Genomic DNA, 115343 nt, shown 5'->3' with positions numbered 1-115343 from the left:
GACTTGATTGCACGCGGCATTTTGCACGACATCACCCGCGTGGTTGTCGATGTATACGGTTCCCTTTCCCTGACCGGTAAAGGCCACCATACCGATATTGCCATTATCATGGGGCTGGCGGGTAACCTGCCGGATACCGTTGATATTGATGCAATACCTGGCTTTATCCAGGACGTGAACACCCATGGTCGTTTGCTGCTGGCGAACGGCGAGCATGAGGTTGAATTTCCGGTTGACCACTGCATGAATTTCCATGCGGATAACCTGTCGCTGCACGAAAACGGCATGCGCATTACCGCGCTGGTCGGCGATAAAGCGGTTTACAGCCAGACGTATTACTCCATCGGCGGCGGGTTTATCGTCGACGAAGACCATTTTGGTCAAACCAACGGCTCCGCCGTTGAGGTGCCGTACCCGTACAAAAACGCGGCCGATTTACAGCGTCACTGCCAGGAGACAGGCCTATCTCTCTCCGGCCTGATGATGAAAAATGAGCTGGCCCTGCACAGCAAAGAGGAGCTGGAACAGCACTTCGCAAACGTCTGGGAAGTGATGCGCAGCGGCATTGAGCGCGGGATCACCACCGAAGGCGTGCTGCCGGGGAAACTGCGTGTTCCACGTCGTGCGGCTGCGCTGCGCCGCATGCTGGTCAGCACCGACAAAACCACCACCGACCCGATGGCCGTTGTCGACTGGATCAACATGTTCGCGCTGGCGGTGAACGAAGAGAACGCCGCGGGTGGCCGCGTCGTCACCGCGCCAACCAACGGGGCGTGCGGCATTGTTCCGGCGGTCCTGGCGTATTACGACAAGTTTATCCGTGAAGTGAATGCAAACTCACTCGCGCGGTATATGCTGGTCGCCAGTGCGATTGGCTCACTGTACAAGATGAACGCCTCGATTTCCGGCGCGGAAGTGGGCTGTCAGGGTGAAGTGGGCGTAGCCTGCTCTATGGCGGCGGCGGGTCTGGCCGAACTGCTGGGCGCAAGTCCTGCGCAGGTTTGTATTGCGGCGGAAATCGGCATGGAACATAACCTGGGGCTGACCTGCGATCCGGTCGGCGGACAGGTCCAGGTGCCATGCATTGAGCGTAACGCCATCGCCTCTGTGAAAGCGGTGAACGCGGCCCGTATGGCGCTGCGCCGCACCAGTGAACCGCGCGTGTGTCTCGACAAGGTTATCGAAACCATGTACGAAACCGGTAAAGATATGAACGCCAAATACCGCGAAACCTCCCGCGGTGGCCTGGCGATGAAGATCGTTACCTGCGATTAAGCCTCTCAGGAAGCCTCGTTTTGCGAGGCTTCTTCCTGTTTTCCCCACCATTCATAGTTTCATGCTGCGCTCAGTGTTACCCTTCCCCCATTAGACAGAAGGGAGATTATCTGTGGCCGTTCATTTGCTTATCGTCGATGCACTTAACCTGATTCGCCGTATTCACGCGGTACAGGGCACCCCCTGCAAGGACACCTGTTTACACGCGCTGGAGCAGCTCATTCGCCATAGCGAACCCACCCACGCTGTTGCCGTATTCGACGATGAAGCACGCAATACCGGCTGGCGGCACCAGCGCCTGCCGGACTACAAAGCCGGGCGTGCGCCGATGCCGGACGATCTGCACGCCGAAATGCCCGTTATACGCGCGGCCTTTGAACAGCGCGGCGTTCCGTGCTGGGGCGCACACGGTAATGAGGCTGATGATTTAGCCGCAACGCTGGCGGTTAAAGTGGCAAGCGCCGGGCATCAGGCGACTATCGTTTCAACCGACAAAGGCTACTGCCAGCTGCTCTCACCCACAATCCGCATCCGCGACTACTTCCAGAAACGCTGGCTGGACGCGCCATTTATTGCCAGCGAGTTTGGCGTATCGCCTGAGCAATTGCCGGATTACTGGGGGCTGGCGGGGATCAGCAGCTCCAGAGTGCCGGGTGTCGCCGGTATTGGACCCAAAAGTGCCGCACAACTGCTGACGGAGTTTCAGAATCTGGAAGGGATTTACGCAAGGCTTGAGGAAGTGCCGGAAAAATGGCGCAAAAAGCTGGAGGCGAATAAAGAGATGGCGTTTATCTGCCGGGAAATCGCAACGCTACAGACGGATTTACAGCTGGACGGGAATTTACAGCAGTTAAGGTTAGAACGTTAAAACAACTACACGATTTTGTAGGCCCGGTAAGCGCAGCGCCACCGGGCGTTACAAACGTTATCGCTCGTCGCGACGCCCACCCACGGCCGCCCACCAGCGACGGATATGCACCGTCACTTCTTCACGGTCGTGATACAGCTGACGCGCCTGGATTTCCGCGTTAATCCCGTGTTCGTCCAGTTGCTGCTGAATATAAGCCAGGTTCTGCGACACCTCTTCGTAACGCTTTTTCATCGGCAGCTTGAGGTTGAAAATCGTCTCACGACACCAGCCGTTCACCAGCCAGGAGGCCATCAGCGCCGCGACTTTCGCCGGTTTTTCTACCATGTCGCACACCATCCAGGAGATGTTGTTACGGGTAGGACGGTAGCGGAAACCATCTTCACGCAGCCAGGTGACCTGCCCGGTGTCCATCAGGCTTTGCGCCATCGGGCCGTTATCCACAGACGAAACCCACATGTTGCGTTTCACCAGCTGATAGGTCCAGCCGCCCGGGCACGCGCCAAGATCGACGGCATACATGCCGTTTGCCAGACGTTCGTCCCACTCGTCCGCCGGGATAAAGACGTGGAACGCCTCTTCCAGCTTCAGGGTTGAACGGCTCGGCGCGTCTGACGGGAAGCGCAGACGCGGGATCCCCATAAAGAACGGCGAGTTATTGGTGGTATACGAGTAGCCGGTGTAGCAACATCCTGGCGCAATAAAGAAGATATGCACGACTGGACGCTTTGGCGTTTCGTAGTTTGTCAGCACTCCCGCATCACGCAGTGCCGCGCGGAGCGGCACGGTAAACTTACGGCAGAACTTCATCAGCTCTTTGCTTTCATTGGTGTCAGCCACTTCCACGCGCAAATCGCCGCCCTTCTCCACCACGCCCTGCAACAGGCCAACAATCGGCGTGATGCGATCTTCCGGCGGAAGATCTTTCAGCAGTTCGCCCGCGACAAACATCTGACGGGCGAAAATCAGCGAGCTGAACGGCAGTTCGCGCGCCAGCTTGTCGGCATCATCAGGCTGATAGCATTCAAATACCACATAGCCCGCGTTCTCTTTGACGCGAGCGAATCCGAAGACTTCACGCTTCGCCGCTTTATCGGTGATTTCCGCGGCGCACTCTTTCTCAAACCCCGGGCGACAATATAAAACAACCTTATTCATGAACAACGCCCTTGCGTTTCAGACGGATAGCTCCGATAAACATTAAAACCCAACCCGCCAGGAAGCTGACGCCGCCGACAGGTGTAACAAACGCCCACAGGCGTAAATGCGACAGCGCCAGACAGTAGAGACTGCCGCTGAACAGTACGGTACCCAGCGCCAGAAAGACGCTGCTCCAGTAAAACCAAATGCTGATACGGCGCTGCATCGCCACCGCCAGCCCAAAAATTGCCAGCGTGTGGAACGCCTGATATTCAAGGCCGGTCTGGATCCAGCCCATCTCCACAACGCCCAAAGACTTGCTTAAGACATGCGCGCCAAACGCGCCCAGAGCTACAAAAATAAAGCCACTCACCGCGGCGAAAATCAGCATGAATCGGCTGGTCATGTTTAAGTCCTGAATTAATGCGTGCCCGGCACACAAACGTTATTGTTCATACCTGAAGCGGAATTTTTCTTGCTCGCTTGCCGCTTTCGCCAGTATCCACTGCCGGAAAGCGGCTATTTTACCCAGTTCTGCCTGACTGTCATGACAAACCAGATAAAATGCATTCTTGCTGACCAGTACATCGTTAAATGGGCAAACCAGACGGCCTGCCTCAATTTCGGACTGCGCCATGACGTTATTCGCTAATGCCACGCCCTGCCCGTGAATGGCAGCCTGTAACACCATCGCGCTGTGGCTAAAAATGGGCCCCTGCTGCACGTTTATATGATTAAGACCTAACTGGCGGGTATAAGTTTGCCAGTCGCGACGCGACGCATCGTGCAAAAGCGTGTGTTGCGCCAGATCGGCGGGCGTTTTGAGCGCTTTCTCCCCCGTCAGCAGCAGTGGTGAACAGACCGGCAGCAGATATTCTGCGTATAATTTTTCAACACGCAAGCCCGGCCAGTTACCACGACCGTAAAAAATCGCCACATCCACATCGTCTGCAAGCTTGTCTTCCTGACGGTCCACCGCCTGGATTCGGACATCGATTCCCGGATAAGTTGAGTTAAAGCTTGAGAGTCGCGGCACCAGCCACTGAATGGCAAAACTGGGCAATAAACTCACAGTCAGGGCGCCTTTTGCGCTCCGTGCCTGAAGCTTACGGGTGGCTTCCGTCAGCTGGGAGAAAATCTCTTTAATATCCTGAAAATAGCTCTGCCCTTCTTCGGTCAACAGCAACGAACGGTTGCGTCGACGGAACAGCTTAAGCCCCAGAAAATCCTCCAGAGACTTGATTTGATGACTTACTGCGGCCTGTGTCACAAAAAGCTCATCGGCTGCGCGGGTGAAGCTGAGGTGGCGTGCTGCTGCATCAAAAACACGTAATGCATTTAGGGGTGGCAATCGCTTGGACATGGTTATCTGGCTTAGATGTTAACGAGATTTAACATATAGGAAACAACGTTTAACCTATTAGTTTTTTTTATCTGAGCCATTATAATTTGTCCGTTGAGGAACTACCAGCAAATACCTATAGTGGCGGCACTTCCTGAGCCGGAACGAAAAGCTTTTTTTGGAATGCGTGTTCTGAAGGGCTTTTGGCTTACGGTTGTGATGTTGTGTTGTTGTGTTTGCAATTGGTCTGCGATTCAGACCACGGTAGCAACGCTACCAATTTTTCACTTCCTGTACATTTACCCTGTCTGTCCATAGTGATTAATGTAGCACCGCCAACTTGCGGTGCTTTTTTTTCGCTTATCTAACTGTTAATGCTCGATTTCTTTCATCTCTTTCACGTCACTGCGATTGATCTGCTGTTTGTTCCCGTTAGCATCTTTGTATGAAATCATCCCGGTATCATTATCGGTTGTCGGTTTCCCTTCAGAGACGATAGATCGACCATCGTTGGTATGCATTACGTAGTTATTTCCAGAACATGCGCTCAGGGCAAAGGTCAACGCACAGGCAGAAATGATTGCAGCTGTCTTTTTCATGATTATTCTCCTTTAGCAATTAATGCTATTCAAACCTCGATTTATAACAGGCTAAAACATCCGCCTAACACTATTTAGCATAACCTGCTTTTTCAGACTCGCCAGGATAAGCAGACAAATCTGATAGATATCAACTTCCTTGCCCTGCCGATAAATTTGCGCGACGATCGTAGAATCGATATGAGGAATTCCATGAACGCTTTCAGTCCTGCGCAGTTTCGCGCACAGTTTCCTGCGCTGGCCGATGCCGGCATTTATCTTGATAGCGCCGCCACGGCCCTTAAGCCGCAAGCGGTGATTGAGGCAACCCGCCAGTTTTACAGCCTGAGCGCCGGGAACGTGCATCGCAGCCAGTATGCCGACGCGCAGCGCTTAACGGCGCAATACGAAGCCGCACGGGATCAGGTCGCGCGCCTGATCAATGCTGACAGCGGTAAGAACATCGTCTGGACGCGGGGCACTACCGAGGCCATTAACATGGTGGCGCAATGTTACGCGCGTCCGCTGTTGCAGCCCGGGGATGAGATGATCGTCAGCGAGGCGGAACACCACGCCAACCTGGTGCCCTGGCTGATGGTGGCCGAACAAACCGGGGCACGGGTTGTAAAACTCCCGTTGGGTACAGACTTCCTGCCTGACGTGGCGCGTCTGCCTGAGCTGATTACGCCGCGCAGCCGTATTCTGGCGCTGGGGCAGATGTCCAACGTCACCGGCGGCTGTCCGGATCTGGCGCGCGCCATTGAGATTGCCCATGCCAGCGGCGTGGTGGTAATGGTCGACGGTGCGCAGGGTGTGGTGCATTTTCCGGCTGACGTTCAGGCGCTGGATATCGACTTCTATGCCTTCTCAGGGCATAAATTGTACGGGCCAACCGGTATCGGCGCGCTGTACGGCAAACCTGAACTGCTGGCCCGGATGACGCCGTGGCTCGGCGGCGGCAAGATGATTACCGAAGTCACCTTCGACGGTTTCAAAACGCAGGATGTGCCTTACCGCCTGGAAGCCGGTACGCCGAACGTGGCAGGGGTTATCGGTCTGAGCGCAGCGCTCGAATTTCTCGCAGATACGGACGTGGCTCAGGCTGAAAGCTGGAGCCGGGGCCTGGCGACGCTGGCAGAAGAAGAGCTTAAGAAACGCCCCGGGTTTCGCTCGTTCCGCGTCCAGGACTCCAGCCTGCTCGCCTTTGATTTTGCGGGTGTACACCATAGCGACATGGTGACGCTGCTTGCCGGATACGGCATTGCCCTGCGCGCAGGACAGCACTGCGCCCAGCCGCTGCTGGCGGCCATGGGGGTGAGCGGTACCCTGCGCGCCTCGTTTGCACCGTACAACACAAAAAGTGACGTCGACGCGCTGGTTTCCGCCGTCGACCGCGCCCTGGAATTACTGGTGGATTAATGACAAGTTCAGCCTTAGCCGGGCATCCGTTCGGCACCGTTATCACTGAAGAGACGTTAAAACAGACCTTCGTCCCGCTCACGCAGTGGGAAGATAAATATCGTCAGTTGATCCTGCTGGGCAAACAGTTGCCCACGCTGTCAGACGAACTGAAATCGCAGGCGAAGGAGATAGCTGGCTGCGAGAACCGCGTCTGGCTTGGGTTTAGCATATCCGGTGAGAAACTGCATTTCTTCGGCGACAGCGAGGGACGCATTGTTCGCGGTCTGCTGGCGGTGCTGTTGACCGCAATCGAAGGGAAAAGCGCCGCAGAGCTGCTGGTGCATTCTCCGCTGGCGCTGTTTGATGAGCTGGGACTTCGCACGCAGCTTAGCGCCTCGCGCGGTCAGGGACTGATTGCGCTAAACGACGCGGTGCTGGATGCCGCCCGTCAGGCTCAGGCCTGACGTTCCGCCTTCGCCATCATCTTCTTCAGGGCGTGAGAGACCGCCACAAAGCCGAAGGAGGCGGTCACCATGGTGGCCGCTCCAAACCCTGAGGCACAATCCATCCGCTTTGGCCCTTCCGCTGTGCTTTTCATTGCACAGACCGAACCATCCGCCTGCGGATAAACCAGCGCTTCTGTCGAGAACACACAGTCCACGCCCAGCTTGCCTTTACTGTTCTTCACCACGTTGAAGTCGCTTTTTAAGCGCTCGCGCAGCTTAGCAGCCAGTGGATCCTGAATGGTTTTCGCCAGATCTGCCACCTGGATCTGCGTCGGATCAATTTGTCCACCCGCGCCGCCCGTTGTCACCAGCGGCACCTTGTAACGACGACAGTAAGCGATCAGCGCCGCTTTTGGCCGCACGCTGTCGATGGCGTCAATCACATAGCTGTAGCCTTTGCTCATGTACTCCGCGACGTTATCTGCCGTCACAAAGTCGTCAATCACCGTTACGCGGCACTCCGGGTTGATGAGACGAATACGCTCCGCCATCACCTCGGACTTCGCCAGACCGACGTTATCACGCAGGGCGTGGATCTGACGGTTAGTGTTAGTGACGCAGACGTCATCCATATCAATCAACGTAATTGCGCCAATGCCGGTTCTCGCCAGCGCTTCTGCCGCCCACGAACCCACGCCACCAATGCCCACCACGCAGACATGCGCATCCGCGAACAGTTGCAGGGCTTTTTCACCGTATAACCGTGCCGTGCCGCCGAAACGCTGGCGCCAGGCATCGCTGATTACCACAGACATAAAACCTCAGATGTAAAAAGGGTGAGGTATTCCTCACCCTGAACCGTAATCCGTCTTGCGCTCAGAATACCACACTCAGCCGCTAAATACGTTCCCGGTACCCGGCGCTGTCTTCAGCACCCACACGCGCCCGTAGTGGTTATACCAGCCTGCACGATGCCCTGCATCCGGGCCGATGCCCTGGTAAATATCGAAGTGCTGACCTTTAATCGCCCCGCCCACGTCCAGCGCCACCATCAGGCGTAATTCATACTTGCCGTTGAATTTGCCGTTGTTGTCGAGGAGAGGAACTTCCGCCAGCAGCGTGGTACCCGCCGGGATAATCGAACGATCCGATGCCACAGAAGCGCGGCCAATCAGCGGGACGGCGCTCGCCCCTTTCACCGGCGCAAAGTTCTGCGGTTTGAAGAAGACAAACGATGGATTCTGCTCAAGCAGCTCACGCACTTCCGCTTCGCTGTGTTTTTCGCCCCACTCGCGGATCGCCTGCATCGACATATCTTCTCGTTTCACTTCACCACGGTCGATGAGCACCTTACCGATGCTGCGATAGGCATGGCCGTTTTTCCCGGCATAGCTAAAGAAGTTCAGCGGCGAGCCGTCGCCAAAATCAATATAGCCGCTGCCCTGCACGTCCATGATGAAGTTATCCATCAGCGAGTTGCTGTAGGCCAGCACGTAATTTTCGCTAAGCGCACCGGCATAGATTTCAGCGCGGGACGGGAGACGACCGCGTTTTGGCGGCATGCGGTAAATCGGATACTGGAATTCGCCCTGACGCGTGTGTCGTGCCTGGACAACCGGGGTGTAGTAGCCGGTAAACTGAACGTTACCGTAGTTATCCGCCCCTTCCATCTGCCACGCGTCAATACCAAACTGGCGCATATTGCGCGTATCACCGCCAGCACGCAGCCAGTCCTGCACTGCACTATAAACGTTGTTCTGTGAGCCATACAGGCGTGGCGACGCTTTGCGGATCTGGTATACCTGCTCGGAGAAATCCCCGGCATTGATTGGAGCACCCACGGCATCTGGCTGGTTAACTAAAGAGAAAGGCTGGGATAACTTCCCGTCTTTATACTGTTGACCGCGATCGGTCGGTTTGGAAGAGCAGGCCGCAAGAATCGCTACCATTGCGCCTGTCATCAGATACTTCACCCAACGTCCTTTCATTATATCTCGTCTTTTAGTTGCCCAATTCCGCGTGATGAAGATAACAAACCCACCGTGGTAATGAAATGCGATCGCCTTCCCTTTGGCAAATTCTGGACAAAAAATAGTCCAAAGTGGCTATTCCCGTTCATTTTGCATACAAAATAATGAATTATGCGAAAAAGGGGTTGCATCACAAACCTATCCGAGTATAGTGCGCTTCCACGGACGCGGGGTGGAGCAGCCTGGTAGCTCGTCGGGCTCATAACCCGAAGGTCGTCGGTTCAAATCCGGCCCCCGCAACCAATTAAAATTTGATGAAGTATCTTCTACGACTGTAGAAAGACGGACGCGGGGTGGAGCAGCCTGGTAGCTCGTCGGGCTCATAACCCGAAGGTCGTCGGTTCAAATCCGGCCCCCGCAACCAATCAAATTTGAAGAAGTAAGTTTCTACAAGTGTAGAAAGACGGACGCGGGGTGGAGCAGCCTGGTAGCTCGTCGGGCTCATAACCCGAAGGTCGTCGGTTCAAATCCGGCCCCCGCAACCAACACTTCTTAAAACAATAAACACCCTTAAGGGTGTTTTTTTGTATCTGCCGTTTGTGAAAGTGCCGGGCGAGATACCCGGCGTAATATCCTATCCCCGCCGCGCCAGCGTTTCCCCGTCTGAGAAATAGGCCCGAATACCCGCCAGAATCGACTCCGCCACTTCCTGCTGGAATTTAGCCGTCTTGAGCTTGCGTTCCTCTTGCACGTTACTGATAAACGCGGTTTCGACCAGAATGGACGGAATATCTGGCGCTTTCAGTACTGCAAATCCGGCCTGCTCGACGCTGTTTTTGTGCAGCTTGTTGACCCGGCCCAGTTTGCCCAGCACCGCTTTACCAAACTTCAGACTGTCGGTAATGGTCAGCGACTGCACCATATCAAACAGCGTATGGTCGACGTAACGATCCCCGCTTTTGCTCACGCCACCGATTAAATCCGAGGCGTTCTGCGTGTCCGCCAGGTATCTCGCGGCGGTACTGGTCGCCCCTTTCGTTGACAGGGCAAACACCGACGATCCGCTCGGCTGGCGGCTGGTGAAGGCATCCGCATGAATAGAGACAAACAGATCCGCGCGCTGCTTCTGCGCTTTCGCCACGCGGACCTTCAGCGGGATAAAGACATCTTCGTTGCGCGTCATGTAGGCGCGCATATTGCCCTCTTTGTCGATTAACGCCTTCAGACGACGGGCAATTTGCAGCACCACATCTTTTTCGCGGGTGTGATATTTCCCAACGGCGCCGGAATCTTCTCCGCCGTGGCCAGGATCGAGCATGATCACAATCGGACGATCGCGCCCCGCCCTGCCAGGCTTAGGACCACTTTGCGCAGGTGGGACCTGCCGCTGGAGATCGCCTTTGTTGTAATCTTCAAGTAACGCCAGGAGCGGATCCTGAATATCCGTTGCATTCGCCGGATAGAGATCCATTACCAGGCGCTCCTTAAAGGCGGCAACAGGCGCAAGGGCAAAGAGCTGCGGTTTCACGTTCTGCTTGAGCTCAAACACCATGCGCACGGTTTGCGGATCGAACTGCCCGACGCGCGCCGATTTGATAAAAGGATCGTCGCCACGGATCTGCGCCGCCATGCCTTTAAGCACGGAGTTGAGATTCACACCTTCGAGATCAACCACCACACGTTCAGGATTGCTGAGGGCAAATTGTTTGTATTTCAGCACGCGGTTGGACTCGACCGTCACGCGCGTATAGGTCGACGACGGCCAGACGCGCACCGCGACTACCTGGCTTGTGGCGGCAAGACCCACCTGGCTGACGCTAAGCAACCACATCGCCCCGGCCCCTTTTAACAGGCGGCGGCGGCTTATTGCTGAATTGGATCCCGACATGCTTCTCCCGAGCAAGAAATCTGATTGATGAACAAAACGCCCAAATTGACCGAAAACTTTAACGAATGACGCATAAACTGTCATCTATAAAAGGGTAAACAATCATACGTTAACGCACGGATTACTTATTATTTTCTGTGGGTCGCAGAAAATTTTGGCTTGCACACGCGGCCACAATCGAATAAAAATACATAAATAACGAATAAACATTCATTAAGGGTTGTGTCATGGTTAAGGAACGCAGAACCGAACTGGTCCAGGGATTCCGCCATTCTGTTCCCTATATCAACACCCATCGGGGGAAAACCTTTGTCATCATGCTTGGCGGCGAAGCCATTGAGCATGAGAACTTTTCCAGTATCGTCAATGATATCGGCCTGCTGCACAGCCTCGGCATCCGTCTGGTGGTGGTGTATGGCGCACGTCCGCAAATCGAAGCCAACCTGGCCGCCCATCACCATGAGCCGATCTACCACAAACATACCCGCGTGACGGATGCGAAAACCCTCGAACTGGTCAAACAGGCGGCGGGTCTGTTGCAGCTCGATATCACCGCCCGCCTGTCGATGAGCCTGAGTAATACGCCGCTGCAGGGCGCGCACATCAACGTGGTGAGCGGCAACTTTATCATCGCTCAGCCGCTCGGCGTGGACGATGGCGTGGATTACTGCCACAGCGGCCGCATCCGGCGCATTGATGAAGAAGCCATTCACCGCCAGTTAGACAATGGCGCGATCGTCCTGATGGGACCCGTTGCCGTTTCCGTAACGGGTGAAAGTTTTAATCTGACCTCAGAAGAGATTGCCACCCAGCTGGCCATCAAGCTGAAAGCGGAAAAAATGATCGGCTTTTGCTCATCACAGGGCGTCGTGAACGATGAGGGCGTGATTGTGCCAGAACTTTTTCCGAATGAAGCCCAGGCGCGCGTCGAAGCGCTGGAAGCACAAGGCGATTACTATTCCGGTACCGTGCGTTTTCTGCGCGGCGCCGTCAAAGCGTGCCGCAGCGGGGTACGCCGCAGCCACCTGATCAGCTATCAGGAAGACGGCGCGCTGTTGCAGGAACTGTTCTCCCGGGACGGGATCGGTACGCAGATCGTAATGGAGAGCGCCGAGCAGATCCGCCGTGCCACCATCAACGATATCGGCGGTATTCTGGAGCTGATCCGTCCGCTGGAACAACAGGGCATTCTGGTTCGCCGCTCCCGCGAGCAGCTGGAGATGGAGATCGACAAGTTCACCATCATCCAGCGAGATAACCTGACCATTGCCTGTGCGGCGCTTTATCCGTTCCCGGAAGAGCAGATTGGCGAAATGGCGTGCGTTGCCGTGCACCCGGATTACCGTAGCTCCTCGCGGGGGGAACTGCTGCTTGAACGCGTGGCGGCACAGGCGCGCCAGATGGGTCTGAGCAAGCTGTTCGTGCTCACCACGCGCAGCATTCACTGGTTCCAGGAGCGCGGCTTCACGCCGGTGGATATTGATTCTCTGCCGGAAAGTAAGAAAGAGATGTACAACTACCAGCGCCGCTCGAAGGTGTTAATGGCGGACCTGGGATAACAATCACCCTCTCCTGTCGGAGAGGGTGATTACTCAGACAGATTCAAAAATCGCGCTTAATCCGCTTCTGCGCTCGGTGCGAGTGGCAATCGCCTGACCCAGCACGCGCTCATCCGCATACAGCGACAGACGCTGGCGCGCACGGGTAACGGCGGTGTAGACCAACTCACGGGTTACGACCGGCGAAAGCTGAGTCGGCAGGATCAGCGCCGCATGGTTGAACTCTGAGCCCTGAGACTTGTGTACCGTCATCGCCCATGCCGTTTCATGCTCTGGCAGACGGCTGGGCTGGACGGACTTCACGCTGCCGTCCGGTAGCTGGAACCAGACGCGCAAACCGTTACCGCGATCGAGCGCAATACCGATATCCCCGTTGAACAGCCCCAGCGTACTGTCGTTGCGGGAGATCATCACTGGCCGGCCTTCATACCATCGCGAATGCTGCTGACGGTTAATTTTGCGTTTCTGCACCAGCAGCTGCTCCAGCCTGTCATTCAGGCCCGCAACGCCGAACGGCCCTTCCCGCAATGCGCACAGAAGCTGGTATTCGCCAAATGCGGCAATGACCTGCCCGGGCTGACTGCGCTGCTGCACGCAGCTCAGAAAACGCTGGTATCCCTGGAGAGCCTCCTCAAGCATAGCCTGATACTCTTCCCCGCTTTGCAGCGATTTCTTTTCAATGTCAGTGAAAGAGCCGTCAAACACCGTGCGCGTGGCATGCCGATCGCCACGGTTGACCGCCGCAGCCAGCTGGCCGATGCCGGAGTCGCTACCGAAACGGTAGCTTTTTTGCAGCAGGCACAGGCTGTCACGCAGTGCGCCTGCGACCGGCGAGTGATCGGGTTCAAGCGAGCAGCCGGTCAGGCGGGCAAGCTCCTGCGCCCGCGCGGCGGTATAACCGTAGCTGGCGTAGGTACAGATATCCCCCAGTACCGCCCCGGCTTCCACGGAGGCGAGCTGGTCGCGATCGCCCAGGAAAACCACGCGCGCATGCGGCGGCAGAGCATCGATCAGGCGCGACATCATGGTCAGGTCAATCATGGAGGCTTCATCCACCACCAGCACGTCCAGATGCAGCGGATTACCCGCATGGTAGCGCAGCCGCTGGCTACCCGGCTGCGCGCCGAGCAGACGGTGCAGGGTACTCGCTTCACCCGGGAAAAGCGCAAGCTGCTCCTGAGTGAGCGGCAGCTGTTGCATCGCACCGCCCAGTGATTCGGTCAGTCGCGCCGCTGCTTTACCGGTGGGCGCCGCCAGACGAATACGACATCGCTGCTCGCCTGATAGCTGGATCAGGGCTGCCAGCAGCTTTGCGACGGTCGTGGTTTTCCCGGTCCCCGGGCCACCTGAAATCACCGAAATCCGCCGCGTCAGGGCGACGGCCGCCGCCACTTTCTGCCAGTCTGTAGGCTCACCGGAGTCAAACAGCCTGTCCAGTGTCTGGCGAAGCTGCGCTTCGTCGCAGGGAAGCGGCGCGTTGGTCTCACTAAAGAAACGCGCTACCGTCAGTTCGTTTCGCCACAGACGGTTCAGATATAAGCGCTCCCCCGTCAGGATCAGCGGCGCCTGGTTTTCTCCCGGCCCGACGGCCGACGATTCGCGCAAAATTTTCTGCCAGTCCACCCTCTCCCCCAGCAGCGCAAAGCAGGACTGGAGGACAGGCGGCATTTTCTCGTCAACAACCAGACGCGAGAGCGGCAGACACACATGCCCCTCTCCGGCGTCTTTACTCAATAGGGCAGCGGCAAGCATCACGGCGGGCTGGTCAGCGGCAATCATCATGGCAAACTGCACATCCAGCTGACGCAGCACGCGTTGCTCTACCGCTTCCAGCAATAAGTCCTGCATCGTCATGCCATCTCCTCCGTGTTTGCTGCAAACAGGTTATCCATTTTATTAATCAATTCCGCATCCGGACGGGTGCTGAAGATCCCGGAGCGCGGATCGGCAGCGTCGACCCCGCGCAAGAAGAGGTAGATGACGCCACCAAAATGATCGTCGTAGCGGTAATCCGCAATACGGTGGCGCAAATAGCGGTGCAGCGCTAGCGTGTAGAGCTGATATTGCAGATCGTAGCGATGCATTTGCATGGCTGCCGCCATCGCCTGCTGGGTATAGGCTTCGCTGTTCTCGCCCAGCCAGTTCGATTTGTAATCCAGCAGGTAGTACCGTCCTTCGTGACGGAAGACCAGGTCGATAAAGCCTTTCAGCATGCCCTGCACTTGACGGAAGTTCAGCGGCGGGCAACCGGCTGAGAGCGGATCGTACTGACGGATAAGCGCATCGAGCGCGTCGGCCTTAAGCGGGCCTGCGACAGGCAGATAAAACTCCATCTCCACCTGCTTATTTCTGGCAGTTAGCTGACGAAGAGCGAAGCCCTGCTCAGTCAGCGGCGCCTGCAAAATGGCGTTGATCCAGTCAGTGAGAACGGGCTGCCAGTGCGCGTCATAGCCCCCGCTCTGTAGCATCTTCAGCACCCACTCCTCACTGACAGGCTGAGTAAAATCAAGCTCTTCAAAGAGGCTGTGCAAAAAGGTGCCCGGCGATGCGCCGCGTGGGAACTGATGCGGAGTTAACGTCGGTTCAACCGGAATATCACCCACCCCTGCGGCATCCACGTCCAGCTTCGGCATGAGATCCAGCGCAATACTTTGCCCGTGCTGTTGCAGGCCAGAATAGCTGGTGACGCGCCAGTCGTCGGCAAGCACCCGCGTGATCTGGCGCGCATTAAGATCGGTCGCGGGCTCTTGCGCCATTTGCCAGCGGCTATTGTCTGGCAGAGACGGGATATGCAGCGCGATATCGTCACCGCAGAGCGACTCAATGCAGAGGCGCAACCCCGCCGCATCTTTCGGCTCGCCACGCTGAATAAGCCGCCCTAACGCGCTTAAATGGAAATCGCTTTCCCCTGTTTTCTCCCCGCGACGGCGGAAAACCGGGGCGACGCCCAGGCTGCAATGCCAGACAGAACGGGTCAGCGCCACGTAAAGCAGGCGCAAATCCTCCGCCAGACGCTCCGCTTCTGCCAGTTCAACGCTGGTCTCCGCCTTGCTGAGATCGAGCACCGCATCGAAAGTCTCGCGGTCATGGTAAAAGGCCTGATCCTGAACCCGGTAGTTCGCGATGAAAGGCAGCCAGACCAGCGGATATTCGAGACCTTTGGATTTGTGAATGGTGACGATTTGCACCAGATGCTTATCGCTCTCAAGACGCATCTGCTGGCTTGAAGAGTTACTGTTTGGATCCGCGATTTGCTGCGCCAGCCAACGCACAAGGGCATGTTCACTTTCAAGCTGGGTACCCGCTTCCTGTAACAGTTCGCTGATGTGTAAAATATCGGTCAGACGCCTTTCACCGCCGGATGTCGCCAGCATATTTTCGGCAATCTGACGCCGTGTCATCAGCTCGCGCAGCATCGCCATGACGCCGCGCTTTTGCCAGCGTTCACGGTAATGGACAAACTCTTCTACCACCGCATCCCATGCGTTTTCGTCATGGTTGAGTTCATCAATATCCCGTGCGTTCAACCCCAGCATAGAACTGGCCAGCGCGCTTCGAAGCGTATTTTCGCGCTCCGGCGCCAGCACCGCCTGAAGCAACCAGAGCATTTCCTGGGCTTCCAGCGTGTCGAACACGCTGTCGCGGTTAGAGAGATACACTGACGGAATATCCAGCAACGTTAGCGCATCGCGGATTAACGCCGCTTCCTGACGACTGCGCACCAGCACGGTAATATCAGAGGCCTTTACAGGATATGCCTGTTCCCCCTTCCACAGTAGTGCCTCGCCGCGCGCGCCTGCGCTTAGCCAGTCACGGATTTGCGCGGCGCAGTGCTGGGCCATCGCCGCCTGATAATCGGCAACGCCATAGCCTTCCCCCTCAAGCAGCCAGAAGGTCATGGCGGGTTGTACCGCACCGCTGACTTCGAAGCGCAGGGATGCGTTTTTTGGGGCGGATTTCACCGGCAGGAAAGGGATTTCATTGAACATAAACGCCGTCTCCATACGGCTGAACAGCGCATTGACGCTCTCAACCATCCCCGGAGCGGAGCGCCAGTTGGTATCTAACGTGTAATGCGCGACCACCTCACTACGGGCTTTCATATAGGTGAAGATATCTGCCCCACGGAAGGCGTAAATGGCCTGTTTAGGGTCGCCTATCAGCAGCAGGGCAGTGTCGGGCTGCTGTCGCCAGATGCGGCGAAAAATGCGGTACTGCTGGGGGTCGGTGTCCTGAAATTCGTCAATCATCGCCACCGGAAAACGGGTACGGATCGCGCTGGCGAGCGCTTCACCATTCTCGCTGGACAGGGCTTCGTCCAGGCGGCTCAGCATGTCATCAAACCCCAGCTCGCCCCGGCGACGTTTTTCGCGCGCGACGGCCTGGCGGATCTCCGTCATGGCGCGGGTGATCATCAGGTCATTGAGCGTTAATGGCTCCGCAAGCAGCGCTTCAATCGCCACAAACAGGGGATGCTCAGGCACAATACCGTCGGCTTTGGTTCGCTCGGTCAAAAAGCGCTGCGAAAATTTTTCCAGTGCGTCCGGAAGCTGGTAACCCCGCGTCTCCTCCTGGGCCCAGGCACTGATCTTTTCGATCCACTTCCCCTGGTTCCCACGGTTGAACTTGCGTCTGTCGATGCCTGAGTTTTCGATGATTGCATCAATTTCACCAACCGACTCATTCCACTTCTGCTTAAGCGCGGTAATTTTGGCGACGATCTTTTCATGGCGCGAGGCCAGCGTTTCATCGGCAGGCGGAGGAGATTTAATGACCGGCGCTTCGCCTTGCAGGTAACGGTCGATGGCGCGAAGAAGCTCTTCCGGACCTTTCCACAGGGCGTGAACCGCTTCAGCAATGTCGCGCTGCAACGGATAACAGTGACGACGCCAGAAATCCGCACAGGCCTGATAGCGAAGCTCGGATTCATCTTCAATAAGCTGCTGCTCAAAGAGCATGCCGGATTCAAACGCATTCAGGCTCAGCATGCGCTGACAAAAACCGTGAATGGTGAAGACGGACGCTTCATCCATTTGCCGTTCGGCCAGCAGCAGCCATTGCGCAGCCTGTTGCTTATCCGCAATCTCGTCCAGCAGGCTCGCATAGAGGGGGTTATCCGTCGTCTGACGCAGACAGGCGATGCGCAGCTCATGAATGTTGCTGCGAATACGGCCACGCAGCTCGGCAGTGGCCGCTTCGGTGAAGGTTACCACCAGCAGCTCTTCCACGCTTAACGGGCGCGAAAAAGCGGCGTTGCCGCCGAGCCCCAACAGCAGACGCAGATAGAGCGCGGCGATGGTATAGGTTTTTCCCGTTCCCGCTGAGGCTTCAATCAGTCGCTCACCCTGTAGAGGTAAACTTAGGGGATCAAGCGGCTCAGCGGTATGGGTCATTCTTTCTTACTCCAGGGCATAGTTTGTTGCAGCGCGCTGACGCTCTTCCAGACGGTCCACTCTTTTGATTTTACGTAGTCCGTTTTCCCGTTCTGGCTGCCAGAAACCTGAGACAGGATGGCCATACCCTGCGGTTTTACTACCGCCTGATGGAAGAAATCGGCAACTTTTTGTGGCGTCAGCTGTTTTATTTCGGCCACTATTTTATCACGCGAATCAAATTTCATATTACCGCGATCAAAATCTTTGCTCAGCTGCGAGGCCTCTTCACCCAGCGTCTGCGGCGGTTGCATCACCTGGGCGATAACCGCCTGCTGGATCTGGGCAAACTCTTCCGGCTTCATGGCGCGCAGTTTTGCTTCCGCCTGCGGGAAGAATGCCTGATAACGTTGCCACAGGTAAGCAGGTTGTTTGTCGCTGCTTTGCAGAAGGAAGCCCAACCCCCACTGACGGCCCACATTCATCGAGAAAGCGAATACCGCATAACCCAGCTGCTCTTCGGTGCGCAGCTGGTTGTAAAACCACGGCTGAATAATTTGACCGAGCACCGCACTCTGGGCAGAGCTGGTAAATTCGTCATATCCGACAGGGACAAACACCGCGGCCAGCGCGGAATCCGTGCTGCTTCCCGCTTTTTCGAAGATCGCATTCTGCTTTTTCTCTACCAGCACATCCTGGTTACGGCACCACTCATCGCCTTTTGAACCCAGTTGCGCACGCACGTTTTGTGCCAGCTTTTTAGCCTGATCTTCGCTCATGTTCCCTACAACCAGGAACTCCGGACGGGTATTGGTTTTCAGCGAATCACGGTAAGCCAGCACCTCTTTTAAGGTGACTGAGGGCAATAACGCGCGGCGATCTTCGCGCTGGAAATAAGGAATTTGGGACAACATCTGTGCTGGCATAATCGCCTGATCGTAGGCTTTACCCTTCTCGGCAGAATCCATCATCTGGGCATACCAGGACTTAGCCTGCTCGAGCTGTTCTTCCGTAGGCGTATAGCTGAAATAACCGTCCAGCAGCGCCTGGAACAGCTGCGGCAAACGCTGGGTATAGCCGTTGGCATTCACCATCAGACCGTTATTGGCATTGGTGGAGAAACTGATACCGCCAACGGCAGCCTGGTTGCTGAGCTGATCGAGGGCAATACCGGCCAGATAATCGTTAAGCGCAAACAGCACCTGGTTTCTGGCGCTGTCCATTGCTTTAGGATTACGCAGCACTACGCTGACATCCGCTTTTGGCTCGTCGCCGAAATAGCGGCTTTGGGTGTAGACCACGCGCAGCGTCGGCTCATCAACAATCAGCTCCGGATGCGGATAGGCCTTTGCGGGTTTGATCAGCGAGAAATCGTCCGGGATGTAGGGGTTAAGCTCCGGTAACTTCAGCGCAATTTCCCCCGCCTTTTTCTGCCAGCCCGCGAAGGTCTGTTCGCTGATTTTTTCAACCTGATACGGGGCATCAACGAAGTAGGCCATTTTGTTATGCGGTTCGTTCGGGCTGATATACCAGACGCGGGCATTCTGCGGAGTCATCATCGCCAGACGCGCTTTGAGCGCCCCGGCGTCATACTGATCGGCAATATTTACCGCATCCAGCGTATGTTCCACCGGCACGCGGATCATGGTATCTGCCAGCCACTCGACGTAGTCCATATCACGCGTAATAGAGGGATAGCGGAAATCGAGATCCAGCACGTGCGCCAGCTCGTCGAAGTAGCGTTTATCGACGCCTTCGTCGCGCAGCAGAGAGAGGTAACTGAAAATGGCCGCAACGACGTCGTCACGGTGAGCCAGCCCTTTATCGGTCAGCGTCGCGGAGATGGCCAGCACGCCGCTATTCCCGTTTACGACGGGATCGGAGTCAGCGCGAATACCTTCCACCAGCCCCTGCTTTTGCAGCCAGTCGGAGAGCGTACCCGGGCTGCGGTTACCGATAAGATAAGTCACCAGCTCGTCGGTTTTGCTGCGGAACTGCGCCGTGTTGTTATCAATACGGAATTCAACGCGTAACACCTTGCGCGGCAAGGCCGGCACATAGTGAATAACAATGCCTTTTTGCGCGTCCGTGACAACCGGCACGTTAATCTGCGGCAGATCGATATTTTTATTTGGCACCCTGCCATAGGTCTGCGCAGCCATGTTTGCCAGCGTCGGCAACGGTTTATTGCTGTAAATAACCGCTTTCATCAGATTGGCGGAATAGTATTTTTCACGAAACGCATGCAGCGCATCGAGCACCGGGCTACCCGGCTTGTCGCTCAGCGTTTCAAGGTTGCCGCCTGAGAAGCGCGAACCCGGATGCGCCGGATTGATGGTTTCAGCGCTAACCTGCGCCATGCGCATACCGTCTCGCGTGCGCGCCATCGTAAGTTCGGCGTTTACGGCGTTGCGTTCCCGGTCAGCATATTTTTTATCCAGCAGCGGTGCGGCGATGGCATCCGCCAGACGGTCCACCGCCCCGTCAAGCGCATCATTTTCCACTTCCAGGTAAAACGCGGTACGATACGGCGCAGTGCTGGCGTTGTGGCTGCCGCCATGCATTTTCAGAAATTCGGACAGGCTGTCAGGCTGTGGGTATTTTTTAGACCCCATCAGCGTCATGTGCTCAAGGTAGTGCGCCAGTCCCGGATGGTCATCAGGATCTTCCAGCGATCCGACCGGCACAACCAGTGCGGAGAGCGATTTAACCGCCTGAGGATCGGAAACCAGCAGCACGGTCATCCCGTTATCAAGACGAATCGCCTGATACTGACGGGTGTCCTTATCGCTCTTACGGATTGTTTCCTGGACAGGTTGCCAACCGGAATCGGCCTGAGTGACGGGAGCCCAAAGGGCGATAAACAAAACAAATGCTTTGAACAAGGTGCTGCCTGGCATTACGACCTCTTTATCACGGCTACATCATTAACAACGTGCGTGCTGGACACGCCAGCATCTCTTTCTTTGGGTACATCAGTCCGTGATAAGAGGTGCATCATAAATGAACACCCCGTGCTGTGCAATTTTTATACAACACTCAGGACTGCTTAAATTTGAACAACGGTAACAGGTAGCGTTGCGCCTCTTCCGTGATAATGTCGAAATATTCTGGCTCCAGCGTTCGCCATAAACGTTGATACCAGACATCGTCGCCCTCGCCACGTACCATCATGTTCCCTTCGTAGGCCTGCAAAAACTTGCTGCGCGCTTTCTGGAGCGAAGCCCCATCCGTTAACATGGCATCATTCTGCGCGTCGTAACAGGCTTTTATCCATGCCCCCCCACTTTCAGGCAGCAAAAGCAAAGGCTTGTTCATGCCCTGACGATAACCTTCAATATAAAGCGACAGATACGTCAACGCCTTCTCAGGCTCCATCGGCGGGAAGCGCCACTCGCCGTCCTTACGTACAAACAACCGGCTTTCGCCTTCGTGACCACTCGCACTGTAGACAAGATGTTCGAGCCAGAGTTGCAGGCCATGTGAAACGCTGAGCATAGATGGGCGCCAGCGTAGCAGCCCGTCAGACTGCACGTGCGTGAGCCAGCCGCTGAGGTGCATACCGTTACAATCGAGATCAATTTCAATGCTGCTCGCCGGTTGCCGACACGCGATAACCCGGTCAGCAAGCGCTTGCATCTCCTCACACTGGGCATCCCAGACGATTTCGCCGAACGCACCATACGGCAGTAATCCCGACGCCCTGTAACGTCGGAACAGTTTACTGGCGTCTTCTTCGTCAACCAGCGCATTCAAAAGCTGGGAATTAAGCTTAAAACGCTCCAGTCCATCAAGAATAAACGGTTCCGCATCAGGGATTTCGCTCTCTTCCGAGCGGAAGTTCACCTGCAAGCGTTGCTGGAAAAAAGCCCGAACCGGATGGGCCCAAAAGCGCTGCAGCTGCTCAAACGTAAGGGTGTCTATGGCGCGCGGTTCGAGCGCCTGAATGAAATCGGTTTGCGGTGTGCCCGCGTTCTTCGCAGCGGGAAGCCACTCGCGGGCGTAGCTTTGCAGTTCATCAGGAACGTAATTGACAGGATCAAACGGCATACGGCTATGGTGACAGGTAATATGCGCTTTCACCCGACGTTCGCTTTCGTCGCAGTTACAGGCCTCATCGCCCGGCAGATAGTGACTCTGCCCGATGTAGTCCACCAGCTCCTGCACCAGCACGGACGGGAAACGCTCGCTGTTGTCCTGAATTGAACGGCCGATATAGCTGATATAAAGCCTGCTTTGCGCAGACATCAGCGCCTCAAGGAAGAGATAACGGTCATCATCGCGGCGGCTGCGGTCGCCCCGCTTCGGCTGTGCGCTCATGAGATCAAAGCCCAGGGGTGGCAGCGCACGTGGATAAATACCGTCGTTCATGCCAAGCAGACAGACTACTTTGAACGGGATTGAACGCATCGGCATCAGGGTGCAGATATTCACCGGCCCAGCAAGGAAGCGCTGGCTGATGCGCTCCTGATCGAGACGTTGCGTCAGCTCATCACGCAGAAGCGAAAGGGGAACCGCCTCGTGATAGTGCGAATTAACCCCCTCATCAACGATGGCCTGCCACTGCTTCTCGATAAGCGCCATGGCGGCTTCCGTTTCGCTGTCCGGCAGGAAGAAGTCATTTAGCATTTCGCGGCAAATCGGCAGCCACTCTTCGAGTGGACGGGGCTGCATCAATGCACGGCGCCAGCGGTTGAGCTGCATCAGCAGCGAGGCTAAGTGACCAACCAGTTCCGCAATTAACCCACTGGACTCATCGTACGGCAGCACGTCATTCCATTCGCCGTGGATGCTCTCCATCGCATACCCCAGCAGCATACGCGTCAGGCCAAACTGCCAGGTATGCTGGCCAGTCGCGGGCAGCTCAAACTCCTGGACGTTATCATCGTCGATTCCCCAGCGGACGCCGGATTCGTTGACCCACTGGCGCAGGTAGCGCAAGCCCTCTTCGTTAATGCTGAAGCGTGCGGCCAGAACAGGCACATCCAGTAATGCCAGCACATCCTCAGAGATAAACCGGCTATCAGGCAGCGAAAGCAGGCTGATAAAGGCCTGTAGCGCCGGGTGTGACTGACGAGCACGGCGGTCAGAGATCGCGTAGGGAAGATAGCGGTCGCCCGTTGCGCTGCCAAATACAGCCTGAATAAACGGGCTGTAGCTGTCGATATCCGCCACCATCACCACGATATCGCGGGGTGTCAGGGTTGGGTCGTCCTGCAACATGGCCAACAGGCGGTCATGAAGAATTTCAACTTCACGCTGTGGGCTGTGGCAAACGTGGATCGCGATACTGCGATCGTCAGGATCCAGTTTTCGCTTCTTATCGCTTCGCGCAAACTCCTCGGCAGTGATCCCGGCCACGGCACGGTTTTCTAAATCCAGAATATCAAGCTGAATATTGTGCAGCAGGCTGTCCGGCGTAATATCCGCAAACGCGTCCACGTCCCCCTCTCCCGAGGAGGTGATATCTGAAAGCAGATAAATATAGTCGCGCCCCAGCTTGCCCCACGAGGCAAGTAGCGGGTTCGGCAGGTTCTGAATCCCCTCTTCATCGAAAAGCTGCGCCGCGTTTTCACTGTCTTTAAACAGCGGCACGGCGCGTTCCTCAAATAGGCGTTTACGCTGGCGGGTGACCAGCCGTGAAAGCCAGCGCGGATCCTGAATATCTCCCCAATAGTGCCGACATGGGTTGGTAAAGAGGATATGGATATCAGTGTGCTTACCGAGCGCTTTTAGCGCGTTCAGGTAGACAGGCGGCAGCGCGGAGATACCGCAAATGAACACGCGTGACGGCAAACGGGCTGGCCGTTCTGCAGCGTTCTCGAGTGTTGAGATAAAGCGATCGTACAAGTTAGCACGGTGCCATTTAGGCTGACCGAGCTGCCCGGTATGCTCGACCAGCGCTTTCCAGAGCGGCGCCTGCCAGATTTGCGCTTCCGGTAACCCATCGACTAATTCTCCCGCTTCCCAGCGAATCAGCCATTCTGCGCGGTAAACCAGATACTGGTCATAGAGGTCAGCAGTGCGTGAGGCCAGCTGAAAAAGTTTGCGCTTGTCGGTGTCGTCATTCAGATAGTGGCGCAGCATGGCGAACTCATCATGCGCCAGCATGTCCGGCAGCAGCGTCATCAGTTTCCAGGCCATGCTTTGTTTGTTGAAGGCACTCTGCTCAGGAATATCCGGCAGGACGCGTACAAACATCTCCCAGATAAAGCTCGCGGGCAGCGGAAAATCGATATTCGCCGCAATGCCAAACTTCTGCGAAAGGGACATTTGTAGCCACTGCGCCATACCGGTGCTCTGCACCAGCACCATTTCTGGCTCAAACGGATCGTCAAGACGCTCTTGCTCAACGATATACTCCATCAGTGCTTCCAGCACATCCAGACGATTTGAGTGGTAAACCCTTAGCATAAACGCTCCCGACTAGCGGCTAACCGGGCAATGCAGACGCGTCAACGCGTCCTGCCGCCCCAGAGGAGAAATAAGTGTGACCGTGATGCTGACACATCCGGACTGTGTTGTCTGCCCCCGACTGACCTGCCAGCCCGGCGGGAGCGTTAATGTTGAGATCTGCGACTGATTCCACGCATGATGCCATAGCTGGCGATACTGGCTAAGCGCCGCATACCGGGCTGCCAGCGCGCGATGATATCCGGATAACGCCGTCACAACTACAACCAGCAACATCATTGCCAGCAAAACCTCAACCATGCTAAATCCTTTTTGTCTGCTCAGGGTAACTGACATAGCGCACTTTCCTTAAGGGGGCAGAAGTCGCTCCAGCCGTGAGCAGAAAAGCGTATCTGTCCTTCCGCGATATCCCCGCCTCGCCATAGCAACAGATCGTCATTTCCGGCAATAAGCAAAACACGCTCCCCAAACAGCCTTACACAGACCCGCAGACCTTGTGTCTGCTTGCACTGAACCTCTGGCCGTAAAGCCCAGTCCTGAACGCGTCCCCACTCCAGTGCAGATTGCAAGGCAGCCTGCTGGCGAACAGACAAACTCTCGCCATTCACCAACGTACTAAAGGTTTGCAACTGCTGGTTTAATCCGGTGAGGATCAGCGTGCCGAGCACCAGCAATAGCAGGACCAGCGCCAGCGATGACATGCCCCGCTGACGATTCACAGATTAAACCCCGTTACGGTGTGGCGAGCCGAAAAGGGTGCGGTCAGTTCACCTTTGCGGCGGGCACGCAGCTCGACATTGATTACCGGTGCAAAACCAGCACGATCGGTTTTAGTGACCATAAACTGCTCTATCAGGACCCGATCCGGGTCAGTGAGCTTATCCCATCCCTTACCTTCACAGGATGTCGCGCCCCGCAGCGTTTCGAGCGTTCCGGACTCAAGCCGGAATCCCGTGCTGTCATTTTCTGACGCGGTGCTATCCCACTGGCCGTTGCTGTTTGCATCCCATTGCACAATTGCACATCGCCCTTGCCTGCCGATGATCACCCCCTGCCCCTGGCAATGCCCTGCACAGTATCCTGCTCGCTGGAGCTGTTTACCCATCGCAAGCAGGCGTTGCCACACCTCATCTTCCAGCTCCCGTTGCCCGGATTGCAGTAAAACACCCCGCTGTAGCCCCGGTAAAAAACGTGACGTGCTGAGTAACAGAATACTGCTTATCGTCATCGCAATCAGGACCTCCAGCAGGGAAAACCCTTTTTGTTTTACTGGCATAGACTTTCTCCTGCGGCATTACACAGCCTGATACGTCCGCCATTTGAGACAATAACCCACCACGCACCGGCGCGGCTCTGCACGCGAATATGTCCGGCCCATGCGGTATCCCTTAAGCCGTAAAATCCCAGCGCAGGCGTTACGTCGCTCAGCGTGACCTCCGGCCATAACGGTTTCATCACGAACGGGCCGCCGCTGTCGCAGCCCGGGACCACAGCGCTGACAAGGCAGGCCTGATTCCCGTCAGCATGAAGCGCGATCCTGTGCTCGCTGTTGTGACGATTTGCGTCGTTTCGTAAGAACGCCAGGTAATCCCGCACCTGACAGGCTGTCTGCCAGAGCCGCTGCCGCTGTTGCCAGCTGTCCCAGCCATAAAGACCCGTCGCGCTGAGGATCACAACCAGCGAGATGGCGAAAAGGGTTTCGATAAGCGTAAAGCCATGTTCGTTTTTCATGGCGGAAGTGTGGCGGAATGGCAGAAAAGGCGCGAGCGTTAAACCAGAACATTACGAGCCGCTTTCCGGAGATTTTCACCCGTTGCAACGCGTTACATCGTCTCTGGAAACAGGCTCGAAGAACAAAACGAGCGCGAAAAAAAACCGGCGCTAAAGAGCACCGGTTGTGTCAGGATTCGCCGTATCAGATGGCGACAGGGGCTTTGATGCCAGGATGCGGGTCGTAGCCTTCAATCTCGAAGTCATCAAAACGGTAATCGAAGATCGAGTCCGGTTTGCGTTTGATCACAAGCTTCGGCAATGCACGCGGTTCGCGCGTCAGCTGGAGATGCGTCTGTTCCATATGATTGCTGTAGAGGTGGGTATCACCGCCCGTCCAGACAAAATCGCCCACTTCAAGATCGCACTGCTGCGCCATCATGTGCACTAACAGCGCGTAGCTGGCGATGTTAAACGGCAGGCCGAGGAACACGTCGCAGGAGCGTTGATACAGCTGGCAGGAGAGTTTGCCGTCCGCCACGTAGAACTGGAAAAACGCGTGGCAAGGCGCCAGCGCCATTTTATCCAGTTCACCCACGTTCCAGGCAGAAACAATGATACGGCGCGAGTCCGGGTCATTTTTCAGCTGGTTCATGACGGTCGTGATCTGGTCGATATGGCGGCCGTCCGGGGTAGGCCACGCGCGCCATTGCTTGCCGTAAACCGGCCCCAGGTCTCCGTTCTCATCTGCCCACTCGTCCCAGATGGAGACATTGTTTTCATGCAGATAAGCAACGTTGGTATCGCCTTGCAGGAACCAGAGCAGTTCATGAATGATCGAGCGCAGATGGCAGCGCTTCGTCGTCACCAGAGGGAAGCCTTCTTGCAGATTGAAGCGCATCTGGTGGCCAAAAATGGAGAGCGTACCGGTGCCGGTGCGGTCGTTTTTCGGCGTGCCCTCGTCGAGCACTTTTTTCATCAATTCAAGATACTGTTTCATGATTCCTCAGGAAAGTTGTTGCTGTGGACGACGACGATACGCCCAAATCATCATAATGGCACCCGCGACAATCATCGGAATGGAGAGGATCTGCCCCATGCTGATGTACTGTACCCACTCGCCGGTAAACTGTGCATCCGGCTGGCGGAAGAACTCGACGATGATACGAAACGCGCCGTAGCCAATCAGGAACAGACCAGATACTGCCCCCATTGGGCGCGGTTTGCGGATATACAGATTCAGGATGATAAACAGCACCACACCTTCCAGCGCCAGCTCATAAAGCTGAGACATATGACGCGGCAGAACGCCGTAGGTATCGAAAATGGACTGCCACTCAGGATGCGAAGGCAGCAGCGCGATATCCTCTGCGCGGGAGCCCGGGAACAGCATGGTAAACGGCACGCTCGGATCGACACGCCCCCAGAGTTCACCGTTGATGAAGTTGCCCAGACGCCCTGCACCCAGCCCAAACGGGATTAATGGCGCAATAAAATCAGCCACCTGGAAGAAGTTACGTTTGGTGCGTTTGGCGAAGATCACCATCACGAGGATCACACCAATCAGTCCGCCGTGGAAGGACATGCCGCCGTCCCAGACGCGGAACAGATAGAGCGGGTCGTTCAGGAATACCGGGAAGTTGTAGAACAGGACATAGCCGATGCGCCCGCCCAGGAATACGCCAAGAAAGCCAGCATAAAGCAGGTTTTCCACTTCGTTCTTCGTCCAGCCGCTGCCCGGACGACTGGCGCGACGACCAGCAAGCCACATGGCAAAGACGAAGCCCACCAGGTACATCAGTCCGTACCAGTGAAGCGCTACAGGTCCTATTGAGAAAATAACCGGATCGAATTCCGGAAAATGCAGATAACCACTGTTCATCTGTCACCACAAGATGTTGTTATTCCGCTGAAAGTGGACAGCGGCTGAATTGCATTCCCGCCGTTGGCAGGTGCTCCAAAGTTGCGAATCATAGCATAAGGCAGGCGCGGAGGATGCGCCTGAGATGTAAAAGATGTGTATAGGGTTTTATGCGCGCTGTTCCCCCTCACCCCATTCCTCTTCCTCAAGGGAGAGGGGGTCGTCCGAGCAGTCATTATTTTGTGGGGATCAGCGGCCGCCGCGGATCAAACCGCCCATGCCGCGTCGCTCCATAAACGCCGCCACCTGATGGCGCACTTCGGCTGCCAGCTGTGCTTCCAGGCTACGCGCGGCCAGCTCATGCGCCTCATCTTGTTCGATGTGACGTAACAGGTATTTCACACGCGCAACGGAACGTCCGTTCATTGACAGGTGACGGAAACCGAGGCCAATCAGGATCGCCACGCACATCGGATCGCCGGCCATTTCACCGCACAGGCGCAGGTCGATATTATGCTGCTCGGCTTCGCGGGCGATCATCGCCAGGGCACGAAGCATCGCCGGATGCAGGCTGTCGTAGATACTAGCCACGCGGGTATTGTTGCGATCGACCGCCAGAATGTATTGCGTTAGGTCGTTGGTGCCAACGGAGATAAAATCAACGCGGGTCGCCAGCTGCGGCAACATAAAGACCATCGAAGGCACTTCCAGCATCACGCCAATACGGGGTTTAGGGATCGCGTAGCCGATCATCTCTTCCACTTCGCGCCCTGCACGTTCAATCAACCGCCGCGCTTCGTCGATCTCGTCAATACTGGTGACCATCGGCAGCAAAATGCTGAGATTCCCCGTGGCCGCGTTGGCACGCAGCATCGCACGAACCTGGATAAGGAAAATTTCCGGCTGATCGAGGGTAATGCGGATCCCACGCCAGCCGAGGCAGGGATTCTCTTCACTGATGGGCATATAGGGCAGTTGCTTATCCGCGCCGACGTCGAGGGTGCGCAACGTGACGGGTTTGTCGTTAAACATCTGCAACATGCCCTGATACTGCGCAACCTGCTCCTCTTCTGACGGGAAGCCGCTTTGTAGCATGAACGGTATTTCGGTGCGGTAGAGACCAATGCCATCGATGCGGCTGCCGAGCTTCTCTTCATGCTCGGGGCTTAACCCCGCGTTGAGCATCACCTTCACCCGCTCACCGCTCTTGAGCTGCGCGGGCAGGTTGACGTCATCTTCCGCCAGCTTGCTTAATTCATTCTCTTCGCTGATAAGACGCTGGTACTCCTGAAGGAGAACCGGCTCAGGATCCACCAGCAACTCACCGCGATATCCGTCCACCACCAGCGTACGGCGATGTAGTACGGAGGGCTGAATATCCGCCCCCATCACGGTCGGAATACCGAGCGCACGCACCATAATGGCGGCATGGGAGTTAGCTGCGCCATCGCGCACCACCACGCCCGCCAGCCTGTCCTGCGGTAATTCCGCCAGCGTCGTCGCCGAGAGTTCATCGGCCACCAGCACAAACCGGTTCGGCCAGGCATTCGCCCCCTGAATAGTATCATCGAGGTGGAACAGCAGACGTTGCCCAAGCGCGCGTAAATCGCCGGCGCGCTCTTTCAGATAGCCGTCAGTCAGTACCGCAAACTGCTCGGCAAATTTTTCAATGACCTTTTTAACCGCCCACTCTGCCACCGACCCCTTATCGACCTCGGCAAATAACTCACGACGCAAACGCGCATCGGAAAGCAGGTGTGAGTAGAGATCGAAAATGGCCGCCGTCTCTTTTTGCGCGCCAGCGGCAAAGCGTTTGCTGTAGCGACGAAACTCATTCGCCGCCTCTTCCAGCGCAGCGGTGAGCCGTTCGCGCTCAAGCGCTTCATCCAGCGTCGAGGCTTCGTAGACCTGCTCCATCAGCGGGAGCGTGGCATCCATCCAGCCTTCGGCAATAGCGACCCCCGGCGAGGCCGGAAGCGCGCGAATACGCGTATGACGATACTGACCAAAAAGGGCTGTCAGTTGGGACTGAGAGAGGATCGCCGCCATCTGCGTTGCCAGCGTGACGAGGAAGGACTCCTCGCTTTCATCGTACTGGCGCAGCTCGCGCTGCTGAACAACAAGCACGCCAAGCAGCTGGCGGCGCTGAATAATCGGTACGCCAAGAAACGCGCGGAAACGCTCTTCTTTGACGGAAGGGATATATTTGAAGCTGGGGTGTTTTTGCGCATCGGCAAGGTTGATTGGCTCCGCCAGTCGCCCGACCAGGCCAACAATACCTTCATCAAACGCGAGCGTGACGGTACGTCCCCGTGGTTTTTTTAATCCGCGGGTTGCCATAAGGTAGTAGCAACGTCGGTCATGGTCGGCCAGGTAGACCGAACAGACCTCGGTTTCCATCGCAAGACAGATGTCCGTCACCAGAATATTCAGCGCCTCGTTGAGGCGAGGCGCACTGGCGACCTTTTCAACTATTTCTCGCAAGCGGGTGAGCATGATTTGCGTAGCTTAACCTCTTTTACGTCGCCAGGCAGGTGCGCTCTGTGGCTTCGGAGTCGTCTCCTGAAGCTGCATCACGACACTTGCGAACTCTTTCATCACCCTACGGTATACATCGCGCTTGAATGACACGACCTGACGAACCGGATACCAGTAGCTTACCCAGCGCCAGCCATCAAACTCTGGCGTGCTGCTGGTTTGCATATTGATATCTGAATCGTTGCCCACCAACTGCAAAAGAAACCACTTCTGTTTCTGGCCGATACAAACCGGCTTTGTGTCCCAACGCACCAAACGTTTCGGTAACTTGTAACGCAACCAGTTGCGGGTCGAAGCCAGGATGCGAACATCTTTTCGGCTTAAACCAACCTCTTCAAACAGCTCCCGGTACATCGCTTGTTCTGGGGACTCTCCAGGATTGATCCCGCCTTGCGGGAACTGCCAGGAGTGCTGACCATATCGCCGGGCCCACATCACCTGGCCCTGACGATTACAAATTACTATTCCTACGTTTGGGCGGTAGCCATCGTCATCAATCACCGGACTACCCCAAACTAAATCTGATATATGAATGATTGTTTCACACTACAGGGAGGCGGTAAACCACTCTCTTACAGGCCTGCAACCTAATAACATTTGAATAACTCACAATTTTGTGAGGAGTTATAAACAGATGAGGGCGACTGAGACCATTTTTATTCACCTTTTCTGTGGATATAGTTGTGAAGAAGTATGGAATTACCGATGAACAACCTTGTGGCCCGGCGAATCGGCAATTTTCATCACTTAAAATAAATCATTTAAATTCATACAGTTAAACGTAAATTTAGGGTATCAAAGGCGATTAACTTGACGATCGTCACATCAAAGATCTTCCTGGTGATGAAAGATCGAACAGCGTCGGTTTTATCCACAGATTGTGCCAATAAGTTAGGCACAATTTGTGTGAAAATTCGATTTTCATCGCACGTCAAGGCTGTAAATTGAAACAGTAGTGGCGGTTATTCCCAGTTATCCCATTTTTCTGTGGATAACATGGTGTAAGATCCTGTTTATTGTCAGTGACCAGAATTGCACAACCTGTTTTTTAGCCATGCCGCGACGGGATGCATTCCTAAAAAACATAATATAAATCATCCACATGGAATATATACTCAGAAAAAAGTAAACTCTATCCACAAGGGATAAAATATCAGTTCATTTTTTAACCAAAAGGTTGTCAGCATGCATTCTCTCGCCCCACTGCTCTCTCCTCCCGTCAGTGAAGCCCAGTTGCTCCAGCAGGCACAACGTCTGGCAGGCTATGCACTGGGCGAGCTGGCCGTGATGGCGGGGTTGACGATACCCAACGATCTGAAGCGCGATAAAGGCTGGATCGGCGTGTTGCTTGAACGTTGGCTGGGCGCAAGCGCGGGCAGTAAACCCGAGCAAGATTTTGCGGCGCTGGGGGTGGAACTGAAGACGATCCCCATTGATAGCCTGGGGCGGCCGCTGGAAACTACCTTTGTCTGCGTTGCGCCGCTAACGGGTAATAGCGGAGTGACATGGGAAACCAGCCACGTCAGGCATAAGCTGAAGCGGGTGTTGTGGGTACCCGTTGAGGGTGACAGGCAGATCCCGCTGGCAGAGCGTCGCGTTGGCGCCCCGCTGCTCTGGAGCCCGGATGAAGAAGAAGAAAGACAGCTTTCCCAGGACTGGGAAGAGCTGATGGACATGATTGTGCTGGGACAGGTTGAGCAGATCACCGCCCGGCATGGCGAAGTGCTGCAACTCCGTCCCAAAGCCGCCAACAGCAAAGCGCTCACTGAAGCGGTAGGTGCACAGGGCGAACCGATCCTGACGCTGCCGCGCGGCTTCTATCTTAAAAAGAATTTCACCGGTGCACTGCTGGCACGACACTTCCTGTTGAAAACATAGTTTTTTACCAATTTTGCGCTCCGGCTAACATAATCTCCTCCTTTTTAAGATTTCCCCCCTTTCACCTGTCGTAATATCAGGTTATTACTACACTATGATTTGATACGAGCCAGGTGAGGATGAGAACGATGAAAAAATGGGCAGTAATTATCTCAGCAGTCGGTTTAGCGTTTGCGGTATCGGGTTGTAGCAGCGACTATGTCATGTCAACGAAAGATGGTCGTATGATCCTGACCGATGGCAAACCCGAAGTCGACGACGATACCGGTCTGGTGAGTTACCGCGATCGCGAAGGCAATCAAATGCAAATTAATCGCGACGAAGTCTCCCAGATCATCGAGCGTTAAACAGATAAAGGTCAGTAGCTTGCTGGCCTTTTTGATTTTTTCCTTCCCCTTTTGCCTTCCCTCTGCCATGTTTATATTCCTTTGTCGGGAGGTTCCTGACGCGGTCTGTATGTCTAAAAAAGGAAACCGGCTATGCATTATCACCGTATCCCCCATAGCGCTCTGGAGATCAGCCAGCTGGGGTTAGGCACCATGACATTTGGTGAACAAAACAGCGAAGCCGATGCCCATGCACAACTCGATTACGCCGTCAGCCAGGGCATTAACCTGATTGACGTGGCGGAGATGTACCCAGTTCCTCCCCGCCCGGAAACTCAAGGTCTTACCGAAACGTATGTCGGCAACTGGCTGGCGAAACGCGGCAATCGCGAAAAGCTGGTCATCGCTTCTAAGGTTAGCGGCCCTTCCCGTAATAACGATGCCGGGATCCGCCCTAACCAGATCCTCGATCGCAAGAATATCCGTGCTGCGCTGGATGCCAGCCTCAAGCGCCTGCAAACCGACTATCTCGATCTTTATCAGGTGCACTGGCCGCAGCGTCCGACGAACTGCTTCGGTAAGCTTGGCTACACCTGGAACGAGAGTGCTCCGGCCGTCACCCTGCTGGAAACACTGGAGGCGCTTACGGAATGCCAGCGCGCGGGTAAGATCCGCTACATCGGCGTTTCCAACGAGACGGCGTTTGGCGTAATGCGCTATCTGCATCTGGCCGATAAACACGACCTGCCGCGGATCGTGACCATCCAGAACCCGTACAGCCTGCTGAACCGCAGTTATGAAGTGGGTCTCGCGGAAGTGACGCAGTACGAAGAGGTGGAGCTGCTAGCCTACTCTTGCCTGGGCTTCGGAACCCTAACGGGCAAATACCTGAACGGCGCGAAACCGGCTGGCGCGCGTAACACGCTTTTCAGCCGCTTCACCCGCTATAGCGGCGAGCAGACGCAAAAAGCCGTGGCGGCCTATGTGGATATCGCGAAGCGTCACGGACTCGATCCGGCGCAGATGGCGCTGGCCTTCGTGCGTCGTCAGCCGTTTGTGGCAAGTACCCTGCTCGGCGCAACGACAATGGATCAGTTAAAAACCAATATTGAGAGTTTCCACCTGAACCTGAGTGAAGAGGTCTTAGCGGAGATTGAAGCGGTGCATCAGGTTTATACTTACCCGGCACCTTAAGTTGACGATTTGCCCGGTGGCGGCGTTGCCTTACCGGGCCTACAAAATCCGCCAACATCACGAAACGTAGGCCGGGTCAGGCGGAGCCGCCACCAGGCAAAGATATCACCGCCGACGCTGCCAGACCCACAGCCCGGTAATCGCCAGCGCAAACAGTGCGCCAAACCCCACCCCGATTGCCACAACCGGCGCACCTGCTTTTACCGCCAGCGAGTAAATCCCCAGCATCAGCAGCATCGCCATGTTTTCGCCAAGGTTTTGCACCGCAATGGCGTTGCCAGCCCCGACGGTCTGCTTGCCGCGCTCCTGCAAAAGCGCGTTGAGCGGCACCACAAAGAAACCGCCTAATACGCCGATCAGTAACAACAGGGCATAGGCTGGCAATATGGCATGTTGCAGGGAGAAGAACAGAACGCCGACGCCGATCAGGATCCCTGCAGGCATGCAGCGCGCAACGGTTTCAAGCGTTACCAGTTTGGCCGCAGCCCCGGCCCCGACCACAATCCCGACGGCGACCATGGCATTCAGGTAGGTCGGCGTGGCGTTGTCTGTTATACCCAGCGCCACCGGCACCCACAGCACCAGCAGGAAACGCAGCGTAACGCCGGCCCCCCAGAACATGCTGGTGCCCATCAGCGAGAAGCGTGTTTCACCGTTACGCCACAGTACGCGGCAGGCGTTGAAGAAGCTGCCGGTCATTGGCCCGAAGCGCCAGGATTGTCCCGGACGCGCCACGGCCAGTTTGGGGATAAACAGGTTGGCGATCACCGCGCCGCCGTACATCAGGGCACAGATGCCAAGCGCGGCGAGCACGTGCCAGTCTGCCAGCACACCGCCCGCCACCGAACCCAGCAGAATCGCCGCAATGGTGGAGGACTCCATCAGGCCGTTGGCCTTCACCAGCTTATCACCGGTGGTAAGCTCCCCCAGAATGCCGTACTTCGCCGGAGAGTAAGCGGCCGCGCCAATGCCCACCAGCGTGTAGCCGACAAACGGGTTGATACCAAAGCAGATGCTTGCCGCGCCCAGAAGCTTAAGACTGTTGGCAAACATCATGACCCGACCTTTGGGGAAGCTGTCCGCCACCTGGCCAACAAACGGCGCAAATACAATGTAAGCACCCACAAACACCATCTGTAGGATCGGCTGGCTCCAGTCGGGATAAAACTCAGCTTTCAGCAACGCCAGCGTAGCAAACAGCAACGCGTTATCGCCAAACGCGGAAAGAAACTGGGCGGCGATAACCGCCAGCATGCCTTTCGACCAGATTGAAGTGTTAGTGTGTACTGACTCACGCATTATGCTGTTCCGCCTCTTCAACCATGCCCTTCAGGGTCACAAAATCGGGTTTACCGCTGCCCAGCACCGGTAACTGTTTGAGGTAACGAATATCGCGGGGGACCGCCAGCTCGGGGATACCATGTTCGCGCGCATACCTGAGAAGCGCATCACGCTTCAGTTCACCGTCAGTAGTAAAGAGCACCAGCGCCTCGCCTTTACTGGCATCACTTTTCACCACGGTCGCATGCATTTTCTCCGCCGAGACTGCGGTCGCCAGCGTCTCGACCATTTCAAGAGAGACCATTTCCCCGGCGATCTTGGCGAAGCGTTTTGCACGTCCCTGGATCTGCACGAAGCCCTGATTGTCGAAGCGCACGATATCGCCCGTGTCGTACCAGCCCGTTTCAACCTCGCCATTGACGTTCTCGGCAGTCGGCGCCTCAAGCACGCCCGGGTTTTCCACACGCAGATAGCCGTTCATGACGTTCGGCCCTTTCAGCTGAAGACGTCCGCCGTCTTCAATACCCGGCACCGCCAGCAGACGCGCGTCCAGCCCCGGCAGAATGCGGCCAACCGTTCCCGGTTTCGCCGCCATCGGAACGTTGATGGAGACCACCGGCGCGCACTCCGTCACGCCATAGCCTTCCAGAATCCGCAGGCCAAACTTGTCCTGCCAGATCTGGCGCGTACTGTCCTGGAGTTTTTCCGCCCCCGCCACCACGTAGCGCACGCGGAAGAAATCATACGGGTTGGCGAAGCGCGCGTAATTTCCGAGGAAGGTGGACGTCCCGAACAGCACCGTGCAGTTACGGTCATAAACCAGCTCCGGCACAATGCGGTAGTGCAGCGGGCTTGGGTAGAGGAACACCTCGGCACCGGTCAGCAGCGGCGTAAAGAGACCCACGGTCAAACCAAATGAGTGGAACAGCGGCAGCGCCGACATAAAGCGATCGTTGGCGGTAAAATCAGCGATGGTTTTAATCTGTTCGACGTTTGCCAGAATGCTTTTGTGGCTATGAACCACACCTTTCGGGTTGCCTTCAGAGCCGGAGGTAAAGAGGATAATGGCATCATCCTCCGGCTGCTGCTTAACCTGCGCCAGACGCGGCATCAGCAGGTGCGCGAAAATCCACAGCTTGTCGGCGGTCGTGACGTCTGCTTTCAGATCTTCCAGGAACACCCAGCGCACCTGCGTCAGCTGTTCCGGCAGGTGCCACAGCTTGCCTTTGTCCAGGAACTGGCGGGAGGTAAAGATGGTGTTGATTTGTGCTGCGGTAATCGCGCTGGAGAGCCCTTTCACGCCCGCCGTGTAGTTCATCATCGCCGGAATGCGGCCTCGGGAGACGGCACCAAAGATCACCGCCGCGCTGATACCCGCGTTTGGCAGCATCAGGCCGATCTTTTCGCCCTGTTTGCTGTACTTTTCCAGGATACGCCCGACAAACAGCGTTTTGGTCAACAGCTTACGGTAGGTATCCGGCGTAAAGTTGATGTCTTCGATGCAGTTTTTCTTCGCACCGTAGCGATACTGCGCCGACAGCAACGATTCATACAGCGTTTCGCGCGGGCGTACGGCCATGCGCGCTTCCATCATAATCTGATGCAGCATTTCCCCGGCGATTTTACGGCGGTCACGCGCGCGCGGCGCCTCGGGCATCGGCAGTGACGTCGGCGGTAATATATGCAGCGTAATTTTCGGGAACAGACGCTGCTTCACCAGCCCTTTCAGACGGCTGAAAAAGGTCAGCTCAGCCCCGTCGATGCGTAGCGGCACGACGGTGGCCTGAGACTTCGCCGCGACAAAACCGGCCCCGTCGTAAATTTTCATCAGGGAGCCCGTCACTGAAATCCGCCCTTCCGGGAAGATAACCACCGGACGCCCCTGCCCAATCAGACGCACCAGATGTTTAATCATCATCGGTTTGGTAGGGTCGAGCGGGACAAAATCAATAAGCGGCCTGAGCCAGCGCATGTACCATTTTTCACTGATGGAGCTGTACACTGCGAAGACGGGCCGCACGGGCAAAAACAGCGCCAGCAATACGCCATCAAGAAAAGAGACGTGATTCGGTGTGATAAGAACACGCTCGCCATAGAGTGCCTGCGTATCGCCAGTCACGCGAATGCGAAACAGGACACGAAACAGTGTGCGGAAGAACCCAAAAAGCATTTCAACTCCCTTTGCCAGCCAGTGTGAAAGGTATAAATGGTGGCAGATTACACGAGAAGTAGTGAGGGAGCGATAGCAAAAACAGAGGCGAAAAAAAACCTGCGCATCCGCGCAGGTTGGTGCAAGTGAAGAGTACGAAAACGTACCAGGAATTCTCACCAATCAATACCTCTGGGATCTTGATTGTGGCCTCCGGCGACAGGCTTCGCCAGCAGGAAAACGCAAGGGAATGAGCCGAAGTGCAACCAGGTGTGAATAATCTCTTTTGCTGTTACAGGTTGAACTTACAGGCAAAAAAAAACCTGCGTAAAACGCAGGTTGGTGTAAATCGTGTTAATCAACCGAAGTTGATTCCACCTATCAATACCTCTGGGATCTCGACTCTAGCAATTCACAACGCATCGTTGCCAACGGACAATCGCAACAGCCTGAGGCAAAGTGTAACTAAAGGTTCAGATTGACATTATTCAGACATGACTGGCCGTGTAACGATTACACCGCGAGGGATGTTCTGCTTCACGTTTGCAGAGGACGCCCACCCGCTCCCCTTGAATGCGCGCCGCTTTTCCGCAACACTAGTTAGTGTGTAAACGCTTACCCCTATAAGAAGGTATTGAATGGCGACAATTAAGGATGTGGCTCGTCTGGCCGGTGTTTCCGTCGCGACCGTCTCCCGCGTGATCAACAACTCCCCTAAAGCGAGTGATGCATCACGCCAGGCCGTGCAGGACGCCATGGAAAACCTGAATTATCACCCTAACGCCAACGCACGCGCCCTTGCCCAACAGTCGACAGAAACCATCGGGCTGGTGGTCGGGGATGTATCCGATCCGTTTTTCGGTGCGATGGTCAAAGCCGTAGAACAAGTTTCTTATCACACCGGTAATTTCCTGCTGATTGGTAATGGCTACCACAATGAACAGAAAGAACGCCAGGCCATTGAGCAGTTGATCCGTCATCGCTGTGCGGCGCTGGTGGTCCATGCCAAAATGATCCCCGACGCCGAGCTGATCCATCTGATGAAACAGATGCCGGGGATGGTGATTATCAACCGTATTATTCCCGGATTTGAAACCCGCTGCGTGGCGCTCGACGACCGTTACGGCGCATGGCTCGCAACCCGTCACCTGATCCAGCAGGGCCATACCCGAATTGGTTATCTGTGCTCCAACCACCCAATTTCCGATGCGGAAGATCGCCTTCAGGGCTATTACGACGCGCTGCGCGAAGCCGGTCTGCCGTGCAACGATCGTCTTGTGGCGTACGGAGAACCGGATGAGAGTGGCGGCGAGCAGGCGATGACCGAGCTGCTGGGCCGCGGGCGGAATTTCACCGCCGTGGCCAGCTATAACGACTCCATGGCCGCCGGCGCAATGGGCGTGCTGAATGATAACGGAATCGACGTCCCGGCAGAAATTTCGCTGATTGGCTTTGATGATGTGCTGGTGTCGCGCTACGTGCGCCCTCGCCTGACCACCGTGCGCTACCCGATCGTGACCATGGCAACGCAGGCGGCAGAACTGGCGTTAGCGCTGGCCGAGCATCGCCCGCCACCGGAAATTACCCACCTGTTCAGCCCAACCTTAGTGCGCCGTCACTCGGTGGTATCGCCCGCGGAAGCCGTGAGCGAACAGCGATAGAGATGGACGGTTTTATCCGGGTATTCCAGCGCATCACCGATGTAGTGCCAGCCGTAACGTTCGTAGAAGTCGCGGCAGGCAGACCAGAGGTGGAGCTCGTGATACCCGGCGCGTCGCGCGTAGCCGATAACATGCTGCTGAAGTTTTCCCGCCAGCCCGTTTCCCCGCGCGGCTTCATCGACATACAGCGCAGCCAGCCAGGGATGAAGATCCTGCCGGGAAATTAAATCGCAACGCCACAACCCAATGGTGCCCAGCAGCTGGTCATCCTCAACGGCAATAAAGGTGAGCGGTAACTCGCCTGGCGTCAGGCTGTGCTCGATAATGCTCTGGAAAAAGGCACGCGGCATACCTTCACCAAACGCGTTCCAGATCCAGTCGATCACCTGCTGTGTAAACTGCGGCGCAGCGTGAAGCGGCAGTATATTCACACCAGCTTCCCCTGGAAAAGAGGGACCGATTCGAAGAGATAGCCGTCAAAATCGGGCGCGTCTTCGTCTGACAGCTCGAGCAGGCTCTTTTTGACGTTTTCAAGATGCTGGAACATCGCCTGCCACGCCCCCATCACGTCGCGGCGGCGGAGCGCAGCGAGAATGGTTTGCCTGTCTCCGAGCCACTTCAGGCGCCAGGCGCGGCTGGCGATATGGCCATTGAACTGCTGCCACAGCGGACTGCTGTCCATGTGATGCCAGACGCTCTCAACCGTCGCCAGCAGCATCTGGTTTTGTGTGGCCCCAGCCAGCACCAGGTGGAACATTTTGTTGTTGTCCTGGCTGCGATCGTCGACGGCAATCGCCCGTTGCTCTTGCTCGATAATGCGGCGCAGGTTGTCGATGTCCGCCCGTGTCGCCATTTTTGCGGCAAAGGCAGCGATGTTGCTTTCAAGCAGTTGACGCGCCTGGAGAATTTCAAACGGCCCAACGTCACTGTTCAGAAAACGCTCTTCCTCGTTTTCATGCTCTTCAGGAATGCGCATCACGTACACGCCTGACCCCTGGCGAATATCCACCGTTCCCTGGAGCTCAAGCATCAGCAGCGCCTCGCGCACGATAGTGCGGCTGACGCCATACGTCTCGGCGATGTTGCGCTCCGGCGGCAGACGCGATCCCACGGGATAATGCCCCTGGATAATCTGCGCCCGTAAATCCTCGCCAATCTCCTGGTACTGTTTTTTTTCCGGCAGGATGACAGCCTTATCCACGTTTTCACCTGTGTTTTTCAATTAATGCGCGGGCCGGACGTCCTCCCGGCCAGTTTGTGCGCTATTTTACCAGAAGGCTTACTTCCATTCATCGTCTACCCTGAGCGTCAGCACACGCTCATCGCGCAGCTGGCGGAACCAGGACGCTGATTTCTTTGCCCGCCGTGCGCGTTGATTTTCAAGGTCGATCTCAATCAGCCCGTAGCGGTTTTTAAACGCGTTCATCGGGGAGACATTGTCGGTGAAGGCCCACAGCATATAACCGTGACAGTTTGCCCCCGCCTCCCGCGCCAGCAGCGTGTAGTAGAGATGTTCGCTGATAAACGCGATGCGGTACGTGTCGTCAATGACACCGTCACGATTGCGATACTGCACTTCGTTCTCCACGCCCATCCCGCTTTCCGCCACAAACCAGTCAATGTTGCGATAGTCGTTTTTAATCCGCATCGCCATGTCGTAAATAATGCGCGGAAAGATCTCCCAGCCGCGGGAGGTGTTCATACGCCGTCCGGGCAGCTCAAACGGCTCGTAGTAGTACGCCGGATGGAACGGCGTCTCCGGGTGCCAGGCGCGGGACGGGGCTTTGACGCGATGCGGGTAATAGAGGTTAATGCCCAGCTCATCGACGGTGTTGTCGGCAATCAGCGCCAGCTCGTCAGCCGTGTAGTCCCACTGCACCTGATGCTGCGCCAGCAGGGTAAAGAGCGCCTGCGGATAGCGCCCGTGCACCAGCGGGTCGAGAAAGACGCGGTTGTAGAACAGATCGTACATCTCTGCCGCTCGCACGTCATGCGGCGCGCGGGAGCGCGGATAGGTCACTTCCGGGTTAAGAATACAGCCCACCGTGCCGTCATACCCTTTCTCGCGAAACAGCTTCACCACTTTCGCCGTCGCCAGCACCTTATGGTGGTTCCACTGCATCCAGGTGCTGGTGCTCTGCTCATAGGGCCAGCGCAGCGCGTCAAGGTAGACGCGCGTCTGGACCACAATCGGTTCGTTGAAGGTAAACCAGCGGGTGACATTGCCGTGAAAGCGCTCAAATACCTTTTCCGCATAGCGAACGAACAGCTCGACGACGTGCTTTGACGCCCAGCCGCCGTAGGTCTCCAGCAGCACGCCCGGCAATTCGTAGTGTTCCAGACAGATCATCGGCTCAATGCCTTGACGGTGCATTTCATCGAACAGCGCGTCGTAATACGCGGCGTACTCTTCATCTACCGTCGCATTTTCATAGTCGGTTAAAAAGCGCGACCAGTTGATCGAAGTGCGATAGTGCGTCAGTCCCGCCTGCTTCATCAGCGCTACATCTTCGCGGAAGCGATTGATAAAGTCGGTTGCCACCGCCGGACCATAGCCGTTATGCCAGACGTGACGATCGTTCATGTACCAGAGATCGATCCACGAATCCTGCCCCGGCTTTTTGCCGCTCCAGCCCTCGGTCTGCCAGGCCGATGCCGCCGCGCCCAGAATAAAATCTTGCGGTATGGCTATCTGTTTTGTGCTCATCGTATCCTCATGCGTTATCGGTGGCTTGTTGCAGTGCGGCCTGCTCTGCGCGGCGTGAAGCAATTTTCACAAACGGCAGATAGATAATCACCGCGGTCACGATGCAGATAAACTGGGTGATGACCGCCCCCATGGAGCCCGCCGTTGACAGCCAGGCGTTGATCAGCGGCGGCGTGGTCCAGGGCACCATTACCACGGCTTTCCCGGCAAATCCGGTCACGGTGGCAAAGTAGCCAATCGAGCCCGTCACCAGCGGCGTGATGATGAAGGGGATAGCCAGGATCGGGTTGAGCATGATTGGCATACCGAAGATCACCGGCTCATTGATATTAAAAATACCCGGCCCGATGGAGAGCTTGGCTATCTCCTTCATCTCTTTACGTTTGGTGGCAATCATGACGGCTATCAGCAGGCCGATGGTCAGGCCGGAGCCGCCGATGCTCATATAGACGTCCCAGAACGGCATGGTGATGATGTTTGGCACCTCTTTGCCCTGCTCGAACGCGCTCATGTTAACGGTGATTGCCCCCAGCAGCAGCGGCTCGCGGATCGGCTTGATCATCTGGTTGCCGTGAATACCAATCACCCAGAACAGCTGGGCGACAAACATCAGCAGCAGGATCCCCGGCAGGCTTTGCACCACGCGCTCCAGCGGCTGTTGCACCACCTGGTATACCGCGTCGTAGAGATACATGCCGGTAACCTGATGAAACACGAAGCCAAAGGTGGCGATGGCGGTGGTGGTGATAATGGCCGGGATCAGCGCAGAGAACGACGCGGCAACGTTCGGCGGCACCGTGTCCGGCATCCTGATTTTCAGCCCCTTGCGGTTTTCCAGCCAGCAGTAGATCTCCACCGACAGGATGGCGATAAACATACCGAGGAACAGGCTGCGGGTATCTGAGAACTGGCGCAGCAGCACATCTTTCACCACGTGCATCTCACCGTCCACCAGCATTTCCACCGTGGTCGGCGTCACGCAGATAAAGCAGATCACCGCCAGCAGGCCGGGGAACAGGGACTTAATGCCGTTAATACGCCCCAGCTCAATGCCGATTAAAAACACCGCGCCGATGTTGAGAAAATTCAGCGTGGCATAGTTGAGCGCGCTGGTGATCGGCTTTAAGGCCGCGAGAAACGACAGCGACTGAAAGCTCGCCAGACCGTTTTTCGGATCCAGCACCATATTGGAGATCAATACCGAGAACGCCCCCACTATGATGACTGGCATTAAGGTAATAAACGCAGACTTGATCGCCTGGATATAGCGATAGCTGTTGAAGGTAGTGGCAAAACTGCCCAGAGCGTCGATCAGTTTTTCCTGAAATGCCATAGGGTAATACCTCAGTAAAAGGGCTTTTATTGAATAAGGTGTACAGCCGGATACTATTGGTATGCCAAAAATAGCGTCCACAGGCGATTTGTTCTGTGATTAAGCTCCCAACGCCGTTAGAGGTATTCCAGATTATGATTTATCACCATTTTGGTATACCAATGACAGGCATTTATTCCGCGGGCGAGGATCGTTACTGAAAAGCGTGATCGTTATGGGGTTTTGTCCTTCCCACGTCGCTTATGCGCCGGATGGTCTGTGTTAAACTGCAAACCATTACGTGGAAACAGGAATTTCGAATGGCAACAATGCTGGATGTCTCACTGCGTGCGGGCGTGTCGAAGGCCACCGTTTCGCGCGTGCTGAACGGCACAGGTCAGGTTAAAGAGAGCACGCGCCAGCAGGTATTTCGCGCGATGGAGGAGCTGGGCTATCGTCCGAACTTTCTCGCGCGCTCGCTGGCTAACCAGACCAGCAACAGCATCGGTCTGGTCGTCTCGACGTTCGACGGTTTTTACTTTGGTCGTTTGCTACAGCAGGCGTCACGGCAGACCGAAACGCACGGTAAACAGCTGATTGTTACCGACGGTCACGATGCCCCTGAACAGGAAGAACTGGCGGTGCAGATGCTCGCCGACCGCAAGTGCGACGCCATCGTGCTGTACACGCGTTACATGAGCGAAAAGACGATCCTGAAGCTGATCAACAGCGTGCAGACGCCGCTGGTGATCATTAACCGCGAAGTGAGCCAGGCGGCGGATCGCTGCGTCTTCTTTGAACAGCAGGACGCAGCCTTCAAAGCGGTGGATTACCTGATAAGCCAGGGCCATCGGGAGATCGCCTGTATCACCGTCCCGATCCACACCCCAACGGGTAAAGCGCGGCTGATGGGCTACCGTAAGGCGCTGGAGAAGCACGGTATTCGTCTCGATGAGCGGCGGATTAAATACGGCGATGCAGGCATGACGCGGGGTTACGAGCTGTGCAAGGAGCTGATTGCGGAAAAGACATCGTTCAGCGCCCTGTTTGCCTGTAATGATGATATGGCCCTGGGCGCCTCCAAAGCATTACACCAGGCCGGGCTGAAGATCCCGCAGGATATTTCGCTGTTTGGTTTTGACGATGCCCCCAGCGCAAAGTGGCTGGAGCCTGCCCTGTCGTCGGTGTATTTGCCGATCGACAACATGATCGTGACGGCGATCGACCAGGCGATCCGGCTGGCAAAAAACCAGCCGGTTGAAGCGATCCCACCGTTCACCGGCACGCTGGTGTTACGCGATTCGGTGACAACAGGGCCCTGGTTTAATCAGACCAGCTCTAACGCCAGCAATTCCTGAATGGTCTGGCGACGGCGAATCAGCCGCGCCACGCCATTATCAAACAGCACTTCCGGCAGCAGCGGACGGCTATTGTAGTTCGAAGACATAGACGCCCCGTATGCACCGGTATCATGCAGCACCAGATAATCTCCCGGTTTTACCTCTGGCAGCGAACGGGTTTCGACTTTCCCGCCTTCCTGCTGAGTAAAGACGTCACCGGATTCACACAGCGGGCCGGCAACAACGGTCTCGATGCGCGGGGCGTTGACCAGATCGCGGCCATCGGCGGCAAGCGCGGTGATGTGATGATAGCTGCCGTACATGGACGGGCGCATCAGGTCGTTGAAGCCAGCATCAATCAGCACAAAGTGACGGCTTCCCATCTCCTTCACGCTCCGCACCTGCGCCACCAGCACGCCAGCTTCGGCGACCAGGAAACGACCCGGCTCAATCTCCAGCTTCACCGCATGGCCCAGATGAGCGGCGATGCTGTCACGCGCGGCGCTCCACAGGCCGTAATAGTGATCCGTGTCGATCGCCTCCTCCCCTTCGCGGTAAGGGATCGAAAGCCCTCCCCCGGCGGAGATCGCCTCCAGATCTTGGCCAAAATCGATAACCTGACGCACCATCGCGCCACAGACCTGCTCAAGATGGCCATAATCCACGCCGGATCCGATATGCATGTGAATACCCACCAGCTTAAGGTTGTAACGTTGTAAAACCTCCAGCGCCGCAGGCATATCGGCATACCAGATCCCGTGCTTGCTGTTTTCGCCCCCGGTGTTGGTTTTCTGACTGTGACCGTGACCAAAGCCCGGGTTGATGCGCAGCCAGACGCGATGGCCCGGGGAAACCTGCCCAAGCTGTTCCAGCATATCCACCGAACCGGCATTCACCGGGATTTGCAGCTCGTGCACGCGCGCCAGCGTGGCGTCGTCTATCAGGTCAGCGGTGAAGACGATCGCGTCGCTATCGGCCTTTGGATCAAACCCGGCCGCCAGCGCACGTTCGATTTCACCCAGCGATACGGAGTCAACCTTCACGCCCTGCTCGCGCATCAGGCGCAGAATATGAATATTGGAGCAGGCCTTCTGCGCAAAACGCACCACGTCAAACTGATGCAGCGCGGCGATTTTCTCGCGAACAATCTGCGCATCGTAGACCCACACCGGACAGCCGAATTCGGCAGGCAGGCGCAGCAGGTTATCGGCGTTTAAATCGGTTTCGGTCTGGTTGAGCGGGCGTGGCATGGTCGTCTCCGGTATTCTGTTTTTTATCATTACGCCATAGCCTGAAGAGAATAAAAAATATCGTTTTATCGTGAGTCTATGCAAAAATGATATGGACCACGCTCAGCCATCAGGTGCCCTATGCCCGCCGTTAACCTACGCCATATCGAGATTTTTCATGCGGTGATGACCACCGGCAATCTCACTGAAGCCGCGCAGATGCTGCACACCTCGCAGCCGACGGTCAGCCGCGAGCTGGCGCGTTTTGAGAAAGTGCTGGGGCTGAAGCTGTTTGAACGCACCCGCGGCAGGCTGCATCCAACGGTGCAGGGTTTACGTCTTTTTGAGGAGGTTCAGCGCTCCTGGTACGGGCTGGACAGGATCGTGAGCGCGGCGGAGAGCCTGAGGGAGTTTCGCCAGGGCGAGCTGTCCATCGTCTGCCTGCCGGTCTTTTCTCAGTCATTCCTGCCGGTACTGCTACAGCCGTTTCTGGCCCGCTATCCGGAGGTCAGCCTGACCATCGTGCCGCAGGAGTCGCCGCTGCTGGAGGAGTGGCTTTCGGCCCAGCGCCACGATCTGGGTCTGACCGAAACCCTCGTCACGCCAGCGGGAACGGAACGCACGGAGCTGCTCTCGCTGGATGAGGTCTGCGTGCTGCCTGCCAGCCACCCGCTTGCTTTCAAAGCAGTTCTGACCCCGGCAGATTTTCACGGTGAGAACTATATCAGCCTGTCGCAGACCGACAGCTACCGGCAGCTTCTGGATGGCCTGTTTGCCGAACATCAGGTGAAGCGGCGGATGGTGATGGAAACGCACAGTGCGGCATCAATTTGCGCGATGGTGCGCGCGGGCGTGGGTATTTCGGTGGTGAACCCGCTCACGGCTATGGACTACGCCAGCAGCGGCGTGGTTCTGCGCCGTTTTAGCGTTTCCGTTCCCTTTACCGTAAGCCTGATCCGCCCGCTGCACCGGCCCGCCTCAGCGCTGGTTGATGCCTTTAGTGAACACCTGATTGCGCACGCGCGTCAGGTGGCGCTTCGCTTACCTGACCTGCAAAAACCTTTATGACAGCATAAACTCCACCGCATCCGCGGCATGGATGGCGGCGGTATCAAAGACCGGTATCGGGCTTTGGTCTGCCGGCACCAGCAGGCCAATTTCGGTACAGCCGAAGATGACTCCTTCCGCCCCCTGCTGCGCCAGTTTCTCAATCACGCTGACGTACCAGGCGCGCGAAGCTTCGCTGAAGGTGCCGAGGCACAGTTCATCAAAAATAATCTGGTTAATGCGCGCCCGGTCTGCCTCCTCCGGGATCAGGCTTTCAATCCCGAACTGGCTACTCAGCCGCCCGCGGTAAAAATCCTGCTCCATGGTGTAGCGCGTCCCCAGCAGCGCCACGCGCGTCATGCCGGCGGCACGTATGGCACGCCCGGTGGCATCCGCGATATGTAAGAACGGCAGCGAACAGCGGTCTTCAATATGCGACGCCACCTTATGCATGGTGTTGGTACACAGCAGAATACCCTGCGCGCCCGCACGCTCCAGGCCAAGTGCGGCGTCTGCCAGCATTTGCCCGGCTTTGTCCCACTCCCCGCTCGACTGGCAGGCTTCTATTTCATGGAAATCCACGCTGTGCAGCAGCAGGCTGGCCGAATGCAGACCGCCCAGACGCTGTTTGACGCCTTCATTAATCAGGCGGTAGTACGGGATCGTTGATTCCCAGCTCATGCCCCCTAACAGACCGATCGTTTTCATCTTTCCTCCTGTACGTTTCACCCAGTGAAGCAAACTTGTGATCGCCTTTCCAGTTATTTGGCTAAACGTTTTCTTTTCGCTGCGGCTGAGATAAGTTAAATGAAACAATGTTTCATTACATGACAGGGCGAAAATATGTTTATTTTCCATAAAGAGACCACGCTTGAGGATTTGGGCAACGGCGTGACGCGTCGTATTCTGGCGCACGACGGCAGGATGATGGCGGTGGAAGTGAATTTCGAGCAAGGTGCGATTGGCCCGCTGCATAACCACCCGCATGAGCAGCTCACCTACGTTCTCTCGGGGGAATTTGAGTTCACCATTGGCGAGGAAAAGCATGTGGTGACGGCGGGCGACACTCTCTATAAAAAGCCGCACGTGATGCACGGCTGCGTTTGCCTCAAACCCGGCACCTTGCTGGATACCTTTACGCCGGTACGCGAGGATTTCCTGAAATAAAAAAAGGCGCTCATCAGAGCGCCTTTTTTCATGTTATTCCGTAACCGGCTCAGGAAGTTGTTCCGGCAGCGGGTTGCGGGAGCGCATTGCTTCGCGCAGCAGCACGCTGCCACAGGCGAACAGCCCACCCAGAATACCCGCCAGCAGCACGATCAGTGCTTTGCCCGGGCCATCTTTTTTCACCGGCATAGAAGGAGAGAGCTGGTATTTGAACGGCTCCAGGCTCACGTCTTCGAAGGAGAGTTTTTGCAGCTGCGCCAGATAGTATTCGCGGTTCTGGAAATCGGCGTTCAGCTCAGAAACATCCTTCAGATTTTTTTCAATCTGCAATTTCTGCGCAATCCCGTCCGCGCCGAGCGCGACGGAGTAATCCGGATCGTCTTTCACCGCTTGTCCGTTACTGTAAACCGGCTTTTTGATCCCTGCCGCGTTCGCCACTTCAAGCGAGTAGTTAAGGCGTTGCAGGTTGGTATTGTGGATATTGGTCAGTCGAACCCGATCCAGCTCCAGCTGCTGCTGAACCGTTTTGGTTCTCAGGATCAGCTGATCGCGGATGTTTTGCATGGTCTCCTGCTCGACGATGCGGGAAATGTACTGAATGTAACCATTCAACACTTTCTGCGCGTCCTCTGCCGTTGGGGCAGTGAAGCTTAACGTCCAGGAGAGATACGGTGCTTTATCAGCATTTTTTTCCTGGGTGTTATCAATAGCCTTCATCTTTTCGGCGATATTGACCACCGCGCGGTGCAGCTCCAGCGGGTCAACCTCGGCGCCATCGAGCTGAGCCATCACGTAAGGAGAGCTCTTCATGTACTCTTCAAGCAGGGACTGAGACTGAAACTTTTTGATAAACAGATTAAATACATCCGCACGGGTAACTTTAACGTCCACATCAAGCACCTGCAGCGTCACCATCATCTGGCGCAGCGAACTCCACTGCGTCTGTTCCGCTGGCGTAATGACCGCTTTACTGGTCCATTTTTGCGGTATCAGGAAGGCGATTGCCAGGCCGACCAGTGCAAATGCAAACACAATGGTAATGATGCGTTTTTTTGCTGCCAGCAGGACGTCCAGCAGACCCAGGAGATCTATTTCTTTAGCGCTGACCGCCGGGGGAGCATAGTGAGGAAAGTTGAGATCCGTATGTTGTTTGAAATCCATTGCTGACATAACTGTTCTTCTTTTAAGGATGCAGTGAAATTCTGCCTGACTGGTTCCGGTTTAAGAAATCATACAAGAATGTAAGAATTATCTGAATGCCGAATTGGTACATCTGTAGACCTGCTATCAGATCTGGTAGTTAGCCACGCTGCGTGACTATTGTTTTTCCCGTTTCCACTTGTGCTTCGTATCGCCTCCTCGCAGTCCCGACGAACGTCCGTGAAAAGGCAAAAATGCCACCTCCCTCACTATATTGAAACAGCGTTTCGACGCTGATCACATTTCCATCATTAAGCGAATGACGCAGAAATAAATCGCAATAATATAAAATAAAACGATGTTTTAGTATCCAAGAACGGCGGTTCAGCTCTTTTGAAACCCAACGCATTTAGCGCAAAGAGGAAGGCAAAAATGCGTTAATAAACAATTTTATATTTAGCCGACGCCAGATATTGCACCCTAAAATTCAGCTCTCATGCCGCGCGATGCTGGCCTGGGAAGATGTAACAAAGCAGATTCCGTTTTAAACCATTGATCGCCAGGTAGGTATGTATGAATGAAAACAAGCTGCTGGGGCTCGCATGGATATCACCCTACATCATCGGGTTGATACTCTTTACGGCATTCCCCTTCGTCTCATCATTTTTCCTCAGCTTTACGGATTACGATTTGATGAGTCCGCCGGTGTTTAACGGCATCGAAAACTATCGCTACATGTTTACCGAAGACACGCTCTTCTGGAAATCAATGGGCGTGACCTTTGCATACGTATTTTTAACCATTCCGTTAAAGCTCGCCTTCGCATTAGGGATTGCCTTTGTCCTGAACTTTAAATTACGCGGCATCGGATTTTTCCGTACTGCCTACTATATTCCGTCGATCCTCGGCAGTTCCGTCGCCATTGCCGTATTGTGGCGCGCCTTATTTGCCATCGATGGCCTGCTGAACAGCTTTATCGGCGTATTTGGTTTTGACCCGGTGAACTGGCTGGGTGAACCGTCACTGGCGCTAATGTCCGTTACCCTGCTGCGCGTCTGGCAGTTCGGTTCCGCGATGGTCATCTTCCTGGCCGCGCTGCAAAACGTACCGCAGTCCCAGTATGAAGCGGCGATGATCGATGGCGCATCGAAATGGCAGATGTTCATGAAGGTGACCGTGCCGCTGATTACGCCGGTGATCTTCTTCAACTTCATCATGCAGACCACGCAGGCGTTCCAGGAATTTACCGGGCCGTACGTGATCACCGGCGGCGGGCCGACCTATTCGACCTACCTGTTCTCGCTCTACATCTACGACACCGCGTTTAAGTATTTCGATATGGGTTATGGCGCGGCGCTGGCGTGGATCCTGTTCCTGGTGGTGGCCGTCTTCGCCGGTATCGCCTTTAAGTCGTCGAAATACTGGGTGTTCTACTCCGCCGATAAAGGAGGCAAAAATGGCTGATATTCAACAACTCTCCACGGCAAGAAGCATCGCCGAACGCGAAGTAGCCCGTACGCTGCGCAGAGAGAAAATCAATGCCACCGTTCGCTATGCGATCCTGCTGTTTGTCGGCCTGCTGATGCTTTACCCGCTGGTGTGGATGTTCTCCGCGTCGTTCAAACCGAACCACGAGATCTTCACCACCCTGAGCCTGTGGCCTGCCCATGCCACCTGGGACGGCTTCATCAACGGCTGGAAAACCGGCACCGAGTACAACTTCGGCCACTACATGCTGAACACCTTTAAGTATGTGATCCCGAAAGTGATCCTGACCATTATCTCCTCCACCATCGTGGCGTATGGCTTTGCCCGCTTCGAGATCCCGTGGAAGAAGTTCTGGTTCGCCACGCTCATTACCACCATGCTGCTGCCAAGCACCGTGCTGCTGATCCCGCAGTACCTGATGTTCCGTGAAATGGGCATGCTGAACAGCTATATGCCGCTGTACCTGCCGCTGGCCTTCGCCACCCAGGGGTTCTTCGTCTTCATGCTGATCCAGTTCCTGCGCGGCGTCCCGCGTGACATGGAAGAGGCGGCGCAGATTGACGGCTGTAACTCCCTTCAGGTGCTGTGGTACGTGGTTGTGCCGATCCTTAAACCGGCCATTATCTCCGTCGCCCTGTTCCAGTTCATGTGGTCCATGAACGACTTTATCGGGCCGCTGATTTATGTCTACAGCGTGGATAAATACCCGATTGCACTGGCGCTGAAAATGTCCATCGACGTCACCGAAGGGGCGCCGTGGAACGAAATTCTGGCAATGGCGAGCATCTCCATTCTGCCATCCATCATTGTCTTCTTCCTGGCACAGCGCTACTTCGTACAGGGCGTCACCAGCAGCGGAATTAAAGGTTAAGAGGGAAATACCATGGCTGAAGTTATTTTCAACAAGCTGGAAAAGGTCTACTCCAACGGTTTTAAAGCGGTACACGCTATCGATCTTAAAATCGCCGAAGGGGAATTCATGGTGATCGTCGGCCCATCCGGCTGCGCCAAATCCACTACTCTGCGCATGCTGGCGGGACTGGAAACCATCAGCGGCGGCGAGGTGCGTATCGGCGACAAGATCGTGAACAACCTCGCGCCGAAAGAGCGCGGGATTGCGATGGTGTTCCAGAACTACGCCCTCTATCCACACATGACGGTGCGCGAGAATCTGGCCTTTGGCCTCAAGTTGAGCAAGCTGCCGAAAGATCAGATTGAGTCCCAGGTGAATGAAGCCGCCAAAATTCTTGAGCTTGAAGAGCTGCTCGACCGCCTGCCGCGCCAGCTTTCCGGCGGCCAGGCGCAGCGCGTGGCGGTAGGCCGTGCGATTGTGAAAAAACCGGATGTGTTCCTGTTCGATGAGCCGCTTTCAAACCTCGACGCCAAACTGCGCGCCTCGATGCGTATCCGTATTTCCGACCTGCATAAGCAGCTGAAGAAATCCGGAAAACCGGCCACCACCGTTTACGTGACCCACGACCAGACCGAAGCGATGACCATGGGCGACCGCATCTGCGTGATGAAGCTTGGCCATATCATGCAGGTGGATACGCCGGACAATCTCTACCACAAGCCGAAGAACATGTTCGTGGCGGGCTTTATCGGCGCGCCGGAGATGAATATACGCAAAAGCGTGCTGGTCGAAAAAGCGGGACAGCTGCACATCGCCATTGGTGATGAAACCATGCCGCTGAACGCGGAGAAGCAGGAGAAAGTCGCCGCTTACGCGGGTCAGGAGATCTTCTTCGGCGTGCGTCCGGAATTTGTGTCGCTCTCTGATGAGCCCTTCCCGAACGGCGGCTGTAGCGGGGAGATGGTGCGCGTTGAGAACATGGGCCACGAATTCTTTGTGTACCTGAAGGTCGCGGACTACGAACTGACCGCCAGAATCCCGTCCGATGAAGCTAAACCAATGATTGATAAGGGACTTCATCGTAAGGTGTATTTCACGTTTGATATGAATAAGTGTCATATTTTTGACGCAAAAACTGAACAGAACCTCTCTCTCTGATGGAGTGATAAAAATGAAAAAAGTGCTTTTAAGCGCAGCTATCTCCGCGACCCTGGGCCTTACCGCTTTGCCATCGATGGCGCAGAATGTGGATTTACGGATGTCCTGGTGGGGCGGCAACGGCCGTCACCAGGTCACCCTGAAAGCGCTGGAGGAGTTCCATAAGCAGAACCCGGACATCAACGTGAAAGCGGAATACACCGGCTGGGACGGTCACCTCTCCCGTCTGACCACCCAGATTGCGGGTGGAACCGAGCCAGACGTAATGCAGACGAACTGGAACTGGTTGCCGATCTTCTCCAAAACCGGTGACGGCTTCTACGATCTGAACAAGTTGAAGGAGGTGATCGACCTGTCGCAGTTCGATCCCAAAGAGCTGCAAACCACCACCGTGGATGGCAAGCTGAACGGCATTCCGATCTCGGTGACGGCGCGGGTGTTCTACTTCAATGACGAAACCTGGAAAAAAGCGGGTATTGCGTACCCGAAAACCTGGGACGAGCTGATGGCAGCCGGTAAAACCTTCGAGAGCAAGCTCGGTAAGCAATACTACCCGGTGATCCTCGAGCACCAGGATACGCTGGCGCTGCTGAATTCGTACATGATCCAGAAGTACAACATTCCTGCGGTGGATGAGAAAACCAAAAAGTTCAGCTACACAAAGGAACAGTGGGTGGAGTTCTTCCAGACCTACAAAAAGCTGATCGACAGCCACGTCATGCCGGACACCAAATACTATGCCTCTTTTGGTAAGAGCAACATGTATGAGATGAAGCCGTGGATCCAGGGAGAATGGGGCGGCACCTATATGTGGAACTCCACCATCAACAAATATTCCGACAACCTGAAGCCACCGGCGAAACTGGAGCTGGGCAGCTACCCAATGCTGCCGGGCGCCACCGACGCGGGCCTGTTCTTCAAACCGGCGCAAATGCTGTCGATTGGTAAGTCGACCAAAAACCCGGAAGCGGCGGCGAAGCTGATTAATTTCCTGCTCAACAGCAAAGAAGGGGTCGATACGCTGGGCCTTGAGCGTGGCGTACCGCTGAGCAAAGTAGCGGTGCAGTATCTGACTGAAGACGGCACCATTAAAGAGGACGATCCTTCCGTGGCAGGCCTGCGTCTGGCGCAGTCGCTGCCGGCGAAACTCACCGTCTCGCCATACTTTGACGACCCACAGATTGTGGCGCAGTTCGGTACTTCTTTGCAGTATATCGACTACGGGCAGAAAACCGTGGAAGAGACGGCCGCTGACTTCCAGCGTCAGGCGGAGCGTATTTTGAGACGTGCGATGCGGTAAAAACTAAGCCGCTTACCCGGCCTACACGGTATCGTAGGCCCGGTAAGCGAAGCACCACCGGGCAATTACATTACACGCCGATATTACGTAGTTTCTCCCCTCTCATCAGCTTGCGTTCAATATGCTCCAGTGTCACGCCCTTGGTTTCGGGGATCAGCCAGAAGGTCACACCGATAAACGCCACGTTCAGCACCGTATAGAGCCAGAAGGTGCCTGCCGCGCCAATCGCATCCAGCAACGTCAGGAAGGTCGCGCCAATGATCATGTTCGACACCCAGTTGGTGGTGGTGGAACAGGTGATACCAAAGTCGCGGCATTTCAGCGGCTGTATTTCAGAGCACAGGATCCACACCACCGGCGCGGCGCTCATCGCGTAACCGGCGATACACATCATGGTCATGCCCACGGAGAGCCAGGAGAGGCCGCTTGACGCCGTGCCGTTATCGAACTGCATCAGGCAGTAGCCAAGGATTAAGGTGCCGAGCGCCATCACGCTAAAGCCAATTTTCAGGGCGGGTTTACGTCCGGCCTTATCAACGGTGAACACCGCGATAAAGGTGGCGAACATAAAGGTCAGCCCCACCACCAGCGTGGCGATCATCTGCTGTTCGGTGGTGGTAAAACCGGCCATTTTAAAAATGCGCGGGGCGTAATACATAATGATGTTCATCCCCGTAAACTGCTGCATCGCCTGTAACAGCATGCCGAGGAACACCGCGCGGCGCACGTTGCGGTTCGCCTTAAACAGGGACCAGCCGCCCTGCTTCAGCTTCAGGCTTTCGCGGATTTCGTTCAGCTCTTCACGCGCTTTTTCAGACGTGTCGCGCAACATACGCAGCACCTCTTCCGCCTCCACGTGACGCCCTTTTTGCGCCAGCCAGCGCGGGCTGTTCGGCAGGAAAATGACTAACACAATCAGCACCAGCGCAGGCAGCGCCAGCACGCCAAGCATTGCCCGCCAGTTGCCGCTGTAGCTGAAGTACGTATCCGACAGAAACGCCAGCACGATACCGAGCGTCACCATCAGCTGATACATACTGATCATCTTCCCTCGCACGTTCTCACTTGCCATTTCAGAGAGATAAAGCGGCGCGGTGTAGGACGCGATACCCACCGCTACGCCAAGCAGCACGCGTGAAAGCAGCAGCACTTCTATGTTTGTCGCAAACGCGGAGCCGATGGAGCCTGCGACGAACAGGATCGCCCCAACCATCAGGCTGTATTTGCGCCCGAGACGGAACGACAGCCAGCCGTTAAACAACGCGCCGATGGCCGCGCCCAGCATCATGCTGCTTACCACCCACTCTTGCAGGCGGTTGCTTAACGTAAAGTGGTCGGTAATAAAGGGCAGTGCGCCAGCGATAACGCCGATATCCAGACCAAACAGTAGACCGGCTACGGCGGCCGCAACAGAAACAAACTGGTTCATGCGTCGGGTATCGCGCAGCGCAGCGGGCATAAGGGTAGAGTCATTTATAGATGTCATAGTTTCCTGCCTCAACAGCGAAATTCGTTAAGTGAAATTACGAGATACCGGAAGAAAGTGTCAGGTCGGAACTGGTGAAGATATGGATTATTTCGCTACGACATACCGTTCTGTGATGGACATTACAATTTCAAATCAGGGTGGTTTAACCTTATTTTTTATTAATTAGTTAATATTTAAGCAATAAATGTGTGATACCCGTCATTTATTCCTTTTTAGTATGGATTTTTCATCTTTAAGGATATGGATAAAGCCAATTTTGGCGCAAAAAAAACCTCCACCCGAGGGCAGAGGTTCTTTATTAAGGCTGAATTAACGTGCCAGCCAGCCGCCGTCAACGGCGACGGTATAGCCGTTAATGTAATCCGAAGCCGGAGAAGCCAGGAACACAACCGGGCCCATCAGATCGCTCGGCAGACCCCAGCGACCCGCTGGAATACGTTCCAGAATTGCCGCGCTGCGCTCTTCATCAGCACGCAGCTGCTGGGTATTGTTGGTGGCCATGTAGCCCGGCGCAATCGCGTTGACGTTGATATTGTGCTGCGCCCACTCGTTCGCCAGCAGACGGGTCACGCCCATCACGGCGCTCTTCGATGCGGTGTAAGACGGTACGCGGATGCCGCCCTGGAAAGAGAGCATGGAGGCAATATTGATGATCTTCCCGCCTTTCCCCTGCGCGATGAAGTGCTTCGCAGCCGCCTGGGACATAAAAAACACGCTCTTGATGTTCAGGTTCATCACGTCGTCCCAGTCCGTTTCGCTGAAGTTAATCGCATCTTCACGGCGAATCAGGCCCGCATTGTTGACCAGAATATCGATATGCCCGAACTCCGCCACCGCGCGATCCAGCAGTTCAGGGATCGCATCGATTTTGCGCAGGTCCGCAGTCAGGCTCAGGAAACGACGGCCCAGCGCGGTGACGCGCTCGATGGTTTCCGTTGGCTCTACGATGTTAATCCCGACGATATCACAGCCCGCTTCCGCCAGACCTAACGCCATACCCTGCCCCAGCCCGGTGTCACACCCGGAAACCACAGCCACTTTACCCTGCAGAGAAAATGCATCCAGAATCATGTTTGTTCCTTAATCGTTCAGCGCCTGTCACCAACAGGCAGATGTATGCTTAACTGCCTGCGACTAGCGCAGATCCTTAACAGCGACGTGGTCCATGTCATCGAAGACCTGGTTTTCACCGACCATACCCCAGATAAAGGTATAAGCTTTCGTTCCCACGCCAGAGTGGATGGACCAGCTTGGCGAAATGACCGCCTGCTCGTTGTGCATCACGATATGGCGAGTTTCCTGCGGCTGTCCCATCATGTGGAACACGCAGGCATCTTCATCCATGTTGAAGTAGAAATAGACTTCCATACGGCGCTCGTGGGTATGGCACGGCATGGTGTTCCACAGATTACCCGGCGCAAGCTCGGTCAGCCCCATGCTGAGCTGGCAAGTTTCCAGCACATCCGGTACGAAGTATTTATTGATGGTGCGGCGGTTGCTGGTGAGGTTGTCACCAAGGGTCACCGGGGCAACGTCCGCTGGCGTGACTTTTTTGGTTGGGTAAGTCGTATGAGCCGGGGCGCAGTTGTAGTAGAACTTCGCCGGTTTGCAGCCATCGATGCTGGCGAACACCACTTCTTTCGCGCCTTTGCCGACGTACAGCGCGTCACGGTGACCAATTTCGTAGCACTGGCCATCGACGGTTATGGTGCCCGGCCCGCCAATGTTAATCACGCCCAGTTCACGGCGTTCGAGGAAGTAGCTCACGCCCAGCTGTTTGCCCACTTCACCGCCCACGGAGACGGTTTTCGCCACCGGCATAATCCCGCCCACAATAATGCGGTCAATATGGCTGTAGACCATGGTGTACTTGTCGGCTTCGAACACTTGCTCAACTAAAAACTCACTGCGCAGCCCCTGAGTATCCAGCGTTTTTGCGTGCGCACTGTGGATGCTTTGTCTGACGTCCACGTAAACCTCCAGAATTGATCGTGCCCGAAGGCAAAGATGAATAACGAAACAATGTTCCGTTTTCGTGATGAACACATATTATCCCCTGTACATGGGGTTTTCAATTACATTTAAAACAACGTTTCATTTTTTCTGTATGTTTATGCCAGAAATGGTGTTTCGATCACGATAATTCTTTAAGCCCCTCAATCTGGCTAAAGAAACTGAGAATTTGCGCTGTCAGTCACACACAATGAAACGATGTTTTGATAATTTAACACCTAGTTTTCAACCTATATTACGCGTTCAAAGGAGTGCATTATGGCTAAAGGTATGCGGGTCAAGCTGAACTACGAGGTCAGCCGCGATCCGGATACAGGCGTGGAAGTTACCCGCCTGACCCCACCGGAAGTAACCTGTCATCGCAACTACTTTTACCAGAAGTGCTTCTTTAACGATGGCAGCCACCTGCTGTTCGCCGGGGAGTTCGACGGTCACTGGAACTATTACCTGCTGGATCTGAAAAACGCCGAAGCGGTGCAGCTGACCGAAGGCGCGGGCGATAACACCTTTGGCGGGTTCCTCTCTCCGGACGATCAATCCCTCTACTATGTGAAGAACGATCGCACCCTGCTTGAGGTGGATTTAAAGACGCTGGCAGAGCGCGAAGTGTACCGCGTCCCGGAAGAGTGGGTTGGCTACGGCACCTGGGTCGCGAACAGCGACTGCACCAAACTGGTAGGTATTGAGATTGCCAGACGTGACTGGACGCCACTCAACGACTGGAAAATTTTCCACGACTTCTTCCACAAAGGGCCGCACTGCCGCCTGCTGCGCGTTGATCTAAAAACGGGTGAAAGCACCACCATCCATGACGAGAAGATCTGGCTGGGACATCCGATTTATCGCCCGTTCGATGACAATACCGTGGCCTTCTGTCATGAAGGGCCACACGACCTGGTTGACGCCCGCATGTGGCTGGTCAACGAAGATGGCAGCAACGTGCGGAAAGTGAAAACGCACGCGGAAGGGGAAAGCTGCACGCATGAATTTTGGGTGCCGGACGGGTCCGCGCTGATCTACGTCTCTTACCTGAAAGGTCAGCAAGGTCGTACCATCTCCCGCTTCAATCCGGACACCGGCGTGAATGAAGCGGTAATGAACATGCCCGCCTGTTCGCACCTGATGAGCAACGTCGACGGCACCATGCTGGTTGGCGACGGTTCCGGCACGCCTGTCGATGTGAAAGACACCGGCGGCTACACCATTGATAACGATCCTTATCTGTATGCCTTTGACGTGGCGAAGAAAGCCTATTACCGCATTGCCCGTCATGACACTTCCTGGGCTACGGTGGCGAACAGCCGCCAGGTAACCCACCCGCATCCGTCCTTCACGCCGGACGAAAAAGCGGTGCTGTACAGTTCCGATAAAGACGGCAAACCGGCCCTCTATATCGCGAAACTCCCCGAGCAACCTGAAATGTTGCATGCCTGAATGAGTTAGTGTTTCTGTAACTGGCCTTGCCCTCCGATTCGGAGGGCTTTTTTTTGGGTGATTGCGGCGCTTTTTGCCGGGTGGCGCTAACGCTTACCCGGCCTACGAAACGACTGATTGGAGAGAAAGTGTAGCCGGGTAAGCGCATCGCCATCCGGCATACGAAACGACGGAGTGGAAGGAAAGTGTAGGCCGGGTAAGCGCAGCACCACCCGGCATACGAAACGACGGAGTGGAAGGAAAGTGTAGGCCGGGTAAGCGCAGGGCCATCCGGCATACGAAACGACGGAGTGGAAGGAAAGTGTAGGCCGGGTAAGCGCAGGGCCAGTCGGCATACGAAACGACGGAGTGGAAGGAAAGTGTAGGCCGGGTAAGCGAAGCGCCACCCGGCGGTTTTTAGCGAAGAAGCCGGATTATCAGAAGGAGTACGCCACGCCTAAACGGAAACGGGTCTGGCGTTCGTCAGTGTCTTTAACCCCCACGTTGCCCACCTCAACATACGGTGCCCAGTTTTTATCCCATTTGTAGGCCAGCTTGGCGTTATATTCATTGGAATAATCTTTATTGTTATTTCGGGCCACGCCTTCAGAGCTTTTCGCGTAAACATAGTTCAGCTCGGTACGCCAGTCACCTAATACCCAACCGACCCACGCATCACCACGGTTAACTTTATCATCGTCCTTATTTGAGCTTGACGGGTAGCGGGTATATTCATAACGGTAACGCGCGGCCACGTAGAAGCCATTATCGAAACTATATTGCACATGCAGATTCGGTTTATAAATGGTACGACTGTCTGTGCTTTCAATCGTAAACGCAGGCGTCAGGGCGATATTGTCTGTCGCTTTCCAGCGCCAGCTAATCTGATCTTCGTGACCGTTCCCCACCACATCCGCGAATGGCTGATCTGCCTTGTCCCCGCCTGATTTCCACTTCGCCTCGACTGAAAAACCGAAGCCATTATCAAAGCGGTGCGAGACGGCAACACGGTCGGCATTCGAGCCGCTGTCAATATATTCGTGACGCAGATCGACGGTAACGGCGCTAGCCGCAAAAGAGGCACTAATAAGGGAAGCAAGGAGCAGAGATTTCTTAAACATGAAAAAACCCTCAATTAAAATAACGTTTCGTTTTTATGAAACTTGAGTTTATTTTTTATGTACCGTTATTTTAGTGACAAGGATCGAAATTATTTGTTTCATTTTTTTTGGCAAAGATCGACGTGAACCTCATCAACAAAAAAGGCGTATAACGCATAAATTCCAGGCGTGAGATCACACTAAGAACTTCACAAAGCGAATAATTCACCGCGCAATAATTATTGTGGGCTTAAGAAAGAACGCAGAAGTGTTAAAAAAGGATTCTGCGGACATAAAAAAACCTCCCGAGGGAGGCTTTCTGTGCGCAGAGGGGGGATTACCGTTCGATAGCCAGGGCTACCCCCTGCCCTCCGCCAATGCAGAGCGTTGCGATCCCTTTTCGGGCGTTACGCTTTTTCATTTCGTGGACTAGCGACACCAGAATGCGGCAGCCGGAAGCGCCAATAGGATGACCGAGCGCGATCGCACCGCCGTTGACGTTGACCCGTAGCGGATCCCATTCCAGCATTTTCCCGACCGAGATCGCCTGTGCAGCAAAGGCTTCATTGACTTCAATCAGATCTACATCGTTCAGCTGCCAGCCCGCCCGCTCAAGACAGCGGCGCGTGGCATAGACCGGGGCGATCCCCATTAACGCAGGATCAACACCCACGCTGGCAAACGCTTTGATGCGCGCCAGTACCGGCAGCGCCAGCTCCTGGGCTTTGCTTTCACTCATCATCATCACCGCCGCCGCACCGTCGTTAATGGAGGATGCGTTACCTGCCGTTACAGAACCGAGCGTTTCGAAGGCCGGATCGAGTTTTGCCAGCCCTTCTGCGCTGGCATCGGTGCGCGGCTGCTCGTCGGTATCAACGATGAGCGCTTCGCCGTTCTGGCGTTGGGTACTGACCGGGACAATTTCATCGCGAAAACGGCCGGAGTCGATCGCTGCACGCGCTTTTTGCTGCGAGCTAAGCGCATACGCATCCTGAAGTTCGCGGCTGATGCCGTATTCCCGCGCCAGGTTTTCCGCCGTTACGCCCATATGGTAGTCGTTGAAGGCGTCCCACAGCCCGTCATGAACCAGGCTGTCAAGCAGTTGACTGTTCCCGAGCTGCGCGCCGGTCCGGCTGTCGGTCAGGACATGCGGGGCGCGACTCATATTCTCCTGCCCGCCGGCAATGACCACGTCCGCTTCACCGCACTGGATGGCCTGCGTCGCAAGATGGAGCGCTTTCAAACCTGAACCACAGACGTCGTTGATGGTAATCGCCGAAACGGTATTAGGCAGGCCGCCCTTCAGCGCCGCCTGGCGCGCAGGGTTTTGTCCCGCGCCAGCGGTCAGCACCTGGCCGAGGATCACCTCATCAATTTCATGTGCGGCAACCCCGCTGCGTTCCACCAGCGCTCTTACCACCACGCTGCCGAGATCAACCGCAGAGTGACGCGCAAGCGCTCCCTGAAAACAGCCGATAGCCGTACGTAACGCACCCACTATAACGACATCTTTCATCACGACCTCTGTGCAAAATGACATGACGATAGTAGAGGATTGTTATCAACAATTGACGCAAATGTTTAAAATTAGTGAGTTTAGTCACAGGATTATCGTGCGTCCTGCAAGTACTGGCGCAGCCAGCTTCCGGCGACGCCGGGCGGGGTTCTTTTGTTCCATACCAGATCGATGGCAATCGACCTCGGCCAGCCCGGCACGTTCAGCTGCACCAGCGATTTCGATGCGGCAAATTCGTCGACCAGCGCGCAGGGTAACGCGCACCAGCCAAAGCCCTGTACCGCCATGCTCAGCAGCAGCAGGTAGTTCGGCGCAGACCAGACTGGCCCGCGCGCAAGGGGCGCTTCCCGTTCAAGATAGGTACTCAGCCGCAGCTCGCGCCAGCCATGCAGCTCGTCCGCCTGCGTCTCATGTTGCCCTGCCAGAGGATGTCCGGCAGAAACGTAAATAGCCATCCGCGTCTGCATAGGCAGACGGGTCGCGCCAATATCGGTCGGGTAGCTGTCGCGTGCTTCCGTCAGGCCAATTTGCGCCCGCTCCTTTTGCAGCAGATCGATCACGTCCTCCTCTTCCCCAATCAGACACTCGAATTCGGTGTGCGGAAAACGCTGGTCGAACTGGCTCATCATCTCTTCCAGTACGGCCGGGTTAAGCGTATCGGAGAGAACAAAGGTAAAACGCGCCTCCGTTTGCGCCGTTAAGGATACGGCCAGCTCATCAAGGCGCGCGCTGGCGGCGAGGATTGACTGGACATAGCCCAGCACCTGTTCACCCTGGGCGGTTAACACCGGGTGACGGCCCGAGCGATCAAACAGCTCAAAGCCAAGGTCAGCTTCAAGGTTGGCGATGGAGGTGCTGATGGTGGACTGGCTTTTACGCAGCCGTCGTGCCGCAGCTGAAAACGAACCTGCAGCGACAGTTTCAACAAACGCGGTCAGTGCTTCGGGAGAATAACGCATGATGTATCTACTTTATCGATGGATACCATCTTTTATATATCACCTTAAGCGATAAGAATAGGCCGCATCAACGCCCATACTGGCGTCTATATGAGGTAAATATGCAACATCAGGATGCACTCCAACGTAAATTGCCGGAGCGGATCTTCCATGCCGTCTGTTTTGAAGGCATTGCTACGGCGATCCTCGCCCCGACGGCCGCGTGGCTAATGCAGCGCTCGGTGGTTGAAATGGGGGGTCTCACCATTATTCTGGCGACCACGGCAATGCTCTGGAACATTATCTATAACTTTGGCTTCGACCGTTTCTGGCCCGTCCAGCGGGTGAAGCGCACGGCGAAAGTGCGCGCCCTGCATGCCCTGGGTTTTGAATGCGGCTTTATTGTGATTGGCGTAACCATCGTTGCCGCCGTGCTGGGCGTGACGCTGCTCCAGGCCTTCACGCTGGAGATTGGTTTCTTCCTGTTCTTCCTGCCGTACACCATGCTCTACAACTGGGCGTATGACACCCTGCGGGAGAAAATTATCAAGCGCCGCCAGCAACGTCGCGCCCTGGCAAGCGAATGACCTTCCGGCCGGAGACCTTCTCCGGCCCAACCCCAGCGAAGCAACGGCGACCTCAACGCATAATTATGGTAAATTGCACTCCTTTTTGTTCGTTTTATAGTTGATACGTTGCTCTAATGTCGAAAATTTGGTCAAAAGAAGAGACTCTCTGGAGTTTCGCCCTCTACGGCACTGCCGTGGGCGCAGGAACCCTGTTCTTGCCCATTCAGCTCGGCTCTGCTGGCGCAATTGTCCTGCTGATCACCGCCCTTGTGGCGTATCCCTTAACCTACTGGCCGCATAAAGCGCTGGCGCAATTTATTCTGTCGTCGAAGACGAAAGGCAACGAAGGGATCACCGGTGCCGTTTCCCATTACTACGGCAAAAAGATCGGCAACCTCATCACCACGCTCTATTTCGTGGCCTTCTTTGTGGTGGTTCTGATTTACGCGGTGGCGATAACCAACTCACTTACTGAACAGCTGGCGAAACGGATGACGGTGGATACCAGCGTGCGGATGCTGGTGAGTTTTGGCGTGGTGCTGATTTTGAATCTGATCTTCCTGATGGGGCGGCACATCACCATTAAGGTGATGGGTTTCCTTGTCTTTCCGCTGATCGCCTATTTCCTGTTTGTCTCGCTGTATCTGACGGGCAGCTGGCAGCCGTCGCTGCTGACCAGCCAGATGGCCTTCGACCAGCATACACTGCACCAGGTGTGGATATCGATCCCGGTGATGGTTTTCGCTTTTAGTCATACCCCGATCATCTCGACCTTCGCCGTAGATCGTCGCGAGAAATACGGTGAAGAGGCTATGGGTAAATGCAAAAAAATCATGAAAGTCGCGTACCTGATCATCTGCCTCAGCGTGCTGTTCTTTGTGTTCAGCTGCCTGCTTTCGATTCCACCGTCCTATATCGTGGCGGCAAAAGAGGAAGGGGTGACGATCCTGTCCGCGCTGTCGATGATGCCTTCATCCCCGGCATGGCTGGGCATTTCCGGCATTATCGTGGCAATTATAGCGATGTCGAAATCGTTCCTTGGCACCTATTTTGGCGTGATTGAAGGGGCAACGGAAATTGTGAAATCGTCGCTGAATCAGGTGGGTGTGAAGAAAAGTCGTGCCTTTAACCGCGCGGTTTCGATTCTCGGCGTGTCGCTGATTACCTTTGCGGTCTGCTGCATCAACCCGAATGCGATCTCGATGATTTACGCCATCAGCGGTCCGCTTATCGCCATGATCCTGTTCATCATGCCGACGCTGTCGACGTACCTGATCCCGTCGTTAAAACCGTACCGCTCCATCGGTAATCTGCTGACGCTGATTGTGGGTGTGCTGTGTGTGTCGGTGATGTTTGTCGGTTGAGTGTGCTGCCCGGCGCAATGCCGGGCATCTGTTTTACGCCCGAATATCGTCATACTCCCGCGTATTATCAAACTCATTCTTCGCAAACGGACACAGCGGGATAATTTTACGGTTCTCCCCGCGCATCTTCTCTACCACCTTCGCCACCAGCTGCTTACCCACACCCTGCCCTTTCAGGCTCGGATCCACATCGGTGTGCTCGATGATGCTCAGATGCTCGCCGGTCGGGACAAAGACGATCTCCGCAACCTGATTGCCTTCGGCGTCGTTGACATAAAACTTGTTATGGCCTTCAAGAATATCCATGGTTCCTCACTTATTTTAGGCGGTACTTCAGCGCACCGCTCGGGCAGGTATCAATTACGCGCGCAACAGTTTCTGCATCCACTTCATCCGGTGCGATCCAGGGTTTACGCTTCAGGTCGAACAGCGCCGCGCTGCCGCGTACGCAGTTGCCCGAGTGTTTGCAGATCCCTGTGTTGAAGTAGACATCGATTTTCTCACCGGTATAGGCCCGGTACCCTGCATCCAGTAGCTCCTGATCCATGACATTGCCTCTGTAATTATTGTGGTGACAAATGCAGCATACCCTCACCCGATCCGCCTGACCACGTCAAAAACGACGATCGGATACACTGTTTCGGCTCGTTATTTCACTTCTCGCTTAAGACTATTCCGATTATAAAGACTCAGGTCGGTAAGATATATTTTTGCGCTACGTCAATTCTTGTAATCATTTCCGCCGCGTTCACATTAAGATTATTAGCTAAGCGGAATCCTAACGACACAATTTATTTCCCCCTAAGCAATGGATTTACTTCCGATTTTCAAAAATCGTAACGAAGCGGTATTTCCCCCGCATCTCTGGAAATGGTGCAAAACAACCCAGACAGGAAATTTGACTCTTCTCACATAACGACTAATGTTAATTTCTGAACGACAACTGATACGAATTGCTTATCGTATCACCTGACATAAACGCAACATGAGGGTTGATATATGGCAGAGCAACATCGTGGTGGTTCCGGTAATTTCGCGCAAGACCGTGAAAAAGCATCAGAAGCTGGACGTAAAGGCGGCCAGCACAGCGGCGGTAATTTCAAAAACGATCCGCAACGCGCATCTGAAGCGGGTAAGAAAGGGGGACAGAACAGTCACGGCGGGGGCCGTAAATCTGATAACTCCTGATCTTATTTAAAGCTCTTATAAATATACCGAGAGCATGCTGCGGGCCTGTCGGCTCGCAGTACCTTCCCTTTATTTCACTGGAGCGAATATATGAATATGAAAACTGTTGAAGATGTATTTATTCACCTGCTATCCGATACCTATAGCGCTGAGAAGCAGCTGACCCGCGCGCTGAGCAAGTTAGCCCGCGCCGCATCAAGCGAGAAGCTGAGCGCTGCGTTCACGGCTCACCTTGAGGAGACGCAGGGACAGATCGAACGTATCGATCAGATTATTGAGCAGGAATCCGGCCTCAAGCTGAAGCGCATGAAATGCGTTGCAATGGAAGGCTTAATTGAAGAAGCCAACGAAGTTATTGAGAGCACTGAGAAAAACGAAGTGCGTGACGCTGCATTAATTGCCGCCGCACAGAAAGTCGAACACTACGAAATTGCCAGCTATGGCACACTGGCCACCCTGGCTGAACAATTAGGCTATAAAAAAGCCGTTAAACTTCTTGCAGAAACACTGGAAGAAGAAAAAGAAACCGATCTCAAATTAACCGATCTGGCTGTCGGCAATATTAATCAAAAAGCCCAGAAAGGATAAATAAAAATTTGATGAGCATCAGCACCAACAATTAACCAGAAAATAAATCACAGGAGTTAATTATGAATCATGTAGAACACTACCATGATTGGCTACGCGATGCCCATGCGATGGAAAAGCAAGCCGAATCCATGCTGGAATCAATGGCCAGCCGTATTGATAATTATCCCGACTTACGTGCACGAATTGAACAACACGTTAATGAAACTAAACACCAAATTACCGTGCTGGAAGAAATTCTCGACCGCAATAATATTTCCCGTTCGGTCATAAAAGATTCCATGAGCAAAATGGCGGCGCTCGGCCAGTCCATTGGCGGCATGTTCCCTTCCGACGAAATTGTTAAAGGCTCCATCAGCGGCTACGTTTTTGAGCAGTTTGAAATTGCCTGCTACACCTCTCTGCTGGCCGCGGCCAAACAAGCGGGCGATACCGCCTCCATTCCAGCCATTGAATCCATTCTGGAAGAAGAGCGCCAGATGGCGGACTGGCTGATTCAACATATTCCACAGACGACGGAACAGTTCCTGCTGCGCTCCGACGCGGACGGCGTTGAAGCGAAAAAATAACGGAAGAGGGAGAAACTATGTTTCGACACGTAAAACAGCTGCAATACACGGTACGCGTAGCCGAACCGAATCCGGGTCTGGCTAATCTTCTGCTTGAGCAGTTTGGCGGGCCACAGGGCGAACTTGCCGCGGCATGTCGTTACTTTACGCAAGGATTGAGCGACGACGATCCCGGTCGTAAAGATATGCTGATGGATATCGCGACCGAGGAGTTAAGTCACCTGGAAATTATCGGCACCCTGGTGGGTATGCTTAATAAGGGTGCGAAAGGTGAACTGGCGGAAGGCGTTGAAAATGAAGCGGAGCTGTACCGGTCCATGACCGAAAACGGCAATGACAGTCATATCACTTCCCTGCTCTACGGGGGCGGTACTCCGCTCACTAACTCCGCAGGCGTACCGTGGACGGCGGCGTACGTGGATACCATTGGCGAACCCACCGCGGATCTGCGCTCTAACATTGCGGCCGAGGCGCGCGCCAAAATTATCTACGAACGGCTTATTAACGTAACGGACGATCCAGGTGTTAAAGATGCGCTGGCGTTTTTAATGACGCGTGAGGCAGCACACCAGCTTTCGTTTGAGAAGGCGCTCCAGTCGATCCGTAACAACTTCCCACCGGGTAAATTGCCTCCAATCGAAGAGTACACCAACAAGTACTACAATATGTCTGAGGGGGGAGAAGTTCGCGGAAGCTGGAACAGCGACAAGCACTTCGACTACGTGGAATCTCCTCAGCCAGCGGTCGATGGCGGTGACGGCGGCGCAAGCGTAACGCTCACAACAGAGCAGGCTACGCTGGTCAAAGCAATGTGCGCACGTACGAAATCCGATCCTAAAGCCGATCCGCTTACCGGTGCCGAGCTTGGCGCGGGTAAGAAAAAACCGTAACCGGTTTTGCCAGGCAGCCTGAGGCTGTCTGGCAATGCCTTGTGGGCTATCAGTTCCAGAGGTACGGAGCATGTTCGAGCTTGATGCGTTTCATCTGGCCAGGATACAGTTCGCCTTTACCGTCTCTTTCCATATTCTCTTTCCGGCAATCACCATCGGGCTTGCGAGCTATCTGGTGGTTCTCGAGGGCATGTGGCTTCGCACAAAAAATGATGTCTGGCGCTCGCTTTACCATTTCTGGCTGAAAATTTTCGCCGTTAACTTTGGTATGGGCGTGGTTTCCGGGCTGGTAATGGCTTACCAGTTTGGGACTAACTGGAGCGGATTTTCCCAGTTCGCAGGCAGCATAACCGGCCCTCTGCTCACTTATGAAGTCTTAACCGCCTTCTTCCTCGAAGCCGGATTCCTGGGCGTGATGTTGTTCGGCTGGAACAAGGTCGGCCCCGGCCTGCACTTCTTTGCCACCTGCATGGTAGCGCTGGGCACGCTGATGTCCACCTTCTGGATCCTCGCCTCCAACAGCTGGATGCACACCCCGCAGGGCTTCAGTATTCAGAACGGTCAGGTCATTCCCGAAGACTGGCTGGCCATTATTTTTAACCCCTCATTCCCTTACCGTCTGATCCATATGTCCATCGCCGCCTTCCTGTGCAGCGCCTTGTTTGTGGGCGCGTCCGGGGCATGGCATCTGCTGCGCGGCAACGACACGCCCGCTATTCGCAAAATGTTCTCCATGGCCATGTGGATGGCGCTGCTGGTCGCGCCCATCCAGGCAGTCGTTGGGGATATGCACGGCCTGAATACGCTTGAGCATCAGCCTGCCAAAATCGCCGCGATTGAAGGCCACTGGGAAAATCCGCCCGGCGAGGCTACCCCGCTGCTGCTGTTCGGCGTACCGGATATGGAGGAGGAGCGCACCAAATACGGGCTTGAAATTCCGGCGCTCGGCAGCCTGATCCTGACGCACAGCCTGGATAAACAGGTCCCGGCGCTGAAAGATTTTCCGAAAGAGGACCGCCCGAACTCGCTCATCGTCTTCTGGTCTTTCCGCATTATGGTCGGCATGGGGCTGCTGATGATTACGCTTGGTGTGCTGAGCGTCTGGCTGCGCTATCGCCGCCGACTCTATCACTCGCGACCATTCCACTGGTTTGCCCTGTTCATGGGGCCAGCCGGACTGCTTGCGCTGCTCGCCGGGTGGGTCACCACCGAAGTGGGCCGCCAGCCGTGGGTCGTCTACGGCTATCTGCGCACGATAGATGCGGTGTCTCTGCACAGCACGTTGCAGATGAGCATCAGCCTGCTGGCCTTTATCGTGGTCTACTGTTCGGTATTTGGCGTGGGTTATGTTTATCTCGCCCGGTTGATAAAAAAAGGGCCGCAGCCTGTCGGCACGCTAACGTCTAATACGTCGGGCACCCCTGCCCGTCCGCTGTCCGCCGCCGAGTCTGTTCCGGAAGAGGAGAAGATCTGATGGGCGTCGATATCCCGGTCATCTGGTTTGCCATTATTGTCTTCGCCACGCTGATGTACATCATCATGGACGGTTTCGATCTCGGTATCGGCATGCTGTTCAGCTTTGTGGGCGATGCCAAAGAGCGCGACGTGATGGTGAACAGCGTCGCACCGGTCTGGGACGGAAATGAAACCTGGCTGGTTCTCGGCGGCGCAGGGTTGTTCGGCGCGTTTCCGCTGGCCTACGCGGTGATTATCGATGCCCTGACCATCCCGCTCACGGCCATGCTGATCGGGCTTATTTTCCGCGGCGTGGCATTTGAGTTTCGCTTTAAGGCGACCCCTTCCCACCGCAAATTCTGGGACTATTCTTTTGCTGGCGGTTCCCTGCTCGCAACCTTCAGCCAGGGGATCGTGGTCGGCGCGATGATCAACGGCTTTGACGTGGAAGGGCGACGCTTTGTGGGCTCCTCGCTGGACTGGTTAACCCCGTTTAACCTGTTCTGCGGGCTGGGTTTGATTGTCGCCTATACCCTGCTGGCTACCACATGGCTGATCATGAAAAGCGAAGGCGCGCTGCAAAACCGGATGCGTGAGCTGACCCGGCACGTGCTGCTGGCACTGATCGCCGTCATTGCGGTGGTGAGTATCTGGACCCCGCTCGGCTGGCAGTTTGTCGCCGAGCGCTGGTTTACACTGCCTAACTTCTTCTGGTTCCTGCCGGTTCCGGTTCTGGTGGCGGTATTCAGCCTGTGGATCTGGCGGCTGACGCGCAATCCCGACAGCCATGCCCGTCCGTTCCTGTTAACGCTGGGCCTGATTTTCCTCGGCTTTAGCGGACTGGGCATCAGCCTGTGGCCACACATTATCCCGCCGCACATCACCCTGTGGGAAGCCGCCGCGCCGCCTGCCAGCCAGCTGTTTATGCTGATCGGCACGCTGTTAATCATCCCGGTGATCCTGGTTTACACCGCCTGGAGCTACTACGTCTTCCGGGGCAAAGTGTCTGATACCGAAGGTTATCACTAAGGATTGCTATGGCAGGCTGGCATACACGCGCCATTATTTACCAGATTGATACCGCCCTGTTTTACGATCTTAACGGCGATGGCTGTGGCGACATCGCCGGGATCGCCGCGAAGTTGCGCTACATCCGCCGGATGGGCGCGACGGTTATCTGGATCACCCCGTTTTACCTCACCCCTTTTCTCGATGAAGGCTATGACGTAAGCGACCATTTGCAGGTCGATCCCCGCTTCGGCAAGCTCAACGATATCATCGCCTTTATTGAACAGGCGCGGGAGCTGGGGATGAAGGTCATTATTGAGCTGCTGATCCAGCACACCTCGGATGCGCATCCCTGGTTTCAGCAAGCCCGCCGCAACCCGCAGTCACCCTACCGTGACTATTATCTCTGGTCTGACACGGACGAGGACGATACGCCACCGATGTTCCCCGGCGTGGAAAAGAGCGTCTGGACATGGGACGACGAAGCGGGGCAATACTACCGGCATATGTTTTATCACCACGAGCCGGATCTCAATCTGGCCTCCCCGGCGGTGCTGAAGGAGGTTGAGAACATCATCATCTTCTGGCTAAAGCTCGGGGTGTCGGGCTTTCGCCTGGATGCAGCGTCGCACCTGACAAAACAGGCCGGGCGTGGAGATGAAAAACGTGGCCTGTGGATCCTGGAGCATCTGCGCCGTCTTATCGAACAGCGCAATCCGGACGCGATCCTGCTCGGCGAAGTCGACGTGGAGGTCGACGCCTACAAAGATTATTTTGGTCAGAATGACCGGCTCAACCTGGTGCTGAATTTCTGGCTCAATAAGTACTTTTACGTCAGCCTTGCAGAGAAGAGCGCACGACCGCTGCGCAACGCAGTGAAGAAGATGATCGTGCCGCCGGACTCCTGCTGCTTCGCCAACTGGCTGCGCAATCATGATGAGCTGGATCTGGAAGGGATAGGCAAAAAAGCGAAGCAGACCGTCATTGATGCCTTCGCCCCTGATGAAGAGATGAGCGTGTATCAGCGAGGGATCCGCCGCCGTCTGGCGCCGATGCTTAAGGGCGATCGAAAGCGGCTGGCCTTTTGCCATGCGGTCTTGTTTTCACTGCCGGGCGTACCGGTCATGCGCTACGGGGATGAAATTGGAATGGGCGATGATTTAGATCTGGAGGAGCGTTACGCCGTACGCACCCCGATGCAGTGGGCCGGATCGCAGGGCGGCGGTTTCTCAGATGCCGCCCCGGAAACCTTTATCGCCCCAATGATAGACCATGGTCCGTACCGCTATCAAAAAATCAACGTGGCGGATTCGCTGTTGCACCGCAACTCACTCCTGCACTGCATTATCGATATCGCCAATACGCGCTCGGAGTTTCCTGAGATCGGCGTCGCGCCGTTTCGTCTTATTACTATCGACAACGATGCGGTACTGGGGATCTATTACGAAACCGACACGCGCAGCATTCTGACCTTCGTTAACTTCAGCGATAAGCCCGTTAATTTTACCGCCAGAGGGATCCGGCATGCGACCTGGACCGCATGCCTGGCGGACAAACGCTACGACGACGCGCTGGTATGCGGCAAAACCGTCGCGCTTAACCTCAGCGGCTATGGCTACCGCTGGTTCTGGACCGATCGTACCGCACTGCGCTGATTATCGTCTCCGCGAGAGCAGCAGACGCGCCACGATCGCGCCCGTGACGGCGAGGGAGCCGAGCAGCACTTTCCCCGGCATGCCGGAGGTAACGCTGGTGGCGCGCTCTTTTGCTTCGTCGGTGAAATGCCCGTGGATTTTATGCAGATCGTTAACCGGCTGATCCAGATAGTCCTGACGGTCATCCGCATTTAGCGTATCGGTCATCTGCCCTTCCCAGGCCTTTTTAACCATCAGCCGGTCCAGAAAACCGGGGAAAAGAAACTGCCCGACAATCGACTGGACGGTGCTGCTGCCCACCCATAGCTCCCGCACCGGTTTCTGCGCCACCTTAAAAATAGCGCTGGCGGCCACTTCCGGCTGAAAAACGGGGGGGACCGGGCGCATCGCCCAGGCAAATTTATTCCTCGCCCACTCGAACTGCGGCGTATTGAGGCCCGGCATCTGTACCATTGCGATCTGCACCCGGCTGTTTTCATGCATCAGCTCGGTGCGTACGGCATCGGTAAATCCGCGGATCGCGGCTTTCGCCCCACAGTAGGCTGACTGCAAGGGAATGGAACGGTAGGCCAGCGCGGAGCCAACCTGAATAATCGTTCCACGATCGCGAGGAGTCATTAACTCCAGCGCGGCGCGGGTGCCGTTAACATAGCCCAGATAGGTCACCTCGGTGACGCGGCGAAACTCCTCCGGGGACATGGTGCGAAACGGCGCCAGCATTCCGCCCATAGCGTTATTCACCCACACATCGATGGCTCCAAGCCGGTATTCAATTTCGTTAGCAGCATCGGTCACCGCCTTGCTGTCCGCCACGTCGGCCTGAACGGCACACGCGTTGATCCCGAAACGGCGCAACTCCTCTTCTGTGGAGCGCAGGCTCTGCTCATCGCGGGCAATAATGCCTACATCGTAGCCCGCTTTAGCAAAGTGCAGCGCCGTGGCTTTCCCCACGCCCGCCGTACCGCCGGTAATAACGATAACAGCCATAGCCTTTCCCCTTGTCTCAGACGTTATCCCATCCGGAGAGTATTTCGATCAGTTCAGACAGCGAATAACGCACCGCTTTTTCCACCACATCCTGACATTCACCGGAAAACAGCACGGTGCGGGTTTCCGTCTGTCCGCGAATATTCCAGCCGAAGCAGACCGTACCGGCTGCCGTGCCATCGTCTCCGCCTTCCGGTCCCGCATAGCCGCTGATGGCAACACCAATATCCGCCTCGGCAATATCGCGAATTTTAGCGGCCATCTCAGTAACCGTTTGTTCACTTACGGCGGTGAAGCGCTCAATCGTTTCGTGCCGCACGCCGAGGATCCTCTCCTTCGCCGCATCGCTGAACACCACCATGCCAACGTCATAAAATTCCGCCGTGTTCTCTTCGGCACAAAGCGCAACCGCGAGATTACCGCCGGTGCAGGACTCCGCCGTGGTTAGACGCAGTCCTCTTTCTGTGAGCGTCGTGGCAAGCTTTTTCGTCAGCTCGCTGATGGTCGTGTTATTATCGTGAATAAGGTTGCTCATAGATGTGCCCCTTAGTTAATTTTCTTCAGGAATAATTGAAATATGGCCGTTACGCTCAAGGATCGCGTACTTAATATCCTTTAATTCCGTTATGCCGTGGTTCTGGCGTGCTGAAACCAATATATCATCGCAGGATACATCGACTTTTTTCAGTTTATCCGCAATGGGAATACCATTCTCTACCAATATCACCGGGGTGCCATCAAGAACATTCTCAACAGAAGAAGAATATTTTTTAATCAGGCCAAAAATAATATCCACCACCACCAGCGTTGTTATTGTAATCATCGCACCGGTGACGGAAAAATCTTCGCCCAGTAGCGCCTGCTGTGTCGCCTCACTGATAATTAAGAGCAAAATAAGGTCAAAGCTGGTCATTTGCAACAGGGCGCGCCGTCCGGCGACTTTAAACACGATCACCAGAAACAGGTATATTGCCAGGGCACGAAAAACCATGTCCATATTCGACTCCTAGGGGTAAATAAACTGCCAGAAGCGGATATCTGGCCCGTTGTTTACGCGGATGCTGTTTGTCCATTTCCCTGCTTTTGTCGGCGTGATGAACAGCAGGACGGTGAACTTATCGCTCTGTTTCAGATTGTCGTAAACGAGAAACAGGGTATTCCCCCGGCTATACATGCTGTCCGGCTGCGGCCAGACGCTGCCTGGCTCATATACGTCGCTGCTTTCGCTGGTCAGGCTGAGAATATATTTACCCTCAGACGTCACCGGAAACGTCAGCGTCATCCGCGATTCGGTCTGGCGGCGGCCGAAGCGCTCATAGCTCAGGTTCAGGGATTTTGCTTCGTTTGTTTTCTCCACGTCGCTAACCGCACCGCTGGAAAACAGGCCGGCTAACGCGGCCACGATAATACCTAACAGTACAATAAAACCCACCTGACGAAATGCATACTCAAACGTCAGTAAACGATAACTCTCTTTTATCCCAGGCACTTTTTCATTTTTTGGTTCCATGGCTTTTGTCACCGTTTCGCTTAATTGCCGAAATTTTTGATTTTTCTACGCAAATGCTTTTAAGACTTATCACATTTGCCACATAAAGGAATAGCAACAATACTTAATAAGTCAAGACATCCAAAATGAAGGATATCAGATGAAATTATCAGTGATTTCAGCCTTGTTAATATTAATTATCCCTTCCGCATGGGCAGATAATAACGGCGGGTTACAAAAGGGTGAAGCGCCGCCACCGCCGCACGCCCTGGACAGTGGTTATCGTGGTACCGATGATGCGCGCATTATGACCATTACTCAGGCGAAAGAGATGCATGATGGCGCCTCTATTTCACTGCGCGGCAATCTTATTGATGGCAACGGCGATAAATACGTATTCCAGGATAAAACCGGGAAAATCGACGTTATTATCCCGAAAGCCGTATTTGACGACAGAACCGTGGAACCTGACAACATGATCAGTATTAGCGGCTCGCTCGATAAAAAATCATCCCCACCCGTAGTGCGGGTCAGCCACTTGCAAAAATAATTCAGCGAAGCGTTAACGCTGTAACTATCCATCAAATCTCACCCCTAACAAGGAGTTAGCTATGAGTGATAATGAACAACGTACGAACGCTTACCCAACGCCACCTTTCCCGGAGCAGCCCCAGACGCCACCGGGCCTGGCCTCTGAAATGGACCCTGTTCCCGATCACGGCGAGACAAGCTACAAAGGGCATGGCCGGCTTACTGGTAAGAAGGCGCTAATTACCGGGGGCGATTCCGGCATTGGACGCGCAGTAGCCATTGCCTATGCCCGCGAAGGGGCAGATGTCGCCATTAACTATTTGCCGGAAGAGGAAGAAGACGCTGCGGAAGTGATCGCCCTGATTAAAGCGGAAGGACGGAATGCCGTCGCGCTACCGGGCGATGTGCGGGACGAAACTTTTTGTCAGAACCTGGTGGAACAGGCCGTCGGAAAACTGGGCGGGCTGGACATCCTGGTGAATAACGCAGGCCGCCAGCAGTACCGTGAGACGCTGGAAGAACTGACCACGGAAGATTTTGACGCGACCTTTAAAACCAACGTCTATGCGCCTTTCTGGATCACAAAGGCGGCGTTGCGCCACATGAAAGCTCCCGCTTCCATCATTAACACCTCATCTGTACAGGCGGTAAAACCGAGCGCCGTACTGCTTGACTATGCGCAGACCAAAGCCTGTCTCGCGGTGTTTACCAAAGCGCTGGCGAAACAGCTGGGTCCGAAAGGGATCCGCGTGAACGCGGTAGCGCCCGGACCTTACTGGACCGTGCTCCAGCCCAGCGGTGGGCAGCCACAGGAAAAAGTGAAACATTTTGGCGAGAGTACCCCTCTGGGACGCCCGGGACAGCCCGTGGAGATCGCACCGCTGTATGTCACTCTGGCCTCGGATGAGTGTTCATACACCTCCGGGCAGGTCTGGTGTTCAGACGGCGGCGACGGCGTCATCTAGCGCTCAAGCAGCGCAGAGTGTAGGCCGGGTAAGGCGAAGCCGCCACCCGGCAAATTGTTGTTGGCTAATGCTAAAAGGCTGCGCAAGCAGCCTTTTTTACTTTTAAGGGGTGACGACAGGAAACCAGAAACTGAAGCTCTCCATGCAGCGCAGCATTTCGTCTACCTTCACGGCGTTGCCGACGATCGTCACCTCTCCTGCCTGTTGCGCCTTTTTCAGCGTGGTCTCCTTAAGGATGATTTTGTTCAGCGTTTCGCGGCTGAGCGTAATGGTTGCATCCGGATCTTCTGCCTGGATATTGGCACTGTGGTTTAGCACGCCATTCTCCAGCTCCAGCTTATACCTGCCGCCCTCGCGGCCTAAATCAACGTTAAAAACGCCTCTGGCATTCGCCGCTCTGACGCCGTTAAGGTGAACGCCGAAGTAGTCAAAAATCATCTCAGTCGACATGGCACGGACCGCATCCGGGCTGGCGGTTTTGGGCGTCGGCTTTATCTTCACGCCGTTACGCAACTCTTGCGCACCGGTGAGGTAGGCGTTACGCCACGGCCCTGACTCCGCATGGTATCCCAGCTGTTCAAACGCATCGGCTTCCAGTTCGCGCGCCGCTTTATTATTCGGATCGGCAAAAACGACTTTACTGACCACCTGAGCCACCCAGCGATAATTCCCCCGGGCATAATCGACACGGGCTTTTTCAAGGATCGCGCGGGCTCCGCCCATGTAATCGACATACTTTTTCGCCGCCTCGACCGGAGGCAGTTCATCGAGCGTCGCCGGATTGCCGTCGAACCAGCCAAGATAGTAGACATAGGTGGCTTTGACGTTGTTGCTTACCGAGCCGTAATAGCCACGGCCTGCCCAGGATTTAGCCAGCCCGTAAGGCAGGGCGAAATTAGCGGCTATTTCATCCCTCGTCAGCCCCTTATTCGCCAGTCTGAGCGTCTGGTCGTTGATATAGCGGTAGATATCACGCTGGCTTTTCATCAACTTCACCACTTTTTTGTTACCCCACGTGGGCCAGTGGTGCTGCGCGATAATGATTTCCGCTTTATCACCCCAACGATCGATGGCGTTATTGATGTACTTTGACCATGCCAGCGGATCGTGTATTTTCGCCCCGCGCAGCGAGTAGGTATTGTGCAGGGTGTGAGTGACGTTCTCTGCTGCTTCGATCAGCTTTTTCTCTTCCACATACCAGAGCATTTCAGACGGTGCTTCCGATTCCGGCGTCAGCATAAAGTCATAGGTGAGACCGTCAATGACCTCTTTCTGCTCCTCTTCGGTAATAGAGTGAGTGGGCGCGATGAGCGTGACCGTTCCGGCTGAGGTGGTAGTCCCCAGACCTGCCCCCACCTGCCCCTTCACACCGGGCTTCAGCAGGTTTCCGTGGATATAGCTGGCACGGCGGCTCATGGCGTTTCCGGCCATGATATTTTCCGATACCGCCTCTTCCATAAAACCGGCTGGCGCATAGACTTTCACTTTGCCGGACATTACCCCGGCTTCATCAATTACGCCACGCACGCCGCCATAATGATCGACGTGGCTATGGGTATAAATAACGGCAACAACCGGACGTTTGCCGCGATGCTTAACGTAAAGATCCATGCCCGCTTTAGCCGTTTCCGCAGACACCAGCGGATCGATAACCGTGATCCCCTCTTTGCCCTCTATGATTGTCATATTCGACAGATCGAGGTTGCGGATCTGGTAGACGCCTTCCGTGACTTCAAACAGACCGCCGATATTATTCAGCTGCGCCTGACGCCACAGGCTCGGGTTGACGGTATCCGGCGCTTTTTGCCCTTCTTTGATAAAAGCGTATTTCTGGGGATTCCAGATAACGGCGCCTTTTTCACCTTTAATCACCGCAGGTGGCAGCGGGGCAATAAAGCCTTTATGCGCATTTCGGAAATCGGTTTTATCAAAGAAGGGCAGTTGACCATAAAGTGCATCATTCATTTGTTTCGTATGGGCAGTGGCTTCCTTCACCTCCTTTTGTGCCAGGACAGGCAATGAGATCAACGAGGCCAATAGCAGACCAGCAACGGCCATCGCACTAACGAGAGTTTTAAATTTCATACATCCTCGAGGCGTCATATTCACGCTGGCGGTACATGGGGGGAAAGGAGGCTATCACCGGGATTTTCTTTTACCTATGGAAATAACGTTTATAAATAAATAAGTTTATTCTTTCGTCGCTGCGGCCTTCAGGGATAATGCTGAGTCCAATTATTTCCCCGGAGTGATTCGATGAAGAGCCTGCCGTTCTTTTTCGCTATATTAAGTCTGAGCACATTAACAGCATGTAGCTCTCCACCACCAGACAACGTTGAAAAGATTAATCATCTGCAAATTCCGCTGGTATTACCGGGGGAAAAACCGCCGCAGGCACAGATATCTCATATCGCGTCTCTTTATCAGGAAAATAAACAGCAGATCGATAACTTAACGCGCAGCGTAAAATCACAGTATCTTCAGGACACTACCGCAAAAGAAATTTTTGTTGCGGACAGCGCTGTTCAACGCGTTTACGCCTCGCTGACCAAACTGGAACAGTTAGATATGGTTAATCAGCAATACCTGAAAGACAATAATGTCACGGGCCTGCAAAATATTCATATTATGCTTGAACCGTTATTCGCCAGCTGACAACAAAAAACCCGGCAACATAGCAGCCGGGTTTTTCTTAATCGCCATATCACATGCATCAGTCGTACTGACCAAAGCGATAGCTAAGCCCTGCGGTGACGGAACTCAGGTCGCTGCTCACACCGATCTGGTTTGCATTACCCACATTGCTTACCCACTGATATTCCAGGCGGCCAGCCCAGTTTTTATTGAAGGCGTATTCAGTACCCACAGCTGCAAGCGGGCGCACACCGGTTTCAAAACGATTGTGACCACTTACATCGGATTCAGCGCGATAGCCCATCGCCCCGGCACGGCCGTAGATATCCCAGTCATTGGTCAAGGCATAGCTGGCCTTCAGGGACATTTGCAGACCCTGCGTCTTCATTTGCGCCCCTGCGCCATGCTGACCCTTGATCTGCATGTTGCCTAAATAATCATAACCGCCTTCTACCGCAAGCCATGGGGTAATCTGGTAACCCGTATAAACACCCCCACCGACATTATCATGGTCAAAATCGAAGTGGTCGGAATTATTGTTATCAAACGCTTTTGAACCCATATTGGTATCAAAATAGTGTGACCAGCCGAATTTCGCTCCGCCATACCAGGTGCCCGCATCAGCGGCGGCGAACGCGGAAGTGGCGGTAAACGCATTAACCATAATCAAAGCGAGAACTGTCTTTTTCATAAATATACCGTTTACTTAATAAAGATAAAACTTAGAAAGCAAACGATATAGAAAATTAACAGCCTCGTTAATTCCATTTCTGTTTAATTTTAAACTTCCCCTAGAATGATTCAGGTAAGTGTCTGACTTCAAGCAAATACCCACCGCGCTTAAAGGAGATATATTCTCCCTGTTTAAGGGCGGATAATACATTGAGTATACTACTGCGAGAAAGCAGCGTACGATCCTGAATATATTCCAGTATCGTGGTACGCAAACGCGTCTCCTCCGGGAGCAAAATCATTTCCTGAAGGTGGTTACGAATAACGGAATAGGTACGCTGCTGGAGTACCTGCGCATCACGGAATATCAAATAGGCCGTATGGTATGAGAGCAGCGCTGCGACATCCTCCCAGACGCCCTCGGCACGGAATAACTCGGCCGCCTTGTCCGCATCGAGACGTAAAATGGTCGACTCCCTTTCCGCACGGAGAAAATGGCCTTGCGTAGGCTGGATCATCTCAGCAATACCAAACAAATGCGGCTCGTAAACGGTCACGACCACCAGTCCATCCGATGTCCGCAGCAGGGACAGCTCCCCTTCCAGAAAGAGGTACATCTGCTGTTTCCCCTTCCGTAACCAGGTGAGTCGCTTACGTGGAACAACGTGCACTTTCTCCGCTATCGGCTCAAGGATAGCGGTCAGTCGTTCTATGGATTTTTCGGGTCGAACAGGCGGTAAAATATGCATGGTACAACCTTCTGACATTCAGTATCTGCCATTATAGACCATATATTTTAAGCGGTTAGCCGATCAAAACTGATAGCTGTAGTTGACGCTGGCAAACCAAAGATAAGGATGGTCGTAACTTCCGGCAAACGCCACCGGCGATTTCACATGCGACGACTGCATATGAAGATACGACACGGCAATACCAATATTGCTGGCCGGGGTGATCTGATACTGGGCTCCCGTACCAAATCGCCACTCATCGCCGGTAGGTAAGGTTAAGGCCACATCGCTCTGGCTTTCATACGGCGAGCTGTCGAACGCCACACCGGCATTCAGTCGCCACTGAGGCGTTGGACGATACTGCACGCCCACCGCACCGTGCCACGTGTCCTTCAGGCGGCTGACGTTGTTAAGCTGCTGGTCCCCGACGACGATTTGCGGCGCGCCGAACTGGCTCCAGTCCTGCCAGCCGAGATCGCCCATAACCGACCACTGCGGGTTAATGTCATGCACAAGGCTGAGCATAATTTGCTGCGGCGCGCTGATTTGTGCTGACACCGGCAGGTCGTAGGTGCCGTTCTGAACACGCGCGTTGCCGTCAATATTGAAGCTGTAGTCCGTTTCGCTGTTCCAGGTAATACCAGCTCGGGTCTGGTCAGTTAGCTGCATCAGCAGCCCAAGCCGATAGCTCATGGCCAGGTCTTCATCGCGTCGCCGGTAGTCATCATCGTTAACGCTGCGAGTCAGCGAGAAGTAACCGTAGTTAACGTTGGCGGACGCGCCAATCGAAAGACGGTCGTTAAGCTTATAGGCCAGCGAGGGGCTGAGCGTCATGGCTACCATGGTACTCTTCTTAATCAGCCTGTCGCCCATCCAGCTGCCGTAATCGATCCCCAGGCCGTAATTACCGTAAAGCCCGACCCCGGCATAAAGATTATCGGTCACCTTCTGGCTATAAAAGGCGCTGGCATTCGGGATGGTTTTCATCACATCACCGGGGCTTTGATGGGCATCGTTATCCAGCTGGTTGTCGATGGAGCCATCCATAACCTGTAACCCACCGGTGACCATATGATCCGGTAAGCGCGTCATGCCAGCCGGGTTGGTCATAATTGTAGAGGCATCCTGCGCACGAGCCGCCTGCCCTGCTCCGGCAAGCGCGGTATCTTCGGTGCCAGCTTCATAAAAATAGAGGGCGCTGGCATGGGCACTGGAGGCAGCTAATAAGCCAGCGCACAGGAGGAGTCGTGTTTTCATCTGCGATCCGGGAAATAAAAAATTTGCCGACAGATATAACAGGGGCGATTGATTACGTAAAAAGAAAGAGGGTTTAATTTTAAATTATGCGCGCGCGTAATTATATTTATGACACTCCAGCGACAGTCGGAACAAAGGCACCGTGATTCTGCATGCACCGGGTGAGGAATTTCTTACAATGCCGTTTGTACTCGTTCGGCTTAAGACAAGCGTTACTCACTACTGGGATCGCTCTTATCCTCTCGCATGGATTCGATAAACTCCCGTTGCTCCGGTGTGAGTTCAAGCTCATCCAGCAGGCGATCTAACTCTTCTTCAGGCGATTCCTTTTGATTCTTTCTCTTCCCGCTAGCCATACTCACCCTTGAGTTATTAGGATTAATCTCAGGGTATCCAGGGTACAGGAAATGTGCAACTTAGCGTGTTATGCCATGAGTGATTCGTTGTTTAGCAAAAGCAGACTAAAAGCATATAAAATCACCTTTTACGCATAAAAATTCAGTGTTAGCATGGAGGTACATAATTTTTTTCTGGAGATGGCTATGCTGGACATAACTCATTTTGGGCTTTTCGCCCTATCTGTATTTCTCCTTTCCGTTACACCTGGGCCTGATATAGCCTACGTGGTAGGTCAAAGCGTGGTTAATGGAAGACGAGCGGGAATTATCTCTGCCGCTGGAGTAGCATTAGGTAGTTGCACACATGCAATTGCAAGCGCTGTGGGATTAACCGCGTTGATAACAGCATCTCCGATGATGTTCACCATCATTAAGTCTCTCGGTGCGGCTTATCTGATGTATCTCGGTAGTAAGATGATTTGGGGAACGCTGACAAAGCAAACCACGAATCACAACGAAGCTGAACGTGTTAAGGCAAAAGCGACTCTGACGAGTCTACTTACTAAAGGTTTCATAACTACCTTAACCAACCCGAAGGTACTGTTATTCTTCATCTCCTTTTTCCCTCAATTCGTTGCGCCTGGAAGCGAGCACCAGACATCTTCTTTTCTACTCCTGGGAATGACCTACGCATTGATCGCTTTTATGACTGATTTAACGTTCGCCGTACTTGCAGGTAGTGCAGCCGGAACCGTTTCGCAAAACAGAAGGTTGCAGAAAATACTGGATAGAATTGTTGGTGTAACATTCATTGGATTAGGGCTCAGGTTGGCGTTTACACGCCGTTAAGAATATGGGGCGTTCAGCCCCTTATTCTTTGGGATAAGAAAATACAGCAGTGACTAAATGTGACCCTGATTTATCAGATTGGACGTCATACGCGAAGTTATACCGCTCTCCAGGTGTAAACTTAAATCCGAACACAGGAAGACACCCGCCCTTTTGAACATACACGGGCTTGTCATCAAAAATCTTGTGAAGAGAGTCGCTATTATCACTGTTAATTTGGATAGCAGTGATCCGTTCCTGTGGCTCCAGTGGTGACACGACACAAACTTGATTATCTTTGATTAATGCCGTTGAAGATTCACGATCTACCATTCGATCACCAGGCCCAGGGCATCCCGTTAAGATGAACACAACACCCAGCAACATTTTGTACTTCATGTTTAACGCCCCTGTACATCCCCATGCACCCAGGCCTTTGATAATAAGACCACTTACTAATCCCATAAACCAGCAGTAACCAGTGATCAGCTAAAATAGAGGCTTGCTGTTCAAGAGAGTAATCAGTGAGCTTTTCTTTATCCAGCCTGTAGGTATATTCAGCAGCCCAGTAGGACTTGCTCGAAAACTGGAGCCTGGAGATTATTCCGCTGGCTTTCACACGATTACTATCGCAATGTCAGCACAATAAGCACTCTTAAGATAACAATGAAGATTATCGGTTATGGCGTTAAAGCAAAAGTGATTTTCGACCTGTTAACAGCAGAAAATGGAACCCGTTAATCCTTTGTATTTTTTCGATAACGCCAGGATTTATAGGAAATTACCGGCGGCTGTGCGAAGGACATAATGGCAACCCCAAAGATCATCGCCAGCCCCCATGCAGCTGCTCTATCAGGTGAGCTGAAGACGAAAAGTAGCAGTAGGGTAAAGGTACACACAGCCACCACTCCCGCCAGGGTAACAAATCGTCTAGCGAGGTCATTTATGGCCTCTCCAGGCGTTCCTCCATATTTATCAATATTGCTTTTTATCTTCTGCAATTCGGGCTGCGTAAACCCTGAACGTAACAAAGCCTCATCAGTCACTTTCATATCGTCTCGTCCCTTATCTCCCAAAAGTGTTTTTCCAATCGCTGATTATGCAAGCAATCATAATGATGAACTTTACAGCAATCCAGCCGAAACTTTTCGGCAGATTCCATCTCCCCTTTCTTACTATCTGGGTGATGCAAGGACATTACGACAATGGTTGGTTTCGCTTTGCGAAAGTCAGAAGTACTTTGTATGGATTAACACTTAGTATTGATTCATGTACAAACTTTGCTAAAACCTCCCTACCCTCTGACAGAGGAAAGCCACTTACCTTCCTTCAGTGGTTTATGTCGGAATTTTTGACATGGTTTGATATGTCCGCGTCATGCTTCAATGGCACAATCAACGGCAACACCTGAGGCGGTCCAGACACCTGATCCGCTCCGAGTATTGATTATCCCCCCCGTTTTCATCTGAAAGTATCGACCATTCTCCGCGCTGGCTGAAGATTGGCAATCCTATACTGGTTTTCTGTGAAAATTAGGTGGATGATCTTTGCCACTGGCTATCCTGCGAACAAAATAGATTAAATGCACCTCAAATAGCCTATAATCCGTAGTTAATCATGCTGAAGTGGTCACTGAACGTACAAATCACAAGTCTGTACCTATGAGCGTTATGGTGTGGTGCATGCAGCAAAGCCAGTAATGGCGCGGCCTAGGCAGAACTACCATCTGTGGCGCAGCTTAACACAATCACCGATCCGCCCTTCTATACAGATAAATAATTTTCGTACAAAAACAACGAAAAACCCTCCATTTCTGGGCCTGTGAGAGCCTCTCAGCGGGACGCTGTGATATGGGTCTGTCAGTTTACAATTGTGAGGGGGATGACGAGCTGTAGAGCTTCTGGTGGAGCATACGGAGCTATTGGTGGTGGTGCTCGCGCTGGTGTGGATTTCAGGCAATAAAAAACCCCGCCGGAGCGAGGTCAAAGTGGGGATGTTTTAGAATTGTTCAGGCTTCGGCCTTAATGTTCATGACTGTTCTGGTGCTGACGTTGTGGCTTTCTGCGATTGCACGAATGGTTTTACCTGCTGCGAGTTCTGCTTTAATGGCTTCACGATCAATAGAGCGACCTTTGCCCCGTCCGGTGATCCTGCCTGCGGCTTTTGCTGCTTCGTAACCTTCACGCTGGCGCTCCAGCATCGTTTCACGTTCCATCTGTGCGACTGCTGCCAGTACGGTCAGCATCATATTACCTGCTGGAGAGTTCTTCCCGGTCTTAAAATCCTCTTTGTGGAACTGAACAACTACACCCCGTTCTGTTAACCGCTCAACCATTGCCAGCAAGTCAGCAGTGTTACGGCAAAGGCACAGGAAGACAGCGTTTCGCCTGTTGTAATAAAGCGAGGCAAATTGCAACGCAAGCAAAGTAGTGTAACGCAGTGATAACACCAGGATGTTTCATGCAGATCCAGTGAAATTATTAGGCGGCTAATCGATCCACTCAGCGGATCTATAATAGAGCCGGGGATATTTTAAGCAGGAGGATGTAAACTGGGAGGATAAAGAGACGGGACACCTACGGGGGCGGGTTGTGTAAGTATTTCCTGTTGTCTTCGACCTTATTGCACGTCAAATGACCAGACACATTTTGGAAAGGAGTCTTTAATGGATATTGCGTTGCTTAACAGGGGCTGGAACAGAACATGGTCAGATACCATGGTAAATCTGGAAGCCCGGAAACTCGTCGAAACTGCAAATCGGCTATCAGCATTCTATTTGCAAGATGGGATAACACGTATCAAGTTTGTCGAAGAGATAAGGCAGGTCGTAGAGAAAGAATTTGAAACTGCACGACGGGCCAAAACCGATGAAGAATGCATTGCATGCATCAAAAATCTGCGTGCCGAAACGGATAATCTGCAAGAACAAGAACGCCTGTTAAGAACCAGAGCCGCCCAACTTTATGCAAAGGTCGAGTTTGTCAGGGAAAACAATAAAATCGTCGGATACGTGATTTCGGCAATCCATATAGTGGTATCTGGAGCAGCATTATTTGGTGGGATGGTTATGATGTCCACTATGACCCCTGTTGGAGTTCTTGCAGGAGCAGTTTTATTTGTTGATGGTATTAACGGTATAACAAAAGAAGCAAGCCATCTTCGCTATGGTGAACAATCCAAATCGGAAGGAATTTTTGCTGATGGCGCAATGGAGACCGCGCAATTTATGGGGTTTAGCCCAAAAAGTGGATTAGCTCTTTATAATACGGTGACTCTAGGGGTGAGTGTCTATAGTATCTTCGGCTTAGCAAGGAAACCCGGAGCTTGGCGATTATTCCGTTGGCTGCCGCGTGATTACTACCGAAAAGTTGACACAATGAGCAAGCCTAAGCTAACGATGAAAATCGCTGGATATGGTGTCAAAGCGAAAGTCATTTTTGATCTTCTGGCTACTGATAACAGTACTAATTAAGATTTGTTCGCTCTACAGAATCGCCAAGATTTATAAGCAAGTACAGGCGGTTGTATAAAAATTGCAACCGCTGCGCCACAAGAAAGGCCAATAGCACCAGAGAAAACACTCTGCTCAGATGCGAACATCACAAGAAAAATGAATGCAGCAAGGCAACCGGATACAACCCACACGGCAAGAATAAATCGCCTAGCCAGGTCCCTGATTGCATTCCCCAACGTTCCACCATAGCTTTCAACGTTGTTCTTTATCTTCTTCAAATCCGATGGTGTAAAGCCAGAACTCAACAAAGCCTCATCAGTAACATCCATATTGTCCTCTCCGCATTTCTTAACTGGCAATGGCACACATAATCATAGTGATGAACTTTACAGTAATCCACATGATGTTTGTGCAATGTATCAGCTTTCAGACAATAGAAGCCATAAAGCCCCGTTAGTGGTAGAAGCAACAAGCGGAGCATAGCGACTGCAACAGGCCAACCTAGTTGGTTTCGCTTTGCGAAAGTCACCAGTGACCAAATCAGATTGTCAGGGGGATCACACCTTATCAGGGTGCTCGTGTACCTTTCGGAGCGTGAGCAAAGCGCTGGCAGAGCCGGATCTGTAGCTACACTATTCACCTGTTTACGTGGCTCATAGGGCCACACATCGGGCTTAAATGCGTGTGTTCAATCTGTTCGGGAGTTATGCCAGGTATGCGGCTTTTTGTTCGTTGTTGTACTATCGCGGTAAGAACCTGGAACCACCGCCAGCGTGAGGATATGTTCCCTTGTACCACAGACCTATCACGCGACAGGTACGGATATAGAACATTGGGTAGTTTTAGTTGTACCTGCTAAAGCAGAGCAACGTAACTAACTGATGAAATATAACTTCTTGATTTATGAGGAGACTGGAGCGGGCGAAGGGAATCGAACCCTCGTATAGAGCTTGGGAAGCTCTCGTTCTACCATTGAACTACGCCCGCTTTGAGGTGCGTAAGGCATTATAGACCTTACGCCTCTTCATACAAGCCTTTACCCCACTAAGTGGCGATTAAATAATCACTTAGCACTTCGGTTTACTGCCCTGCGCCGGAAGATAACGCTGCGGATCGATGGCCGTGGCCTTATAGCGAATCTGGAAATGCAGCTTCACCGTATCCGTCCCGGTACTGCCCATGGTCGCAATCTTCTGTCCCGCCTTCACGTTCTGGCCATTATTCACCAACATCGTGTCGTTATGCGCATATGCCGTAATGTAGTCCTCACCATGCTTAATCATGATCAGGTTACCGTATCCACGAAGCTGGTTACCGACATAGACCACCTTCCCGGCCCCTGAAGCGTAAACCGGCGTGCCGCGTGCGGCAGCGATATCAATACCTTTATTGCCCCCTTCCGAGAGCGAGTACGGCGCAACCACTTTTCCGCTTGCAGGCCAGATCCAGCAGCGCTGACCGACCGGCGGCCAGGATGATTTAGGCACCTGATAGGATGGCGTCACTTTGGCTGTTTTACGCGTTGAGGACTTTTTCCCTGAGGAGGAACCGCCGTTAACCTTGAGCTTTTGCCCTATCTCAATGGTATAGGGGGGAGAAATATTATTCAGGCGCGCCAGCTCCTTCACGCTGGTCCCCGTGGCACGTGAGATGCGGTAGAGCGTGTCCCCGCGCTTAACGGTATAGACGGCACCGGAATAACTGCCCATATCCGAAGATTTACTCCCCGAGCATCCTGCTATAAGTAGCGTCAGCGTCAGGCAGAAAACGGCAATGATCGGGTTTCTCGTCAGGCTTCCTGCAAACAAAACAGCTCCTCGGTCAGCGTGAATGGCGCACTATGATAGCAGCCCAAACTGATGCGGGTCATGCCCTTTTCCGCTCTGTGGGCCAAACCGTTCGCATAAGAATGCAGTATAATAATTCCGCTGATGGTGCTGAACCATTAAGCATTATGGCACTGGAGCATCAATGAGTATTCAAGAACACGTTATTTTGGTAAATGACCAGGGAAAGGTGATTGGCACTCAGGAGAAGTACGCCGCGCACACGTCACACACCCCGCTTCACCTGGCCTTCTCTTCATGGCTGTTTAACGCTAACGGAGAATGTCTGATTACCCGGCGCGCCTTAAGTAAAAAAGCCTGGCCCGGCGTGTGGACCAACTCCGTTTGCGGACATCCACAGGCCGACGAAGCGACAGAGCAGGCGATTATCCGCCGCTGCCGCTTTGAAGTCGGCGCCGAAATCATAGACATCACTCCCGTTGCCCCGGAGTTCCGCTACCGTGAAGCCGACCCTTCAGGGATCGTTGAAAACGAAATCTGCCCGGTCTATGCCGCACGCGTAACGAATACCCTCGCAATCAATAGCGACGAAGTGATGGAGTATCAGTGGGTGGAGCTGGACGCGCTCTTCCGCGCGCTAGACGCCACACCGTGGGCATTTAGTCCCTGGATGGTGCAGGAAGCGAACACTGCGCGCGAAAAACTCAGCGCTTTTGCGGCGCAATAAAAAAGCCCCGGCGATGAACGCACGGGGCTTTTTTTACGACTTAACGGCTTATTTCACCGGACGCATCGCCGGGAACAGGATCACGTCGCGGATGGTGTGGCTGTTGGTAAACAGCATCACCATACGGTCGATACCAATACCCAGGCCAGCCGTCGGCGGCAGGCCGTGTTCCAGCGCGGTTACGTAGTCTTCGTCGAAGAACATCGCTTCGTCGTCGCCTGCCGCTTTCGCGTTAACCTGATCCTGGAAACGCTGCGCCTGATCTTCTGCATCGTTCAGCTCGCTAAAGCCGTTACCGATTTCGCGGCCACCGATGAAGAATTCGAAGCGGTCAGTGATTTCCGGGTTCTCGTCATTACGACGCGCCAGCGGAGACACTTCCGCCGGGTATTCGGTGATGAAGGTCGGCTGAATCAGGTGCGCTTCGGCCACTTCTTCGAAGATCTCGGTCACGATACGGCCCAGACCCCAGCTCTTCTCAACCTTAATACCGATGCTTTCAGCGATCGCTTTCGCAGAGTCGAAGTTATCCAGATCCGCCATATTGGTTTCCGGACGGTATTTCTTGATCGCTTCGCGCATGGTCAGTTTTTCGAACGGCTTGCCGAAGTCGAACACTTCTTCACCGTAAGGGACCTGCGTGGTGCCCAGAATATCCTGCGCCAGGGTACGGAACAGGGATTCGGTCAGCTCGATCAGATCTTTGTAATCCGCATACGCCATATAGAGTTCCATCATGGTGAACTCTGGGTTATGACGTACGGAAATACCTTCGTTACGGAAGTTACGGTTGATCTCGAACACGCGGTCGAAACCACCGACCACCAGACGCTTCAGGTACAGTTCCGGCGCGATACGCAGGTACATGTCCAGGTCCAGGGCGTTGTGATGGGTGATGAACGGACGGGCAGAGGCACCGCCTGGGATCACCTGCATCATCGGGGTTTCTACTTCCATAAAGTCGCGGTTAACCATGAACTGGCGAATACCGGCCATGATCTGGGAGCGAATTTTGAAGGTCTTACGGGATTCATCATTAGAGATGAGATCCAGGTAGCGCTGACGATAGCGCGCTTCCTGATCCTGCAAACCGTGGAACTTGTCCGGCAGCGGGCGCAGGGCTTTGGTCAGCAGACGCAGCTCGGTGCAGTGGATAGACAGTTCACCGGTCTTGGTTTTGAACAGTTTACCTTTAGCGCCCAGGATGTCGCCCAGGTCCCACTTCTTGAACTGCTCGTTGTAGATGCCTTCCGGCAGGTCGTCACGAGAGACATACAGCTGAATGCGGCCACCAACGTCCTGTAAGGTCACGAAGGAGGCTTTACCCATGATACGTCGGGTCATCATGCGGCCCGCCACGGACACTTCAACGTTCAGCGCTTCAAGCTCTTCGTTCTCTTTACCGTCGAAGTCTGCGTGCAGTTGGTCTGAGGTGTGGTCACGACGAAAATCGTTCGGGAACGGCACGCCCTGCTCGCGCAGCGCTGCCAGCTTCTCGCGGCGGGTTTTCAGTTCGTTATTAAGATCGACTACCGCGTCAGCGCCCTGTGATTGTTGTTCAGACATGTTGGTTCCTCATAACCCTGCTTTCAAACTTGCTTCGATAAATTGATCCAGGCTGCCGTCCAGCACCGCCTGCGTGTTACGGGTTTCAACCCCGGTACGCAGGTCTTTGATGCGGGAGTCATCAAGGACGTAAGAACGGATCTGGCTGCCCCAGCCGATGTCGGACTTGTTGTCTTCCATCGCCTGCTTCTCAGCATTTTTCTTCTGCATCTCCAGCTCATAAAGCTTCGCTTTCATCTGCTTCATGGCCTGGTCTTTGTTCTTATGCTGGGAACGGTCGTTCTGGCACTGTGTTACCAGCCCGGTTGGAATGTGGGTAATACGCACCGCAGATTCCGTACGGTTAACGTGCTGACCGCCCGCGCCGGATGCGCGGTACACGTCGATGCGCAGGTCAGCCGGGTTGATGTCGATATCGATATCCTCATCCACTTCCGGGTAGACAAACGCGGAGCTGAAGGAGGTGTGGCGACGGCCACCGGAATCGAACGGGCTCTTACGCACCAGGCGGTGAACGCCGGTTTCAGTACGCAGCCAGCCGTAGGCGTAATCGCCAATAATCTTAATGGTGACGGACTTGATACCCGCCACTTCACCTTCGGACTCTTCGATAATCTCGGTTTTGAAACCGCGCGCTTCTGCCCAGCGCAGATACATACGCATCAGCATGCTGGCCCAGTCCTGCGCTTCGGTACCGCCAGAGCCTGCCTGAATATCGAGATAGCAGTCAGCGCTATCGTATTCGCCGGAGAACATGCGACGGAATTCCAGCTGCGCCAGCTTCTCTTCCAGCACGTCGAGCTCTGCCACGGCTTCGTTAAAGGTTTCTTCGTCGTCGGCTTCGACAGCCAGCTCCAGCAGCCCAGAAACATCTTCCAGACCCTGCGCCATTTGATCCAGCGTATCTACGATGGCTTCGAGGGAGGAACGTTCTTTACCCAGCGCCTGCGCGCGTTCAGGTTCGTTCCAGACGTCCGGCTGTTCCAGCTCGGCGTTTACTTCTTCGAGACGCTCTTTCTTGGCATCGTAGTCAAAGATACCCCCTAAGAACGTCAGAGCGCTCCGTGAGGTCCTGAATGCGGTTTTTTACCGGATTAATTTCAAACATGGTCTGTTTTCTTTTATGAGCTTGTCAAAATGCGGTGATAAGAGCGGGATTGTACCGAATCCACGCCCTTTTTTATAGAGATTACTGACGCTAAATTGGCCAGATATTGTCGATGATGATCTGAAGGGTGCGGTTACCGCGGAACTCGTTAATATCCAGCTTATAGGCCAGCTCAACCTCGCGCACGCCGTTGTCCGGCCAGATGGAGGTATCAACGTTAAAGGCGATGCCGTCGAGCAGCGGCCCGCCGCCGACCGGTTCCACCATCACTTTGAGATGGCGTTCGCCCACGATGCGCTGTTGCAGCAAACGAAAACGTCCGTCGAAAAGCGGCTCCGGGAACATCTGCCCCCACGGGCCGGCATCGCGCAGCATCTGCGCCACCTCCATGGTCATTTCAGCCGGAGAAAGCTCGCCGTCAGAAACCACTTCACCCTGCAACAGAGACGGATCGATCCACTCGGTGACCAGTTCGCCAAACAGACGCTGGAACTCCTCGAACTTCGCCTCTTCCAGCGACAGGCCTGCCGCCATCGCGTGACCGCCGAACTTAATCATCAACCCCGGATGCAGCGTGTCGAGACGCTCCAGCGCATCGCGCATATGCAGCCCCTGAATGGAACGACCGGAGCCTTTCAGCGTGCCGTCCCCGGCGGGGGCGAACGCGATCACCGGGCGGTGGAAACGCTCTTTAATGCGCGACGCCAGAATGCCCACCACGCCCTGGTGCCATTCGGGGTGATACATCGCCAGCCCACCCGGCAGGTTATCGCCGCTGCGCTCCAGCTTTTCGCACAGGGTCAGCGCTTCGGCCTGCATCCCCTGCTCAATCTCTTTACGGGTCTGGTTGAGTGCGTCCAGCTCACTGGCCAGCACGCGCGCTTCGCCGATGTTGTCGCACAGGAGCAGCGCAACGCCAACCGACATATCGTCCAGCCGCCCCGCCGCGTTCAGGCGCGGGCCGAGGGCAAAACCCAAATCGCTTGCCGCAAGCTTCAGCGGATCGCGGTTGGCAATTTCCAGCAGCGCCTTGATCCCCGGACGGCATTTGCCCGCCCGAATGCGGCTCAAGCCCTGCCAGGTGAGAATACGGTTATTGGTATCGAGCGGCACCACGTCCGCCACGGTTCCCAGCGCCACCAGATCGAGATACTCCGCAAGATTCGGCACGGCAATCCCGCGCGATTCGAACCAGCCCTTATCACGCAGCAACGTGCGTAACGCCAGCATCAGATAAAACGCCACCCCTACTCCGGCCAGCGATTTCGACGGGAAATCGCAGTCGCGCAGGTTCGGGTTAATGATGGCTTCGGCGTCTGGCAGGGTTTCTCCTGGCAGGTGGTGATCGGTGACCAGTACCGGGATCCTCAGCGCATGGGCATGATCGACCCCCGCATGAGAAGAGATCCCGTTATCCACGGTCATGATCATCTGTGCACCACGGGCATGGGCCTGATCGACCACTTCCGGGCTGAGGCCGTAGCCGTCTTCAAACCGGTTCGGCACCAGGTAAGCCACGTTATCGCAGCCCAGCGCACGCAGGCTGAGTACGCTCAGCGCGGTACTGGTTGCGCCGTCGGCATCGAAATCGCCCACCACGACAATCCGCGTCCCGTCACGGAACGCGTCGTAGAGCATTTCAGTCGCTTTTTCGATGCCACTCAGCGCTTGCCAGGGCAGCATGCCTTTAACGCTGCGCTCAAGATCGCTTGCCGTACGCACGCCACGGCTGGCGTACAACCGCTTTAACAGCAGCGGAAGCGTATCTGGTAAATCCGCGGTTTCAATCGCATCGCGGCGGCGCAGTTTTATCGGGGCTTTCACGCGAATTATTTACCACCCGTCTGTTTCTGGTGTTCGTCGAGGAACGCTTTCATCTCTTTTGGCCCCTGGTAGCCCGGCACCACATAGCCGTTGCTCAGCACAATGGCTGGCGTACCGCTCACGCCAAACTGTACGCCCAGCGCGTAGTGGTTAGCGATGTCGATATCGCAGGAGGCGGGCTTCACGCCTTTACCGTTCATCGCATCATCAAAGGCCTTGTTGCGGTCTTTCGCACACCAGATCGCTTTCATATCCTGCTCAGGCTGACTCTGCACGCCAGCGCGTGGGAAGGCCAGGTAACGCACGGTAATGCCCAGCGCGTTGTAGTCTTTCATCTCTTCATGCAGCTTGTGGCAGTAGCCGCAGGTGATGTCGGTGAAGACGGTAATGACGTGCTTTTCCTGCGCCGCTTTGTAGACAATCATCTCTTTTTCGAGCGCATTCAGGTTTTTCATCAGTAGCTGGTTGGTGACGTTCACCGGCTGCGCACCGCTCACGTCGTACATTGGCCCCTGAATGATGTGCTTTCCGTCTTCGGTCACGTACAGCACGCCGCTGTTGGTCAGCACCGTTTTCATGCCAGCCACCGGCGCTGGTTGGATCTCGCTGCTGGCGACGCCGAGTTTCGTCAGAGACTGTTTAATGGCGGCATCATCCGCATGGGCAAAACCGGAAACCGAAGCTGCCAGCAGGGTGAACAGCGCTAAAGACTTTTTCATATATGATCCTGTAACAATTCGTCGGCACTCACGCGCGAGGGTGGTGCTGTTGGTGTAGCTGCCGCAGGCGTTCCGTCGCGACATGGGTGTATATTTGCGTCGTTGAAAGATCGCTGTGTCCAAGCAACATCTGCACCACGCGTAAATCCGCGCCGTGGTTTAACAGATGCGTCGCGAAGGCGTGACGCAAAACGTGCGGCGACAGCTTCTCACTGTCAATACCCGCCAGTGTGGCGTAATGTTTAATGCGATGCCAGAACGTTTGTCGCGTCATCTGCTGCGCGCGCTGGCTCGGGAATAATACATCTATGGAGACGCCGTTCAGCAGCCACGGACGCCCGTGTTCCAGATACGTCTCCAGCCAGTAGACTGCCTCTTCACCCAGCGGCACCAGCCGTTCTTTGTTCCCTTTACCGATAACGCGCACCACGCCCTGACGCAGGCTGATATCGCTCATCGTCAGGCCCACCAGCTCAGAAACGCGCAAGCCCGTGGCATACAATAGTTCAAGCATGGCTTTATCGCGTAACTCCAGCGGAAGGTCAACTGCGGGCGACTGTAATAATCTCTCAACTTGCGCTTCGCTGAGATCTTTTGGCAGCCGCTGAGGCAGTTTAGGCGATGCCAGCAGTGCGCTGGGATCATCCGCGCGGATCTTCTCGCGGTAAAGGTGCTGGAACAGGCGGCGCATGGCGCTCAGCAGACGTGCGGAGCTGGTGGCTTTGTACCCCCCTTCCATCCGCTCAGCCAGTAACCCTTGCAGGTCATCGCTTTGTGCGCTTTCAAGCGTCAGACCCCGGTGCGCCAGCCACTCGACCAGCAGAGTGAGATCCCGACGATAGGCGCTAAGCGTATTTTCAGCGAGGTTTTTCTCCAGCCACAGCGCGTCGAGAAACTGTTCGATGAGTGCGAGATCCTTTTCCACATCAACCCCTATGGTTCTGCAATCTGGCCATTATGCCTGATTGCCATCGGTTTCTGGTACACTACGCGCAAAGTCATAGCAAGAATTGAGATAGTTACGCGATGAATATTGGTCTGTTCTATGGTTCCAGCACCTGCTACACCGAAATGGCGGCGGAGAAAATTCGCGACATTATTGGCCCGGAACTGGTGACGTTGCATAACCTGAAAGATGACGCGGTTGCCTTGATGGAGCAGTACGATGTGCTGATTCTGGGTATCCCTACCTGGGACTTTGGTGAGATTCAGGAAGACTGGGAAGCCATCTGGGATCAGCTCGATTCAGTCAATTTTGAAGGCAAAATCATTGCGATGTACGGCATGGGCGACCAGTTGGGCTACGGGGAGTGGTTCCTTGACGCACTCGGCATGCTGCACGACAAACTGGCGCCAAAGGGCGCGACCTTTATCGGCTACTGGCCCACGGAAGGCTATGAGTTCACCAGTCAAAAACCGATTATTGCCGACGGTCAGCTGTTTGTCGGGCTCGCGCTGGATGAAACCAACCAGTACGATCTTAGCGACGAGCGCCTCCAGAGCTGGTGCGAGCAGATTCTGGGTGAGATGGCCGAGCAGTTCAGCTGATTTACTCCTGCGTCGGCTGTTGCACGATCAACCGGCGCAGATCTCGCCACTCCGCAGGATCCATACTGTCTGCTGCCAGCCACAGGTGCTGGCGACGATTGTCCTCGACCCGACGCAGCCGTAGCATCATCCCGGTGTTGAGCATCCACGGCGTCCCTATCATTTCCCACTCTTTTCCCTGCCAGCGCAGGAGAGAATCCATCAGCAGCTTAATTTCACCCTGACGGGCGTTGATTCGACGCTGGCTGCGCACGCTGTCAAACACTACAAACGACAGCAAAAGCAGCCACAGAGGGGTATAGCTTAGCGGCCACGGCACCAATAACACCATTGCCGCGACCAGACCGTGGAGCAGTAAGGACATCCACTGTGAGCGCCACGAGACGCGAAGATCAGATTGCCACAGGACCACGTTCCTGATTCCGTGTTTGAATTAATTGCACCATCCGTTGCAACTCGGTGTCGGCGGGCTTGCCGTGATTCATCAGCCAGTTGAATAAATCCGGATCGTCGGACTCAAGCAGACGGACAAACAGGCGCTTATCGTCATCGCTTAAGCTGTCGTACTCATACTCGAAGAAAGGCATGATGGAGATATCAAGTTCACGCATGCCGCGACGGCACGCCCAGTGAATACGGGCCTTGTTGTTAATATCCATGTTCTGTTTCCTGCATTACGTTTGGCACAGTCGGTATCCCGTTCGGTATTCATTATTGCTCTTCGGGAACACCTGCTAGTGTAACGTGTTTTTGACCGTTTCTTTACTGGAATATTGCGAACCTCGAGCAGGCTTCCTGAATAATCCTTATAAAGACAGCGGATTACACTATTTTGCGTAGCGCCACGCATAACCGCGTAATGGCACGAATGGCCTGCTGAAAGCGCTTGCATTGAATACAGTCTCTTTTACCATTAGGTATTATCAAAGCGTTAAGCAATTCAGGACATCACTATGGCATTTACACCATTTTCTCCTCGCCAGCCCGCCGCCTCTGCGCGTCTGCCGCTGACGCTGATTATTCTTGATGACTGGGCACTGGCGACACTGACCGGTGCGGACAGCGAAAAATACCTGCAAGGCCAGGTCACGGCGGACGTGGCGCAGTTGACTGAGCACCAGCATCTGCTGGCCGCGCATTGCGATCCAAAAGGCAAAATGTGGAGCAACCTGCGTCTGTTCCGCCGTCAGGACGGATTCGCCTTTATTGAGCGCCGCAGCCTGCGTGACGCCCAGCTTAAAGAGCTGAAAAAATACGCGGTCTTTTCTAAAGTCACCATCGCCCCGGACGATGAACACGTTCTGCTGGGGGTAGCGGGTTTCCAGGCGCGTGCAGCGCTGAAAAACCTGTTTGCCGAGCTACCGGATGCTGAAAAACAGCTGGTCAGCGAGGGAGCGACCTCCATTCTGTGGTTCGAACACCCGGCGGAGCGCTTCCTGCTGGTAACCGACGAAGCAACGGCGGAACGCGTCACTGACGCCCTGCGCGGTGAAGCACAGCTCAACAACAGCCAGCAGTGGCTGGCGCTGAACATCGAAGCGGGCCTGCCGGTTATTGACGCGGCAAACAGCGCGCAGTTTATCCCGCAGGCGACAAACATCCAGGCGCTGGGTGGTATCAGCTTTAAGAAGGGCTGCTACACCGGACAGGAAATGGTGGCGCGTGCGAAATTCCGCGGCGCGAACAAACGCGCCCTGTGGACGCTGGCTGGTCACGCCAGCCGTGTGCCGGAAGCGGGTGAAGATCTCGAGATGAAGATGGGCGAAAACTGGCGCCGTACCGGCACCGTGTTAGCCGCCGTCCAGCTCGATGATGGCCGCCTGCTGGTGCAGGTTGTCATGAATAATGATATGGAGCCCGACAGCGTGTTCCGCGTGCGGGACGATGCAAACACGCTCAGCATTGAGCCGCTGCCGTATTCACTGGAAGATTGATGCTGTATCGCCCGGTGTTGATATTCTCCCTCTCCCTGTGGGCTGAGGGATCCCCAGTAATTTGAAAGCAAAAGCGATAACGTTGCCTCAGAATAACTGAGGGCTTTCAGCGATGCCTCGGTCCGGCTGTAAATCGCTGAGGCGTTTCCTGTAGGCCGGGGCGAGGCGCAGGGATGCGCCGAGAGGGCGGGCTTTACAGGGATGTTACCTCCGCCCGTCCCCGATAAGCCGGAAGGAATAAGCCGAAGGCACCGCGAAGCGGCGATTTTCCGCCGGAAGCCCGGGTCGCCAGGGTGGTGGCGACTGAGCCACCCTGGCACGTTCACCGGTCATGTCGTTACAGAGTAGCAAGGAACATAAAGTGAACGGAATGACCACCACCGCCGTATGTTCCCCTCACCCTAACCCTCTCCCCGGAGGGGCGAGGGGATTGCTCAGTGCTCGCATTAATTTGTGGGGAACCCTCAGCCCTGTGGGAGAGGGTCGGGGTGAGGGCATCAGACCGCACCTTACAAAAAAACTACACCTGACCAACATACAGATAAATTGCCAGAAAGTGGCACACGCTGCCGCCCAGCACAAAGCCGTGCCAGATGGCATGGTTGTACGGGATACGCTTGCAGACGTAGAAAATCACGCCCAGCGAGTAGATCACTCCGCCCACCGCCAGAAGCGTCACGCCCCCCACCGCCAGCTTAATGGCTAACTGATACACCACAATCAGCGACAGCCAGCCCATTGTCAGATAGGTGACCAGCGACAACACTTTGAACCGGTGCGCGATGGTCAGCTTGAACAGGATCCCCAGCAGCGCCAGGCTCCAGATCACAATCATCAGGCCACGCGACAGCGGTGAGTTGAGCCCCACCAGCAAAAATGGCGTGTAAGTGCCTGCAATGAGAAGATAGATTGCGCAGTGGTCAAATTTCTTGAGCCATATCTTCGCCCGTTGATGCGGAATAGCGTGATACAGCGTTGAGGCAAGGAAAAGCAGGATCATACTCCCGCCATACAGGCTGTAGCTGGTAATGGCCATCGCGCTGGCGTTGGTATCTACCGCCTGCACCAACAGCAATACTAAGCCGACAATCCCAAACACCAGGCCAATGCCATGGCTTATACTGTTGGCTACTTCCTCAGCCAGCGAATACCCCTGTGCGATTAATGGTCTACTCACCATACTTAACTCCGGGAAAACAAAAGATGATTATTCATCGCCAGTCTATGCTAACTGAGAATGATTCCAGTGAACACCTGTTAGCTAAAATAAATCCGTAATCAATATTTATCCTTACAAATCAGTATAATACAAAATAAATCCACCGCACATGTGTAAATGATTTCATTAACACCTGAGTAATCAAGGAGATAAATCCGTCTCTCACCCTTCGTCATCATGGTATGCTTCAGGGATAGTGTCCGACAGCGAGTTTAGCCATTGTGAGTATGTTCAGCCATTCCGCCATTGCCAGCCTCAACAATCTGGAAATGATGGTCTACAACTATGTCATTAAGAACCGTGACAAAGTGATGTACATGACCATCCGCGAGCTGGCGGATGCGGCGGGAGTCTCTACCACTACTATCCTGCGCTTCTGCCGAAAGCTCAACTGCGAAGGCTACTCGGAATTTCGGGTGCGCTTTAAACTCTATCTGGAGCAGAACGAGCCCCAGCAGGCGAATTTTGGTGCCAGTGAAATTATCAGCTTCTTTAAAAGCGTAAATAACGAAGAGTTCGATGCGTTATTAGATAAAGCCGTCGATATTATTTTATCATCTGAACGAATTATTTTTGTTGGCGCAGGCACGTCCGGATCGCTGGCAAAATATGGCGCACGTTTCTTTTCAAATATCGGGAAATTCAGCAACCATATCGACGATCCTTATTTCCCGGTCACTAACGATATGGCTAAAAATGCGCTGGCCATTGTACTTTCCGTCTCCGGAGAAACCGAGGAAATCCTGCGCTTCGCCAGCCAGTTCAGCCTGCATCGCTGCAAGGTGCTCTCTGTCACCAGCCACGAACATTCTCGTCTCGCGAAGCTGGCGGACTTTAATCTCTCCTGGCATGTCCCCCAAACGCGCATAGGCGGCGTTTACGATATAACCACCCAAATTCCCGTCATCTATATTCTGGAATCATTAGGTCGGAAACTGGCGAAGAAATTAACAGAATAAAACATCCTGTTTTTTTGATGTGACAAATTACAATTTCCGCAAAATGTTATATCGTGACATTTATTTCCGCTTTGCTAGACTCGAAATCAATAAGTCCTGAATTGAGAATAGCAAAGATGAAAAAACTCACTTTACCGAAAGATTTTTTATGGGGCGGCGCGGTGGCGGCGCACCAGGTTGAAGGCGGCTGGAACAAAGGCGGCAAAGGGCCAAGCATTTGCGACGTGCTCACAGGCGGCGCACACGGCGTTCCGCGTGAAATCACGCAGGAAGTGATTGAAGGCAAATATTACCCGAACCACGAAGCCGTCGACTTTTACGGCCATTACAAAGAAGACATCAAGCTGTTTGCCGAGATGGGCTTCAAATGTTTCCGTACCTCTATCGCCTGGACGCGCATCTTCCCGAAAGGCGACGAAACTCAGCCAAACGAAGAGGGGCTGAAGTTTTACGACGACATGTTCGATGAACTGCTGAAGTACAACATCGAGCCGGTGATCACCCTCTCCCACTTTGAAATGCCGCTGCACCTCGTTCAGGAATACGGCGGATGGACCAACCGTAAAGTAGTCGATTTCTTTGTACGCTTCTCGGAAGTGGTATTTGAGCGCTACAAAAATAAGGTCAAATACTGGATGACCTTCAACGAAATCAACAACCAGCGCAACTGGCGTGCGCCGCTGTTCGGCTACTGCTGCTCTGGCGTGGTCTATACCGAGCACGACAACCCGGAAGAGACCATGTACCAGGTGCTGCACCACCAGTTCGTGGCCAGCGCGTTGGCGGTGAAAGCCGCCCGCCGCATTAACCCGGAGATGAAAGTCGGCTGCATGCTGGCGATGGTGGCGCTCTATCCGTACTCCTGCAAGCCAGAAGATGTCATGTTTGCTCAGGAATCCATGCGCGAGCGCTACGTCTTTACCGACGTACAGCTGCGCGGCTACTACCCGTCTTACGTGCTGAACGAGTGGGAACGCCGTGGCTTCTCCATCAAAATGGAAGCAGGCGACGAGCAGATCCTGCGTGAAGGCACCTGCGATTACTTAGGTTTCAGCTATTACATGACCAACGCGGTCAAAGCGGAAGGCGGCACCGGTGACGCCATTTCCGGCTTCGAGGGCAGCGTGCCGAACCCACACGTCAAGGCGTCCGACTGGGGCTGGCAGATTGACCCTGTGGGCCTGCGTTATTCACTGTGTGAACTGTACGAGCGCTACCAGAAGCCGCTGTTTATCGTGGAAAATGGTTTCGGCGCCTACGACAAGGTGGAAGAGGACGGCAGCATCAACGATGACTACCGCATCGACTACCTGCGCGCCCATGTGGAAGAGATGATGAAGGCGGTGACCTGGGACGGTGTGGATCTGATGGGCTACACCCCGTGGGGCTGCATCGACTGCGTCTCCTTCACCACCGGCCAGTACAGCAAGCGCTACGGCTTTATCTACGTCAACAAGCACGACGACGGCACCGGTGACATGTCCCGCTCCCGTAAGAAGAGCTTTGAGTGGTATAAAACCGTCATTGCCAGCAACGGCGAAACGCTGTAATGGCTTGCCCTTTCTGCAAGCGGAGAGGGCAAACTGCTTATCTTCCAGACACTTCTTTACAGCTTTTGCGTTGCCAAAATATGTTCGCCCGATAATATAGGCATCCTGAATATTTGAGGCGAACATGATTAAGCGACAACGCAACGCTATCCTGCTTGTAGCCCTGGCCTGCCTGGTGGTACTGATATGTACCGCCCAGCGGATGGCCGGGATGCACGCGCTTGTCATGAACGTCACCGCCACGAGCCAGTCTGTTCAGCAGGGGCAGGAGAGTGCCGACGCACCGGTAACCCCGTGTGAGCTAAGCGCCAAGTCGCTGATGTCGGTCCCGCCTGTTTTGTTTGAAGGCGCCCTGATTGCCGTCACCCTGCTGCTTGCGTTGCTGGCAGCCAGTCCACCGCACCGCGAACGGCAGTGGCCTCCCCGCGTTATCTCCCCGCCCCGGTTAAGGGTGCATCTGCGATTATGCGTCTTCCGTGAATGAGCCTTCGCCTGTTACTTCAGGTTAATTCATCATTTACGGAGAAAATTTATGTTTACTGTATTCAGGCGACTGCTGGTCTGCCTGCTTTGGCTATGGCTGCCCCTCAGCCAGGCTGCCGACAGCGGCTGGCTGCGCGCCGCCGATAATCAGCACGCCAGCGTCAGGCTGCGTGCGCAACCTGAAAGCACTGGCGAAACCCGCCTGCTGCTGGACGTCGCCCTGCAAAAAGGCTGGAAAACCTACTGGCGCTCGCCGGGCGAAGGCGGCGTCGCACCCGCGATTAAATGGCATCAGCCCGTCGAGGCGATCTGGCGCTGGCCTGTGCCGCAGCGTTTCGACGTCGCGGGTATCACCACGCAGGGCTATCACGGCGATGTCAGCTTTCCCCTCACTCTGCGGGGCGACGTCCCGACGATCCTGAGCGGCGTGCTGACTCTCTCCACCTGTAGCAACGTCTGTATTCTTACCGACTACCCGTTTTCACTGAACATGACCGCATCCGCAGGCGCCGGTTTTGATTACGATTTCAGTCGGGCCATGGGCACCCTTCCGCTCAGCGGCGGGTTGACCTCAACGCTTAACGCCACCTATACCCCCGGCAAGCTGACCGTAACAGCGCAGCGTGACGCAGGCTGGCAGGCGCCGTCCCTGTTTATCGACGGTATGGATGATGTTGATTTCGGCAAACCGGCCCTCACCGTGCGCGGTGATTCGCTGGTCGCCACCGTGCCCGTGACGGACAGCTGGGGCGAGGCCGCGCCCAACCTCAGCGGCAAAACCCTGTCGCTGGTTCTGGCCGATAGCGGGCAGGCGCAGGAGTCCAGCCTGAGCATTCAGCCGGGGAACGCCGCGCCGACACTCTCGTTAGGCTGGGTGCTGCTGATGGCGCTGGCTGGCGGTCTGATCCTTAACGTCATGCCCTGCGTACTGCCCGTGCTGGCCATGAAGCTGGGCACGCTGATGCAAACCGAACGGCAGGCGCGGGGTCAGGTACGCCGACAGTTTCTTGCGTCGGTAGCCGGGATCGTGATCTCGTTCCTCGCGCTGGCGCTGATGATGACGGTTTTACGCTTAGGCAATCAGGCACTCGGCTGGGGGATCCAGTTCCAGAACCCGTGGTTTATTGGTGCGATGACGCTGGTGATGGTGCTTTTCAGCGCCAGCCTGCTGGGGTTGTTTGAAATCCGTCTCCCTTCCGGCGCCAGCACCTTCCTCGCCACGCGCGGCGGTAACGGGCTTGCGGGTCATTTCTGGCAAGGCGCTTTTGCCACGCTGCTGGCGACACCCTGCACCGCGCCGTTCCTGGGGACGGCGGTCTCGGTCGCGCTGGCGGCACCGCTTCCCCTGCTGTGGGGGATCTTCCTGGCGATGGGTATCGGCATGAGCCTGCCGTGGCTGCTGGTGGCGGCCTGGCCGGGGCTGGCCCAGCGGTTGCCGCGTCCGGGGCGCTGGATGAACGTTGTACGCGTAGTGCTGGGGATGATGATGCTCGGCTCATCGCTGTGGCTGCTGAGCCTGCTGACGGTGCACATTGGCAGCCTGCCGGTCATTACGCTGGGCGTGCTACTGATCCTTGCGCTGCTGCTGGTCACCGCCTGGCGCTACCGCTGGCAAACGGCACTGCGCGCCGGGGTATTAGCTGTACTGGTGGCCGGGGTAGTCGCGTTTGTTTCCGGCTCCGGCGGCGAGGGCTCCCGCCGCGATCGTATTCACTGGCAGCCGCTCAGCGAGCAGGCCATTGTCCGCGCGCTGGCGGAGAACAAACGGGTGTTCGTCGACGTGACCGCCGACTGGTGCGTGACCTGTAAAGCCAATAAATACAACGTACTGCTGCGCGACGACGTGCAGGTCGCGCTCTCCGCCCCGGACGTTGTCGCCCTGCGCGGCGACTGGAGCCGCCCCTCAGATACCATCAGCCAGTTTTTAACCACGCGCGGCAGCGCCGCCGTGCCGTTTAACCAGATCTACGGACCGGGATTACCGCAGGGCCACGTGCTGCCTGCGTTGTTAAGCCGCGAAGCGGTGCTGAGCACCCTGTCCGATGCAAAAGGAAAATAACATGAGAGCCTTTGTTGCCTTACTTCTGCTGTCGTTATCAACGTTCGGTTTCGCCGCACCGTCAGATGACGCTTCCAACGACCAGCTGGCAAAACTGCTGTTTAACGACCCCAACAGCCCACGAACCGGCGCGACATCGCCGAAGCTCACCATCGTCTCCTTCACAGACTACAACTGCCCGTATTGCAAGCAGTTCGACCCAATGCTGGAGAAAATCGTGCACGATAATCCCGACGTGCAGCTCATCATCAAACTGCTGCCGTTCAAGGGACAAAGCTCGGTAAATGCCGCGAAAGCGGCGCTCTCAACGTGGCAGCAGGCGCCGGATCAATTCTGGGCACTACACCAGCGGCTGATGATGAAAAAGGGCTATCACGATGACGCCAGCATCGCCGCCGCGCAGGTGAAGACCGGGACGGACAGCATTAAAACCGATGATAAAACCATGGACAGCGTAAAGATGAACCTGATCCTGTCGCAGGTGCTGAATATTCAGGGCACCCCGGCGACCATCATCGGTGACCAGATGGTGGCGGGCGCAATCCCGTATGACGATCTGGAGGGGCTGGTCAAAGAACAGCTGGCAAACGCCCGTGGCAAGTAAGCTTCCGCGCCTGCTGCGCGAGCTGGCCGTGTGGCTGCTGATTGGCGTAGCCGTGAGCCTGGCGGTGGACTATTTCCGCCAGCCCGCGCTGCCGCAGAATTTCTCCGCGACGGCACTGCACACCCTCGACGGTCAGCCCGTCGATCTTATCGCCATGAGTAAGGAGCGACCGCTGCTGGTCTACGTCTGGGCGACATGGTGCGGCGTCTGCCGCTACACCACGCCGTCGGTGGCGGCGATTGCCGCGGACGGGGGTAACGTGATGTCGGTTGCGCTGCGCTCAGGCGATAACGCGACGCTCGAAACATGGATGAGGAAGAAGAAGGCGATGATGCCCACGGTCAACGACGCCAGCGGAGAACTGGCGCGTCAGTGGGACGTTCAGGTGACGCCAACGCTTGTGGTGATCTCTCACGGTGAAGTGAAGTCGATCACCACCGGCTGGACCAGCGGCTGGGGAATGCGCCTGCGGCTGTGGCTGGCGTCGTAACGTTACTTCCCGCCAGCCAGCTCCAGGAAGCTACCGGTGACATAAGAGGCTTTGTCGCTCAGCAGCCAGGTAATGGCCTGGGCGACCTCCTCCGGCTGACCGCCACGCTGCATCGGTAACATCGACTTCACCCGATCCACACGCCCCGGCTCGCCGCCGGAGGCGTGAATATCGGTATAAATCAGGCCTGGCCGCACGCAGTTAACGCGAATGCCCTGCGCCGCCACCTCCAGCGCGAGGCCGGTGGTGAGGGAATCCACCGCCCCTTTGGAGGCAGCATAATCCACATACTCCCCCGGAGCGCCCAGTCGTGAGGCCGCCGAGGAGACATTCACAATCGCGCCACCCTTGCCGCCGTGTTTATGCGACATGCGTTTCACCGCCTCACGGCAGCAGAGAAAATAGCCAGTGACGTTGGTGGACAGCACGCGGTTAATACGTTCAGCGGAGAGGTTTTCGATGGAGGATTGTTCAAACAAAATCCCGGCGTTGTTCACCAGCGCGGCGAGCGGCTCACCTTCGCGATCGATGCTGTCGAACATCGCCATCACCTGCGATTCATCGCTGATATCCGCGCGCACGGCAAAGGCCTTACCACCCGCGTCCACGATCTGATTAATGACCTCTGTCGCGGCTTTGATGTTGTGATGAAAATTCACCGCAACGGTGTAGCCTTCGCTTGCCAGCTGTAGCGCGGTGGCTTTACCAATACCCCGGCTGGCGCCGGTGACCAATGCAATTGCCATTCTTTTCTCCCAATAAAAAAGCCGGGTGGCGGCTTCGCCTTACCCGGCCTACGTTACTACAGGAACAACGTTACTGGTATTCGCTCATCGGCACGCAGGAGCAGAACAGGTTACGGTCGCCGTAAACATCATCAAGACGTTTCACGGTTGGCCAGTATTTGTTTGCTACACCTGCCGGGAAGACAGCCAGCTCGCGGGTATAACCGTGGTTCCACTCTGCCACCAGTTCGTTCTGGGTATGCGGCGCGTTAACCAGGGGGTTATCTTCCAGCGTCCATTCCCCGCCTTTCACGCGGTCGATTTCGCTGCGGATCGCCAGCATCGCGTCGATAAAGCGATCCAGCTCCACCTTGCTTTCAGACTCGGTCGGCTCAACCATCAGCGTTCCTGCAACCGGGAAGGACATGGTTGGCGCGTGGAAGCCGTAGTCGATCAGGCGCTTGGCAATATCCAGCTCGCTGATGCCCGTCTCTTCTTTCAGAGGACGAATATCGAGGATGCATTCGTGCGCCACGCGACCATCGCGGCCGGTGTAGAGCACCGGATAGGCGTCTTTCAGACGTGTTGCGATGTAGTTGGCGTTGAGGATCGCCACCTGGCTGGCCTGCTTGAGCCCTTCCGCGCCCATCATGCGGATGTACATCCAGCTGATTGGCAGGATAGAGGCGCTGCCGAACGGTGCCGCGGAGACCGCGCCCTGACGGGTCAGCATGCCTTCAATCTGCACCACGCTATGGCCTGGCACAAACGGTGCCAGGTGCGCTTTGACGCCGATTGGGCCCATGCCCGGGCCGCCGCCGCCGTGCGGAATGCAGAACGTTTTATGCAGGTTGAGGTGCGACACGTCCGCGCCAATAAAGCCCGGAGAGGTAATGCCCACCTGGGCGTTCATGTTCGCGCCGTCGAGGTAAACCTGGCCGCCGAACTGATGCACCACTTCACACACTTCACGGATCGTTTCTTCGTACACGCCGTGGGTGGACGGGTAGGTCACCATGATGCAGGAGAGTTTGTCGCCTGCCTGCTCGGCTTTCGCGCGCAGGTCGGCCAGATCGATGTTGCCGTTTTTGTCGCACGCCACGACCACCACTTCCATCCCTGCCATCTGGGCAGAGGCCGGGTTGGTGCCGTGGGCAGAGCTTGGGATCAGACAGATATCGCGGTGGCCTTCGTTGCGGCTTTCGTGATAGTGACGGATCGCCAGCAGACCGGCGTATTCACCCTGCGCACCGGAGTTCGGCTGCATGCAGAGCGCGTCGTACCCGGTCAGCTTCACCAGCCAGTCGGAGAGCTGGTTGATCATCATGTGATAACCTTCCGCCTGCTCAGCCGGGCAGAACGGGTGCAGCTCGGAGAATTCAGGCCAGGTGATTGGGATCATCTCAGCCGCGGCGTTCAGCTTCATGGTGCAGGAGCCCAGCGGGATCATCGCCTGGTTCAGCGCCAGATCTTTACGTTCCAGAGAGTGCATGTAACGCATCATCTCGGTTTCGCTGTGATAGCGGTTGAACACCGGGTGAGTCAGGATCGCGTCGTCGCGCAGCATGCTTTCCTGAATGGAGCGGCTGTCGAGCGCAACCTCTTTGTCGAGCGTATCAACGTCCAGACCCTGTGCGTCACCCAGCAATACGTTGAACAGGGTCAGGATATCGTCACGGGTGGTGCTTTCGTCCAGCGTAATGCCGACCGCATTGTGAATGTCGCTGCGCAGGTTGATTTGTGCTGCCTCGGCGCGCGCCAGCACGGCCGCTTTGTCTGCCACCTCGACGCACAGGGTGTCGAAGTAGTGCTCATGACGCAGTCTGAGACCTTTCTGTTGCAGACCGCAGGCCAGGATATCGGCCAGACGGTGGATGCGGCTGGCAATGCGTTTCAGGCCAGCCGGACCGTGGAACACCGCGTATAAGCTGGCAATGTTAGCCAGCAGCACCTGCGAGGTACAGATGTTGGAGTTCGCTTTCTCGCGGCGGATATGCTGCTCGCGGGTCTGCATCGCCATGCGCAGCGCGGTGTTACCGGCGGCATCTTTCGATACGCCGATAATACGGCCTGGCATGGAACGTTTAAATTCATCTTTCGCGCCAAAGAACGCCGCGTGCGGGCCGCCGTAGCCCATCGGCACGCCGAAGCGTTGCGCTGAGCCGAAGACAATATCCGCGCCCTGTTTACCTGGCGCCGTCAGCAGCACCAGCGCCATAAAATCAGCGGCGACGCTAACAATAACCTTACGGGATTTGAGCTCGGCGATCAGCGCGCTGTAATCATGCACTTCCCCGGTGGTGCCCACCTGCTGTAACAGCACGCCGAAGACGTCCTGGTGATCCAGCACTTTGTCAGCGTCGTCGACAATCACCTCAAAGCCGAAGGTTTCCGCACGGGTGCGCACCACGTCCAGCGTCTGGGGATGCACGTCCGCCGCGACGAAGAAGCGGTTGGCGTTTTTCAGCTTGCTCACGCGCTTCGCCATCGCCATCGCTTCAGCGGCGGCAGTGGCTTCATCCAGCAGCGAGGCAGAGGCGATATCCATACCGGTCAGATCCAGCGTCACCTGCTGGAAGTTCAGCAGCGCTTCCAGACGGCCCTGGGAGACTTCTGGCTGATACGGGGTGTAAGCGGTGTACCAGCCCGGATTTTCCAGCATATTACGCAGGATCACCGGCGGTAATTGCACGTTGGTGTAGCCCATGCCGATGTAAGACTTATAGCGCTTGTTAAGGCCGGCGATGGCCTTCAGCTCCGCCAGCGCGGCGAACTCCGTCGTGGACTCGCCTACCTGCGGCGGTGTGGCAAGCTGGATGTCTTTTGGCACGATCTGGCCGATCAGTGCGTTTAATGAATCCGCGCCAACTGTCTTCAGCATCTCCTGCTGTTGCTGAGCATCCGGCCCAATGTGACGTTCAATGAAGGCGCCACGGTTTTCAAGCTGGCTTAAAGTCTGTGTCATGAGCGATGGTTCCTGAAACGTGCAGTGAATCGTAATTATCTGTAACGCTGTTGCCCGGTGGCGCTAACGCTTACCGGGCCTACGTAGATCTGTAGGCCGGATAAGCGTTAGCGCCATCCGGCACAACGTTATTCGTCTTCCAGTAGTGCTTCGTACGCGGTCGCATCCAGCAGCGCGGCAACCTGCGCTTCGTCGCTGGCTTTGATCTTAAAGATCCAGCCGCCTTCATAAGGCTCGCTGTTCACCAGCTCCGGGGAGTCGCTCAGCGCGTCGTTCACGGCAACAATTTCACCGCTCACCGGAGCGTAGATGTCAGAGGCCGCTTTAACGGATTCCGCCACCGCACAGTCGTCGCCTGCGCTCACGGTTGCGCCCACTTCCGGCAGGTCAACAAACACCATGTCGCCCAGCAGTTCCTGCGCGTGCTCGGTGATCCCAACGGTGTAAGTGCCGTCCGCCTCTTTGCGCAGCCACTCGTGTTCTTTGCTGTATTTCAGTTCTGCTGGCACATTGCTCATTGAAGTTCTCCTGATAAAAATAGTTAGGCGACCGGCTTACCGGCGCGAACAAAAATCGGTTTGGTCACGTTGACCGGCATTTCGCGGTTGCGGATCTGCACCACCGCCGTTTCGCCAATCCCCGCTGGCACGCGTGCCAGTGCAATACTGTAGCCGAGCGTCGGGGAGAACGTTCCGCTGGTGATCACGCCTTCGCGATGATTGCCATCGGCATCGGTGAAGCGCACCGGCAGCTCGCCGCGCAGAACGCCTTTTTCTTTCATCACCAGGCCAACCAGCTGTTCAGTGCCCTTCTCGCGCTGCATCTCCAGCGCTTCACGGCCAATAAAATCACGGTCAGCCGGTTCCCACGCGATGGTCCAGCCCATGTTGGCCGCCAGCGGTGAGACGCCTTCGTCCATCTCCTGACCGTAGAGGTTCATCCCCGCTTCCAGACGCAGCGTATCGCGCGCGCCCAGGCCCGCAGGCTTCACACCCGCCTCCACCAGCGCACGCCAGAAATCGGCGGCCTTTTCGTTTGGCATTGCAATTTCGTAGCCCGCTTCACCGGTGTAGCCGGTGGTGGCGATAAACAGATCCCCCGCCTGCACGCCGAAGAACGGCTTCATGCCTTCGGTTGCTTTGCGCTGCTCGTCGCTGAACAGAGACGCGGATTTCGCCTGGGCGTTTGGCCCCTGCACCGCAATCAGCGACAGATCGTCACGAACGGTGATGTCGATGGCGTAAGGTTCAGCGTGTTGGGAAATCCAGGAGAGGTCTTTTTCGCGGGTGGCGGAGTTTACAACGAGGCGGAAGAAATCTTCGGTGAAGTAGTAGACGATGAGGTCGTCAATCACGCCGCCAGAGGCATTGAGCATGCCGGTATAGAGCGCTTTGCCCGGCGTTTTTAGTTTGGCGACGTCGTTTGCCAGCAGATAACGCAAAAACTCCCGGGTGCGGCTACCGCGCAGGTCGACAATCGTCATATGAGACACGTCGAACATACCGGCATCGGTGCGCACCGCGTGGTGCTCATCAATCTGCGAGCCGTAGTGCAGCGGCATCATCCAGCCGTGGAAGTCCACCATGCGGGCGCCGCATAACACGTGCTGTTCGTACAAAGGAGTCTGTTGAGCCATCTTTTCCTCGTTGAAAAATTCACCGTGAAACCCGGTGTCGACCTCGCGATCGAGGGCCGACGCAAACGTTCTCTTTTACCTGAACTTACCACCGAAACCGGCGGTTAACCATAAGGTAAAACGGGTCATCACATTAGCTTATGACCAAAAATCGCTGAAAAGCCTACAGAGTTATTCACTGGTAAAATGCGATTAAACCCGCATAAAATTAACATCGAGCTAACAGGATTTAGCAGATGGTGGTATTTCGTGCGGAAAAACGGGCCGAATTTCCGTAACATAAAAAGAGTAAGATTAGATTTTCTAATGCGAAAAATGACGTGAAATTAGATTATTTCAAACGAGGAGATTTCCCCGGCGCGAAGGCCGGGAAAATAAAGTGTGACGGGGATCGAGATTAACGTAACCAGTCGGGAAGATCGTTAAGGCCCATTGCCTGACGAAGAAGCTGCGGTTTGACGCCGGGAAGGGTGTCGGCCAGTTTGAGGCCGATATCGCGCAGCAGTTTTTTCGCCGGGTTCGCTCCGGCAAATAGCTCGCGGAAGCCCTGCATACCCGCCAGCATCATCGCCGCACTGTGTTTGCGGCTGCGCTCGTAGCGACGCAGATACAGATGCTGACCAATATCTTTACCTTCCCGATGCAGACGACGCAGCTCTTCAACCAGCTCGGCCGCGTCCATAAAGCCGAGGTTCACCCCCTGCCCGGCCAGCGGATGAATCGTATGCGCCGCATCCCCCACCAACGCCAGACGGTGCGCCGCAAACTGACGCGCGTAGCGACCGGTTAACGGAAACGCCTGGCGTTCGCTTTCAAGCGTGCACAGGCCCAGACGGTTATCAAACGCCACGCATAGCGCCTGATTAAAGGCGTCCGGCGTCGCCTCCTGCATCTGCTGCGCTTTCTCCGGCTCTAAAGACCAGACGATGGAGCAGAGATGCGGATCGGCAAGCGGCAGGAAGGCCAGAATGCCATCATTGTGGAAAATCTGGCGCGCCACGCCGCCATGCGGCTCTTCGGTGCGGATTGTGGCAACCAGGGCGTGATGACGGTAATCCCAGAAGGTCAGCGGAATATCCGCTTTGTTACGCAGCCAGGAATTGGCGCCGTCGGCACCCACTACCAGCCGCGCGGTCAGCATGTCGCCGCTTTCAAGAGTGATAAACGCGTCGTTTTCGCCCCATGCCACCTGCTGAAGTTTCGCCGGTGCGATCAGCGTGACGTCGCTGCACTGCTGCGCTTTTTGCCACAGCGCGTGGTGGATCACCGCGTTTTCAACGATGTGCCCAAGGTGGCTGTAGCCCATGCTTTCATCGTCAAACGCGATATGGCCGAAGCTGTCTTTATCCCACACTTCCATGCCATGGTAACAGCTGGCACGCAGCGCCACGATTTCAGACCAGACGCCAAGGTGCGTCAGTAGCTTTTCGCTGGCGGCATTGATCGCCGAGACGCGCAGCTCCGGCGGTGCATCCTGCGCCACAGGCTGCGGCGCATTTTGCTCAAGCACCGCCACGCGCAGGCCGCTGCCCTGTAAACCACAGGCCAGCGCCAGTCCTACCATTCCGCCGCCGACAATGGCGACATCAACATTTTGCACGGTGATTACTCCTTAACGCGCGACCCAACCCAGGGTCCGCTGCGCCAGCACGTCACGTGCCGGAATGAACAGTTCCATCGCCATCAGCCCAAGGTTGCGACCCGCAACCAGCGGTGCCCAGCGATTGGCAAACAGGTGGACTAAACCGTCGGTAACGCCAATGGTCGCCGCTTTGTCCGCCTGACGTCGTTTCTGGTAATGGCTCAGCACTGAGTATGCGCCACAATCCTGTTGTTCGCTCCACGTCTGCGCCAGTAGTTCAGCCAGGCTCATCACGTCGCGCAGGCCAAGGTTAAAGCCTTGCCCGGCGATGGGGTGCAGCGTCTGCGCGGCGTTGCCGACCAGAGCGACGCGATGGGAGACAGTCTGCGATGCGGTCGTCAGCGCGAGCGGATAGGCCACGCGTTTTCCGGCCTGGGTGATACGCCCAAGCCGCCAGCCGAAGGCTTTCTGCAGCTCGGAACTAAAACGTTCGTCGGACCAGGAGAGAACCTCATCGGCCCGGTCCTGCGCATGGCACCACACCAGCGAGCAGCGCCCGTTCGACATCGGCAGCATGGCCAGCGGGCCGTGCTCAGTGAAGCGCTCAAATGCCCTGCCGTTATGCGTGCCAGCCGTAGAGACGTTAGCGATGACCGCCACCTGCCCATAGGGTTCAGAGCGCAATTCGACGCCGCACTGCGTGGCGATCGCGGAGCGTGAACCATCCGCCGCCACCAGCAGTTCCCCCTCCAGCGTGGTGCCGTTGTCCAGCGTCACGCTGACGGCTTCGTCACGGCGGCTAAAGCTGGCGACGCGCGCCGGACAGTGCAGCGTGACGCCAGGCGCGTCCTGTAAAAGACGGAACAGCCGCAGCCCTACGTCATGCAGCTCGACAACCTGCCCCAGCGCCTCGATCCGGTAATCGTGGGCATCCAGCGTCACAAACCCGGCGTGCCCGCGATCGCTGACGTGAACGGTGCCGATCGCCGTTGCGCAATCCGCTATCGCCTGCCAGATCCCAATACGCGCAAGCTGCTGACAGGTTCCCTGCGCCAGCGCGATAGCGCGGGCGTCGAAACCGGGATGATCGGCCGCCTGCGGCGCGACCGCCTCAACCAGATGCACCGGAAGCTGGCCTTGGGTTAACTGCGAAATAGCCAACGCCAGAGTAGCGCCGGTCATGCCTCCGCCAACAATGATTACGCTCATCCGCGTGCCGCCGCCATCAGCGCCTCGATGTCGTCGGCTTTTTTCACCACGGTCGCGGTCAGGTTTTCGTTACCGGTTTCGGTGATGACGATGTCATCTTCAATACGAATGCCGATCCCGCGGTACTGTTCCGGCACGTCGGCATCCGGCGCGATGTACAGCCCCGGCTCAACGGTCAGCACCATGCCTGGCTCCAGCACGCGCGAACGTTCCGGACCGTATGCCCCCACGTCATGCACATCCAGCCCCAGCCAGTGGCTCAGGCCGTGCATAAAGTACGGACGATGGGCGTTTTCGGTTATAAGGGTGTCCACATCGCCTTTCAGAATACCAAGCTTCACCAGCCCGGTAATCATGATGCGCACCACCTCGCCCGTAACCTCCTGGATGGAGGTGCCAGGGCGGAACAGCGTCAGCGCGGTCTCCAGAGACTCAAGCACGATGTCATAGATTTCACGCTGCGCTGGGGTGAATTTACCGTTCACCGGGAAGGTACGGGTGATGTCGCCCGCGTAACCCTGATATTCACAGCCGGCGTCAATCAGCACCAGATCGCCGTCGCGCAGTTCACTTTCGTTTTCGGTGTAGTGCAGAATGCAGCCGTTTTCCCCGCCGCCTACGATGGTGTTATAGGACGGGAAGCGCGCGCCGTGACGGTTAAATTCATGGTGAATTTCGCCTTCAAGCTGGTACTCGAACATACCGGGACGGCACTTTTCCATGGCGCGGGTATGCGCCAGGGCGCTGATTTCGCCCGCGCGGCGCATCACATTCAGCTCTTCTTCAGACTTAAACAGGCGCATCTCGTGCACTACCGGTCTCCAGTCTGTCAGGGTCGCGGGTGCAGACAAATTCTGACGTGAGCCTTTACGCAGCTTATCCAGCGCAGTGAAAACAATCTCATCCGCATACGCGTATTCACCCTGCGCGTGATAGAGCACGTCCAGGCCGTTGAGCAATTGATAGAGCTGCTGGTTGATTTCGCTGTAGGCCAGCGCGCGGTCCACGCCCAGTTTTTCCGGCGCCGCCTCCTGCCCTAAGCGGCGACCAAACCAGATTTCCGCGGTCAGATCGCGCACGCGGTTAAAAATCACGCTGTGGTTGTGGGTGTCATTGCTTTTAATCAGCACCAGTACCGCTTCCGGCTCGTTAAACCCGGTGAAGTACCAGAAATCACTGCTCTGGCGATAGGGGTATTCGCTGTCGGCGCTGCGCGTCACTTCCGGCGCGGCGAAAATCAGGGCAGCGCTTCCCGGCTGCATTTTTGCCAGCAGCGCCTGACGGCGGCGAGAATACTCTTGACTGGAGATAACCATGACACCCTCCTGTGCGTTATTTTTCTTAGTGTAATGTTGGCTTGCGAACTTCCGGCGCGGTCGGCTGCGAGCGCGTAAAGTTGTCGTGGCACAGCAGAGACGCCACGCGCACGTACTCGATGATCTCTTCGAGAGACATCTCCAGCTCTTCCTGGTCTTCGTCTTCATCGTAGCCGAGCTGGGCGATGTTACGCAGATCGTCGATGGCTTCACCCGCTTCGCCGGTCACTTTATCCAGTTTAGGCTGGGTTACGCCCAGGCCAAGCAGATAGTGGTTTACCCAACCCGCGAGCGCATCAGCGCGATCGAAAACGCTGACATCGTCGCCTTCAGGCAGATAAAGCTGAAAAAGAAAGCCATCGTCTTCCAGGGAATCGCTGGTTGCGGCGTGCATTTTACGCAGCGCTTCCGCCAGTTCGTGGCCAAACGCCAGCCCTTCGTTGGTGAGGTCGTGGATCAGCGGCAGCCATGAGCTGTCGCTGTTTCCGCCGCACAGTATGCCGCTGATCAGACCGTGCATTTCGGCAGGGGTTAGACCGACTCCCTGCTGGTTCAGTAACTGGTTTAAATCCTTGTAACCAGGCATTTCGTTCTGTATAGACATACGCATTCGTCATCAAAGGGAGGATATTCATGATATGCTACCACTTTGGACCCTGGTGATACCAGAAAAGGGCTTGTATCTTCACATCAGGGTAGCTATAGTGTCGCCCCTTCGCAGCCCCCGGGGCAGTAAGCGAAGGCAGCGCAGTCAATCAGCAGGAAGGTGGCATGTCTGCACAACCCGTCGATCTCCAGATTTTTGGCCGTTCACTGCGAGTGAATTGTCCGCCTGAACAAAGGGATGCTTTGAATCAGGCTGCGGACGATTTGAATCAGCGGTTGCAAGATCTAAAAGAACGCACTAGAGTCACAAATACTGAGCAGCTGGTTTTCATCGCCGCGTTGAACATCAGCTATGAACTGACTCAGGAAAAAGCGAAGACCCGCGATTACGCGGCAAGCATGGAGCAGCGCATTAAAATGCTCCAGCAGACCATTGAACAGGCATTGCTTGATCAAGGTCGCAGTCCTGAAAGACCGGGACCAAAGTTTGAATAACACTTCTCAGTTGACTATGGTAGAGTAACTGTGAAGACAAAATTTCTCTGAGATGTTTGCAAGCGGGCCAGTCCCCTGAGCCGATATTTCATACCACAAGAATGTGGCGCTCCATGGTTGGTGAGCATGCTCGGTCCGTCCGAGAAGCCTTAAAACTATGACGACACATTCACCTTGAACCAAGGGTTCAAGGGTTACAGCCTGCGGCGGCATCTCGGAGATTCCCTCTCTCTTCTTCTACCAACAACCATGACTCAATTCCCTGAAGTTTCTGCTTCACGCCAGGATATCCGTCAGCTCATTCGCCAGCGTCGTCGTGCCTTAAGCGCCGAACAACAGGCACAGTTTGCCCAGCAGGCCGCCGCCCGTATGATGGCCTATCCGCCTGTGGTGATGGCAAACACCGTCGCCCTGTTTCTTTCGTTTGATGGTGAGCTGGATACCCAACCACTTATCGACCAGCTCTGGCGCGCCGGGAAAAAAGTTTATCTGCCGGTGCTGCATCCCTTTAGCCGGGGCAATCTGCTGTTTCTGCACTACCATCCGCACAGCGAGCTGGTGGTGAATCGTCTGAAAATCACCGAACCCAAACTCGACGTGCGCGATGTGCTGCCGCTATCTGAACTGGATGTGCTGATTACGCCGCTGGTGGCGTTTGACGAGCAGGGACAGCGCCTGGGAATGGGCGGTGGTTTTTACGACAGAACGCTACAAAACTGGCAGCAGTACGGGTTGCAGCCGGTGGGCTATGCGCATGATTGTCAGGGCGTGGAGGCATTACCCGTGGAGAAATGGGATGTGCCGTTGCCGGCGGTGGTGACGCCCAGTAAAACCTGGACCTGGTAGAACAAAGCCGGGTGGCGGCTACGCCTTACCCGGCCTACATAAATCCTCGAACTTTGTAGGTCGGGTAAGCGTAAGCGCCACCCGACACACAGACCGCACGACCGTTGTAGGTCGGGTAAGCGTAAGCGCCACCCGACACACAGACCGCACGAA

107 protein-coding genes, 4 tRNA genes, 1 other RNA gene and 2 pseudogenes (1 of these 114 only partly in view) are annotated in these 115343 nt (G+C 55.1%); 47 read left to right on the top strand and 67 right to left on the bottom strand.

Translation table 11 applies throughout. From position 1 onward, the window contains the following. Both ACNQ0T_RS05130 and xni read left to right on the top strand, forming a co-directional pair. Window positions 1–1275: the 3' portion of an L-serine ammonia-lyase gene (locus ACNQ0T_RS05130; RefSeq protein ID WP_250116215.1), read on the top strand. It extends 93 nt beyond the left edge of the window; only the last 1275 of its 1368 coding nucleotides appear in the window; its start codon lies beyond the left edge, outside the window; its stop codon occupies window positions 1273–1275. Between the two features lie 112 nt (window positions 1276–1387). Further along, on the top strand, window positions 1388–2143 hold the full coding sequence (gene xni, locus ACNQ0T_RS05125; protein ID WP_045308735.1) for a flap endonuclease Xni: 756 nt from the start codon (window positions 1388–1390) through the stop codon (window positions 2141–2143). A 57-nt stretch (window positions 2144–2200) separates the two neighbouring features. On the opposite strand, the gene rlmM is transcribed toward xni, so the two are convergent. The 4 genes from rlmM to ACNQ0T_RS05105 all read right to left on the bottom strand — a co-directional run bounded on the left by rlmM (window position 2201) and on the right by ACNQ0T_RS05105 (window position 5224). Then, the gene (gene rlmM / locus ACNQ0T_RS05120) at window positions 2201–3301 is read right to left on the bottom strand and encodes a 23S rRNA (cytidine(2498)-2'-O)-methyltransferase RlmM (RefSeq protein ID WP_022649221.1); all 1101 of its coding nucleotides are present in this window, start codon (window positions 3299–3301) and stop codon (window positions 2201–2203) included. Continuing rightward, window positions 3294–3689, bottom strand: coding sequence for a DUF423 domain-containing protein (locus tag ACNQ0T_RS05115; protein ID WP_003862756.1), 396 nt, complete (start codon window positions 3687–3689; stop codon window positions 3294–3296). Before ACNQ0T_RS05115 ends, rlmM begins: the two co-directional genes overlap by 8 nt. A gap of 39 nt (window positions 3690–3728) precedes the next feature. Further along, window positions 3729–4646 carry a glycine cleavage system transcriptional regulator GcvA gene (gcvA, locus tag ACNQ0T_RS05110; RefSeq protein ID WP_022649222.1) on the bottom strand — a complete coding sequence of 306 codons (918 nt, stop codon included), beginning with the start codon at window positions 4644–4646 and terminating at the stop codon, window positions 3729–3731. Window positions 4647–4996: 350 nt separating this feature from the next. Continuing rightward, window positions 4997–5224, bottom strand: a complete 228-nt coding sequence (locus tag ACNQ0T_RS05105) for a YgdI/YgdR family lipoprotein (RefSeq protein WP_015571738.1) — start codon at window positions 5222–5224, stop codon at window positions 4997–4999. Between the two features lie 192 nt (window positions 5225–5416). On the opposite strand from ACNQ0T_RS05105, the gene csdA reads away from it, so the two are divergent. Next, window positions 5417–6622 carry a cysteine desulfurase CsdA gene (gene csdA, locus ACNQ0T_RS05100; RefSeq protein ID WP_063849459.1) on the top strand — a complete coding sequence of 402 codons (1206 nt, stop codon included), beginning with the start codon at window positions 5417–5419 and terminating at the stop codon, window positions 6620–6622. Then, window positions 6622–7068 (top strand): cysteine desulfurase sulfur acceptor subunit CsdE, encoded by a 447-nt coding sequence (gene csdE / locus ACNQ0T_RS05095; protein ID WP_023298505.1) that lies wholly within the window; start codon window positions 6622–6624, stop codon window positions 7066–7068. Before csdA ends, csdE begins: the two co-directional genes overlap by 1 nt. Here the strand turns inward: csdE and tcdA are convergent. After that, window positions 7059–7865: a tRNA cyclic N6-threonylcarbamoyladenosine(37) synthase TcdA gene (gene tcdA / locus ACNQ0T_RS05090; RefSeq protein WP_006811804.1), complete on the bottom strand. Its 807-nt coding sequence runs from the start codon at window positions 7863–7865 to the stop codon at window positions 7059–7061. The genes csdE and tcdA overlap by 10 nt on opposite strands. A gap of 75 nt (window positions 7866–7940) precedes the next feature. Further along, on the bottom strand, window positions 7941–9038 hold the full coding sequence (gene mltA / locus ACNQ0T_RS05085) for a murein transglycosylase A (protein WP_022649225.1): 1098 nt from the start codon (window positions 9036–9038) through the stop codon (window positions 7941–7943). A gap of 208 nt (window positions 9039–9246) precedes the next feature. Between mltA and ACNQ0T_RS05080 the strand changes: the two genes are divergently transcribed. From ACNQ0T_RS05080 to ACNQ0T_RS05070, 3 genes are all read left to right on the top strand, one after another. Then, window positions 9247–9323: transfer RNA gene (locus ACNQ0T_RS05080), tRNA-Met, on the top strand. A 44-nt stretch (window positions 9324–9367) separates the two neighbouring features. Continuing rightward, a tRNA-Met gene (locus ACNQ0T_RS05075) sits at window positions 9368–9444 on the top strand. 44 nt (window positions 9445–9488) lie between these two features. Then, a tRNA-Met gene (locus ACNQ0T_RS05070) sits at window positions 9489–9565 on the top strand. 89 nt (window positions 9566–9654) lie between these two features. Here the strand turns inward: ACNQ0T_RS05070 and amiC are convergent. Continuing rightward, entirely contained in the window at window positions 9655–10908 is a 1254-nt protein-coding gene (amiC, locus tag ACNQ0T_RS05065) for an N-acetylmuramoyl-L-alanine amidase AmiC (protein WP_022649226.1), read from the bottom strand. A 227-nt stretch (window positions 10909–11135) separates the two neighbouring features. Between amiC and argA the strand changes: the two genes are divergently transcribed. Next, window positions 11136–12467: an amino-acid N-acetyltransferase gene (gene argA, locus ACNQ0T_RS05060; RefSeq protein ID WP_022649227.1), complete on the top strand. Its 1332-nt coding sequence runs from the start codon at window positions 11136–11138 to the stop codon at window positions 12465–12467. A 33-nt stretch (window positions 12468–12500) separates the two neighbouring features. Here the strand turns inward: argA and recD are convergent, their stop codons facing one another. The 12 genes from recD to rppH all read right to left on the bottom strand — a co-directional run bounded on the left by recD (window position 12501) and on the right by rppH (window position 30863). Next, complete coding sequence (gene recD, locus ACNQ0T_RS05055; protein ID WP_058676758.1) at window positions 12501–14321, bottom strand: exodeoxyribonuclease V subunit alpha; 1821 nt, start codon at window positions 14319–14321, stop codon at window positions 12501–12503. Continuing rightward, window positions 14318–17860 (bottom strand): exodeoxyribonuclease V subunit beta, encoded by a 3543-nt coding sequence (recB, locus tag ACNQ0T_RS05050; protein ID WP_022649229.1) that lies wholly within the window; start codon window positions 17858–17860, stop codon window positions 14318–14320. The genes recD and recB overlap by 4 nt, the downstream gene beginning before the upstream one ends. Continuing rightward, window positions 17857–20739 carry a pitrilysin gene (ptrA, locus tag ACNQ0T_RS05045; RefSeq protein ID WP_417929701.1) on the bottom strand — a complete coding sequence of 961 codons (2883 nt, stop codon included), beginning with the start codon at window positions 20737–20739 and terminating at the stop codon, window positions 17857–17859. Before ptrA ends, recB begins: the two co-directional genes overlap by 4 nt. A gap of 139 nt (window positions 20740–20878) precedes the next feature. After that, a complete protein-coding gene (gene recC, locus ACNQ0T_RS05040) occupies window positions 20879–24253 on the bottom strand; it encodes an exodeoxyribonuclease V subunit gamma (protein ID WP_048965684.1) in 3375 nt (1124 codons plus the stop codon). 12 nt (window positions 24254–24265) lie between these two features. After that, window positions 24266–24589 carry a prepilin-type N-terminal cleavage/methylation domain-containing protein gene (locus ACNQ0T_RS05035; RefSeq protein WP_048965685.1) on the bottom strand — a complete coding sequence of 108 codons (324 nt, stop codon included), beginning with the start codon at window positions 24587–24589 and terminating at the stop codon, window positions 24266–24268. Beyond that, the gene (locus tag ACNQ0T_RS05030) at window positions 24574–24972 is read right to left on the bottom strand and encodes a DUF2509 family protein (RefSeq protein WP_048965686.1); all 399 of its coding nucleotides are present in this window, start codon (window positions 24970–24972) and stop codon (window positions 24574–24576) included. Before ACNQ0T_RS05030 ends, ACNQ0T_RS05035 begins: the two co-directional genes overlap by 16 nt. Further along, window positions 24969–25529, bottom strand: coding sequence for a prepilin peptidase-dependent protein (locus ACNQ0T_RS05025; protein WP_157506775.1), 561 nt, complete (start codon window positions 25527–25529; stop codon window positions 24969–24971). Before ACNQ0T_RS05025 ends, ACNQ0T_RS05030 begins: the two co-directional genes overlap by 4 nt. Next, window positions 25520–25984: a prepilin peptidase-dependent protein gene (locus ACNQ0T_RS05020; RefSeq protein ID WP_023298512.1), complete on the bottom strand. Its 465-nt coding sequence runs from the start codon at window positions 25982–25984 to the stop codon at window positions 25520–25522. Before ACNQ0T_RS05020 ends, ACNQ0T_RS05025 begins: the two co-directional genes overlap by 10 nt. A 184-nt stretch (window positions 25985–26168) precedes the next feature. Further along, complete coding sequence (thyA, locus tag ACNQ0T_RS05015) at window positions 26169–26963, bottom strand: thymidylate synthase (protein WP_006811817.1); 795 nt, start codon at window positions 26961–26963, stop codon at window positions 26169–26171. A 6-nt stretch (window positions 26964–26969) separates the two neighbouring features. Continuing rightward, complete coding sequence (gene lgt / locus ACNQ0T_RS05010) at window positions 26970–27845, bottom strand: prolipoprotein diacylglyceryl transferase (protein ID WP_022649236.1); 876 nt, start codon at window positions 27843–27845, stop codon at window positions 26970–26972. Between the two features lie 228 nt (window positions 27846–28073). Continuing rightward, on the bottom strand, window positions 28074–30320 hold the full coding sequence (gene ptsP / locus ACNQ0T_RS05005; RefSeq protein ID WP_023306854.1) for a phosphoenolpyruvate--protein phosphotransferase: 2247 nt from the start codon (window positions 30318–30320) through the stop codon (window positions 28074–28076). Between the two features lie 12 nt (window positions 30321–30332). Beyond that, complete coding sequence (rppH, locus tag ACNQ0T_RS05000) at window positions 30333–30863, bottom strand: RNA pyrophosphohydrolase (RefSeq protein WP_032622373.1); 531 nt, start codon at window positions 30861–30863, stop codon at window positions 30333–30335. A gap of 454 nt (window positions 30864–31317) precedes the next feature. Here rppH and ACNQ0T_RS04995 point away from each other — a divergent pair. From ACNQ0T_RS04995 to ACNQ0T_RS04980, 4 genes and pseudogenes are all read left to right on the top strand, one after another. After that, a pseudogene (locus tag ACNQ0T_RS04995) lies at window positions 31318–31392 on the top strand (hypothetical protein); the annotation flags it as partial. Between the two features lie 155 nt (window positions 31393–31547). Beyond that, complete coding sequence (mutH, locus tag ACNQ0T_RS04990; protein WP_022649239.1) at window positions 31548–32240, top strand: DNA mismatch repair endonuclease MutH; 693 nt, start codon at window positions 31548–31550, stop codon at window positions 32238–32240. 128 nt (window positions 32241–32368) lie between these two features. Next, the gene (locus ACNQ0T_RS04985) at window positions 32369–32587 is read left to right on the top strand and encodes a YgdI/YgdR family lipoprotein (RefSeq protein WP_003862794.1); all 219 of its coding nucleotides are present in this window, start codon (window positions 32369–32371) and stop codon (window positions 32585–32587) included. A gap of 132 nt (window positions 32588–32719) precedes the next feature. Continuing rightward, window positions 32720–33760 carry an NADP(H)-dependent aldo-keto reductase gene (locus tag ACNQ0T_RS04980; protein WP_015571754.1) on the top strand — a complete coding sequence of 347 codons (1041 nt, stop codon included), beginning with the start codon at window positions 32720–32722 and terminating at the stop codon, window positions 33758–33760. Between the two features lie 105 nt (window positions 33761–33865). On the opposite strand, the gene lplT is transcribed toward ACNQ0T_RS04980, so the two are convergent. Then, entirely contained in the window at window positions 33866–35059 is a 1194-nt protein-coding gene (lplT, locus tag ACNQ0T_RS04975; RefSeq protein WP_417929698.1) for a lysophospholipid transporter LplT, read from the bottom strand. Continuing rightward, the gene (gene aas, locus ACNQ0T_RS04970; RefSeq protein ID WP_063150163.1) at window positions 35052–37211 is read right to left on the bottom strand and encodes a bifunctional acyl-ACP--phospholipid O-acyltransferase/long-chain-fatty-acid--ACP ligase; all 2160 of its coding nucleotides are present in this window, start codon (window positions 37209–37211) and stop codon (window positions 35052–35054) included. Before aas ends, lplT begins: the two co-directional genes overlap by 8 nt. A 617-nt stretch (window positions 37212–37828) precedes the next feature. Here aas and galR point away from each other — a divergent pair. Next, window positions 37829–38851 carry an HTH-type transcriptional regulator GalR gene (gene galR / locus ACNQ0T_RS04965; protein ID WP_003862806.1) on the top strand — a complete coding sequence of 341 codons (1023 nt, stop codon included), beginning with the start codon at window positions 37829–37831 and terminating at the stop codon, window positions 38849–38851. Here galR and ACNQ0T_RS04960 read toward each other — a convergent pair. From ACNQ0T_RS04960 to ACNQ0T_RS04945, 4 genes are all read right to left on the bottom strand, one after another. Next, window positions 38806–39282 carry a GNAT family N-acetyltransferase gene (locus tag ACNQ0T_RS04960; protein WP_063150162.1) on the bottom strand — a complete coding sequence of 159 codons (477 nt, stop codon included), beginning with the start codon at window positions 39280–39282 and terminating at the stop codon, window positions 38806–38808. The two genes, galR and ACNQ0T_RS04960, sit on opposite strands and share 46 nt — an antisense overlap. After that, window positions 39279–40052 (bottom strand): GntR family transcriptional regulator, encoded by a 774-nt coding sequence (locus ACNQ0T_RS04955; protein ID WP_022649243.1) that lies wholly within the window; start codon window positions 40050–40052, stop codon window positions 39279–39281. The genes ACNQ0T_RS04960 and ACNQ0T_RS04955 overlap by 4 nt, the downstream gene beginning before the upstream one ends. Before the next feature lie 78 nt (window positions 40053–40130). Beyond that, window positions 40131–41558 carry a glycoside hydrolase family 1 protein gene (locus ACNQ0T_RS04950; RefSeq protein ID WP_193131760.1) on the bottom strand — a complete coding sequence of 476 codons (1428 nt, stop codon included), beginning with the start codon at window positions 41556–41558 and terminating at the stop codon, window positions 40131–40133. Between the two features lie 7 nt (window positions 41559–41565). After that, window positions 41566–42891 carry a PTS sugar transporter subunit IIC gene (locus tag ACNQ0T_RS04945; protein WP_006811828.1) on the bottom strand — a complete coding sequence of 442 codons (1326 nt, stop codon included), beginning with the start codon at window positions 42889–42891 and terminating at the stop codon, window positions 41566–41568. A 299-nt stretch (window positions 42892–43190) separates the two neighbouring features. Here ACNQ0T_RS04945 and ACNQ0T_RS04940 point away from each other — a divergent pair, with 299 nt between their 5' ends. Beyond that, window positions 43191–44228: a LacI family DNA-binding transcriptional regulator gene (locus ACNQ0T_RS04940; RefSeq protein ID WP_022649245.1), complete on the top strand. Its 1038-nt coding sequence runs from the start codon at window positions 43191–43193 to the stop codon at window positions 44226–44228. On the opposite strand, the gene lysA is transcribed toward ACNQ0T_RS04940, so the two are convergent. Further along, window positions 44198–45460: a diaminopimelate decarboxylase gene (gene lysA / locus ACNQ0T_RS04935; RefSeq protein ID WP_017692727.1), complete on the bottom strand. Its 1263-nt coding sequence runs from the start codon at window positions 45458–45460 to the stop codon at window positions 44198–44200. The two genes, ACNQ0T_RS04940 and lysA, sit on opposite strands and share 31 nt — an antisense overlap. 120 nt (window positions 45461–45580) lie before the next feature. Between lysA and ACNQ0T_RS04930 the strand changes: the two genes are divergently transcribed. Then, the gene (locus tag ACNQ0T_RS04930) at window positions 45581–46507 is read left to right on the top strand and encodes a LysR family transcriptional regulator (RefSeq protein ID WP_022649247.1); all 927 of its coding nucleotides are present in this window, start codon (window positions 45581–45583) and stop codon (window positions 46505–46507) included. Here ACNQ0T_RS04930 and ACNQ0T_RS04925 read toward each other — a convergent pair. Then, complete coding sequence (locus tag ACNQ0T_RS04925) at window positions 46502–47194, bottom strand: aspartate/glutamate racemase (protein WP_023306862.1); 693 nt, start codon at window positions 47192–47194, stop codon at window positions 46502–46504. The two genes, ACNQ0T_RS04930 and ACNQ0T_RS04925, sit on opposite strands and share 6 nt — an antisense overlap. 135 nt (window positions 47195–47329) lie before the next feature. Here ACNQ0T_RS04925 and ACNQ0T_RS04920 point away from each other — a divergent pair, with 135 nt between their 5' ends. Continuing rightward, a complete protein-coding gene (locus tag ACNQ0T_RS04920) occupies window positions 47330–47653 on the top strand; it encodes a cupin domain-containing protein (protein WP_022649249.1) in 324 nt (107 codons plus the stop codon). Window positions 47654–47686: 33 nt separating this feature from the next. Here the strand turns inward: ACNQ0T_RS04920 and wzz(fepE) are convergent, their stop codons facing one another. Next, complete coding sequence (gene wzz(fepE), locus ACNQ0T_RS04915) at window positions 47687–48823, bottom strand: LPS O-antigen length regulator Wzz(fepE) (protein ID WP_023298520.1); 1137 nt, start codon at window positions 48821–48823, stop codon at window positions 47687–47689. Between the two features lie 543 nt (window positions 48824–49366). On the opposite strand from wzz(fepE), the gene ACNQ0T_RS04910 reads away from it, so the two are divergent. From ACNQ0T_RS04910 to ACNQ0T_RS04895, 4 genes are read left to right on the top strand one after another with little or no spacing between them, the layout of a single operon-like run. Continuing rightward, complete coding sequence (locus ACNQ0T_RS04910; RefSeq protein WP_003862825.1) at window positions 49367–50257, top strand: carbohydrate ABC transporter permease; 891 nt, start codon at window positions 49367–49369, stop codon at window positions 50255–50257. Further along, window positions 50250–51152 (top strand): carbohydrate ABC transporter permease, encoded by a 903-nt coding sequence (locus tag ACNQ0T_RS04905; RefSeq protein ID WP_022649251.1) that lies wholly within the window; start codon window positions 50250–50252, stop codon window positions 51150–51152. The genes ACNQ0T_RS04910 and ACNQ0T_RS04905 overlap by 8 nt, the downstream gene beginning before the upstream one ends. Window positions 51153–51164: 12 nt before the next feature. Next, window positions 51165–52292 (top strand): ABC transporter ATP-binding protein, encoded by a 1128-nt coding sequence (locus ACNQ0T_RS04900; protein ID WP_045308820.1) that lies wholly within the window; start codon window positions 51165–51167, stop codon window positions 52290–52292. Between the two features lie 13 nt (window positions 52293–52305). After that, window positions 52306–53592 carry an ABC transporter substrate-binding protein gene (locus ACNQ0T_RS04895; RefSeq protein WP_023298522.1) on the top strand — a complete coding sequence of 429 codons (1287 nt, stop codon included), beginning with the start codon at window positions 52306–52308 and terminating at the stop codon, window positions 53590–53592. Window positions 53593–53662: 70 nt separating this feature from the next. On the opposite strand, the gene ACNQ0T_RS04890 is transcribed toward ACNQ0T_RS04895, so the two are convergent. The 3 genes from ACNQ0T_RS04890 to kduI form a co-directional block, all read right to left on the bottom strand. Continuing rightward, entirely contained in the window at window positions 53663–55078 is a 1416-nt protein-coding gene (locus ACNQ0T_RS04890; protein WP_022649253.1) for a sugar porter family MFS transporter, read from the bottom strand. Between the two features lie 312 nt (window positions 55079–55390). Beyond that, a complete protein-coding gene (gene kduD / locus ACNQ0T_RS04885) occupies window positions 55391–56152 on the bottom strand; it encodes a 2-dehydro-3-deoxy-D-gluconate 5-dehydrogenase KduD (RefSeq protein WP_003862835.1) in 762 nt (253 codons plus the stop codon). A 63-nt stretch (window positions 56153–56215) separates the two neighbouring features. Beyond that, entirely contained in the window at window positions 56216–57052 is an 837-nt protein-coding gene (kduI, locus tag ACNQ0T_RS04880) for a 5-dehydro-4-deoxy-D-glucuronate isomerase (RefSeq protein WP_023306864.1), read from the bottom strand. 300 nt (window positions 57053–57352) lie between these two features. Between kduI and ACNQ0T_RS04875 the strand changes: the two genes are divergently transcribed. Further along, window positions 57353–58528, top strand: a complete 1176-nt coding sequence (locus ACNQ0T_RS04875; protein ID WP_022649254.1) for an oligogalacturonate lyase family protein — start codon at window positions 57353–57355, stop codon at window positions 58526–58528. Window positions 58529–58944: 416 nt separating this feature from the next. On the opposite strand, the gene ACNQ0T_RS04870 is transcribed toward ACNQ0T_RS04875, so the two are convergent. The 3 genes from ACNQ0T_RS04870 to ACNQ0T_RS04860 form a co-directional block, all read right to left on the bottom strand. Continuing rightward, a complete protein-coding gene (locus tag ACNQ0T_RS04870) occupies window positions 58945–59628 on the bottom strand; it encodes an oligogalacturonate-specific porin KdgM family protein (protein ID WP_003862842.1) in 684 nt (227 codons plus the stop codon). Window positions 59629–59944: 316 nt separating this feature from the next. Next, on the bottom strand, window positions 59945–61123 hold the full coding sequence (locus ACNQ0T_RS04865; RefSeq protein WP_022649256.1) for an acetyl-CoA C-acetyltransferase: 1179 nt from the start codon (window positions 61121–61123) through the stop codon (window positions 59945–59947). A 92-nt stretch (window positions 61124–61215) separates the two neighbouring features. After that, entirely contained in the window at window positions 61216–62082 is an 867-nt protein-coding gene (locus ACNQ0T_RS04860; RefSeq protein ID WP_032626067.1) for a LysR family transcriptional regulator, read from the bottom strand. 101 nt (window positions 62083–62183) lie between these two features. On the opposite strand from ACNQ0T_RS04860, the gene ACNQ0T_RS04855 reads away from it, so the two are divergent. Both ACNQ0T_RS04855 and ACNQ0T_RS04850 read left to right on the top strand, forming a co-directional pair. After that, window positions 62184–62648, top strand: coding sequence for a multidrug/biocide efflux PACE transporter (locus tag ACNQ0T_RS04855; protein WP_022651793.1), 465 nt, complete (start codon window positions 62184–62186; stop codon window positions 62646–62648). A gap of 116 nt (window positions 62649–62764) precedes the next feature. Then, entirely contained in the window at window positions 62765–63994 is a 1230-nt protein-coding gene (locus ACNQ0T_RS04850) for an amino acid permease (protein ID WP_022649259.1), read from the top strand. A gap of 33 nt (window positions 63995–64027) precedes the next feature. Here the strand turns inward: ACNQ0T_RS04850 and ACNQ0T_RS04845 are convergent, their stop codons facing one another. Continuing rightward, the gene (locus ACNQ0T_RS04845) at window positions 64028–64300 is read right to left on the bottom strand and encodes a GNAT family N-acetyltransferase (RefSeq protein WP_417929693.1); all 273 of its coding nucleotides are present in this window, start codon (window positions 64298–64300) and stop codon (window positions 64028–64030) included. 10 nt (window positions 64301–64310) lie between these two features. Continuing rightward, window positions 64311–64541, bottom strand: coding sequence for a 4Fe-4S mono-cluster protein YjdI (yjdI, locus tag ACNQ0T_RS04840; RefSeq protein ID WP_022649260.1), 231 nt, complete (start codon window positions 64539–64541; stop codon window positions 64311–64313). Window positions 64542–64993: 452 nt separating this feature from the next. Here yjdI and ACNQ0T_RS04835 point away from each other — a divergent pair, with 452 nt between their 5' ends. From ACNQ0T_RS04835 to ACNQ0T_RS04805, 7 genes are all read left to right on the top strand, one after another. Beyond that, on the top strand, window positions 64994–65182 hold the full coding sequence (locus ACNQ0T_RS04835) for a general stress protein (protein ID WP_022649261.1): 189 nt from the start codon (window positions 64994–64996) through the stop codon (window positions 65180–65182). Window positions 65183–65272: 90 nt separating this feature from the next. Continuing rightward, entirely contained in the window at window positions 65273–65770 is a 498-nt protein-coding gene (locus tag ACNQ0T_RS04830; protein WP_003862851.1) for a ferritin-like domain-containing protein, read from the top strand. A 62-nt stretch (window positions 65771–65832) separates the two neighbouring features. Further along, window positions 65833–66339: a ferritin-like domain-containing protein gene (locus ACNQ0T_RS04825; RefSeq protein WP_022649262.1), complete on the top strand. Its 507-nt coding sequence runs from the start codon at window positions 65833–65835 to the stop codon at window positions 66337–66339. Window positions 66340–66356: 17 nt separating this feature from the next. Beyond that, on the top strand, window positions 66357–67229 hold the full coding sequence (locus ACNQ0T_RS04820) for a manganese catalase family protein (protein ID WP_022649263.1): 873 nt from the start codon (window positions 66357–66359) through the stop codon (window positions 67227–67229). A gap of 70 nt (window positions 67230–67299) precedes the next feature. Then, entirely contained in the window at window positions 67300–68703 is a 1404-nt protein-coding gene (locus tag ACNQ0T_RS04815; protein ID WP_063147423.1) for a cytochrome ubiquinol oxidase subunit I, read from the top strand. Next, window positions 68703–69713, top strand: coding sequence for a cytochrome d ubiquinol oxidase subunit II (cydB, locus tag ACNQ0T_RS04810; protein WP_022649265.1), 1011 nt, complete (start codon window positions 68703–68705; stop codon window positions 69711–69713). The genes ACNQ0T_RS04815 and cydB overlap by 1 nt, the downstream gene beginning before the upstream one ends. 8 nt (window positions 69714–69721) lie before the next feature. Then, on the top strand, window positions 69722–71347 hold the full coding sequence (locus ACNQ0T_RS04805) for an alpha-amylase family protein (protein ID WP_417929691.1): 1626 nt from the start codon (window positions 69722–69724) through the stop codon (window positions 71345–71347). Here ACNQ0T_RS04805 and ACNQ0T_RS04800 read toward each other — a convergent pair whose 3' ends face one another. Genes ACNQ0T_RS04800 through ACNQ0T_RS04785 form a run of 4 tightly spaced genes read right to left on the bottom strand, consistent with a single transcriptional unit; the run spans window position 71348 to window position 73844 of the window. Further along, window positions 71348–72334 (bottom strand): SDR family oxidoreductase, encoded by a 987-nt coding sequence (locus ACNQ0T_RS04800; RefSeq protein ID WP_023298529.1) that lies wholly within the window; start codon window positions 72332–72334, stop codon window positions 71348–71350. A gap of 16 nt (window positions 72335–72350) precedes the next feature. After that, window positions 72351–72869 (bottom strand): 2-oxo-tetronate isomerase, encoded by a 519-nt coding sequence (locus ACNQ0T_RS04795; protein ID WP_022649268.1) that lies wholly within the window; start codon window positions 72867–72869, stop codon window positions 72351–72353. Window positions 72870–72884: 15 nt separating this feature from the next. Continuing rightward, complete coding sequence (locus ACNQ0T_RS04790; protein WP_022649269.1) at window positions 72885–73331, bottom strand: DUF421 domain-containing protein; 447 nt, start codon at window positions 73329–73331, stop codon at window positions 72885–72887. Window positions 73332–73340: 9 nt separating this feature from the next. Then, entirely contained in the window at window positions 73341–73844 is a 504-nt protein-coding gene (locus ACNQ0T_RS04785) for a hypothetical protein (RefSeq protein ID WP_023298530.1), read from the bottom strand. Window positions 73845–73983: 139 nt separating this feature from the next. On the opposite strand from ACNQ0T_RS04785, the gene ACNQ0T_RS04780 reads away from it, so the two are divergent. Beyond that, window positions 73984–74373 carry a YdeI family stress tolerance OB fold protein gene (locus tag ACNQ0T_RS04780; RefSeq protein ID WP_022649271.1) on the top strand — a complete coding sequence of 130 codons (390 nt, stop codon included), beginning with the start codon at window positions 73984–73986 and terminating at the stop codon, window positions 74371–74373. 61 nt (window positions 74374–74434) lie between these two features. Beyond that, window positions 74435–75319: an SDR family oxidoreductase gene (locus ACNQ0T_RS04775; protein WP_022649272.1), complete on the top strand. Its 885-nt coding sequence runs from the start codon at window positions 74435–74437 to the stop codon at window positions 75317–75319. A 102-nt stretch (window positions 75320–75421) separates the two neighbouring features. Here the strand turns inward: ACNQ0T_RS04775 and ACNQ0T_RS04770 are convergent, their stop codons facing one another. Further along, on the bottom strand, window positions 75422–77404 hold the full coding sequence (locus ACNQ0T_RS04770; protein ID WP_417929689.1) for an alkyl/aryl-sulfatase: 1983 nt from the start codon (window positions 77402–77404) through the stop codon (window positions 75422–75424). 171 nt (window positions 77405–77575) lie between these two features. On the opposite strand from ACNQ0T_RS04770, the gene ACNQ0T_RS04765 reads away from it, so the two are divergent. Further along, window positions 77576–77974, top strand: coding sequence for a hypothetical protein (locus ACNQ0T_RS04765; protein WP_022649275.1), 399 nt, complete (start codon window positions 77576–77578; stop codon window positions 77972–77974). A 58-nt stretch (window positions 77975–78032) separates the two neighbouring features. Here the strand turns inward: ACNQ0T_RS04765 and ACNQ0T_RS04760 are convergent, their stop codons facing one another. The 3 genes from ACNQ0T_RS04760 to ACNQ0T_RS04750 form a co-directional block, all read right to left on the bottom strand. Continuing rightward, window positions 78033–78644, bottom strand: a complete 612-nt coding sequence (locus tag ACNQ0T_RS04760; RefSeq protein ID WP_022649276.1) for an outer membrane beta-barrel protein — start codon at window positions 78642–78644, stop codon at window positions 78033–78035. Between the two features lie 100 nt (window positions 78645–78744). Beyond that, window positions 78745–79374 (bottom strand): winged helix-turn-helix transcriptional regulator, encoded by a 630-nt coding sequence (locus tag ACNQ0T_RS04755; protein ID WP_022649277.1) that lies wholly within the window; start codon window positions 79372–79374, stop codon window positions 78745–78747. 63 nt (window positions 79375–79437) lie between these two features. Further along, window positions 79438–80613, bottom strand: a complete 1176-nt coding sequence (locus ACNQ0T_RS04750) for an OmpP1/FadL family transporter (protein ID WP_417929688.1) — start codon at window positions 80611–80613, stop codon at window positions 79438–79440. Between the two features lie 542 nt (window positions 80614–81155). Here ACNQ0T_RS04750 and ACNQ0T_RS04745 point away from each other — a divergent pair. Next, window positions 81156–81800, top strand: coding sequence for a LysE family translocator (locus tag ACNQ0T_RS04745; RefSeq protein ID WP_417929686.1), 645 nt, complete (start codon window positions 81156–81158; stop codon window positions 81798–81800). 21 nt (window positions 81801–81821) lie between these two features. On the opposite strand, the gene ACNQ0T_RS04740 is transcribed toward ACNQ0T_RS04745, so the two are convergent. From ACNQ0T_RS04740 to ACNQ0T_RS04725, 4 genes and pseudogenes are all read right to left on the bottom strand, one after another. Further along, window positions 81822–82178 (bottom strand): putative T6SS immunity periplasmic lipoprotein, encoded by a 357-nt coding sequence (locus ACNQ0T_RS04740; RefSeq protein ID WP_038416652.1) that lies wholly within the window; start codon window positions 82176–82178, stop codon window positions 81822–81824. Then, window positions 82117–82347 (bottom strand): annotated as a pseudogene (locus ACNQ0T_RS04735) (hypothetical protein); the annotation flags it as partial. The pseudogene ACNQ0T_RS04735 and the gene ACNQ0T_RS04740, both read right to left, overlap by 62 nt. A gap of 169 nt (window positions 82348–82516) precedes the next feature. Continuing rightward, on the bottom strand, window positions 82517–82831 hold the full coding sequence (locus ACNQ0T_RS04730) for a hypothetical protein (protein ID WP_417929685.1): 315 nt from the start codon (window positions 82829–82831) through the stop codon (window positions 82517–82519). A 956-nt stretch (window positions 82832–83787) separates the two neighbouring features. Further along, window positions 83788–84204 (bottom strand): recombinase family protein, encoded by a 417-nt coding sequence (locus ACNQ0T_RS04725; protein WP_223862065.1) that lies wholly within the window; start codon window positions 84202–84204, stop codon window positions 83788–83790. Window positions 84205–84444: 240 nt separating this feature from the next. Between ACNQ0T_RS04725 and ACNQ0T_RS04720 the strand changes: the two genes are divergently transcribed. Beyond that, a complete protein-coding gene (locus ACNQ0T_RS04720; RefSeq protein WP_336196307.1) occupies window positions 84445–85251 on the top strand; it encodes a DUF4225 domain-containing protein in 807 nt (268 codons plus the stop codon). Here ACNQ0T_RS04720 and ACNQ0T_RS04715 read toward each other — a convergent pair. The 3 genes from ACNQ0T_RS04715 to actS form a co-directional block, all read right to left on the bottom strand. Continuing rightward, window positions 85248–85562 carry a hypothetical protein gene (locus ACNQ0T_RS04715; RefSeq protein WP_417929683.1) on the bottom strand — a complete coding sequence of 105 codons (315 nt, stop codon included), beginning with the start codon at window positions 85560–85562 and terminating at the stop codon, window positions 85248–85250. The genes ACNQ0T_RS04720 and ACNQ0T_RS04715 overlap by 4 nt on opposite strands. Window positions 85563–86146: 584 nt before the next feature. Continuing rightward, window positions 86147–86220: transfer RNA gene (locus ACNQ0T_RS04710), tRNA-Gly, on the bottom strand. An 80-nt stretch (window positions 86221–86300) separates the two neighbouring features. Next, a complete protein-coding gene (gene actS, locus ACNQ0T_RS04705) occupies window positions 86301–87041 on the bottom strand; it encodes an amidase activator ActS (protein WP_332951874.1) in 741 nt (246 codons plus the stop codon). A gap of 163 nt (window positions 87042–87204) precedes the next feature. On the opposite strand from actS, the gene idi reads away from it, so the two are divergent. Beyond that, window positions 87205–87747, top strand: a complete 543-nt coding sequence (idi, locus tag ACNQ0T_RS04700; protein ID WP_032676492.1) for an isopentenyl-diphosphate Delta-isomerase — start codon at window positions 87205–87207, stop codon at window positions 87745–87747. Window positions 87748–87795: 48 nt separating this feature from the next. On the opposite strand, the gene lysS is transcribed toward idi, so the two are convergent. From lysS to xerD, 5 genes are all read right to left on the bottom strand, one after another. After that, a complete protein-coding gene (lysS, locus tag ACNQ0T_RS04695; protein WP_022649302.1) occupies window positions 87796–89313 on the bottom strand; it encodes a lysine--tRNA ligase in 1518 nt (505 codons plus the stop codon). Window positions 89314–89322: 9 nt separating this feature from the next. After that, window positions 89323–90421 (bottom strand): peptide chain release factor 2 gene (gene prfB / locus ACNQ0T_RS04690; protein WP_096147815.1). Its coding sequence is split into 2 segments (ribosomal slippage): window positions 89323–90345 and window positions 90347–90421, totalling 1098 coding nucleotides; the frame shifts between segments, so codons are not numbered across the junction. A 90-nt stretch (window positions 90422–90511) separates the two neighbouring features. Then, window positions 90512–92245, bottom strand: a complete 1734-nt coding sequence (gene recJ, locus ACNQ0T_RS04685) for a single-stranded-DNA-specific exonuclease RecJ (RefSeq protein ID WP_417929681.1) — start codon at window positions 92243–92245, stop codon at window positions 90512–90514. Window positions 92246–92250: 5 nt separating this feature from the next. After that, window positions 92251–92964 carry a bifunctional protein-disulfide isomerase/oxidoreductase DsbC gene (gene dsbC, locus ACNQ0T_RS04680; RefSeq protein ID WP_022649304.1) on the bottom strand — a complete coding sequence of 238 codons (714 nt, stop codon included), beginning with the start codon at window positions 92962–92964 and terminating at the stop codon, window positions 92251–92253. 28 nt (window positions 92965–92992) lie between these two features. Next, window positions 92993–93889, bottom strand: a complete 897-nt coding sequence (gene xerD, locus ACNQ0T_RS04675) for a site-specific tyrosine recombinase XerD (protein ID WP_003863442.1) — start codon at window positions 93887–93889, stop codon at window positions 92993–92995. Between the two features lie 101 nt (window positions 93890–93990). On the opposite strand from xerD, the gene fldB reads away from it, so the two are divergent. Then, entirely contained in the window at window positions 93991–94512 is a 522-nt protein-coding gene (gene fldB, locus ACNQ0T_RS04670) for a flavodoxin FldB (protein WP_015571793.1), read from the top strand. Between the two features lies 1 nt (window position 94513). Here the strand turns inward: fldB and ACNQ0T_RS04665 are convergent, their stop codons facing one another. After that, window positions 94514–94924 carry a protein YgfX gene (locus ACNQ0T_RS04665; protein WP_417929679.1) on the bottom strand — a complete coding sequence of 137 codons (411 nt, stop codon included), beginning with the start codon at window positions 94922–94924 and terminating at the stop codon, window positions 94514–94516. After that, entirely contained in the window at window positions 94905–95171 is a 267-nt protein-coding gene (gene sdhE / locus ACNQ0T_RS04660; protein ID WP_003863437.1) for an FAD assembly factor SdhE, read from the bottom strand. Before sdhE ends, ACNQ0T_RS04665 begins: the two co-directional genes overlap by 20 nt. Before the next feature lie 294 nt (window positions 95172–95465). Between sdhE and ygfZ the strand changes: the two genes are divergently transcribed. Continuing rightward, window positions 95466–96446 (top strand): tRNA-modifying protein YgfZ, encoded by a 981-nt coding sequence (ygfZ, locus tag ACNQ0T_RS04655; RefSeq protein WP_417929677.1) that lies wholly within the window; start codon window positions 95466–95468, stop codon window positions 96444–96446. A 520-nt stretch (window positions 96447–96966) separates the two neighbouring features. On the opposite strand, the gene trhA is transcribed toward ygfZ, so the two are convergent. Continuing rightward, window positions 96967–97626 carry a PAQR family membrane homeostasis protein TrhA gene (gene trhA, locus ACNQ0T_RS04650; RefSeq protein WP_022649307.1) on the bottom strand — a complete coding sequence of 220 codons (660 nt, stop codon included), beginning with the start codon at window positions 97624–97626 and terminating at the stop codon, window positions 96967–96969. A 266-nt stretch (window positions 97627–97892) separates the two neighbouring features. Between trhA and ACNQ0T_RS04645 the strand changes: the two genes are divergently transcribed. The 6 genes from ACNQ0T_RS04645 (at window position 97893) to ACNQ0T_RS04620 (ending at window position 103810) form a co-directional block, all read left to right on the top strand. Then, entirely contained in the window at window positions 97893–98624 is a 732-nt protein-coding gene (locus ACNQ0T_RS04645; RefSeq protein WP_022649308.1) for a MurR/RpiR family transcriptional regulator, read from the top strand. Between the two features lie 116 nt (window positions 98625–98740). Continuing rightward, window positions 98741–100174: a 6-phospho-beta-glucosidase BglA gene (gene bglA, locus ACNQ0T_RS04640; protein ID WP_022649309.1), complete on the top strand. Its 1434-nt coding sequence runs from the start codon at window positions 98741–98743 to the stop codon at window positions 100172–100174. 124 nt (window positions 100175–100298) lie between these two features. Continuing rightward, complete coding sequence (locus tag ACNQ0T_RS04635) at window positions 100299–100658, top strand: hypothetical protein (RefSeq protein ID WP_023298543.1); 360 nt, start codon at window positions 100299–100301, stop codon at window positions 100656–100658. A gap of 48 nt (window positions 100659–100706) precedes the next feature. Beyond that, the gene (locus tag ACNQ0T_RS04630; RefSeq protein ID WP_417929676.1) at window positions 100707–102716 is read left to right on the top strand and encodes a protein-disulfide reductase DsbD family protein; all 2010 of its coding nucleotides are present in this window, start codon (window positions 100707–100709) and stop codon (window positions 102714–102716) included. 1 nt (window position 102717) lies between these two features. After that, window positions 102718–103320, top strand: coding sequence for a DsbA family protein (locus ACNQ0T_RS04625; protein ID WP_417929675.1), 603 nt, complete (start codon window positions 102718–102720; stop codon window positions 103318–103320). After that, window positions 103310–103810 (top strand): protein disulfide oxidoreductase, encoded by a 501-nt coding sequence (locus tag ACNQ0T_RS04620; protein ID WP_032626112.1) that lies wholly within the window; start codon window positions 103310–103312, stop codon window positions 103808–103810. Before ACNQ0T_RS04625 ends, ACNQ0T_RS04620 begins: the two co-directional genes overlap by 11 nt. A 2-nt stretch (window positions 103811–103812) precedes the next feature. On the opposite strand, the gene ACNQ0T_RS04615 is transcribed toward ACNQ0T_RS04620, so the two are convergent. The 8 genes from ACNQ0T_RS04615 to ACNQ0T_RS04580 all read right to left on the bottom strand — a co-directional run bounded on the left by ACNQ0T_RS04615 (window position 103813) and on the right by ACNQ0T_RS04580 (window position 113847). Next, window positions 103813–104556 (bottom strand): SDR family oxidoreductase, encoded by a 744-nt coding sequence (locus tag ACNQ0T_RS04615; protein ID WP_023306889.1) that lies wholly within the window; start codon window positions 104554–104556, stop codon window positions 103813–103815. Window positions 104557–104626: 70 nt separating this feature from the next. After that, window positions 104627–107500, bottom strand: coding sequence for an aminomethyl-transferring glycine dehydrogenase (gene gcvP / locus ACNQ0T_RS04610; RefSeq protein WP_045308801.1), 2874 nt, complete (start codon window positions 107498–107500; stop codon window positions 104627–104629). Between the two features lie 128 nt (window positions 107501–107628). Beyond that, complete coding sequence (gene gcvH, locus ACNQ0T_RS04605; protein WP_006811885.1) at window positions 107629–108018, bottom strand: glycine cleavage system protein GcvH; 390 nt, start codon at window positions 108016–108018, stop codon at window positions 107629–107631. 23 nt (window positions 108019–108041) lie between these two features. Beyond that, complete coding sequence (gene gcvT / locus ACNQ0T_RS04600) at window positions 108042–109136, bottom strand: glycine cleavage system aminomethyltransferase GcvT (protein WP_023298548.1); 1095 nt, start codon at window positions 109134–109136, stop codon at window positions 108042–108044. A 397-nt stretch (window positions 109137–109533) separates the two neighbouring features. Next, entirely contained in the window at window positions 109534–110736 is a 1203-nt protein-coding gene (gene ubiI / locus ACNQ0T_RS04595) for an FAD-dependent 2-octaprenylphenol hydroxylase (protein WP_022649317.1), read from the bottom strand. Window positions 110737–110748: 12 nt separating this feature from the next. Then, the gene (gene ubiH, locus ACNQ0T_RS04590; RefSeq protein ID WP_154051580.1) at window positions 110749–111927 is read right to left on the bottom strand and encodes a 2-octaprenyl-6-methoxyphenyl hydroxylase; all 1179 of its coding nucleotides are present in this window, start codon (window positions 111925–111927) and stop codon (window positions 110749–110751) included. Further along, complete coding sequence (pepP, locus tag ACNQ0T_RS04585) at window positions 111924–113237, bottom strand: Xaa-Pro aminopeptidase (protein ID WP_088581805.1); 1314 nt, start codon at window positions 113235–113237, stop codon at window positions 111924–111926. The genes ubiH and pepP overlap by 4 nt, the downstream gene beginning before the upstream one ends. 31 nt (window positions 113238–113268) lie before the next feature. Beyond that, window positions 113269–113847: a YecA family protein gene (locus ACNQ0T_RS04580; RefSeq protein ID WP_072201010.1), complete on the bottom strand. Its 579-nt coding sequence runs from the start codon at window positions 113845–113847 to the stop codon at window positions 113269–113271. Window positions 113848–114014: 167 nt separating this feature from the next. On the opposite strand from ACNQ0T_RS04580, the gene zapA reads away from it, so the two are divergent. The 3 genes from zapA to ACNQ0T_RS04565 all read left to right on the top strand — a co-directional run bounded on the left by zapA (window position 114015) and on the right by ACNQ0T_RS04565 (window position 115190). After that, a complete protein-coding gene (gene zapA, locus ACNQ0T_RS04575) occupies window positions 114015–114344 on the top strand; it encodes a cell division protein ZapA (RefSeq protein WP_003860096.1) in 330 nt (109 codons plus the stop codon). Window positions 114345–114385: 41 nt separating this feature from the next. Next, window positions 114386–114569: non-coding RNA, 6S RNA (gene ssrS, locus ACNQ0T_RS04570), on the top strand. A gap of 24 nt (window positions 114570–114593) precedes the next feature. Beyond that, on the top strand, window positions 114594–115190 hold the full coding sequence (locus ACNQ0T_RS04565) for a 5-formyltetrahydrofolate cyclo-ligase (RefSeq protein ID WP_022649320.1): 597 nt from the start codon (window positions 114594–114596) through the stop codon (window positions 115188–115190). Window positions 115191–115343 lie beyond the last annotated feature (153 nt).

The sequence above is a fragment of the Enterobacter cloacae complex sp.6700776 genome, from assembly GCF_048284255.1.
In the GTDB taxonomy this organism is placed as follows: domain Bacteria; phylum Pseudomonadota; class Gammaproteobacteria; order Enterobacterales; family Enterobacteriaceae; genus Enterobacter; species Enterobacter intestinihominis.
This window is presented reverse-complemented; position numbering and strand designations above follow the sequence as displayed.

Bases quoted from the DNA above. Each gene is read 5' to 3' on its own strand.
- ACNQ0T_RS04900 (WP_045308820.1), top strand. From the start codon at position 51,165: ATGGCTGAAGTTATTTTCAACAAGCTGGAAAAGGTCTACTCCAACGGT.
- ubiH (WP_154051580.1), bottom strand. From the start codon at position 111,927: ATGAGCGTAATCATTGTTGGCGGAGGCATGACCGGCGCTACTCTGGCG.
- sdhE (WP_003863437.1), bottom strand. From the start codon at position 95,171: ATGGATATTAACAACAAGGCCCGTATTCACTGGGCGTGCCGTCGCGGC.
- recC (WP_048965684.1), bottom strand. From the start codon at position 24,253: ATGCTAAGGGTTTACCACTCAAATCGTCTGGATGTGCTGGAAGCACTG.
- ACNQ0T_RS04715 (WP_417929683.1), bottom strand. From the start codon at position 85,562: ATGGATGTTACTGATGAGGCTTTGTTGAGTTCTGGCTTTACACCATCG.
- ACNQ0T_RS04875 (WP_022649254.1), top strand. From the start codon at position 57,353: ATGGCTAAAGGTATGCGGGTCAAGCTGAACTACGAGGTCAGCCGCGAT.
- ACNQ0T_RS04615 (WP_023306889.1), bottom strand. From the start codon at position 104,556: ATGGCAATTGCATTGGTCACCGGCGCCAGCCGGGGTATTGGTAAAGCC.
- bglA (WP_022649309.1), top strand. From the start codon at position 98,741: ATGAAAAAACTCACTTTACCGAAAGATTTTTTATGGGGCGGCGCGGTG.
- ACNQ0T_RS04720 (WP_336196307.1), top strand. From the start codon at position 84,445: ATGGATATTGCGTTGCTTAACAGGGGCTGGAACAGAACATGGTCAGAT.
- ACNQ0T_RS04860 (WP_032626067.1), bottom strand. From the start codon at position 62,082: ATGCGTTATTCTCCCGAAGCACTGACCGCGTTTGTTGAAACTGTCGCT.
- ACNQ0T_RS04755 (WP_022649277.1), bottom strand. From the start codon at position 79,374: ATGCATATTTTACCGCCTGTTCGACCCGAAAAATCCATAGAACGACTG.
- ACNQ0T_RS04635 (WP_023298543.1), top strand. From the start codon at position 100,299: ATGATTAAGCGACAACGCAACGCTATCCTGCTTGTAGCCCTGGCCTGC.
- ACNQ0T_RS04740 (WP_038416652.1), bottom strand. From the start codon at position 82,178: ATGAAGTACAAAATGTTGCTGGGTGTTGTGTTCATCTTAACGGGATGC.
- ACNQ0T_RS04785 (WP_023298530.1), bottom strand. From the start codon at position 73,844: ATGGAACCAAAAAATGAAAAAGTGCCTGGGATAAAAGAGAGTTATCGT.
- amiC (WP_022649226.1), bottom strand. From the start codon at position 10,908: ATGTCGGGATCCAATTCAGCAATAAGCCGCCGCCGCCTGTTAAAAGGG.
- ACNQ0T_RS04835 (WP_022649261.1), top strand. From the start codon at position 64,994: ATGGCAGAGCAACATCGTGGTGGTTCCGGTAATTTCGCGCAAGACCGT.
- thyA (WP_006811817.1), bottom strand. From the start codon at position 26,963: ATGAAACAGTATCTTGAATTGATGAAAAAAGTGCTCGACGAGGGCACG.
- galR (WP_003862806.1), top strand. From the start codon at position 37,829: ATGGCGACAATTAAGGATGTGGCTCGTCTGGCCGGTGTTTCCGTCGCG.
- ACNQ0T_RS04945 (WP_006811828.1), bottom strand. From the start codon at position 42,891: ATGGCATTTCAGGAAAAACTGATCGACGCTCTGGGCAGTTTTGCCACT.
- cydB (WP_022649265.1), top strand. From the start codon at position 68,703: ATGGGCGTCGATATCCCGGTCATCTGGTTTGCCATTATTGTCTTCGCC.
- ACNQ0T_RS04780 (WP_022649271.1), top strand. From the start codon at position 73,984: ATGAAATTATCAGTGATTTCAGCCTTGTTAATATTAATTATCCCTTCC.
- yjdI (WP_022649260.1), bottom strand. From the start codon at position 64,541: ATGGATCAGGAGCTACTGGATGCAGGGTACCGGGCCTATACCGGTGAG.
- ptsP (WP_023306854.1), bottom strand. From the start codon at position 30,320: ATGCTCACCCGCTTGCGAGAAATAGTTGAAAAGGTCGCCAGTGCGCCT.
- argA (WP_022649227.1), top strand. From the start codon at position 11,136: ATGGTTAAGGAACGCAGAACCGAACTGGTCCAGGGATTCCGCCATTCT.
- lgt (WP_022649236.1), bottom strand. From the start codon at position 27,845: ATGAACAGTGGTTATCTGCATTTTCCGGAATTCGATCCGGTTATTTTC.
- ACNQ0T_RS04865 (WP_022649256.1), bottom strand. From the start codon at position 61,123: ATGAAAGATGTCGTTATAGTGGGTGCGTTACGTACGGCTATCGGCTGT.
- ACNQ0T_RS04985 (WP_003862794.1), top strand. From the start codon at position 32,369: ATGAAAAAATGGGCAGTAATTATCTCAGCAGTCGGTTTAGCGTTTGCG.
- csdE (WP_023298505.1), top strand. From the start codon at position 6,622: ATGACAAGTTCAGCCTTAGCCGGGCATCCGTTCGGCACCGTTATCACT.
- ACNQ0T_RS05105 (WP_015571738.1), bottom strand. From the start codon at position 5,224: ATGAAAAAGACAGCTGCAATCATTTCTGCCTGTGCGTTGACCTTTGCC.
- gcvP (WP_045308801.1), bottom strand. From the start codon at position 107,500: ATGACACAGACTTTAAGCCAGCTTGAAAACCGTGGCGCCTTCATTGAA.
- kduD (WP_003862835.1), bottom strand. From the start codon at position 56,152: ATGATTCTGGATGCATTTTCTCTGCAGGGTAAAGTGGCTGTGGTTTCC.
- ACNQ0T_RS04895 (WP_023298522.1), top strand. From the start codon at position 52,306: ATGAAAAAAGTGCTTTTAAGCGCAGCTATCTCCGCGACCCTGGGCCTT.
- ACNQ0T_RS04630 (WP_417929676.1), top strand. From the start codon at position 100,707: ATGTTTACTGTATTCAGGCGACTGCTGGTCTGCCTGCTTTGGCTATGG.
- ygfZ (WP_417929677.1), top strand. From the start codon at position 95,466: ATGGCATTTACACCATTTTCTCCTCGCCAGCCCGCCGCCTCTGCGCGT.
- ACNQ0T_RS04910 (WP_003862825.1), top strand. From the start codon at position 49,367: ATGAATGAAAACAAGCTGCTGGGGCTCGCATGGATATCACCCTACATC.
- gcvA (WP_022649222.1), bottom strand. From the start codon at position 4,646: ATGTCCAAGCGATTGCCACCCCTAAATGCATTACGTGTTTTTGATGCA.
- ACNQ0T_RS04750 (WP_417929688.1), bottom strand. From the start codon at position 80,613: ATGAAAACACGACTCCTCCTGTGCGCTGGCTTATTAGCTGCCTCCAGT.
- ACNQ0T_RS05115 (WP_003862756.1), bottom strand. From the start codon at position 3,689: ATGACCAGCCGATTCATGCTGATTTTCGCCGCGGTGAGTGGCTTTATT.
- lysA (WP_017692727.1), bottom strand. From the start codon at position 45,460: ATGCCACGCCCGCTCAACCAGACCGAAACCGATTTAAACGCCGATAAC.
- ACNQ0T_RS04765 (WP_022649275.1), top strand. From the start codon at position 77,576: ATGAAGAGCCTGCCGTTCTTTTTCGCTATATTAAGTCTGAGCACATTA.
- zapA (WP_003860096.1), top strand. From the start codon at position 114,015: ATGTCTGCACAACCCGTCGATCTCCAGATTTTTGGCCGTTCACTGCGA.
- ACNQ0T_RS04950 (WP_193131760.1), bottom strand. From the start codon at position 41,558: ATGAGCACAAAACAGATAGCCATACCGCAAGATTTTATTCTGGGCGCG.
- ACNQ0T_RS04920 (WP_022649249.1), top strand. From the start codon at position 47,330: ATGTTTATTTTCCATAAAGAGACCACGCTTGAGGATTTGGGCAACGGC.
- ACNQ0T_RS04825 (WP_022649262.1), top strand. From the start codon at position 65,833: ATGAATCATGTAGAACACTACCATGATTGGCTACGCGATGCCCATGCG.
- ACNQ0T_RS04645 (WP_022649308.1), top strand. From the start codon at position 97,893: ATGTTCAGCCATTCCGCCATTGCCAGCCTCAACAATCTGGAAATGATG.
- ACNQ0T_RS05020 (WP_023298512.1), bottom strand. From the start codon at position 25,984: ATGAAAAACGAACATGGCTTTACGCTTATCGAAACCCTTTTCGCCATC.
- ACNQ0T_RS04930 (WP_022649247.1), top strand. From the start codon at position 45,581: ATGCCCGCCGTTAACCTACGCCATATCGAGATTTTTCATGCGGTGATG.
- ACNQ0T_RS04760 (WP_022649276.1), bottom strand. From the start codon at position 78,644: ATGAAAAAGACAGTTCTCGCTTTGATTATGGTTAATGCGTTTACCGCC.
- ACNQ0T_RS04815 (WP_063147423.1), top strand. From the start codon at position 67,300: ATGTTCGAGCTTGATGCGTTTCATCTGGCCAGGATACAGTTCGCCTTT.
- mutH (WP_022649239.1), top strand. From the start codon at position 31,548: ATGCATTCTCTCGCCCCACTGCTCTCTCCTCCCGTCAGTGAAGCCCAG.
- ACNQ0T_RS04845 (WP_417929693.1), bottom strand. From the start codon at position 64,300: ATGGATATTCTTGAAGGCCATAACAAGTTTTATGTCAACGACGCCGAA.
- ACNQ0T_RS04980 (WP_015571754.1), top strand. From the start codon at position 32,720: ATGCATTATCACCGTATCCCCCATAGCGCTCTGGAGATCAGCCAGCTG.
- trhA (WP_022649307.1), bottom strand. From the start codon at position 97,626: ATGGTGAGTAGACCATTAATCGCACAGGGGTATTCGCTGGCTGAGGAA.
- ptrA (WP_417929701.1), bottom strand. From the start codon at position 20,739: ATGCCAGGCAGCACCTTGTTCAAAGCATTTGTTTTGTTTATCGCCCTT.
- ACNQ0T_RS04580 (WP_072201010.1), bottom strand. From the start codon at position 113,847: ATGTCTATACAGAACGAAATGCCTGGTTACAAGGATTTAAACCAGTTA.
- ACNQ0T_RS04775 (WP_022649272.1), top strand. From the start codon at position 74,435: ATGAGTGATAATGAACAACGTACGAACGCTTACCCAACGCCACCTTTC.
- aas (WP_063150163.1), bottom strand. From the start codon at position 37,211: ATGCTTTTTGGGTTCTTCCGCACACTGTTTCGTGTCCTGTTTCGCATT.
- ACNQ0T_RS04940 (WP_022649245.1), top strand. From the start codon at position 43,191: ATGGCAACAATGCTGGATGTCTCACTGCGTGCGGGCGTGTCGAAGGCC.
- ACNQ0T_RS04790 (WP_022649269.1), bottom strand. From the start codon at position 73,331: ATGGACATGGTTTTTCGTGCCCTGGCAATATACCTGTTTCTGGTGATC.
- ACNQ0T_RS04925 (WP_023306862.1), bottom strand. From the start codon at position 47,194: ATGAAAACGATCGGTCTGTTAGGGGGCATGAGCTGGGAATCAACGATC.
- lplT (WP_417929698.1), bottom strand. From the start codon at position 35,059: ATGCGTGAGTCAGTACACACTAACACTTCAATCTGGTCGAAAGGCATG.
- recB (WP_022649229.1), bottom strand. From the start codon at position 17,860: ATGACCCATACCGCTGAGCCGCTTGATCCCCTAAGTTTACCTCTACAG.
- ACNQ0T_RS04890 (WP_022649253.1), bottom strand. From the start codon at position 55,078: ATGACATCTATAAATGACTCTACCCTTATGCCCGCTGCGCTGCGCGAT.
- ACNQ0T_RS04870 (WP_003862842.1), bottom strand. From the start codon at position 59,628: ATGTTTAAGAAATCTCTGCTCCTTGCTTCCCTTATTAGTGCCTCTTTT.
- ACNQ0T_RS04820 (WP_022649263.1), top strand. From the start codon at position 66,357: ATGTTTCGACACGTAAAACAGCTGCAATACACGGTACGCGTAGCCGAA.
- ACNQ0T_RS04625 (WP_417929675.1), top strand. From the start codon at position 102,718: ATGAGAGCCTTTGTTGCCTTACTTCTGCTGTCGTTATCAACGTTCGGT.
- csdA (WP_063849459.1), top strand. From the start codon at position 5,417: ATGAACGCTTTCAGTCCTGCGCAGTTTCGCGCACAGTTTCCTGCGCTG.
- gcvT (WP_023298548.1), bottom strand. From the start codon at position 109,136: ATGGCTCAACAGACTCCTTTGTACGAACAGCACGTGTTATGCGGCGCC.
- ACNQ0T_RS04855 (WP_022651793.1), top strand. From the start codon at position 62,184: ATGCAACATCAGGATGCACTCCAACGTAAATTGCCGGAGCGGATCTTC.
- fldB (WP_015571793.1), top strand. From the start codon at position 93,991: ATGAATATTGGTCTGTTCTATGGTTCCAGCACCTGCTACACCGAAATG.
- lysS (WP_022649302.1), bottom strand. From the start codon at position 89,313: ATGTCTGAACAACAATCACAGGGCGCTGACGCGGTAGTCGATCTTAAT.
- dsbC (WP_022649304.1), bottom strand. From the start codon at position 92,964: ATGAAAAAGTCTTTAGCGCTGTTCACCCTGCTGGCAGCTTCGGTTTCC.
- ACNQ0T_RS04905 (WP_022649251.1), top strand. From the start codon at position 50,250: ATGGCTGATATTCAACAACTCTCCACGGCAAGAAGCATCGCCGAACGC.
- ACNQ0T_RS04730 (WP_417929685.1), bottom strand. From the start codon at position 82,831: ATGAAAGTGACTGATGAGGCTTTGTTACGTTCAGGGTTTACGCAGCCC.
- ACNQ0T_RS05025 (WP_157506775.1), bottom strand. From the start codon at position 25,529: ATGCCAGTAAAACAAAAAGGGTTTTCCCTGCTGGAGGTCCTGATTGCG.
- ACNQ0T_RS04795 (WP_022649268.1), bottom strand. From the start codon at position 72,869: ATGAGCAACCTTATTCACGATAATAACACGACCATCAGCGAGCTGACG.
- mltA (WP_022649225.1), bottom strand. From the start codon at position 9,038: ATGAAAGGACGTTGGGTGAAGTATCTGATGACAGGCGCAATGGTAGCG.
- ACNQ0T_RS05035 (WP_048965685.1), bottom strand. From the start codon at position 24,589: ATGTCAGTTACCCTGAGCAGACAAAAAGGATTTAGCATGGTTGAGGTT.
- recD (WP_058676758.1), bottom strand. From the start codon at position 14,321: ATGACGATGCAGGACTTATTGCTGGAAGCGGTAGAGCAACGCGTGCTG.
- ACNQ0T_RS04745 (WP_417929686.1), top strand. From the start codon at position 81,156: ATGCTGGACATAACTCATTTTGGGCTTTTCGCCCTATCTGTATTTCTC.
- tcdA (WP_006811804.1), bottom strand. From the start codon at position 7,865: ATGTCTGTGGTAATCAGCGATGCCTGGCGCCAGCGTTTCGGCGGCACG.
- gcvH (WP_006811885.1), bottom strand. From the start codon at position 108,018: ATGAGCAATGTGCCAGCAGAACTGAAATACAGCAAAGAACACGAGTGG.
- idi (WP_032676492.1), top strand. From the start codon at position 87,205: ATGAGTATTCAAGAACACGTTATTTTGGTAAATGACCAGGGAAAGGTG.
- ACNQ0T_RS04805 (WP_417929691.1), top strand. From the start codon at position 69,722: ATGGCAGGCTGGCATACACGCGCCATTATTTACCAGATTGATACCGCC.
- ACNQ0T_RS04800 (WP_023298529.1), bottom strand. From the start codon at position 72,334: ATGGCTGTTATCGTTATTACCGGCGGTACGGCGGGCGTGGGGAAAGCC.
- ACNQ0T_RS04565 (WP_022649320.1), top strand. From the start codon at position 114,594: ATGACTCAATTCCCTGAAGTTTCTGCTTCACGCCAGGATATCCGTCAG.
- ACNQ0T_RS04850 (WP_022649259.1), top strand. From the start codon at position 62,765: ATGTCGAAAATTTGGTCAAAAGAAGAGACTCTCTGGAGTTTCGCCCTC.
- ACNQ0T_RS04770 (WP_417929689.1), bottom strand. From the start codon at position 77,404: ATGAAATTTAAAACTCTCGTTAGTGCGATGGCCGTTGCTGGTCTGCTA.
- ACNQ0T_RS04830 (WP_003862851.1), top strand. From the start codon at position 65,273: ATGAATATGAAAACTGTTGAAGATGTATTTATTCACCTGCTATCCGAT.
- rlmM (WP_022649221.1), bottom strand. From the start codon at position 3,301: ATGAATAAGGTTGTTTTATATTGTCGCCCGGGGTTTGAGAAAGAGTGC.